Source organism: Lachnospiraceae bacterium JLR.KK002 (genome assembly GCA_036941025.1).
Classification (GTDB): domain Bacteria; phylum Bacillota; class Clostridia; order Lachnospirales; family Lachnospiraceae; genus Petralouisia.
This window is the reverse complement of record JAYMNP010000001.1, coordinates 288,358-403,700: the sequence shown is the minus strand read 5'-3', so window position 1 is coordinate 403,700 and position 115,343 is coordinate 288,358. Positions and strand designations below refer to the sequence as shown.

The 115,343-nt window shown below is 46.5% G+C and carries 95 protein-coding genes, 1 tRNA gene and 5 pseudogenes (1 of these 101 running past the window's edge); 16 read left to right on the top strand and 85 right to left on the bottom strand.

Features of this window, described 5'->3' with window-relative positions:
- Positions 1-133 precede the first annotated feature (133 nt).
- Entirely contained in the window at positions 134-589 is a 456-nt protein-coding gene (locus tag VSQ32_01955) for an MATE family efflux transporter (protein MEH2941644.1), read from the bottom strand.
- A gap of 226 nt (positions 590-815) precedes the next feature.
- Positions 816-1,448, bottom strand: a complete 633-nt coding sequence (locus tag VSQ32_01950; protein MEH2941643.1) for an ATP-binding protein — start codon at positions 1,446-1,448, stop codon at positions 816-818.
- A gap of 402 nt (positions 1,449-1,850) precedes the next feature.
- Between VSQ32_01950 and VSQ32_01945 the strand changes: the two genes are divergently transcribed.
- Positions 1,851-3,074 (top strand): transposase, encoded by a 1,224-nt coding sequence (locus VSQ32_01945; GenBank protein MEH2941642.1) that lies wholly within the window; start codon positions 1,851-1,853, stop codon positions 3,072-3,074.
- Here VSQ32_01945 and VSQ32_01940 read toward each other — a convergent pair.
- The 13 genes and pseudogenes from VSQ32_01940 to VSQ32_01880 all read right to left on the bottom strand — a co-directional run bounded on the left by VSQ32_01940 (position 3,065) and on the right by VSQ32_01880 (position 15,556).
- A pseudogene (locus VSQ32_01940) lies at positions 3,065-3,373 on the bottom strand (ATP-binding protein). The gene VSQ32_01945 and the pseudogene VSQ32_01940 overlap by 10 nt on opposite strands.
- A 12-nt stretch (positions 3,374-3,385) precedes the next feature.
- Positions 3,386-3,550, bottom strand: a complete 165-nt coding sequence (locus VSQ32_01935) for a hypothetical protein (protein MEH2941641.1) — start codon at positions 3,548-3,550, stop codon at positions 3,386-3,388.
- A gap of 53 nt (positions 3,551-3,603) precedes the next feature.
- Positions 3,604-4,455: a hypothetical protein gene (locus VSQ32_01930; GenBank protein ID MEH2941640.1), complete on the bottom strand. Its 852-nt coding sequence runs from the start codon at positions 4,453-4,455 to the stop codon at positions 3,604-3,606.
- Positions 4,456-4,965: 510 nt separating this feature from the next.
- Entirely contained in the window at positions 4,966-6,219 is a 1,254-nt protein-coding gene (locus VSQ32_01925; GenBank protein MEH2941639.1) for an ATP-binding protein, read from the bottom strand.
- A gap of 161 nt (positions 6,220-6,380) precedes the next feature.
- A complete protein-coding gene (locus tag VSQ32_01920) occupies positions 6,381-8,054 on the bottom strand; it encodes an ATP-binding protein (protein MEH2941638.1) in 1,674 nt (557 codons plus the stop codon).
- Positions 8,047-8,724: a response regulator transcription factor gene (locus VSQ32_01915; protein ID MEH2941637.1), complete on the bottom strand. Its 678-nt coding sequence runs from the start codon at positions 8,722-8,724 to the stop codon at positions 8,047-8,049. Before VSQ32_01915 ends, VSQ32_01920 begins: the two co-directional genes overlap by 8 nt.
- A 1-nt stretch (position 8,725) precedes the next feature.
- Entirely contained in the window at positions 8,726-9,409 is a 684-nt protein-coding gene (gene phoU / locus VSQ32_01910; GenBank protein ID MEH2941636.1) for a phosphate signaling complex protein PhoU, read from the bottom strand.
- Positions 9,409-10,161 carry a phosphate ABC transporter ATP-binding protein PstB gene (pstB, locus tag VSQ32_01905; protein ID MEH2941635.1) on the bottom strand — a complete coding sequence of 251 codons (753 nt, stop codon included), beginning with the start codon at positions 10,159-10,161 and terminating at the stop codon, positions 9,409-9,411. Before pstB ends, phoU begins: the two co-directional genes overlap by 1 nt.
- Positions 10,162-10,165: 4 nt before the next feature.
- Complete coding sequence (gene pstA, locus VSQ32_01900) at positions 10,166-11,029, bottom strand: phosphate ABC transporter permease PstA (GenBank protein ID MEH2941634.1); 864 nt, start codon at positions 11,027-11,029, stop codon at positions 10,166-10,168.
- Between the two features lie 99 nt (positions 11,030-11,128).
- Entirely contained in the window at positions 11,129-12,001 is an 873-nt protein-coding gene (pstC, locus tag VSQ32_01895) for a phosphate ABC transporter permease subunit PstC (GenBank protein ID MEH2941633.1), read from the bottom strand.
- 17 nt (positions 12,002-12,018) lie between these two features.
- Positions 12,019-12,858, bottom strand: coding sequence for a phosphate ABC transporter substrate-binding protein (locus tag VSQ32_01890; protein MEH2941632.1), 840 nt, complete (start codon positions 12,856-12,858; stop codon positions 12,019-12,021).
- Positions 12,859-13,005: 147 nt separating this feature from the next.
- Positions 13,006-14,613 carry a plasmid recombination protein gene (locus VSQ32_01885; protein ID MEH2941631.1) on the bottom strand — a complete coding sequence of 536 codons (1,608 nt, stop codon included), beginning with the start codon at positions 14,611-14,613 and terminating at the stop codon, positions 13,006-13,008.
- Between the two features lie 724 nt (positions 14,614-15,337).
- Complete coding sequence (locus VSQ32_01880) at positions 15,338-15,556, bottom strand: helix-turn-helix domain-containing protein (protein ID MEH2941630.1); 219 nt, start codon at positions 15,554-15,556, stop codon at positions 15,338-15,340.
- Between the two features lie 277 nt (positions 15,557-15,833).
- On the opposite strand from VSQ32_01880, the gene VSQ32_01875 reads away from it, so the two are divergent.
- Both VSQ32_01875 and VSQ32_01870 read left to right on the top strand, forming a co-directional pair.
- Positions 15,834-16,448 carry a helix-turn-helix transcriptional regulator gene (locus tag VSQ32_01875; protein ID MEH2941629.1) on the top strand — a complete coding sequence of 205 codons (615 nt, stop codon included), beginning with the start codon at positions 15,834-15,836 and terminating at the stop codon, positions 16,446-16,448.
- A gap of 103 nt (positions 16,449-16,551) precedes the next feature.
- A complete protein-coding gene (locus tag VSQ32_01870; protein MEH2941628.1) occupies positions 16,552-17,757 on the top strand; it encodes a tyrosine-type recombinase/integrase in 1,206 nt (401 codons plus the stop codon).
- Between the two features lie 249 nt (positions 17,758-18,006).
- On the opposite strand, the gene VSQ32_01865 is transcribed toward VSQ32_01870, so the two are convergent.
- The 21 genes and pseudogenes from VSQ32_01865 to VSQ32_01765 all read right to left on the bottom strand — a co-directional run bounded on the left by VSQ32_01865 (position 18,007) and on the right by VSQ32_01765 (position 44,337).
- Positions 18,007-18,090 (bottom strand) — tRNA-Leu (locus tag VSQ32_01865).
- A gap of 62 nt (positions 18,091-18,152) precedes the next feature.
- Positions 18,153-19,823, bottom strand: a complete 1,671-nt coding sequence (locus VSQ32_01860) for an EAL domain-containing protein (GenBank protein ID MEH2941627.1) — start codon at positions 19,821-19,823, stop codon at positions 18,153-18,155.
- A gap of 2 nt (positions 19,824-19,825) precedes the next feature.
- Entirely contained in the window at positions 19,826-21,319 is a 1,494-nt protein-coding gene (locus VSQ32_01855) for a methyltransferase (protein ID MEH2941626.1), read from the bottom strand.
- A 98-nt stretch (positions 21,320-21,417) separates the two neighbouring features.
- Positions 21,418-22,625: pseudogene (locus VSQ32_01850) on the bottom strand (AAA family ATPase).
- A 342-nt stretch (positions 22,626-22,967) separates the two neighbouring features.
- Positions 22,968-23,738: a peptidoglycan recognition family protein gene (locus VSQ32_01845; protein ID MEH2941625.1), complete on the bottom strand. Its 771-nt coding sequence runs from the start codon at positions 23,736-23,738 to the stop codon at positions 22,968-22,970.
- Between the two features lie 183 nt (positions 23,739-23,921).
- Positions 23,922-25,208 carry a glutamate-1-semialdehyde 2,1-aminomutase gene (gene hemL / locus VSQ32_01840; protein ID MEH2941624.1) on the bottom strand — a complete coding sequence of 429 codons (1,287 nt, stop codon included), beginning with the start codon at positions 25,206-25,208 and terminating at the stop codon, positions 23,922-23,924.
- A gap of 330 nt (positions 25,209-25,538) precedes the next feature.
- Positions 25,539-26,522, bottom strand: a complete 984-nt coding sequence (gene hemB / locus VSQ32_01835) for a porphobilinogen synthase (GenBank protein MEH2941623.1) — start codon at positions 26,520-26,522, stop codon at positions 25,539-25,541.
- Between the two features lie 27 nt (positions 26,523-26,549).
- The gene (locus VSQ32_01830; GenBank protein ID MEH2941622.1) at positions 26,550-29,252 is read right to left on the bottom strand and encodes a translation factor GTPase family protein; all 2,703 of its coding nucleotides are present in this window, start codon (positions 29,250-29,252) and stop codon (positions 26,550-26,552) included.
- Positions 29,253-29,342: 90 nt separating this feature from the next.
- Complete coding sequence (locus VSQ32_01825) at positions 29,343-30,260, bottom strand: hypothetical protein (protein ID MEH2941621.1); 918 nt, start codon at positions 30,258-30,260, stop codon at positions 29,343-29,345.
- Positions 30,261-33,035 (bottom strand): hypothetical protein, encoded by a 2,775-nt coding sequence (locus VSQ32_01820; GenBank protein ID MEH2941620.1) that lies wholly within the window; start codon positions 33,033-33,035, stop codon positions 30,261-30,263. It abuts the gene before it with no gap.
- Between the two features lie 41 nt (positions 33,036-33,076).
- Positions 33,077-33,712, bottom strand: coding sequence for a precorrin-8X methylmutase (locus tag VSQ32_01815; GenBank protein MEH2941619.1), 636 nt, complete (start codon positions 33,710-33,712; stop codon positions 33,077-33,079).
- A complete protein-coding gene (locus tag VSQ32_01810) occupies positions 33,709-34,182 on the bottom strand; it encodes a bifunctional precorrin-2 dehydrogenase/sirohydrochlorin ferrochelatase (protein ID MEH2941618.1) in 474 nt (157 codons plus the stop codon). The genes VSQ32_01815 and VSQ32_01810 overlap by 4 nt, the downstream gene beginning before the upstream one ends.
- 10 nt (positions 34,183-34,192) lie before the next feature.
- Complete coding sequence (locus VSQ32_01805; GenBank protein ID MEH2941617.1) at positions 34,193-34,738, bottom strand: cob(I)yrinic acid a,c-diamide adenosyltransferase; 546 nt, start codon at positions 34,736-34,738, stop codon at positions 34,193-34,195.
- Positions 34,735-36,270 (bottom strand): cobyric acid synthase, encoded by a 1,536-nt coding sequence (locus VSQ32_01800; GenBank protein MEH2941616.1) that lies wholly within the window; start codon positions 36,268-36,270, stop codon positions 34,735-34,737. Before VSQ32_01800 ends, VSQ32_01805 begins: the two co-directional genes overlap by 4 nt.
- A 221-nt stretch (positions 36,271-36,491) precedes the next feature.
- Positions 36,492-38,204, bottom strand: coding sequence for a methyl-accepting chemotaxis protein (locus VSQ32_01795; protein MEH2941615.1), 1,713 nt, complete (start codon positions 38,202-38,204; stop codon positions 36,492-36,494).
- 233 nt (positions 38,205-38,437) lie between these two features.
- Complete coding sequence (locus VSQ32_01790) at positions 38,438-39,541, bottom strand: threonine-phosphate decarboxylase (protein MEH2941614.1); 1,104 nt, start codon at positions 39,539-39,541, stop codon at positions 38,438-38,440.
- A 59-nt stretch (positions 39,542-39,600) separates the two neighbouring features.
- On the bottom strand, positions 39,601-40,224 hold the full coding sequence (locus VSQ32_01785; protein MEH2941613.1) for a hypothetical protein: 624 nt from the start codon (positions 40,222-40,224) through the stop codon (positions 39,601-39,603).
- Positions 40,196-41,440, bottom strand: coding sequence for an ABC transporter permease (locus VSQ32_01780; GenBank protein MEH2941612.1), 1,245 nt, complete (start codon positions 41,438-41,440; stop codon positions 40,196-40,198). The genes VSQ32_01785 and VSQ32_01780 overlap by 29 nt, the downstream gene beginning before the upstream one ends.
- 11 nt (positions 41,441-41,451) lie before the next feature.
- Entirely contained in the window at positions 41,452-42,339 is an 888-nt protein-coding gene (locus VSQ32_01775) for an ABC transporter ATP-binding protein (protein ID MEH2941611.1), read from the bottom strand.
- 166 nt (positions 42,340-42,505) lie between these two features.
- Positions 42,506-43,684, bottom strand: coding sequence for a HAMP domain-containing sensor histidine kinase (locus VSQ32_01770; GenBank protein MEH2941610.1), 1,179 nt, complete (start codon positions 43,682-43,684; stop codon positions 42,506-42,508).
- Complete coding sequence (locus VSQ32_01765; protein ID MEH2941609.1) at positions 43,672-44,337, bottom strand: response regulator transcription factor; 666 nt, start codon at positions 44,335-44,337, stop codon at positions 43,672-43,674. The genes VSQ32_01770 and VSQ32_01765 overlap by 13 nt, the downstream gene beginning before the upstream one ends.
- 291 nt (positions 44,338-44,628) lie before the next feature.
- Here VSQ32_01765 and VSQ32_01760 point away from each other — a divergent pair, with 291 nt between their 5' ends.
- The 4 genes and pseudogenes from VSQ32_01760 (at position 44,629) to VSQ32_01745 (ending at position 48,884) form a co-directional block, all read left to right on the top strand.
- Positions 44,629-46,398 carry a C-GCAxxG-C-C family (seleno)protein gene (locus tag VSQ32_01760; protein MEH2941608.1) on the top strand — a complete coding sequence of 590 codons (1,770 nt, stop codon included), beginning with the start codon at positions 44,629-44,631 and terminating at the stop codon, positions 46,396-46,398.
- Between the two features lie 409 nt (positions 46,399-46,807).
- Positions 46,808-47,719 carry a helix-turn-helix transcriptional regulator gene (locus tag VSQ32_01755; GenBank protein MEH2941607.1) on the top strand — a complete coding sequence of 304 codons (912 nt, stop codon included), beginning with the start codon at positions 46,808-46,810 and terminating at the stop codon, positions 47,717-47,719.
- Positions 47,688-48,122, top strand: a complete 435-nt coding sequence (locus VSQ32_01750) for an ImmA/IrrE family metallo-endopeptidase (GenBank protein MEH2941606.1) — start codon at positions 47,688-47,690, stop codon at positions 48,120-48,122. Before VSQ32_01755 ends, VSQ32_01750 begins: the two co-directional genes overlap by 32 nt.
- A 252-nt stretch (positions 48,123-48,374) precedes the next feature.
- Positions 48,375-48,884, top strand: a pseudogene (locus VSQ32_01745) (transposase).
- Between the two features lie 688 nt (positions 48,885-49,572).
- Here the strand turns inward: VSQ32_01745 and VSQ32_01740 are convergent.
- The gene (locus VSQ32_01740) at positions 49,573-50,166 is read right to left on the bottom strand and encodes a hypothetical protein (GenBank protein MEH2941605.1); all 594 of its coding nucleotides are present in this window, start codon (positions 50,164-50,166) and stop codon (positions 49,573-49,575) included.
- Between the two features lie 111 nt (positions 50,167-50,277).
- Here VSQ32_01740 and VSQ32_01735 point away from each other — a divergent pair, with 111 nt between their 5' ends.
- The 3 genes from VSQ32_01735 (at position 50,278) to VSQ32_01725 (ending at position 51,928) form a co-directional block, all read left to right on the top strand.
- Positions 50,278-50,433 carry a DUF6364 family protein gene (locus tag VSQ32_01735; GenBank protein MEH2941604.1) on the top strand — a complete coding sequence of 52 codons (156 nt, stop codon included), beginning with the start codon at positions 50,278-50,280 and terminating at the stop codon, positions 50,431-50,433.
- Between the two features lie 91 nt (positions 50,434-50,524).
- Positions 50,525-50,689 carry a CopG family transcriptional regulator gene (locus VSQ32_01730; protein ID MEH2941603.1) on the top strand — a complete coding sequence of 55 codons (165 nt, stop codon included), beginning with the start codon at positions 50,525-50,527 and terminating at the stop codon, positions 50,687-50,689.
- A gap of 192 nt (positions 50,690-50,881) precedes the next feature.
- Positions 50,882-51,928, top strand: coding sequence for a fibronectin type III domain-containing protein (locus VSQ32_01725; GenBank protein ID MEH2941602.1), 1,047 nt, complete (start codon positions 50,882-50,884; stop codon positions 51,926-51,928).
- A gap of 674 nt (positions 51,929-52,602) precedes the next feature.
- Here VSQ32_01725 and VSQ32_01720 read toward each other — a convergent pair.
- From VSQ32_01720 to gap, 6 genes are all read right to left on the bottom strand, one after another.
- A complete protein-coding gene (locus VSQ32_01720) occupies positions 52,603-53,859 on the bottom strand; it encodes a zinc-binding dehydrogenase (GenBank protein ID MEH2941601.1) in 1,257 nt (418 codons plus the stop codon).
- A 17-nt stretch (positions 53,860-53,876) separates the two neighbouring features.
- Positions 53,877-55,742, bottom strand: a complete 1,866-nt coding sequence (locus tag VSQ32_01715; GenBank protein ID MEH2941600.1) for a PTS mannitol transporter subunit IICBA — start codon at positions 55,740-55,742, stop codon at positions 53,877-53,879.
- Between the two features lie 96 nt (positions 55,743-55,838).
- Complete coding sequence (locus tag VSQ32_01710) at positions 55,839-56,600, bottom strand: DeoR/GlpR family DNA-binding transcription regulator (protein ID MEH2941599.1); 762 nt, start codon at positions 56,598-56,600, stop codon at positions 55,839-55,841.
- Between the two features lie 667 nt (positions 56,601-57,267).
- Positions 57,268-58,020, bottom strand: coding sequence for a triose-phosphate isomerase (gene tpiA / locus VSQ32_01705; protein MEH2941598.1), 753 nt, complete (start codon positions 58,018-58,020; stop codon positions 57,268-57,270).
- Positions 58,021-58,071: 51 nt separating this feature from the next.
- The gene (locus VSQ32_01700) at positions 58,072-59,280 is read right to left on the bottom strand and encodes a phosphoglycerate kinase (GenBank protein ID MEH2941597.1); all 1,209 of its coding nucleotides are present in this window, start codon (positions 59,278-59,280) and stop codon (positions 58,072-58,074) included.
- Between the two features lie 201 nt (positions 59,281-59,481).
- The gene (gap, locus tag VSQ32_01695; GenBank protein ID MEH2941596.1) at positions 59,482-60,498 is read right to left on the bottom strand and encodes a type I glyceraldehyde-3-phosphate dehydrogenase; all 1,017 of its coding nucleotides are present in this window, start codon (positions 60,496-60,498) and stop codon (positions 59,482-59,484) included.
- A 247-nt stretch (positions 60,499-60,745) separates the two neighbouring features.
- On the opposite strand from gap, the gene VSQ32_01690 reads away from it, so the two are divergent.
- The gene (locus VSQ32_01690) at positions 60,746-61,546 is read left to right on the top strand and encodes a histidinol-phosphatase HisJ family protein (GenBank protein MEH2941595.1); all 801 of its coding nucleotides are present in this window, start codon (positions 60,746-60,748) and stop codon (positions 61,544-61,546) included.
- A gap of 147 nt (positions 61,547-61,693) precedes the next feature.
- Here the strand turns inward: VSQ32_01690 and VSQ32_01685 are convergent, their stop codons facing one another.
- The 6 genes from VSQ32_01685 to VSQ32_01660 all read right to left on the bottom strand — a co-directional run bounded on the left by VSQ32_01685 (position 61,694) and on the right by VSQ32_01660 (position 70,426).
- Positions 61,694-63,919 carry a beta-propeller domain-containing protein gene (locus VSQ32_01685; GenBank protein MEH2941594.1) on the bottom strand — a complete coding sequence of 742 codons (2,226 nt, stop codon included), beginning with the start codon at positions 63,917-63,919 and terminating at the stop codon, positions 61,694-61,696.
- Positions 63,920-63,921: 2 nt separating this feature from the next.
- Complete coding sequence (locus tag VSQ32_01680) at positions 63,922-64,398, bottom strand: sigma-70 family RNA polymerase sigma factor (GenBank protein MEH2941593.1); 477 nt, start codon at positions 64,396-64,398, stop codon at positions 63,922-63,924.
- A gap of 279 nt (positions 64,399-64,677) precedes the next feature.
- Complete coding sequence (locus VSQ32_01675; protein MEH2941592.1) at positions 64,678-65,988, bottom strand: methyl-accepting chemotaxis protein; 1,311 nt, start codon at positions 65,986-65,988, stop codon at positions 64,678-64,680.
- A 183-nt stretch (positions 65,989-66,171) separates the two neighbouring features.
- Positions 66,172-68,127, bottom strand: a complete 1,956-nt coding sequence (locus VSQ32_01670) for an ABC transporter ATP-binding protein (GenBank protein MEH2941591.1) — start codon at positions 68,125-68,127, stop codon at positions 66,172-66,174.
- Between the two features lie 23 nt (positions 68,128-68,150).
- Entirely contained in the window at positions 68,151-69,902 is a 1,752-nt protein-coding gene (locus VSQ32_01665; GenBank protein ID MEH2941590.1) for an ABC transporter ATP-binding protein, read from the bottom strand.
- Complete coding sequence (locus VSQ32_01660) at positions 69,896-70,426, bottom strand: MarR family winged helix-turn-helix transcriptional regulator (protein ID MEH2941589.1); 531 nt, start codon at positions 70,424-70,426, stop codon at positions 69,896-69,898. The genes VSQ32_01665 and VSQ32_01660 overlap by 7 nt, the downstream gene beginning before the upstream one ends.
- Positions 70,427-70,694: 268 nt before the next feature.
- Here VSQ32_01660 and VSQ32_01655 point away from each other — a divergent pair, with 268 nt between their 5' ends.
- Positions 70,695-71,138, top strand: a complete 444-nt coding sequence (locus VSQ32_01655) for an NUDIX domain-containing protein (protein MEH2941588.1) — start codon at positions 70,695-70,697, stop codon at positions 71,136-71,138.
- 18 nt (positions 71,139-71,156) lie between these two features.
- Here VSQ32_01655 and VSQ32_01650 read toward each other — a convergent pair whose 3' ends face one another.
- The 11 genes from VSQ32_01650 to VSQ32_01600 form a co-directional block, all read right to left on the bottom strand.
- The gene (locus VSQ32_01650; protein ID MEH2941587.1) at positions 71,157-71,543 is read right to left on the bottom strand and encodes a HEPN domain-containing protein; all 387 of its coding nucleotides are present in this window, start codon (positions 71,541-71,543) and stop codon (positions 71,157-71,159) included.
- Positions 71,536-71,877, bottom strand: a complete 342-nt coding sequence (locus VSQ32_01645; protein ID MEH2941586.1) for a nucleotidyltransferase domain-containing protein — start codon at positions 71,875-71,877, stop codon at positions 71,536-71,538. The genes VSQ32_01650 and VSQ32_01645 overlap by 8 nt, the downstream gene beginning before the upstream one ends.
- A 189-nt stretch (positions 71,878-72,066) precedes the next feature.
- Positions 72,067-73,089 carry a sugar kinase gene (locus VSQ32_01640; GenBank protein ID MEH2941585.1) on the bottom strand — a complete coding sequence of 341 codons (1,023 nt, stop codon included), beginning with the start codon at positions 73,087-73,089 and terminating at the stop codon, positions 72,067-72,069.
- Between the two features lie 44 nt (positions 73,090-73,133).
- Positions 73,134-73,778, bottom strand: a complete 645-nt coding sequence (eda, locus tag VSQ32_01635; protein MEH2941584.1) for a bifunctional 4-hydroxy-2-oxoglutarate aldolase/2-dehydro-3-deoxy-phosphogluconate aldolase — start codon at positions 73,776-73,778, stop codon at positions 73,134-73,136.
- A 65-nt stretch (positions 73,779-73,843) separates the two neighbouring features.
- Positions 73,844-74,689 carry an SDR family oxidoreductase gene (locus tag VSQ32_01630; GenBank protein ID MEH2941583.1) on the bottom strand — a complete coding sequence of 282 codons (846 nt, stop codon included), beginning with the start codon at positions 74,687-74,689 and terminating at the stop codon, positions 73,844-73,846.
- A 39-nt stretch (positions 74,690-74,728) separates the two neighbouring features.
- On the bottom strand, positions 74,729-76,126 hold the full coding sequence (uxaC, locus tag VSQ32_01625) for a glucuronate isomerase (GenBank protein ID MEH2941582.1): 1,398 nt from the start codon (positions 76,124-76,126) through the stop codon (positions 74,729-74,731).
- Between the two features lie 15 nt (positions 76,127-76,141).
- Positions 76,142-77,212 carry a mannonate dehydratase gene (uxuA, locus tag VSQ32_01620; protein MEH2941581.1) on the bottom strand — a complete coding sequence of 357 codons (1,071 nt, stop codon included), beginning with the start codon at positions 77,210-77,212 and terminating at the stop codon, positions 76,142-76,144.
- A gap of 19 nt (positions 77,213-77,231) precedes the next feature.
- The gene (locus VSQ32_01615; protein MEH2941580.1) at positions 77,232-79,004 is read right to left on the bottom strand and encodes a glycoside hydrolase family 3 N-terminal domain-containing protein; all 1,773 of its coding nucleotides are present in this window, start codon (positions 79,002-79,004) and stop codon (positions 77,232-77,234) included.
- A gap of 4 nt (positions 79,005-79,008) precedes the next feature.
- Positions 79,009-79,857, bottom strand: coding sequence for an HAD hydrolase-like protein (locus tag VSQ32_01610; protein MEH2941579.1), 849 nt, complete (start codon positions 79,855-79,857; stop codon positions 79,009-79,011).
- A gap of 9 nt (positions 79,858-79,866) precedes the next feature.
- Positions 79,867-81,258 carry a glycoside-pentoside-hexuronide (GPH):cation symporter gene (locus tag VSQ32_01605; protein ID MEH2941578.1) on the bottom strand — a complete coding sequence of 464 codons (1,392 nt, stop codon included), beginning with the start codon at positions 81,256-81,258 and terminating at the stop codon, positions 79,867-79,869.
- 63 nt (positions 81,259-81,321) lie between these two features.
- Complete coding sequence (locus VSQ32_01600) at positions 81,322-83,595, bottom strand: glycoside hydrolase family 2 TIM barrel-domain containing protein (protein MEH2941577.1); 2,274 nt, start codon at positions 83,593-83,595, stop codon at positions 81,322-81,324.
- A gap of 270 nt (positions 83,596-83,865) precedes the next feature.
- Between VSQ32_01600 and VSQ32_01595 the strand changes: the two genes are divergently transcribed.
- Positions 83,866-85,086: a helix-turn-helix domain-containing protein gene (locus tag VSQ32_01595; GenBank protein ID MEH2941576.1), complete on the top strand. Its 1,221-nt coding sequence runs from the start codon at positions 83,866-83,868 to the stop codon at positions 85,084-85,086.
- A 100-nt stretch (positions 85,087-85,186) separates the two neighbouring features.
- On the opposite strand, the gene VSQ32_01590 is transcribed toward VSQ32_01595, so the two are convergent.
- The 10 genes and pseudogenes from VSQ32_01590 to VSQ32_01545 all read right to left on the bottom strand — a co-directional run bounded on the left by VSQ32_01590 (position 85,187) and on the right by VSQ32_01545 (position 91,722).
- A complete protein-coding gene (locus VSQ32_01590) occupies positions 85,187-85,840 on the bottom strand; it encodes an ABC-2 transporter permease (protein ID MEH2941575.1) in 654 nt (217 codons plus the stop codon).
- Positions 85,837-86,688: an ABC transporter ATP-binding protein gene (locus VSQ32_01585; GenBank protein ID MEH2941574.1), complete on the bottom strand. Its 852-nt coding sequence runs from the start codon at positions 86,686-86,688 to the stop codon at positions 85,837-85,839. The genes VSQ32_01590 and VSQ32_01585 overlap by 4 nt, the downstream gene beginning before the upstream one ends.
- A gap of 5 nt (positions 86,689-86,693) precedes the next feature.
- Positions 86,694-87,065: a GntR family transcriptional regulator gene (locus tag VSQ32_01580; GenBank protein ID MEH2941573.1), complete on the bottom strand. Its 372-nt coding sequence runs from the start codon at positions 87,063-87,065 to the stop codon at positions 86,694-86,696.
- A 174-nt stretch (positions 87,066-87,239) separates the two neighbouring features.
- A complete protein-coding gene (locus VSQ32_01575; GenBank protein ID MEH2941572.1) occupies positions 87,240-87,365 on the bottom strand; it encodes a hypothetical protein in 126 nt (41 codons plus the stop codon).
- A 41-nt stretch (positions 87,366-87,406) separates the two neighbouring features.
- A pseudogene (locus tag VSQ32_01570) lies at positions 87,407-87,459 on the bottom strand (hypothetical protein).
- Between the two features lie 66 nt (positions 87,460-87,525).
- A complete protein-coding gene (locus VSQ32_01565) occupies positions 87,526-88,371 on the bottom strand; it encodes a phosphatidylserine decarboxylase (protein MEH2941571.1) in 846 nt (281 codons plus the stop codon).
- Positions 88,372-88,548: 177 nt separating this feature from the next.
- Complete coding sequence (gene mnmA, locus VSQ32_01560) at positions 88,549-89,628, bottom strand: tRNA 2-thiouridine(34) synthase MnmA (protein MEH2941570.1); 1,080 nt, start codon at positions 89,626-89,628, stop codon at positions 88,549-88,551.
- Positions 89,629-89,633: 5 nt separating this feature from the next.
- Entirely contained in the window at positions 89,634-90,071 is a 438-nt protein-coding gene (nifU, locus tag VSQ32_01555; protein MEH2941569.1) for a Fe-S cluster assembly scaffold protein NifU, read from the bottom strand.
- A 23-nt stretch (positions 90,072-90,094) separates the two neighbouring features.
- Entirely contained in the window at positions 90,095-91,276 is a 1,182-nt protein-coding gene (nifS, locus tag VSQ32_01550) for a cysteine desulfurase NifS (GenBank protein ID MEH2941568.1), read from the bottom strand.
- 23 nt (positions 91,277-91,299) lie between these two features.
- On the bottom strand, positions 91,300-91,722 hold the full coding sequence (locus tag VSQ32_01545; protein ID MEH2941567.1) for an RrF2 family transcriptional regulator: 423 nt from the start codon (positions 91,720-91,722) through the stop codon (positions 91,300-91,302).
- Positions 91,723-91,864: 142 nt separating this feature from the next.
- Here VSQ32_01545 and VSQ32_01540 point away from each other — a divergent pair, with 142 nt between their 5' ends.
- Positions 91,865-93,229 carry a polysaccharide biosynthesis protein gene (locus VSQ32_01540; protein MEH2941566.1) on the top strand — a complete coding sequence of 455 codons (1,365 nt, stop codon included), beginning with the start codon at positions 91,865-91,867 and terminating at the stop codon, positions 93,227-93,229.
- Here VSQ32_01540 and ytvI read toward each other — a convergent pair.
- The 11 genes from ytvI to VSQ32_01485 form a co-directional block, all read right to left on the bottom strand.
- Positions 93,207-94,328 (bottom strand): sporulation integral membrane protein YtvI, encoded by a 1,122-nt coding sequence (ytvI, locus tag VSQ32_01535; protein MEH2941565.1) that lies wholly within the window; start codon positions 94,326-94,328, stop codon positions 93,207-93,209. The genes VSQ32_01540 and ytvI overlap by 23 nt on opposite strands.
- Positions 94,329-94,399: 71 nt before the next feature.
- Positions 94,400-95,152 (bottom strand): peptidylprolyl isomerase, encoded by a 753-nt coding sequence (locus VSQ32_01530; protein MEH2941564.1) that lies wholly within the window; start codon positions 95,150-95,152, stop codon positions 94,400-94,402.
- Positions 95,153-95,289: 137 nt separating this feature from the next.
- Positions 95,290-96,102 (bottom strand): metal ABC transporter permease, encoded by an 813-nt coding sequence (locus VSQ32_01525; GenBank protein ID MEH2941563.1) that lies wholly within the window; start codon positions 96,100-96,102, stop codon positions 95,290-95,292.
- A gap of 19 nt (positions 96,103-96,121) precedes the next feature.
- The gene (locus VSQ32_01520; protein MEH2941562.1) at positions 96,122-96,940 is read right to left on the bottom strand and encodes a metal ABC transporter ATP-binding protein; all 819 of its coding nucleotides are present in this window, start codon (positions 96,938-96,940) and stop codon (positions 96,122-96,124) included.
- Between the two features lie 35 nt (positions 96,941-96,975).
- On the bottom strand, positions 96,976-98,001 hold the full coding sequence (locus VSQ32_01515; protein ID MEH2941561.1) for a metal ABC transporter substrate-binding protein: 1,026 nt from the start codon (positions 97,999-98,001) through the stop codon (positions 96,976-96,978).
- On the bottom strand, positions 97,988-98,659 hold the full coding sequence (gene yihA / locus VSQ32_01510; protein MEH2941560.1) for a ribosome biogenesis GTP-binding protein YihA/YsxC: 672 nt from the start codon (positions 98,657-98,659) through the stop codon (positions 97,988-97,990). The genes VSQ32_01515 and yihA overlap by 14 nt, the downstream gene beginning before the upstream one ends.
- Positions 98,660-98,774: 115 nt before the next feature.
- Positions 98,775-101,090 carry an endopeptidase La gene (gene lon / locus VSQ32_01505; GenBank protein ID MEH2941559.1) on the bottom strand — a complete coding sequence of 772 codons (2,316 nt, stop codon included), beginning with the start codon at positions 101,088-101,090 and terminating at the stop codon, positions 98,775-98,777.
- Between the two features lie 16 nt (positions 101,091-101,106).
- A complete protein-coding gene (gene clpX, locus VSQ32_01500; GenBank protein MEH2941558.1) occupies positions 101,107-102,360 on the bottom strand; it encodes an ATP-dependent Clp protease ATP-binding subunit ClpX in 1,254 nt (417 codons plus the stop codon).
- Positions 102,361-102,527: 167 nt separating this feature from the next.
- Positions 102,528-103,112, bottom strand: a complete 585-nt coding sequence (clpP, locus tag VSQ32_01495) for an ATP-dependent Clp endopeptidase proteolytic subunit ClpP (protein MEH2941557.1) — start codon at positions 103,110-103,112, stop codon at positions 102,528-102,530.
- A gap of 50 nt (positions 103,113-103,162) precedes the next feature.
- The gene (gene tig, locus VSQ32_01490; protein ID MEH2941556.1) at positions 103,163-104,455 is read right to left on the bottom strand and encodes a trigger factor; all 1,293 of its coding nucleotides are present in this window, start codon (positions 104,453-104,455) and stop codon (positions 103,163-103,165) included.
- A gap of 228 nt (positions 104,456-104,683) precedes the next feature.
- On the bottom strand, positions 104,684-105,670 hold the full coding sequence (locus VSQ32_01485) for an aldolase catalytic domain-containing protein (GenBank protein MEH2941555.1): 987 nt from the start codon (positions 105,668-105,670) through the stop codon (positions 104,684-104,686).
- A gap of 199 nt (positions 105,671-105,869) precedes the next feature.
- Between VSQ32_01485 and VSQ32_01480 the strand changes: the two are divergent.
- A pseudogene (locus tag VSQ32_01480) lies at positions 105,870-106,445 on the top strand (sugar O-acetyltransferase).
- Between the two features lie 27 nt (positions 106,446-106,472).
- Here the strand turns inward: VSQ32_01480 and VSQ32_01475 are convergent.
- From VSQ32_01475 to VSQ32_01460, 4 genes are all read right to left on the bottom strand, one after another.
- The gene (locus VSQ32_01475) at positions 106,473-109,040 is read right to left on the bottom strand and encodes a glycoside hydrolase family 3 N-terminal domain-containing protein (protein ID MEH2941554.1); all 2,568 of its coding nucleotides are present in this window, start codon (positions 109,038-109,040) and stop codon (positions 106,473-106,475) included.
- A 168-nt stretch (positions 109,041-109,208) separates the two neighbouring features.
- Positions 109,209-110,054: a carbohydrate ABC transporter permease gene (locus tag VSQ32_01470; GenBank protein MEH2941553.1), complete on the bottom strand. Its 846-nt coding sequence runs from the start codon at positions 110,052-110,054 to the stop codon at positions 109,209-109,211.
- A 4-nt stretch (positions 110,055-110,058) separates the two neighbouring features.
- Entirely contained in the window at positions 110,059-111,009 is a 951-nt protein-coding gene (locus VSQ32_01465; protein MEH2941552.1) for a sugar ABC transporter permease, read from the bottom strand.
- Between the two features lie 138 nt (positions 111,010-111,147).
- Complete coding sequence (locus VSQ32_01460) at positions 111,148-112,533, bottom strand: ABC transporter substrate-binding protein (GenBank protein ID MEH2941551.1); 1,386 nt, start codon at positions 112,531-112,533, stop codon at positions 111,148-111,150.
- Positions 112,534-112,818: 285 nt separating this feature from the next.
- Between VSQ32_01460 and VSQ32_01455 the strand changes: the two genes are divergently transcribed.
- A protein-coding gene (locus tag VSQ32_01455; protein ID MEH2941550.1) for a cellobiose phosphorylase crosses the window boundary here: on the top strand, positions 112,819-115,343 show its 5' portion. The gene runs 175 nt beyond the window's last position; 2,525 of the gene's 2,700 nt are visible here — the first part of the coding sequence; the start codon lies at positions 112,819-112,821; its stop codon lies off the right edge, out of view.

Here is a 115,343-nt window from a genome sequence, read left to right as displayed (position 1 = left end):
TCTATAACGGATGCAGCATACTGACATCATTCAAATTTCATTTCCTGTTTTACCATACACAGTTCCTATATTCCACTTATATTTTTCTTTCTTCAGACGACTGCCATTTTATAGCAATTCGCCTGAAGTATTATCACAATTTCAAACTCTCCAAATCCAGCAGGGGAACCAGCACGCCGCCTATACTGGCAATTTGCTGAATATACTGCGTACTCCCGGTTCGTATAAGATATGGCAACGGATTCAGGCACTGAGGCGGCACATCGCAATACCGCTCTATGCTGTTGCATGGCAATGCCAGAAATCCATTTTCCAGATTGACAATAATAAAATACTCGAGTCCCCACAGCCGGTTAAACAGATACAGAAACAGAATATTAAAGAGGCACTGGCGTCCGAGGTTTACCATCATGGCACGCAGGGCGTCCCCTGTAGCCTGAAAAGTACACATCATGGACATCTGTATCGCCATAAAAGGCACCACCCACGCATATGCCCGCAAAAACGCAACTCCCACTTCAATAATCTGCACATCACTTGTAAATGCCTTTATAAAAGCCGGTGCCAGCCACAAAAACGGCACCAGCAATACCAGACACAGACATACTTTTTATCTCCACTATAATTCACTTGATGAACTTCTGGGCAGACTTCAGACAGAAATGACAGTCAAACGCATTAGGGTACGGTGGTAATGTTACAACCAAATCTACCGTTCCACTTTGTATGACAATTCCTCTATAAATCTCATTGATATTTCCGGATTTTAATGCAACATTGCTCCCACAATTCACAGGCATTTCATATAATGGCGTCTATAATACATTCCAATATCCTGCTTTTTTTGATCCTACTCTCTCAATATAGCCATTTTCACGCAGAAATGAAATATTGTTATCTACAGCTGTTTTGCTAACTCCTAAGATTTTACGAAGTTCTTCAGCCGTTATGTTGGGATTGTCCCTCATTTCTGTCAGAATTTTCCTTCTTCTTACATTTAAAGTTTTTTTATTTCCAACCTTATTCGAGGCTTTTTTAATTTTTTTCAATGGTATTGTTACAACAATTGAATTTTCTCTAAATGCAAACGCCTCTTTACCATAAATTTCCGTTATTTCAGGGACTCCCCGTCCTGATTTCTCACTTATATGCAATTGCAGAAATATCTCCGACAGCTTTTCATTCACAGGCACAGACTCCCCCAAATAAAAGCCTTCCATTGTCTGTGCGGGTGGTAGAGAGCCTCTTGATAAGATTTCTATCCTGTCAGAAAAAACGGAAATCATCGGTTCGTTTCCCTCTGTCCATTTGTTATGCAGGACAGCATTGATGATTGCTTCCCGAAATGCCTTGTTATCAAACAGCGGCACCTCTTTCCTTTCCACAACCCTGTCTGTTTCATCTGCCTGTATGATATATAGATACTCTGAGAGGAAAATGAGAATCATCCGAAAGCAGCTGCGCCAATAAATTAAATTGTCCTTCTTCATTGCGCAGACCTAAATTTTTTATAAAGGTTTTATCATTTAAAACGATTCCTTTTGATCCATAATATCCAAACAATTTTTAGAAAGTAAGTTCCTGATATTTTGCCGGAATTGTTTCTATGGTTTCTGTTCTCCCATCACCACTTTACAACTTTTCCATAAAAAATGTCATACAGGACTTTCTGATGTATAATAAGTTTGCAAACAAAAAAATACGAAAGAAAGTGATCCTGTACGACAAACTTATTATACAACGAAAAAACTATAATTGGTAGACTTTATCATTATTTTTACATTTATTTTGAGACTTGTTCCATTCCTACGGCTGAGACATTAATCCTGCTTCTTTTGTCCATACTGACACTGGAGTCAGCGGATTCCATCCGTTTCCTTTACAGGCATTTCCTGTCGAAGCTTACAGATAAATCCCTGAATGCCTTTTACTATGCCTGCTCCTATGCCAAAGTGGACTATTCCAGGTTTATCAATGCAACAGCATCCATGGCTTTGAAGCTGATCCCGGAAAACCTTAGGACACAGCCTGTCTTTCTATGTATTGACGACACTATTGTCCCCAAATATGGAAAGAAATTTGAGGATGTCTCAAAACTCTTTGACCATTCCGCGCATAACGGCAGCGGCTACCTGAACGGGCACTGCTTTGTGAGCGTCATGCTCTGCGTGCCGGTGTGGGATAAGGACAGGATTGTTTACCAGGCGCTGCCGCTTTCCTACCGCATGTGGCAGAAAAAAGAGTCCAAACTGGAACTTGCCGCTTCCATGGTACGGCAGGTCATGCCTGAGTTATCGGAAAAGAAAAATGTAATCATCCTGTGCGACAGCTGGTACACTAAAAGCTCCCTGGTTTCTGTCGTGGATGAATACCCGAACCTTGACCTGGTCGGAAATGCAAGGTACGACTCTGTCCTTTATGACCTTGCCCCGCAGCCGACCGGAAAAAGGGGGCGGCCTGCAAAACACGGGAAACGCCTTTCAGCGGATAGGGATTTTACACTTTCGGACGAAAAAATAGGCGGCTACTATATTGGAACACGCCGTGTCCTTACAAATATTTTCGGCACAAGGGAAGTCCTTGCCTATGTGACAGCCACAGAGAAGGAAGGCGGTTCCAGACGCCTGTTCTTCAGTACGGCCTTCCCAACACAGCTGCAGATTTTTTGTGCATGGCAGGAAAAGGTTCCTCTGAACCAGACGGGAAGTGCATGGATGAACTACATCCCCTTGTTCCTATATTCATTCAGATGGAATATTGAAATCGGCTATTACGAGCAGAAAACCTTCTGGTCGCTATGCAGCTATATGGTGCGTAGCCGGAGAGGGATTGAAATGCTGGTCAATCTGATCAACATAGCTTACTGCGCGATGAAGCTGCTGCCATACCAGGATGAAACATTTTCAAAATACCGTAAGGAAAGCGTACAGGATTTCAGGTTTGCACTCAGCGAAAGGATCCGGCAGGAGGTATTTTTTGCCACTTTCGTAGAAAAGAGCGAAAGTATAATAAAATCATCTGCCCTTATGAAAACCTTGAAATACCTTGTCTGGCAAAAGGGCTATTATTTGTAAAAGTTGTAAACTGGTGTTCTCCCATCAAGTATCTTAAAAAGTTCAATCTCCCTCTTAGGATAGTCCCTGATATTGCATTTCGATGATCCAATTCTTATATACCGCTCTTCCTTAAATGCAGTAGGTATCTCAAACGCCGCAGGTATGACCAGTACGACAACTTTCTTTTGCTGAATTTCAATTTCCTCAAAAGAAAAATTCAGGCTCAGAGAAAGATTTCTCGCCAGATAATTCTGATATGGTTCTTTATTGTAGTCGCAATATTGATTGAATGTCGTTCCAACTATTTCATGATCCTCATCTTTAACTCCCTATATAAAATAAGCATATTTTTTATAGTGGAACGCTGCAGCGTTTGATAACGCGGAAACATACTCTCCTAATGTTTCCGGTTGAAACCAATTCTCTTTAAATTCAAACCATTCCTTTTCATCATTCATGGCGCATAAATCTAATACAATCTGTTTTATATCCATTGACAATCTCCTCGATACGAATTTATTCCCAACTTTATTTCCTATTTTTTTAATTATAACACGTTGGGAATAAAGTTGGAATAAAAATTTATATTAATATTAGTTTCAACTTGATATATTATTTTTCGTGACAATAAAATTCCTTCAAAACTGTAAACAAGATAGTCCACATGATTTTCATGGAAAGTAATAAATTCCATTTTTGTATCTGAATATGACAGTAAAAAGACACTGTTCATATCTGCAATTGCTTCACTTTTCCAATCAGAAAGAATATTACCGTTCTCGTCGATTTCCGAAACATGTATCGTACAAAGAGAGTTGCTCCATTTTCCGCAAGTAACAAAACATTTATCTCTGGTAACTGTCGGATATCCATTCCATATATTTTCAAGAATATACTGTTTTCTTGTTTTATATAATCCGTTTTTATCAAACTGATAAACAAACAATTTATCATATTTTTTATGGTTGAATAAATCAATTTGATAGGAGCAACATTGATTATTTAGGCAGAATATCGCATCCATTCCAAGATCTTTGCGTACTATCTCTTTAGTAATGCGAAAACGATTTTGCAATGGAAGAACAATTTCGCCCTCACGCTCTGTGCTGGTTGAACTAAGGCTCACCCAAGCCGTATTATCCTGTGCTGTCAAAAACTGGGGATTTACACCTTTATCTTCAGTAAGTGCATTAAGTAGCTCAAAATTATTATCCAAAAATAAATAGTCGATGTGATAACGGCTTTGACCATCGTCACACTTAACAGCAAAAACCCATTCCTCATTCATGCAGTCCCAAAAATGATCACAAACACAAATAGGTTTATTGGCAAGGACTGTAATAGCCCCGTTTTCTTTTTTTACCTGATAATGAGTTAAAGAGGTTTGCAATTCATTCATTATATTTACCTCCGACAATAATAAATTCCGATTGGATTTTCACAAAATCTAAGGGATTTAATAACTCTTATATTTTGTTTTCATGAACTGCTCTAACTACTGAAAACATTAAATTTGTGCAAGGTGAGCATTCCCTTATGTTATTTTCTCCCTCTTGCTGTTATGAACCCTAATGAGGGAAACTTTAAGGGAAAGAAAAACCTATGTTACATTCTACGGATTGACTGTAACAAAGCAGAGAAAGGATTAAAAAACACAGCATGGACAGACCATGTACTAAATGCACTGGCAATAGATAATCTGCTTGAAACATGCAACCCATCGGACACCGATGGGTTTGTTTTATCTCAACAACGAAATACAGATATTTATAGATGCAGAGGATAATCAGGAAAGTTTGACATAAAAATGCTTAAAATCTTTTACAAAATGCTTTTAAGCATTTTTCATTTTGCTTTTTAATCTCTTTCAAAATGCCAAAAGAAATATATATCCAAAAGAGCTTATTATTTATACAGAATAAAATTTCTCCAAAGTCGAGAGCATTTTCTCTTGACTGACAGGTTTTGTCAGATGTGCATTCATTCCTGCATCAGTTGTCCTTCTTATATCTTCACTATATGCGTCTGCTGTCATAGCTATTATTGGGACTGTTACAGCGTCAGTTCTTGGCAATGTCCGGATTGATTTTGTAGCGGTCAGACCATCCATCACAGGCATTCTCACATCCATTAACACAGCATTAAAAGTATTCTCAGGCGAATTATTAAAAATATTAACAGCAATCTGTCCATTTTCTGCCGTCATTACTTCAATCCCTTCATCTTCCAGCATAAATTTTGCAATTTCCATATTCAGTGGGGTATCTTCAACTAACAGGACTTTCATGCCGTCCAGATGGGCGTTCCGTTCCTGTATGCTTTCCATTTTATTCTCTTTCTCTGCAATGCCAGACATTATCCCTGTATCAAATGTTACCTCCACAGTAAATTTACTGCCAACTCCCGGCTTGCTTGCTACCTTGATAATCCCCCCCATCAAATCAACCAGTTTTTTTGTAATAGCCATTCCCAATCCGGTTCCCTTATACCCATTGCAATTTCCGCTATTTTCCTGTGTAAAGGAATCCCAAATTTTTTCCAAAAAATCCGGTTTCATACCAATTCCGGTATCCTCAATCTCAAAATGGTATGTCGCCTTTCCGTCTCCAGCAGAAACCTCCTTTACCTGAAAAAAGATTTTCCCTCCATCCGGGGTAAACTTAATGGCATTTGATAAAATATTGATAAGTACCTGACGCAGATGTAATTCATCGCCAATTAGCAGAGGATGATGGAATATACCAAACTCCCTGACAAAATCCACCTTTCTCTGTGCCAGCAGACTTTCTGCAATTAGTGCACAACCGTTAATCACCTCACGTATATCCATCCGTTCATGGTTCATAACCATTCTGCCGCTTTCAATCCGGCTCATATCCAAAATATCGTTAATCAGGGATAGCAGATGTTTGGAAGAACTGTCAATTTTCCCTAGACAATCAAGAACCCTATCTTTATCATCAAAATGTTTCATGGCAATACCTGTCATTCCAATAATGCCATTCAGGGGTGTCCGTATATCATGGGACATATGGGATAAAAAAGCACTTTTTTCCCTGCTGTTGTTCTCTGCCCGCAAAACGCTCTCTTGTAATGACAGATTTTCTGTTTCCAAAACCGCAATTTTCTTTTTTAACTTTTTCACTGTTTTCTTCTTTTTCATAGCTCCTCCATTCCAGTAATTATCTTGTTTACACAAGTTATTTTATACGATTTCCATCTGATAAACCATAAAGGGCAGATAACAAGTATGTTAAAACTGCGTTAAAAATATGCCGGGCATAGCCCTTATACGGGCTGTTTTCCGGCATATATTTATCTTTATTATTTTTTAGAAAATGCAATCGTTACCACCGTTCCCACATCCACAGTACTTTCCAGACTGAGCTTTGCATGGTGGTACAGAGCACCATGCTTTACTATGGCAAGACCAAGACCTGTTCCACCTACCTTTTTGGAATGGCTTTTATCCACCCGGTAAAAGCGTTCAAACACCCTGTCCTGATGTGATATAGGAATCCCGATTCCCGTATCACGCACAATCACATTCACGCCATCTCCCGTCTGGTTTACCAAAACATCCACCGTACCATTTTCCTTGTTATATTTAATCGCATTGTCACAAAGGTTATAGAGCATTTCCTCCAAAATTTTATGCACGCCTATAATCTCTGCCCTGCCGCCAATCAAATGAAAGGTAATATTCTTCTTATCGGCTTCTTTTTCCAACCGTCCGATTACTTCCTTTGACAATTCATATAAATCCACCGTTTCCTTTTCATAAGGAATACTCTGCCCGTCAAGTTCAGAAATCTTAATAATATCATTGACTAACGTAATCAGCCGCTGTGCCTCATCATAAATGGATTTTGAAAAGTCAGTCACATCATTTTCCGGAACATCGCCTGCTTTCATCAGTTCGGCAAAGCCAGAGATAGACGTCAGCGGAGTTTTCAGTTCATGGGAAACATTTGCCGTAAACTCCCGGCGCAGCATATCCCTTTTTTCACGTTCCGTAATATCCAGAATAACCACAACGGCCCCAATTACGGATTCCTTCTCATAAACCGGATTGGCAATCAGACTGTAACTGCGTTCCTCCCGCACCATCGTATTCTCTGCCTTTATTCCTGACAATACATCGGATATAACGCCTCTGAACTCTTTTGCCCGGCAGAACAACAGGACACTCCTGTCTGCCGGAGGGGTAATCTCAAGCAGGTTTAATGCGGCAGAATTATAGGTCAGGAGATTGGCGTCTGCATCAATAACCAGAAAGCCCTCACTCATATTTTCTGTAATAAGGTTAAATTCTTTCTGTTTTTTGCGGGCGTCCGCAAGCTGTTCCCCTATCGTTTCTTTCTGGTCTGCAATTTTCCGTAACAGAGGTGTTAATTCCTCATATGTGTCATTATTTTCCGGTATTTCCAAATCCAGTTTGTTAATTGGTTCTATAATGGCTTTTGATACCCTTGCGGAAAGCACCAGTGTTAAAATCAATGCGACAAACATAATGAATAAAATCGGCTGAAGCATCCCCATCAGAATGGTTACTACCGTATACTGTTCTGTCGAAACCCGCAGTATGCTGCCATCGGAAAGCCGTATGGCATAATTCACTGTTTTTTCCGTCAGGGTTTTGGAGTACCTCGTACTCATGCCCTTCCCCTCTTTCATTGCCGTTTTAATTTCATCCCTGTCGGCATGATTATCCAGTTCGGACACATCTGCCCTGCTGTCGAACAATACCGTTCCATTTTCATCAATCCATGTGATACGGTTATTTCCGGCAAGTCTGTTATTCTTGTTATCAAAACTGTCAAAATATCCGGCTCCCTCATTTTCAAGAGCATGTGCCAGAAAGCCGGCCTCATTGGCAAGCTCTTTCTGTATCTGCTTTTCAAAAAAATGAAACAAAAGCCCCATAATCAATGCAATGGTAGCTGCCAATACAAGACAGACGGTAAGCAGTGACGAACGAAAAATTTTTTTATTCATTCCAATCGCCTCCTAATTTATAACCGATTCCTTTTATAGTCTGAATGAGTTTTCCGGCATCCCCCAGTTTTACCCGCAGTTTCCGGATATGCACATCCAGCGTCCGGGATTCTGTATAATATTCCCCCCAGACACTGGTTAAAAGCCTGTCACGTTCCACTACATTGCCCTCTGCCTCCAGCAGAACCATCAACAGCAGATATTCCTTATAGGAAAGCGATACCGCTTCCCCTGATACCGTAATAATATGTTTTGCAGGATTAACATACAGCCCGCCAATCGTATACGTTCTGTCATCCTGCGTTTTTTGGGAACGCCTCAGTACCGCCCGGATCCTTGAAATCAGTTCCATCGTTCCAAAAGGCTTTGCCACGTAATCATCCGCTCCCATATCAAGGCCTGTGACCTTATCAAATTCACTGCCCTTTGCGGTAAGCATAATCACAGGGATATGCGCAGTCGCTGCATTACCTTTCAGTTTATTCAGAATCGACAACCCGTCTTCTTCCGGCAGCATAATATCCAGCAAAACCAATTCCGGCAGTTCCGTATTTAGTCCCTGCCAAAATTCCTTTGGAGAAGAATGCCCCTGTACTTCAAATCCCTCTTTTGACAGCGCATAGCATACCAGCTTTCTTATATTATCATCATCTTCCAGCAGATAAATCATGTTAACCGATTCCTCCTTTGGTGGAGCTTTCCTTATTTTCAGGTCTTTTCCGATGCTCTCCGGTAATGGAATAAATAACCCATTCCGCAATATTTTCTGCATGGTCGCCAATCCGCTCAAAATATTTTGCAATCATCAGCAAATCCATAAGAGCCTCCGCATCGTCGTGTCTCTCCGTTATTGATTTTATCAACTCCCGCTTTACCTTGTCAAATAAATCATCCACGATATTATCATGTTCAATTACCAGCCAGGCAATATCCAGATTCATTTTTACAAAAGATTCAATACTTTCTGACACCATTTTGATCGCTGCTTCTGCCATTTCCCGGATATGGGTTTCGCCAAGCGTTCCCTTTTTTGCCACATAAGGTGCAATCTCCACAATATCCGATGCCTGATCTCCAATCCGTTCCATATCGGATATCATTTTCAAAGCGGCTGAAACAACTCTCAAATCTTTTGCCACGGGCTGCTGCTGCAAAATCAGTTTCAGGCAGAGGGTTTCGATATCACGCTCTTTTTTATCAATCTGCGTATCCGCATCCAGACACATATTTTTGCTGTTTTCTTCATTATCCGTAAGATATTTTACCGCATTGGTAATTGCCTCCTCGCATAAGGCTCCCATGGTAACAAGTTCTGTATTAAGCTGCGATAACTGTCTGTCAAATTTATTCCGCATTATCCAAACCTCCCTGTAATATAATCCTCTGTCCTCTGGTCAGACGGTGTGGAGAACATGGTCTGCGTATCATCAAACTCCACCACCTCGCCCAGCAGGAAGAATGCTGTCTTATCTGCAATCCGCACTGCCTGCTGCATATTGTGGGTTACCATAATAATCGTATATTTTTCCTTCAGTTCCATTGCTAAATCTTCAATCTTTGAAGTGGAAATAGGGTCAAGGGCAGACGTCGGTTCATCCATCAGAAGGACTTCCGGCTCTACCGCCAGTGCCCTTGCAATGCAGAGCCTCTGCTGCTGGCCGCCACTCATGCCCAATGCACTCTTTTTCAAACGGTCTTTGCATTCCTCCCAGATTGCCGCCTGCGTCAGGGAACGCTCCACGATTTCATCCAACTTAACCTTTGATTTGATTCCATGTATTCTTGGACCATAGGCAATATTATCATAAATACTCATTGGAAACGGATTCGGTTTTTGAAAGACCATGCCAACACGTTTCCGCAAAATGTTTACATCAATCCCCTTGTAAATGTCAATGCCGGAAAGCATAATTTCTCCTTCGATACGGCAGCTTTCCACCAAATCATTCATCCGGTTCAATGTTTTCAGATAAGTGGATTTTCCACAGCCAGAGGGGCCAATCAGCGCAGTGATTTTCTTTTCCGGGATTTCCATGTTGATACTTTTCAGGGCATGGCTCGCACCATACCATAAGTTTAAATTCTTTGTCGTGATAATGTGTTCCATAACTTTAACCTCGTTTCTGTTTCAGTCTAACCGCCGCTATCTTTGCCGACATATTGATAAGAAAGGTAAGTACAAGCAATATAGCGGCAACCGCAAACGCAACATCAAACTGCCCGCGCTCTTTCGCATATACATACATGGCAACGGTCAGGGTAGAACCCGCATTTCCCGCCTGCACTGCCTCTGGTACGGACAGCAGTTCATTTGCCATCCCTGCCGTAAAGAGAAGTGCGGCACTTTCACCTACCACTCTGCCCACCGATAAGATACAGCCGGTAACAATCCCATCAATGACACAGGGAATGACAACTGTACGAATCATATACCATTTGCCTGCCCCTAATCCAAGCGAACCTTCCCGGTATGCTTTTGGCACCGTTTTCAGGCTTTCCTGTGTGGTGCGTATAATCGTGGGCAATGTCATGATTGCCAGGGTGAGCGAACCGGCCATCAGACTGGTTCCCAGAGAGAAAAACTGCACAAACAGGAGCATTCCCACCAGTCCATATATAATTGATGGGATTCCGGCAAGGGTTTCTGTTGCCAGTTCAATGACCCGTACCAGTTTTTTATTCTTTGCATATTCGTTCAGATAAATCGCAGCCCCTACCCCAAGCGGCAGTACAATTACAAGCGTTATGATAATGATATATAAGGTATTCAGGATGTTTGGCAGAATCCCGACCGTACCACGCAAAAGGCTTGGTTTCGTAGAAACAAGCATCCATGAGATATGTGGAATGCCCCGGTACAGGATATATCCAATCAGTCCGAGCAGGAGAGAGCAAATCAATCCTGCTGATAAAACCATCATCAGCTTTAAGATAGTATCCTTAATTTTTCTTGCTTTCGATATTGTATCAGTCACATGTATTTCCTCCATTTTCCTCAAGAACGCTGTTTTTGCGTTCTTGATAGGTTTGCCTTAGTTCCACTTGGCATGGTATTTTCATGCAATAGTGGAACTTCAAACCTTTTTTTTAATTACTACATTTAATATCAGGTTAATTGCCATAATGAACAGAAAAAGCACCAGTGCGATGGAAAATAATGCCTGTCTCTGTAAGCCGGAAGAATAGGACATTTCACTGGCAACAGCAGTAGTCAGAAACCGGACGCTGCCAAACAGTTTCGGCATATTGGCAACATTTCCCGCTACCATCATAACCGCCATCGCTTCCCCGACTGCCCTGCCAATGCCTAATACAACCGCAGTGACAATGCCGCTTTTTGCGGCAGGCACAACCACCTTAAATACGGTTTCCGTCTTTGTCGCCCCCAGAGCAAGAGAAGCCTCCTCATATTCCTTTGGCACCGCCCCGATTGCCGTTTCCGATACGGAAATGACAGAGGGCAGAATCATAACAGCAAGGACAAGAATTGCCGAAAAGAGGTTTGCACCATCCGGGAGATGAAATATCTCCCTTACGCATGGAACAATGATGATCATTCCCACCAGCCCATAAACGACAGACGGGATTCCGGCAAGCAAATCTACCACATTCCTTACTGCACTGCTAACTTTCTTTGGGGACATCTTTGCCAGAAAAATAGCACATAGCAGTCCAATCGGAACTCCTATGAGGATTGCCCCCAGAGTTCCGTATACGGATGTCAGGATAAAGGGAAGGATTCCATAGGAAGGCTTTGCAGAAGTAGATGCCCAGACCTTCCCAAACAGGAAATCTCCCAGACCGATATCCCGTATTGCCGGAATGCCGCTTATCAAGAGAAATATAGTAATTAGGACGACAAACAGTATCGTCAGCAGACCGCATACCAAAAACAACAGGTTCATTGCCCTTTCCATCCACCTTGCTGTCTTTTTTATCTTTTCCATAACAGCCCCTCCTGTAATTACCGTTTGACAGGAACAGCACCTGCCTCTGTAATAAGGCTGTCTGCCTGTTCGCTGGTAGCGAAGTCGAAAAACTCCTGTGCAGCTTTAGAAAGAGCAGTGTCCTTTTTTGTGACCAGCACGAAGTTTCTCTGGACTTTGTATTTCCCATCCTGAATACTTTCTGTTGTCGGGCTTACCCCTTCCACGCTGACCATCTTTACCGTATCACCAACCGAGGCAACCGATGCATAGCCAATGGCATTTGGATTGCCGGATACCGTCTGCACGACATCGCCCGTAGACGTAAGTTCCTGTGAATACTTGCATTTATCCTTTGTGCCTGTCACTTCCTCAAAACCGTCTCTTGTGCCGGAAGCCGCCTCACGCCCAATACAGACAATCGGTGCGTCGCTGCCGCCAACCTCTTTCCAGTTGGTAATCTCACCACTGTAAATCTTCCCTATCTGATCAATTGTTAAATCTGTTGCCGGATTATCAGGATTGACTATGATTCCGATTCCATCAATGGCAACTACCGTTCCCTGTAAATCTGCTGTTTCATCTTCCTTCAGGTCACGACTTGCCAGTCCGATATCACATCTTCCTTCCGCTACTGCCTGTATACCGGAACTAGAACCCGTTGGATTGTATGTAACCTTTATATTTCCATGTTCCTCCATATAGGCTTCACTCAAAAATCCAATGACTTTCTCCATTGAAGTGGAACCGTCGGTGGCTATTGTAGTTGTCTCATTTGCTGTACTTTTGTCAGTGAACGAACCAGCATTGCCGCTACATCCTGTCAATACCCCTGTCATAAGTGTAAAAACGGTTGCAATCATAATAAATTTTTTCATATTGAACACACTCCTTTGTTTTTTTTGTATGAACCAAGTATACCGTCCCCAATGTTAACTCTAAAAGTGCATATATGTTAATTGTAAGTTAATTGCACTGCAAAAGGCATAGAATATTTCATCTATGCCTTTTAACAACGGAATTATTTATCTGCCCTGTATATATTCCTCGTTTTGTCTCTGATACATAGGACGGTTCTCCCTTGTACGTTCTTCCGGTTCCATATCCTCCATGAAACTCTCCACCGCCTTTACATACACCTCTGCCAGCTCTAACGTACATATCCGGTTCTCCGGCATGATTTCCTCTCTTATTTCAGAAACCTTTACAGCCTGTTCCTTCTGCACATTCCAGAATCCCGCCAGCCTGTACTCCGTTCCCCGTCCGTTATAGTCCTCATACACCGGAACCACTTCCCCTGTGGAAGTCTGCCACGAGGCAATCTCCGGGAACGTGACAAGCCTGTCATGCTGAGGGAGAGAGGTACGGTACTCCCTTAACAGCCTGCCGAGAGGGGTATAGCCATAAGGGGAGGCGGCCCGTATATCCTTTTTTTCTTCTACAAACTTTGCAAACTCCCGCACCAGCGGAATCATGGATAACAGCTTATAAAAGAGTGCTTTGAGTTTATCCAGTACGTTGATGAAATCCAGACGCTTTTCAAACTCTTTATCCAACACACCGATATCCTCTAAAAACCCCTCTTTTTTTACCTGTATTTGTTCCTTTTCATCTGTTGCTTTCCTGACATCACGCAAAAGACGCTCTTTATCAGAATGAAGGATAAGCGTATCTGTTTTTAAGGACAAATTTTCCTGCCGTATTTCCTCCTGTTCTGCCATCAGTTTTTGTTTCATTTCCCTGCCTTCTGTTTTTATCTGTATCAAATCTTCCTCTGCTCCGATAATCTCTGTTTTCGTGTCAGACAACCGCCGTTCTGCTTCGGAAACTTCTTTTTCTGCCTGTTCCAGACGTTGGTTGGCATTAAAAAGCCTGTCCTGTTTTTCTTCAAGGAATCCCGCCACCATTTCCAGCCGCTTCGTTTCCTGCTGCACCTTATATTCCGCAACGGTCAGGTCATAGTTTTTCCCTTTCTGCTTATCTTTTACAAGCACTCCGAAGTGGATAAGCATTTCTACGCTTGCGGTCTGACGCAGGCTGTTCTGTAAAATATTCTCCAGCGTTTTCGGAGTGAAAACAGAGCGTTTGGAAACCTTTGTTTCCAGCCCGCGCTTAAATCCCCTGCCTATGGGAACGCCTACAACGTGCATATGCGGGCTTGCTTCATCAAAGTGGACTACCGCATTTGCAACTTTGAAATCCGGCATTTCTTTCTGCAACTGCTCCAGTAAGGTGTCATATACCTTGCAGATATTTTCTTTGTTTTGCTTTTCCTTATCTGTTTCCATAAAGACATCTTCCCAGAAATCCTTATCCCCGCACTGGAAAATAATCTTCACTGCCATGTCTTGGTTCTTGCCGGACAGATGTTCAAAATAATCGTCAATCCGTCGGTCTGCCCTTGTCTGTTTTTGGTTATACTGCTCCAGTGCTTCTGAAAAAGTGTCCTGATAGACTTTTTTCACATCCCGCATAAGATTTGTACTGCCAAAGAGCAGGACAATGTTCTCCCTGTCATACTCTTTGGAACGGTATTTCCGCAGGTTGTGTTTTGCCACACCGGACAGCCTGCCTTTGCTGTTGAGGGCACTTTTCCCGTTGCTGATATGGGCACTGTATGATACTTCATTCATCACATCCCCCTCTCTGCCGGAGGAATTTTTTTCTTATTTGTCATTTCCTTTCCGGCTGGTTTCCTTATCAATCATTTTACGTCTCCGATTTTCCTTTGGGCTGATGGGAACGTGGCGGGGTGCAGTTATCATTTCGGCTCTGCCGATAATGATAACCCCCTAGCATTTTTGTCAAGCCAAAAATGCGGGGGCCCTGCCGGGGGCTTGTTCAAGCGGGTGTATATCCAGCTTTTGCCTGTTATTTTGCCTGCCGGAGAAACCATCTGCCGCTGACCTGTATTCTGCCAAAGTAAAATACTGCGGATAAACATAAGTGCCAGCATGGTGTAAGCATACTGCCTACAGGTGCAGGCATAAGTAACTGCATAATCTTCATAAGTACCGGCACAGGTGCAGGCACCTGTCTGTTTCCCCTAATTTGGGTGCGGGCAGAGTGCAGGCAGAGGTGCAGGCACTTTTCCCATTGATTCCCCTGTCATGGTGTAGTTTTGATGTAGGCTTTGCCCCAAATGATGCAGGAATGGTGTAGTATTTCAAAAAATGATGTAGGAACGGTGTAGAAAAAATCTACACCATTGCTACACCAAAACTACACCATTCCTGTCCTGCCAAAGAAAAATTCCGGTTGATAACCGGAGAAGTCTGTGATACACTTATCTTGCGTGTAGGTATATCAAGACTCCGGTCTGATTGCCAATGGGGCAGCCGTTATGGCTGCCTCTTATCATGTCCGGACAGTTTTTACTTCCGGGCGGTTCCGCAGGTCTTTCCCCTCATTTGCTGCCATAAACCTCTCCAGCACATCCCTGCGTATGATTGCTTTCCGTCCAATCCGCAGCACCGGGATTTTCTCCCATTCCACCAGTTTCCGCATGGTGTTCCTGCCAATGCCCGTATATTCGGACGCTTCCTCTATCGTCATTCCAATCTTAATCTCTGCCATACAAATATCCTCCCTCTTTTCCGATAACCTGTTTTTCCTGCATTTTCATTCCTGCTCATATCCGTATCCCCTTTCTTGTTGATTTACAATATTGCATTATGCAACGATGTAAAATACATAATAAATACGATGGTTTTGTCAAGTCCTTTTGCGGTTATTTCTATTTTGCATATTGCAATATCTGTTTTTGTGTGTTATTATAGTCTTGTAACAACGAAACAGATTTCCCTTTAACAGCTTATAACAAGCAGGGGGAACGCAGTGCAAGGAGGTCACGATGGAGAAGAAAGAACTTCGCAGGACAATCGGTGAACGGGCGAAACAACGCCGCAAGTCGCTGAAACTCCCCCTCCAGTATGTTGCCGGACAGATGGACGTGAACAAGACCACCATCCAGCGGTATGAGAATGGGAGCATTGACAACACAAAGAAACTGATTGTTGAGGGATTAGCGGATGCACTTCATGTATCAGCGGCATGGCTCCGGGGCGAAACAGAGGATATGGGGGCGGATATGTCGGACAGCAGGGATTTTAAGATTGAATCCGCCATGAGCCGGATAATGGGCGATTTCCCGCTTGACATGAAAGAGGAAGAAAGCGATTTCTCAAAGGATTTGCTGCTTTTGTTCCTTTATGAGTACCGTATGTTTAACCAGTCTTTTACCCATGCGGCTAAAGAGTATGGTAAGGGCGGGGATTTCAATGAGGCAATGTCAAAGGTCATGGGATTTGAATCTGAACAGGAGTTTAACAACGTCATGTTTCTGCGGGAGGTTATGCGTTTCATCAACAGCACGAGTGAAATCAGCGACATTGTAAGGGTGTATGCCAAACAGCCGGAACTTGCGAGGACGAGGCTGAAAAATCTTCTGAGTGAACATTCCTTGTGACAGGGCAGCCGGAGTTTTGATATGCCTACACGCAAATAAGCATATCTATCAGTTCCGATTGCCAACGCAATAACAGATTGCGTCTAGGAAAGGAGATTTTATTATGGCAAAAGGTTCTGTAAGAAAAAAAGGAAAGAAATGGTACTACCACTTTTATGTGGAGAATGAGAGCGGAAATCTGGTGCAGAAGGAGTACGCAGGAACAGAGAGCAAGTCAGAAACGGAGAAACTTCTCCGCAAGGCAATGGAGGATTACGAGGAAAAGAAGTTTGTGGCAAAGACGGAAAATATCACGCTGGGGGAAATGCTGGATATATGGCTGGAGGAAGAAGTAAAGCCCGGTACATTAAGCACTGGGACGCTGATTGCCTATACCACTACCGCCAGACAGATTAAGAAACATCCTATCGGACAGCGTAAGCTGAAAAGCATAACTGCCGACCATTTACAGGAGTATATTGATTTCCTGTCTTTTGGAGGAACAAGACCGGACGGAACGGAGGCTCAGCCCATCAGTAAAAACTATATGCTCCAGTTTTCGGCAGTCCTGCGGGGCTCGTTCCGGTTTGCGGTATTCCCGAAATGCTATATTACTTTTAATCCCATGCAGTATGTACGCATGCGGGTAAAAAAGGAGGAAGTGGAACTGTTTGAGGGAAATGCGGAAAATGAGACAGACATCCCGACCATTACCCATGAGCAGTACACGGAGATAACGGATTATCTCCGTAAAAAAAGAAATCCGGCACTCCTGCCGGTGCAGATAGCCTATTATACTGGATTACGCATTGGCGAGGTATGCGGGCTGGCATGGCAGGACATCAACCTTGAGGAACAGTATCTTACCGTCCGCCGGAGTATGCGTTACAATGCCACCCGCCACAAGATGGAAATCGGTGCAACCAAGCGGAAAAAAATCCGTACAGTGGACTTCTGCGACACACTGGCAGAGATACTAAAAAAAGCCAGAAAGCAACAGCACAGAGAGCGTTTCCAGTGTGGCGAAATGTATTTCCGCAATTACTATCAGAAAGTAATGGAAAAGGGAAGGACGCATTATGATCTGTATTCTTTGCAAAGTACGGAGGAGATAGCGGACGATTACGAAGAACTGTCTTTTGTATGTTTACGTCAGGATGGTTCCTATGAATCAACCGCAACCCTCTCCAATGTATGCAGGCTGATTCAGAAACACGTAGAGGGGCTTGAAAATTTCCACTTCCACCAGTTGCGGCACACCTATACGAGCAATCTGTTATCAAACGGGGCAGCCCCGAAAGATGTGCAGGAACTTCTGGGACACTCATGAGTTTGGCTTACGACACCATTCTCATTCTAACATAGGAGGCTTTTTTCTTATATCCTCACCGCTTCCGCTTACTCCATTCTCCCCAGCATAGCTGGGGATTAGGATTTTCATTTATAATGAAGGTGGAAGAACTTTTTTGGCAGAAATGGAAAAGAGAAATCTACAGAAAGCACAAATTTAAAAGCAATACAGATGTAAAGAAATAAAACAAAAAGGAAACCCCATCATTCACAAGGTTTCCTCTTTTACTGCGGAAGATGGGACTTGAACCCACACGAGCATACACCCACAAGATCCTTAGTCTTGCCTGTCTGCCAATTCCAGCACTTCCGCATTTCCGACGACTAATATATAATAACAAATTTCGCTGAAAAAGTCAATGGTTTTTTCCTGCTTTATACATATTTTTTTTCAAATTCTTCTGAGCGCATGGGTTTGTCAAAATAAAAGCCCTGTATCATCTGTATCTGCATGTTTTTCAGGATTTCATACTGGCGCTCGTATTCCACCCCTTCCACGCAGACGTTCATACCAATCACCGCCGCAAGCTCACAGACAATCCGCACAAAAGCATCTGCAAATTCATCTTTTCCAAGATCTTCAATAAAGCAGCGGTCTATTTTAATCACATCCACAGGCATTTCCCGTATGTGGTTCAGGGAACTGTAGCCCGTACCGAAATCGTCCAGCGCCACCCGCACGCCAAGCTCCTTAATCTGTCCCAGAATTGTCTTCATTCTGGTCATATCGTTAATGGCCAGGCTCTCCGTTACTTCCAGCGTGAGGTTGGCAGGGTTCAGTCCTGTTTCCTCCAGTACTTCCCGCACCCGGTCCGCCATATCATTTCTCAGAAGCTGTACCACCGACAGGTTGACATTGACTTTATATTCCGGATGACCCGTGTCATTCCACTTTTTGCAGTGATGGCAGGCCTGCAGCAACACATGATCTCCGATTGGATTAATCAGTCCAAGATATTCCGCCAGCGGAATAAATTCCGCCGGGGAAATAAATCCCAGCTTTTCGCAGTTCCAGCGTATCAGCGCCTCCGCTCCCATACAGGGATTGCCCGGTCTGGACACATCCACAATAGGCTGATAATACACCTCAAATTCATCACAGGCATTCATGGTAGCGTTTCTCATATTCTTTTCCAGATCCAGACGCTTGAAAGAAACCCCGTCCACTGCCCCATTATAGAATTCATAACGGTTCTTTCCTGCCTTCTTGGCTTCAAGCAGGGCCAAATCCGCTTTTTTAATCAAATCCTGCACCGTATCGCCGTCGGAAGGAAACCGGGCAATACCCATACTCATGGTACAGTAATAGTCTGCTCCTTTCAGGAACCAGGGTTTCTCAAAAATCTCCAGAATATCTTCCAGTATCCTGTCCATCATGGCATATTTTTTATCCGTGACAATAATTATAAATTCATCGCCGCCCATACGGTAACAGGTGCTCTCGATACCGGAAATCCGCTGAAGGCTGTGAGAAATTGCCCGCAGCAGCACATCGCCGTACTGATGCCCCAGACCATCATTAATATGTTTGAAATCATCCAGATCCATATACATCAGGGCGCCCTCTCCGCCCTGTTCCCTGGTCAGGGCAATCTGGGCCTCCAGATCCTTTTCACAGCGCATCCGATTATACAGGCCCGTCAGAAAATCATTATTCGCCTGTCTTTCGATTTTCTGCTGATATCGTTTTGTTTCCGTAATATCGTATACCGTATACAAATCCACTGTTTTCTGATCCACCCAGCGGATTTCCCGCCGATGTACATCAAACCAGCGGTCGTCTTCCTCTATGTACAGCTCGCCGCTGCTCTCCTGCTGTTCGTCGTCCAGCGCCTGAGCCAGCAGCAGCTTTACCGTCCTTCCGTCCAGCCTGCCTCCGAAAAATCCGCAGAACTTTTCATTGGCAAACAGCAGTTTTTCTTCTGAAGAGCATACGCAGATTCCGCATCCTACGTTATTTAAAATTTCCACCCCGGACATATATACGCCCATATCCCCTGTTTCCGGCAGCAAATTTCCCGCTCCCTCTGTGTGTTTTTCTTCCATATTCATAGCCTGTTCCAATCCCTTTTCCCAATAATAAATAAATTGTAAATACCTTTCTCATCCATACCGTATTCCTGCAGCAATACAAATTCTTTTCTGAGGCGAAGCTGCTTCTTCACATAATTTTTCTCATTGGAATACAGAATAATCCTGCCCTGCCCCGTCAGCACCTCCTGGGCTTTTGCAAAAAAATCTCTGTAAAACAAATCCTGCTCTTCTCTGGTTTTTTTACCTCTGTCGGGCATGTTGGTAACGATTTCATCGAACAGATAATCATGCTGAAATGCAAAAAAATCCCGCTGGATATAGTTGACGTTTTTCCCGGCCAGCGCGGTATTTTCCCTTGCTCCGTCAATAGCCTCTCCAAACATGTCAATCCCGTACATCACCCTTGCCGGACACAGCCTGTCCCGCTCAATCAGCATGGTTCCCACCCCGCAGAAAGGGTCCAGAATCTGAGCATGTTTTTCCAGATAAGGCTCTGCCAGGCGCATAATCAACGCCGCCTGCTCCGGCCGGATGGAAGCGGCCACGGTCCGCTTCCGGTAGGCAAAACGATTTTCCCCAAAGGTATACAGCTTCACCAGCGGCAGAAAAGTTCCGTCTTTCCGCTCCATCAGCCGGATTTCCACTTCATAATCCGACGTGGAGTTGTACAGCCTGCGGCCTGTTTCCTGTTCCAGGGCAAAGGCGCATTTTTTGGCAAAATCACTCCGTTTATCCAGGGGCATCCTGCTGTGAACCCCCAGCCGGAAATAATAGCTGTCTTCTGCTTTATGGGCCCTGTCCAGCAGCTCCAGCAGATTGGACTGAGCCAGTGCTCTGGCCGCCTGCCTGGGCTCCGGCTCCACCTTCCCTGTATTCAGCGGAAACAGCAGTTCCCCGTATGTGGGAATTTTTAAAATGGGCCGAATCTGGCTGGTGGCCACCCGTACACCGCTTTTCAGAATGGTTATTTTCCCGCCATGCACCTGGGAAGCAGTTATCTTCTGATACAGGCTTCCGGTAGTCAGTATCAGCTCATATGTCTCATCATAGCCCCGAAATCTGTGTTTCGGGTGATTCTGTCCCGTATGCAGCAGGTTTCTCAGGGCTTTCAGTTCTTCCCGGATATGCTTCTCTTCTTCCTCCGCCGGCTTATACTGCTCCAGACGGTTCAGCCTTTCTTCCAGCCCTGATCTGTGGGAACTGATATCCAGTTCCGAAAGGGCGAAAAGATAGCTGCTCTTTACAAACAGTTTACTCTCTTTCTCATACGCTTCATACAAAGGTGCGGCAAATGCATCCTGTTTCAGCCTTCCTAACACCATTGCCGCATTTCCCCGGACTTTCCCGTCCTCATGGTGCAGCAAATCCAGCAGAAAATTATATTCCCCCTGAAGAATGTCCAGCAGTTCCTGTCTGGATTCCTCCTGCTTCAGCTCCTGTTTCAGGGCAATCAGATCTTTTCTCAGATTCTTTCCCGTTTTCAGGCTTTCATATTGTTCTTTTACCATATGGTTCTCCTGTTCCTGGAAATTCTTATGGCCTTATTGTACTGTATTATCCTGTTTTTGGCAATAGGAGGAAACTCGCAGTTCCGGGCCTTTCTCCATTACTTCTCCCTGTTCCTGCCGCCGCCTCCAATCAAAACCTTTTTTCCATGAAAGACAAACCCGTATGTTCGGATACGTTCCGGTTACATCATACCTGCCGAACCCGCTTTCCCGATTGGAGGTAATGACATATCTGTCAGACAAATCCACCATCAATCCCAGCACAAATCCATGATAGAATCGTTCCGGTTCTGCCTCAGAACGATTCTTTCCGGTATCAAAATAACTGAAGGTGGCCAGTGCGACTTTATTCATGCAGTGATTCATTGCTCTGATATCATTTTGCAGCAGAGCTTTGATAAAATCATTATAACCGTCATCGGAGCCCTGAAACCAGTCGCGAATCATATTTTCAAACATCAGCCTCACTTCTTTATTCGTAAGGGAAAGCTGATAACAAAAATTCCCTGCCCGTTCCTCAAATCCCCATGTACTACTTTCAAATATCCGGCCGCAAGAAGAAAACTCCAGACTGCCCCTTTTTGAAAAGTCTGTCACATCTCCAAAAGTAAAACCATCATACCAGTCTTTTACCTGCTGCCGGCGCTCCGAAAGTCCGTATTCATCCAGCGCAGTAAAAACTTCCTCTTTCGTAAAACCGAAGATATCCTGATATCTGTCTGAAGTTGTGGTCACAACCTCCAGATTATCCAGGTCAGAAAATATAGTTTCTTTACTAATCCTTGTAATTCCTGTAAGAATCCCCCGCTCCAGACTGGAATTTGTTTTAAATGTGGAGTGAAAAAGTCCCCGGATAAATTCAGTCATTTTCTCCCGGTAACCAAATACATATGCTTCCTGCACAGGAGTATCATATTCATCCAACAGGATAATCACTTTTTTCCATAATAGTGATGCAAATATTCAGCCAGTGTTCCGATAGCCGAAACTGCCACATAATCCACACCTTAACATCGGCAAAACTCAGAAAAATCACAGGATATGTCCCCTGTAATTGCCTGTATTCCTCATCTTCCCATATTTTAAGCCCCTGAAACAAATCTTCCCGCCCTTTATAGTCCACAGAAAAAAATTTTTCCACCATGCTCATGGTCAGAGTTTTTCCAAATCTCCCGGGACGGGTAATCAACGTCACGTCATCATCCCTTTCCCACCATTCCCGGATAAATCCTGTCTTATCCACATAAAAATTGTTCTTTACCCTGACTCTTTCAAAATCCTGATGTCCGATTCCTATGGTTCTCATGTACAAATCCACCTCTTTCCTGCCACTTTTATTTTTCAAACGTTCCACTTTATCAATGTTTACAGTATACCCTCTTACATAAGGAAAAGCAATGAAAAAGCGGACAGGTCCGCTTCAACTTCCTGAATCCCTCATTCATGAGGGACCTGGCTGCTTTGCCGCGCGCGAGCGGATTGCCTGGCAATAAATTTCCTTTCCGCGAGCTGCGCATCCCGCCCGGAGGGCTTTCTCTCATAGGAAATCTATATACTTTAGTACTTCACAGTAACACGGTCTTTCCTATAGAACAAAAAACCTGTCTCCGGCAGTTCCCGAAGACAGGCTCAGATTGCTGTATATTCTCTATGCTTCCGGCTCCGTCCCATATGTATCCAGATATTTCTGTACATCCTCCCTGAAACGTTTCCAGGCATCTTCGTTTTTCACATAGTAAATGGGACATTCCTTCCCGGTCACATCATAGTGACGGATTACATCATCCACAGGCAAATTGAATTTTCCACAGAGCCAGGCTGTCAGCTCCACCAGAGAATCATAGGTCTCCTGGGTAAACTGTCCCGTCTCATCCTTGTGGCAGCACTCGATGGATAAGGTATCCACGTTGCGGTCATTGGAAGCATAGGAAATCTCCGTACTGGGAATACACTGTACGATTTCCCCTTCCAGACCTACCACAAAATGGCTGCTGGCCTTGGTTTTCTGGGTATCCTTAAGACTCTCAAAGTAACTGCGGTTCTGAATGGCCGTGGTGCCGGGATTGGCTGTGTAATGGATGACAATTCCTTTCACTTCCTCCAGAGCTGTCTGAGGCCTGGAATAGGGATTGGGCGTTAAAAGCTCCACCTGATAATCCGGGGTCTGAGCGATTACCTTCTGCCGGAATTTATCTTCCTCATCTTCCGCTGCCTTCCTGCCATTTTGCTCTACTTTTTTGGCCTGTACTTCGTCAGGCGCCTTATCCTTATGGAAAATTCTCGTAATTCCAAACAGAATCAGAAATACTCCCAGACAGAGGAGCACGCATCTTTTTACAAGCTGTATGGTTCTGCGGCGTTTCCTGCGGCGTTTTCTGGCTAAATATGCTTCTCTCCTTCTTCTCTCTTCACTGGTCACTGTAATCTCTCCGCTCTTTTTGTAAATTTTGAAAATACATACCTGTGCATCGCCGGCATGTAATTCTTCCTTTGTTCTTCCCTTAGTATACACCCTTTTTCGCTAAAAAGAATTAACTTTCTTTAAATTTTTTGTAAGAAAAAAGTAAGAAGTATTCCTGTATATTCAGCTGCCGGCATCCCGTTACCGGGAGAGCCCTGAAAAGTATTCTTCCGCAGTCCCAAGGGTTTCATTCAGCAGTTCTTCCGTATGGGCCAGTGACAGAAACATGGCCTCAAACTGAGAGGGAGCCAGATAAATCCCATGTTCCAGCATATAGTTGCAGTAATCTGCAAAAGCTCCCGTATCAGAAGTTTTTGCACTGTCATAATCTGTTACTTCCTTCTCCGTAAAATACAGACAGCCCAGTGAACCCACATGGTTCACCCGGTAAGGCAGTCCGCTATTTTTCAGAATTTCCTGCAGGTTCCCATAAAATCCATCGGCTTTTTCATGGAGAGCGGTATAGTATTCCGGATGATTTTTCAACAGGGTAAGCTGTGCCATACCTGCCGCCATGGCAACAGGATTGCCGCTTAAGGTGCCTGCCTGATAAACGCCTCCGGAGGGGGCTACCAGTTCCATAATTTCACGTTTGCCTCCGTAGGCTCCCACAGGCATTCCGCCGCCGATAATTTTACCAAAAGTGGTAAGGTCCGGCGTTACATGGTAATACCCCTGGGCTCCGTCAATGCCAAGGCGAAATCCGGTAATCACCTCATCAAAAATCAGCAGAGCCCCATACTGGCTGCAAAGGCTGCGCAGTCCTTCCAGAAAACCGGGCAGAGGCGGAACCACGCCCATATTGGCCGCCACAGGCTCCACAATGACTGCGGCAATTTCTTCTCCGCACCGCTCAAAATGCTCTTTTACACTGTCCAGACTGTTATAGTCTGCCGACAGGGTATCCTGTGTACAGCCCACAGGCACGCCCATACTGTCCGGGATGCCGGAAGTCATGGCTCCGGAACCTGCTTTGACCAGCAGCCCGTCAGAATGACCATGATAACACCCGGTAAATTTGATTATTTTATTCCGGCCCGTATAACCCCTTGCCAGACGTATGGCGCTCATAACCGCTTCCGTGCCGGAATTGACCATCCGTACCATTTCCATGGAGGGAATCAAATCACATACCAGTTCTGCCATTTCCACTTCTGCGGCAGTAGCTGCCCCGAAGCTCAGTCCGCGTTTGCAGGCTTCCGCCACACAGTCCAGCACTTCCGGACTGCCATGGCCCAGAATCATGGGACCCCAGGAGCCGATAAAGTCAATATAGCGATTTCCATCCTCGTCATAAAGATACGCTCCCTGAGCTTTCCTGATAAACCGGGGCGTAGTCCCCACTGAGCCAAAGGCGCGCACCGGAGAGTTCACTCCGCCCGGCATTACCTTTACCGCTCTCTCAAATAATGTTTCCGATTTCGTCATATTATGCTCCTTTTCCGCGTTTATTACACAGGCAATTACGAAACGATTCAATTATCAAAATTTCATGTACAATTACCACCGTTTTCTTAAATATTTTCATCATACAAAAGGCCGAAATGTCAGACGCACCGAACATTCCGGCGAGCCTCTGAATACAAAGAATCATGTTCAGCAGAGGCTTCCATGTTTCTTTGAGTCTCGCCTCCATGGTGCTGAAATGCATTTCTCACCTTTCGTATGAGAAAATATTTGTACTCAAACTTTCTGAATTGTACATGAAATCAGTATAATTACTGAGTTTCGCAATTGCCTGTGTTTATTACAGCTATTTTATCCGATCATTCCCTCGTCCATGCATCTGGCCAGTTCTTCTGCAAAATAGGTAAGATAAATATCCGTTCCCGCCCGGAAGGCGCTGACCGCCATCTCGCACATAATAGTGGTTTCATCAATAAATCCTGCCTGTGCAGTGGTTTTTACCATGGCGTACTCTCCGCTGACGGAATAAGCGGCAACGGGGAGATTCGTACTGTCTTTTACCTCCCGGATTAAATCTCCGTAAGCCATGGCAGGTTTCACCATCAGGATATCGGCTCCTTCCCGGACGTCCAGCATGGCTTCTTTTAAGGCTTCTCTGCGGTTATGATAATCCATCTGATAGGATTTGCGGTCTCCGAAGGCCGGGGCGGAATCTGCCGCATCCCGGAACGGCCCGTAAAAAGAAGATGCAAATTTCACCGCGTAAGACATAATGGGAGTATTCACATACCCGTTTTCATCCAGCATCTTCCGGATTGCCGCCACACGTCCGTCCATCATATCCGAGGGGGCCACCATATCTGCTCCCGCCTGTACCTGGGAAAGAGCTGTCCGGGCCAGATATTCCAGGGTCCGGTCATTGTCCACTTCCTGTCCCCGGAGAATTCCGCAGTGTCCGTGAGAAGTATATTCGCACATGCATACGTCCCCTATCAGATATAAATCCGGACAGACTTCTTTCGCTTTGCGGAATCCTCTCTGCACAATTCCGTCCGGGTCATAGGCGCCCCTTCCCATCTCGTCTTTTTCTCCGGGAATTCCGAACAGTATGACCCCGGTTACTCCCGCGTCCAGAAGCTCCGTGAGTTTTTCCTCCATTCTGTCCACACTGTAACGGTACTGCCCGGCCATGGAAGGAATTTCTTCTTTCAGATTAGTTCCTTCCATCACAAACATGGGATATATCAGAGATGATTTATCCATTCTGGTTTCACGCACCATTTTCCGCAGCACACTGCTTCCCCGCAGCCGGCGGGGACGATTGACTAATTCCATTTTACTTTCCTCCCGATTTCTCTGAATTTATAGTTTCCCTTTTTCTATCTGCCTGACCGCTTCCTCCGGAATAGAGTCACCCAGATAAGTTCTGCCCGGCTCCTGTTTCCCGGTAAATTCCTGCCGGAGCTGTTCCATGGAAGAATGGATTTCCTCCCGCAATTCCCTGGCGGAAATCAGGCCACAGCCCTGGCCCAGGATAATAATCTGTTCCAGGCCGTCTGAGGTTACCACCGTTACCCGGTATTTTCCCGCATGTTCATGGGCAAATTTCTCAATATACTGGTCTGCTGTTTCCGCTTCCTTCGTAAACACCACATGAATGTTGTGATAGTCCAGAAGTTCCGTCTTATGGCGCTGTACCCGGTAAGCGTCAAACACCACAATCAGGTTACAGTTTCTTATCCCCTGGTAATTAGAAAGGATATCCAGCAGTTTTCCTCTGGCTCCGTCCACATTTTCTTCCGCCAGTTCCCGTAAATCCTCCCAGGCAAAAATCACATTATAACCGTCCACCAGCATGTATTCCTCCCTGGATTCCGGTTTCCGGTACGTGCGGACTCCTGCAGGAATGTGCTGGGAGGACGCGGCTTTTTTCCTGTGAAATCCCTTTCTTCCTGCCTGCTTTTCCCGCTTATTTGCATTCAGCGTATGGGAAAGGATGGCCTTCGCTTCTTCTTCCCCAATCCAGGGTTCCTCCAAGAATTCTTCCGCCTCTGCCGCCCGTTTCGGAAACTTCCCCGGAACTTCTTCATCCTCCTGGCTTTTCCTCAGAAAATCCGGGCTTTCCACATGCATATAATCCTTCACCTGATTCCATCTTACCGAAAATCCTGCACCGTGGGCACAGAATACGGAATCCGGAGAATGTTCCACATCTGCTTCCGGGTCGTAGGCGGCCTGCTCCGCTACTTCCTGCTGATTGTGACAGGGTTCATAGCCTTTCAGGGTACAGGACAGCCTTCCGTTTCCTCTGGTATAGGAAATCACCTCCCGCTGATAATCTCCCATGGCCGCCGCGGGAGCACTGCCCGTAATTACCGCCATTCCATCCTGCAGCAAAGGCGCTCCAAAAGCTCCATGCATACGCTCCAGATCCGTCAGAGCCCGCCCCACCGTATCTTCCGGCACTTCCAGCCGGAACTGATAATAAGGCTCTAACAGCACCGTTTCCGCCTCCATCAGCCCCTGGCGTACCGCCCGGTATGTGGCCTGACGGAAATCCCCGCCCTCGGTGTGTTTCAGATGTGCCCGGCCCGTGACCAGGGTAATTTTCATATCCGTAATGGGTGAGCCAGTCAGCACGCCCCGGTGTTCCCTTTCTTCCAGATGGGTCAGAATCAGCCGCTGCCAGTTCCTGTCCAGCACATCCTCACTGCAGCAGGCATCAAACACCAGTCCGCTGCCCGGCTCGCCGGGTTCTAACAGCAGATGTACTTCCGCATAGTGACGGAGGGGCTCATAATGTCCCACGCCCTCCACCGGACGGGCAATGGTTTCCTTATACAGAATCTTTCCGGCACCGAAAGAAATATCCGCTCCGAACCGTTCTTTCACCAGGCTCTTTAAGATTTCGAGCTGCACTTCCCCCATAATCTGCACCTGGATTTCCTGCAGCCTCTCATCCCAGACAATATGAAGCTCCGGTTCTTCTTCCTGTAACTGGTACAGTTTGGGCAGCATGGCAGCCGCATCCCATCCCGGCGGCAAAATCATCTGGTACGTCAGCACCGGAGCCAGCAGAGGCAAAGGGGCGTCCGCCTCAATTCCAAGCCCGGTGCCCGGACGTGTATCGCTCAGTCCGGTAACCGCACAGACCATCCCGGCTTCCCCTTCCTGAACAGTCTCATATTTTTCTCCGGAATACAGGCGTATCTGGCTGACTTTCTCCTGTTTATCCGTCAGAGGGGTTCTGACCGGCAGATTTCCCCCTGTGATTTTCAGCCAGGTGAGCCGGTTCCCCTGGCTGTCTCTGGCAATTTTAAATATTTTTGCGCCGAATTCATCCGGATAGTCCGGCTCGCGGGTATACTGCTCCAGTCCTTCCAGAAACTCCCCAATGCCTGTCATTTTCAGGGCGGAACCGAAAAAGCAGGGAAATATGCTGCGTTCTGCTATCAGTTCTCTGAGCCGGTCTGTCTCCAGCCTGCCATGCTCCAGAAAATATTCCAGGGCATGTTCCTCGCACACGGCGCAGTTTTCATAAAATTCCTCTGTGTCCCGCTCCGTGAAATCCACACAGTTCCCGTTCAGCTCTGTCTGAATCTCCTTTAACAGCAGTCCTCTGTCCGTTCCCGGCTGGTCCATTTTGTTGACAAACAAAAAGACCGGAATCCGGTACCGCTGCAGCAGCCGCCACAAGGTGCGGGTGTGGCCCTGAACACCGTCCGCTCCGCTGACAACCAGTATGCCATAGTCCAGAACCTGCAGGGTGCGCTCCATTTCCGCCGAGAAATCCACATGGCCCGGCGTATCCAGCAGCGTAAATACCGCCTGTTCTGTCTGCAGCACGGCTTGCTTGGAAAATATGGTAATTCCTCTGGCCCGCTCCAGCTCAAAGGTATCCAGAAAGGCGTCTCCTCTGTCCACCCGGCCCATTTTGCGGATAGCGCCCCCTGTATACAGCAATGCTTCCGACAATGTGGTCTTTCCTGCGTCCACATGGGCCAGAAGGCCGGCGCTGATATATGTTTTATGCTTACTCCGCTTATTTTCAGATGTGTCATCCATCGGAAACACCTCTTTCTTTCGTCTGTAGTTTCATTATTATAACACAGGAACGATGAGAAGTCGAAACATTTTGGCTGACACATCTTCCACTCAGTATAATTCCAGCTCTTTCTGCAAATCATGAAGCAGCTTTCCAAGGGGCTTTTTCTTCCGGTCCTCCGGCGTAATTTCCGTGCCGAATATTACCTGCTTTATTTCATCATCAGAAATGTCTGCTCCTCGCAGAACTTCCCTGATTCCTTCCCGCTGACTCCTGGAATATGCCTGGTGCTTTTCCAGAATCTCCTTCACTTCAAGTTCATGAATCCGGTAAGCCTCCCGGATACGCATAGCTTCCAGATTATTTCTGACTGCCTGATTTTCAGATATAATATCAATCTCCACATGATCCAGACTCTCCATCTGAAACACAAAAGTAAGTTCCTTCTCCCAGTCCAGGGTTTCGTCAAAGGGCGAAGCAAATATGTTGTTCCTGCCGCTTTTCACCCGGTTGCAGTTCGCGCATACCGGAACCAGATTGTACAGAGATATGGCAAACACCGGATACTCTGATTTACTGAAAAAATGATCCAGCTGGGCCCCTGACACATGGCCTGCCCGGCAGTTGATATAGTCCCGGTTGCAGTAGGGGCATACGGTAAGACCTGCCTGTTTCACAATCCTCACCCGCATGGAGTCTTTGTCTCTCCTGGCGTCTGCCATTTTTACAAAAGCCTGAGAAAATTCCAGCCAGGGATGTTTCAGTTTCCTGCTTTTTGCCTGAAAGCATTCTTTATCCATAATACTTCCGGAAACAGTTCTGATATAATCTTCCGTCTCTTTGAGTTTTGCAAAGGGCGCCAGTACCAGTTCCTTCAAATCGGTACTGCCTTTCACAAAAAATTTCTCCGGAAGAAATGCCCTGCTGCTTTCCAGTATCTGTTCCTGGACACTTTTATCCAGAACTTTTGCAACGCCTTCCCAGTATTCTTCTTCAAAATCCCTGGAATATCCGTCCAGTTTTATCAATTATTCCATCTCCTTCAGTCTGTCTATCTGCTCCTGCAGCTTTCTTTTTTCTCTTTCCAGTTCGCTGATTTTTTTCCCGGTACTTCTCTGTTTCCCATAATCAGATTCCGCCAGCATTTTTTTCAGCTGATAACGGTATACAGGCTCCCCAATCTGTTCTGTCAGCAAATCCAGTGATTCATATTCATCCTCTGTTTCATCAAAATAATTTTCCAGTACATGCTTCGGATTTACTTTCTGCTGTAAACAGTCCATGATATTTTCTATCAGTTCTCTGGCATATTCCCCTATGGTATAACTCATGAAAAAGTTGTCTTTCAGCAGCTTATGGATATTCTGTCCCATAGTTTCTTCTCTGCTACGACTTCCTGTGTCTCCTGCACTTCCTGACAGATAAGTAATATCCTCATTTCGGATATCGGAAATCAGAAAGGGAGAATTCGTAGTCACCACAATCTGAACCTTTCGTTCTCTGGAATTCACCAGTTCCAGCAATTCTTTCAGGTAACCTCGCTGCCACTCCGGATGATAATAGATTTCTCCCTCGTCAATAAAAATAAGGGCCGCCTCGCCCTCCAGCAACACTTCTTCCCTGCTGAATGCGGCTTCCGCTGCCATCCCATTATACCTGTCCATTTCTTCCAAATCCCCCTCCAGAAACCAGTGAAGTCTGGACAGAAAGGACAGCTTTGCATACTGGCCTGCGGAAAAGTACCCCATTGTTGCATCCGGCAACTGCATAAATTCCTTCAGTTCTTCCGTGATATCTGTCTCCTTCTGCAACTCATCCAGCCGGAATTTTTTCCTTTTCTCGCCCTGCAGGCGGCTGAGCAGGCAAAATTCTTTTTCTTCTGTCATATCCAGATATTCGCAGAGTTTTTTTCTGCCGCATTTTTTCAGAAAAGAAATCTGATAGCAGAGTTCCCGGTTAAAGCCCGCTGTAATACTCCACCCATCCTGTACCAGCTCCATTGCTTTCCGTTTCCGGATAAAACTTCCTGTCTCGGAATAATCCACCTGCCGAAATCCGTCATTTATTTTAGATACTCTCCGCTTCTCCCTTTTCTCCTCATCATAAACTGCTTCTTCCGGGCTGTCCTGTAAAAGCTCTCTCTGGTCTCCCCGTAACTGACCGGAGAAATAAGCCGCCTTGCTCAGTTCCCGGATATTTCCGTAAATTCCTTTGCGGAACGGCGTCACTCCTTCTCCCTCTATCTCTGGCAGATTGGTGAGGAAATACGGTTTCTCATCCAGTGAAAATACTGCCAGAAATCTGGCACTCTCATCCAGAAGCTGATAATCCTTATATTCTTCCTCTTTCACACATCCTTTTTCACAGGATAATTTTCCTTCTTCTATCAGCTTCAGCAGTTTGAAAAAGGTTTCCCGCAGGAAATCCATAACACTGGTTTTCCCGGTGGCATTCTTTCCCACCATACAGGACAGGGAATACACGGACTTTCCGTAAATATGGGGAATCCCATGCTCCGATTTTCGCTCTGATATGGCGGATTTTCTGTCAAAGGAAAATCTGTGGTCAAAATCAATGACCTGATTTCGCAGTCCTCTGTAATGGTCAAGCCAGACCAGAGAAAATACCATGGAACCATGGAATTCTTTTCCGCGGTTTTCGTTTCCCAACACAAAATTCTGTATTTCTTCTATGGTCTGTACGTCAAAATACGTCTCCAGCATCCAGTCGGTATATTGATATGGCAAAAGAACTGGCCGTATTCTTTTTAAATGATATACATTTATCAGTTCATCATAAAGACCAATTCCCATCAAAGGCTTTCCGTCCACATACAAAATCCTGTCTCCCTTAAAATCATTGCTCCAAAGCACCGATGGTTCCCTGCAGGCAACAAACTCCTTATCGGACAATCTATAAATATAATCATGAAAGGGATTTTCAAATTCTTTCCCTTCTTCCATTTCCATCTGCTCCAACAGAAAAGAACTGATCAGGCTCATAATCATCAGGGAGTCCAGATACCAGAACTTGGATTTTAATTTTCTGCTCTTTTCAAATCCGGAATATTCTATCACCGTAAAAATCTGATGTCTGGATATTTTATTATTCAAAATATCATACAATGGATATTCCTGAATTAATGCTTCTACCATGTAATCAGGCAGATTACCGATATATCTGGTTATCAGATGAATCCCCTGATACGCATACCCTGTATCATTGGGAGTGCCTGCATTTGAAACATGACAATATAGTGCAGCAGCTATTTCAGATGCATATTCCTCTAATTCGCGTTCACTGTCCTCCGGATAAAATTTACACAGTAATTCAATGGCTTCCTCATTGTCAGAAAAATCACCATAAAACTTACGATAAAATTCTGCCAGACCCAGATACAGAATCTTCTGGTACTCAGGTTCTGAAATCACCGTCTCATCATATACTCCTGTGTTAATAATATAATAATACCCCCAGGCTACATGCCGGTTCCGGCACAATGCCTTATAATTTTTATTTGCCTTTATCCATTCATGAAAGGATATCAGAAATGACATCAGGTCTGCTGCAAACCGCCGCACGCCATTTTCATAATCATCCGTAACATAAGGCTTCTCATGCTCCGCCTGGATTACCTTTCCTTCTTCCTCAAAAATTTTTACCAGAAATTCCAGAGCTTCGCTTCTGCTTTCCGGCGAATTCTCCTCCAGCAATTGAAAACCTTTTGGAATATCTTCCTTATGAGCAGTTATCAGATTTATGATTCTGTTCGTAAACCATCCCGAACTCCCCTTACCTTCCATAATTTCATCCCCCTGTATCTTCTTCCCTCAATTCCCTCTGCTCAGCGCTCGCACACCATATAGAGCAGTGCATTCACAATAGCCGCCGCCACGTTGCTGCCGCCCTTTCTTCCCCTGGCCACAATATAGGGCACAGGAAGCTCCAGAATCATTTCTTTGGCCTGCACCACATTTACAAATCCCACCGGAGCGCCGATAATCAGTTCCGGCTTTACTTTCCCTTCCTGTATCAGCTCATACATCCGCACCAGTGCAGTGGGGGCGTTTCCCACCGCCAGAATAAAAGGCCGGTTCATGGCCGCAGCTTTGTCCATACTTGCCGCGGCACGGGTAGTTCCCTGGATTCTGGCCTGTTCCGCCACATCCTCATCTGAAATAAAATTATAACATTCCATGCCAAGCTGCTTTAAGGCCTTTTTATTGATACCTGCCCTGGCCATCTGGGTATCGGTGACAATGCAGGCTCTTTTCTGAAAGGCCTCCCTGACAGCGTCCAGCACGTTTTGGGAAAACACCAGGTTATCCGCATAATCGAAATCTGCCGTGGTATGTATCACACGTTTGATAATGGGCGCGTACTTTTCCTCCAGCTTACGTGTTCCAAGTTCTTCCGTAATAATTTCAAAACTGCGCGCCTCAATTTCCTGAGGCAGCACCTGTTCTAACTCTGTCTTCATAAAGATTCTCCTTTCTGCTCTTTCAACAACCTCCGAATATCCGCTGTCACCTGGGCGGCTTTCCTGTGATTGCTTCCTCCGGCAGTCACCCCCACGGTAATATCACCTTCTCTGGCAATGCCGGGAAAATAAAAGTCACATTTTTCCTTATCAGACGCCACGTTCACGGGAATTCCCTTATGACGGCACTCCCGGAAAATCCTGTCATTGACCGTTTTGTCATTGGTGGCAGCCAGCACCATATCCGGCTCCTGCAGCTCTCCCGGCCGGAAGGGTCTGTATTCCAGTGTAAGGTTTGTCTCACGTTCTGCCCGTTCTTTCAAATCTTCGGAGATTTCCGGGGCTGCGACAGATACCCTGGCCCCGAATTCCAGCAAAACCGAGACCCGTCTTGCGGCAATGAATCCTCCGCCGAATACCTGCACCTGCTTTCCTTCCATATTGATAAATATCGGAAAATAGTTTCCCATATCTGCTCCTTTACCATTCAACCCCGCGTCTTGCACCGATTTCCCGGTCGTAGGGATGTTTTTTCTTCTCCATTACAGTTACATAATCCGCAAATTCCAGAAGTTCCGGGGCAGGATTCCGCCCCGTCATCACAAGTTCCAGATTTTCCGGTTTCTCCTTCAGAAAATCCAGAAGTTCCTGCCGGTTTATCATATTCTGGTTATAAACTGCCAGGATTTCATCCAGTACCAGTAAAGTCCCGGTCGGATACCGGTCTGCCATCTGGCGTGCAGCAGCCAGTACCCGGTGCAGATGGGCGCTGTAACAGACGACCGCTTCCCGCTTTTCTTCCGGCGTCATCCGAAAAGTAAAGCCAAAATTCTTTTCACAGAGCAGAAGCTGTATGGCTTCCACTTTTTCAAAAACCGCCAGTTCTCCGGAGGTATTTTTCTTCAGAAACTGAGTGAACAGAACGTGCCCTCCGGCTCCTGCAAACCGGACAGCCAGCCCCACAGCCGCTGTGGTTTTCCCTTTCCCTTCTCCCTCATATATGTGAATCAGACCTTTTTCTGTCATATGCCTCGCTCCAGAATTTCATATATTTTTTCCATATTCAGATGGCGGCGCAGCGTATCCGCCAGCAAATCGTACTGTTGTTCCTTATACCGGTAACGGTTTGTCTGTCCCGCCATCTCCAGAGATATTCCTTTCCGTTCCGCCAGAATGTTCACCAGAGCAAAAGCTATGCCCTCTCCGTCAAAAATCCCATGAACATAAGTTCCATAAACATGTTCTCTGTAACAGCCGTCCGGCTTCCTGCTGACAGGCTCTTTGTCAGACTGCATACGGAGATACGTCATAGCTCCATCCATGATTTCTTCTGTCCGGTTAATGCTGCTTTTCGTCCTGCCCATATGAATTTCGTAGCCCTCCAGCTCCATGCCGCTCAGCCCTGCCAGGGCTCCCGTCAGCTCCCCAAAGGTTCCCGCTACCCTGGTTCTGGTTTTCTCCTGAACGAAAGTGGTTTCCATGGGAAGAAGTCCCATTCCCCGCAGAGCGCCCCCTTCTTCTACCTGTTCCGGGTCAGACAGGAGTTCACCCAGCATCTGATATCCGCCGCAGATACCGAATATCACACATCCCCGTTCTGCCGCCCGCAGAATGGCGCCTTCCATTCCGCTCTGCCGCAGCCATTTCAAATCTCCCATGGTATTTTTCGTCCCCGGAAGGATAATCATATCCGCTCCTTCTAACTGCTCCGCCGCTGTCACATAGGTAAGGGTCACCTGTTCCATACATTCCAGCACTGCAAAATCCGTAAAATTGGAAATCCTCGGCAGCTTCACCACTGCAATATGAACGGGGCCTCCTTCCCTGCGGGAAGAAAAACGTTCCGTCAGACTGTCTTCTTCCTCTACATCCACCTGCATATAAGGAGCCACTCCAACCACCGGAACTCCTGTAATTTCCTCTATCATTTTCACCCCCGGCTCCAGGATACTTTTATCCCCGCGGAATTTGTTGATAACCGTTCCCTTCACATAATTTTTCTCTTCCTCTCCAAACAGGAAAATCGTTCCTGCAAGCTGGGCAAACACACCGCCACGGTCAATATCTCCCACCAGCAGCACCGGAGCCTTTGCCATTTTTGCCATTCCCATATTTACAATATCTTCCTGTTTCAGATTAATTTCCGCCGGAGAACCCGCTCCCTCAATTACAATAATATCATACTCTGCCTCCAGCCCATGGTAAGCCGCCAGAACATCCGGTATCAGCTGCTTTTTATAAGCAAAATATTCTCTGGCGCTCATAGTTCCATGTACTTTACCGTTGACAATCACCTGAGAGCCTGTGTCGCTGGTAGGTTTCAGCAAAATGGGATTCATCCGAACCGAAGGCTCCACTCCGGCAGCCTCCGCCTGCATCACCTGTGCCCGTCCCATTTCCAGTCCTTCTCCTGTAATAAAGGAATTCAATGCCATGTTCTGAGATTTGAAAGGTGCGGTCTTATGGCCGTCCTGTCTGAAAATCCGGCATAAACCTGCCGTTATCAGGCTCTTTCCCACATTTGACATGGTACCCTGTATCATAATTGATTTCGCCATTTCTGTTTTCTCCCTGTCTGTTTATCTGTCTTGTACGATTCTTCTCCGGCCTGCTGTCCAAAATGCAGCTCTGTAAATCTTTTTTATTTTATCACAAACAGAATAAAAAAGGAACCTGCTCTGCACACAATGCAAAACGGTTCCCTTTTCAGTTACTGTTCACTGGTATCCTGCGAACAGTAACCCTTTTTATCCTGCTGTCATATTATGTACATAACTTATCAGATATCGGAAGGCAGTACAAACTTGCCAATCAGCTCATCCAGACAGATTGCCTGTGCAGACAACTGTTCACTGGTTGCAGAGGATTCCTCTGCAGTAGCAGAGTTGGACTGAACTACTTCTGAAATCTGGCTGACGCCCTGTTCTGCCTGCTTCATGGCAGTCGCCTGGTCTGCTGCAGTGCTGCTTACAGCTTTGGAGGAAGATGCTATCTTTCCGATTCCTTCCACTACGGTTCGGATAGAAGCAGAAGCCCGTTCTGCTGCTTCATTTCCTTCTTCAACCTCCCGGATGGCACCCTCAATCAGCTCTCTGGTTTCCACTGCTGCTGTGGAACTCTGCTCTGCAAGCTGTCGAATCTGATCTGCCACTACGGAGAAGCCTCTTCCTGCCTCTCCTGCCCTTGCCGCTTCAATCGAAGCATTCAGGGAAAGCAGGTTGGTCTGAGACGCAATATCTTCAATTTCAGAAATAATATTTCCAATCTTCTGAGAAGCCTCGTTAATCCGCTCCATAGCCGCTACCATCATTTCCATTTCGCCCCGGCTGTGGTCTGCCTCATCCGCATACTGCTGTGCCAGACGGTAAGACTCCTCCGCCTTTTCCGCTGCCATCACAATATTGTCCGTAATCGTCATAATCGTAGCCTGCATTTCCTGTACGGCGCCTGCCTGGTCCGTTGCACCCTCTGCAAGGCTCTGGGACGCCTCCGCCAGATTCGTAGCACCTGCGGAAACCTGTGTGGAAGCCTCGTCAATAGACTGAAGCGTGGTAACCATCTGCTTCTTTAATTCACGCAGGGAAAGATAAATCTGTTCAAAATCTCCCGTATACCGCTTCTCATCCTCAGAGTAAACGTCATAATTGGAATTCGCCATCTCACCCAGCAGACGTTCTTCATCTGCAATGACAAAGTTCAGCGTAGCTGCCATATGGCCTGCCACTTCTATCATTTCTGCCACTTCATCCCTGGTATTCACCTCCGGGAACGGAGAAGACAGATCTCCGGCTGCAAAAGTCTCCAGCCGATTCTTTAAATTAATCAGAGGAGTTGCAATACTTTCTGCAATTCTGGTACCCAGATGCACAGCCAGATAAATAGCTCCCACAATTACTGCCACGATTACGACAGGCAGCACAATACTGAGAACGGAAAGCTGACCGGATAAGGATTCTCCTTTGGAAACCTTGATTTCCATGATTTCTGTCAGATCACTGTAAACCTCCTCATACATGGGAGCCAGTTCTCCCATTGCCCTCTCCTGCGCCTTGATGCACTGCTCCCTATCCGTAGTGGCGCCCATGTCCAGAATCTGCTGTTCCACCTTCCAGTATTCTTCCAGTTCTACCTGCAGTTCCGAATAAATCTTCTTATTGGCTTCCGTTACCATGGTTTTTTTCAGTCCGTCAAATTCCTTCTGGAACTCTTCTTTGCACTGGTCATGCTGTGCTACCATGGAATCAATGGCATCCTGTTCTTCATATCCGATGATGCCTCGCAATGCGGATCTTGTGTCTGCAAAAGTTGCCATTGCCCTTCCCACGTCTCCCTGGGCAAACCCGTAATTAACCAGCGCGCCGGAATAAAGCCGGGATACAACAATTAACCCTATCACCCCGATAGCTGCAACAACTGCCATCATTCCTGAAATCAGCGTAAACGATTTCTTCAGTCGTTCCATAATCTGCATGTTATTCAGTTTTTCTAACATTTCTTTCTCCATCCTTCTTCCTAAATTTCCGAATTCTTCCACATGCCTTTTGGGATTACTCAGGCCATATCGGACTTTCGGACAGATGCCATGTGCAGAATGCAAACAAAAGAAACCTGCTGTATGATATTCCCTGTACTCCCATGTTTGTATTTTTCTATAACATCTCTGCTATCATTGTACCCACTTTGTCGGTTTTCGTCAATCATTTCAGGAAAATAAGTTCATATAGTTCACGGAACCAGTATCTTTCTCAATGCTTCTGTCAGAATCCTGTTCTCTTCTCTGCTGCGCACCGCAATCCGGTACCAGCCCTCCTCCAGCCCCGGAAAATTACTGCAGTTACGGATTCGGATACCATGGGCTTCCAGCGCCTGGTCCAGTCCTTTTCTGCTTCGGAAAAAAATAAAATTTGCCTCGTGACCGTATATTTGCAGGAGTTCCGGAGCATATGCGGAAAGCTGTTCCAGCAGAAAGGCTTTTTCCCTCGCCACAGCCTTCCTGGTTTCAGCCAGAAATGCCTGCTCCCCGGCCGCCGCAATACCTGCTTCCTGCGCCGGGACCGACACGTTCCAGGGCTGGGTAACTGCCCGCATCTTTTCCAGTATTCCGGAATTGCCGCAAAGGCCATAGCCCAGGCGCAGCCCAGGCATTCCAAAGGTCTTTGTGAAGGCTTTCACAACAAACAGATGTTCAGATTTATTCAGAAAAGGCTTCATGGAATCCGCCTGACAGCCAGCCCCGTCTTCTCCTGGGAAAAGCCGGGAAGAACCACCGGTCGTTTCCTGCTCCGGCAATACAAAGTCCAGAAAACATTCATCCACCACAAGGACTGCCCCGGCCTGCCGACACCGCTCCAGCAGCCGCTCCAGCATATTCTGCTCCGTCAGCACCCCGGTGGGATTATTGGGATTGCAGACAAACACCATATCCACCGTATCATCTATCGGAGCCAGAGAATGCTCTGTGATTCGGAATCCCTGCTCCGGTTTCAGATACTCCCGGATTACCTGACAGTCCACACTTTTTAAGGCCTGCTCATATTCCTGAAAGGTGGGCGCAAACACCAGCGCTTTCCTGGGTTTTAAGGCCAGCGCAAGGGAAAAAATCACCTCCGCCGCACCATTCCCGCAGATGATTTCCTGAGGTTTCACCTGCTCCAGTCCTGCAATGGCCTGCCGCAGCCTGCCGCACCCCACCTGAGGATAACGGGTAATCCCGTCCAGAGCCTCTCTGGCCCGTTCCACTGCCCGCTGAGGCGCCCCCAGCAGGTTGATGTTCGCAGAAAAATCTGTGAAACCAGGATAGCGATAACTGTCTCCGCCGTGTTCGTACATTGTCTTCCTCCTTAATCTCCTGTCCTTCCTTACTTATCCAAACCCCTGATACGGTCCGGCTATACGGAGCCGAACCTCTCCCGCAGCAGAATCCCTCCCCCTGTCAGAAGCAGCGCCGCCAGAGCCATGGGAAACATAAAATCATATTCCCCTTTCATCATCTGGAACAAAGCCAGCTTTCCCAGGTATTTCGACGCACCGATGTTCACAAAAAAATATACCACCGCCGCCATGTAGCCCAGTACCACCTGGTTGGTAACCCCGCTGACAAAAAATCCAACGGCGCCCAGAAAACAGATTTCACAAAAAGAACCCTGCCACAGCCTGCCCATGGCAAACTGGCTGTTTCCCTCCTTCATCAGCCATAAAAATACCGTCACCACCAGGGCCAGAACCGTAAGGGCTTCCAGTAACCGTACCAGATACAGCTTCCAGAGAGGCGTGGCCCTGGATTTTTCCAGCAGCCAGATTTCCCGGTTCTGCTCCGGCATAAACAGAGGCGTCAGCAGAAGGATACCCGTAAAGGCCGCATACATTTCCATTACCTTTGCCGCCTGCTGTTCATCCAGATTCCGAAAACTCACGAAAAATCCTGACATACAGCAGAACAGCAGGGTAACCAGCAGATGGGGCCCATACTGCCTGCGGATGAAACTATTTCCCGCGCTTAAATATTTTTCCATAAACAGTCTCTCCTTCCCTGCGTTTCTTCTCATAAATTACAAAAGTCAGACACAGCAGCAGTACGGCCAGTATAAAATAATATCCCCGATTCAGGAACAATTCCTGCCGCTGGCTCCAGAATTCACCGGTATCGCCCAGAGCGTTCCAGCGCACAATCAGATGAAAACCGAAATTTCCCGCCAGTGTGGCGGACGCAAACAGACTGCCAATGGCCCAGAATACCTGGACAAAAATGGAAATCACATTTTCCGTAAACTCCGTTATAAGAAAAGATAAAGCCAGCACTGTCATAATTTCCGGCAAAAGCCAGATTACGCTGTATTTCAGAAAGGCCAGTGTGTCCGGCGTAACGCCCATGGTTTTTGCATGGTACTGATAGGGCATCTGCATGACGAATATGGTAATCAGCACCGGCAGAAACGCCATGCACACATTGGCCAGATAGCGGCTTCCCACAATCTGAACTACAGAAGCTCTGCGGGCATACACCACCTGATTTACCTGCGCCCGCTTATCCCGGAGACAGCGGGTTACTCCCAGAAAAATGGGCAGAACCGCAAGAATAATCCCCGCATAATCACAGAACAGCCTTGCGGTAGCTCCGGTTACCCTGTCTTTCTCACAGAGGGCTTCAAATTCTTCCACTGCCTGTTCATAGGTCATGGGAACTCCCACGCCTGCTTCCAGCTCCTCTCTGCTGTAAGAACTTCCGGCGCCGATAATCTCACAGACCCGCTCCATATGTTCACAGAATTCTTCATACGTCAGCGACTCCCTGGGTACAACGGAACATCCCGTCTGAGCCTGTATGGCCCCTTCCATGGTGGAGGAATCATATTTTTCATAGTGCTCCTGCTCTTCCCGCTCCAGTTCTTCCAGACTTTTTCCGGTGCACTCTTCAAGAATGGAAATTATCTCATTCCGCTCTGTGTCATTCAGGGTAACGCCCCGGTAAAATCCCATGGGGTAGGTAGCGTAGGTATTGCGCTCTGTCTCCATCATAAGTCCTGCCAGGATTTTTTCCATCACTGCCGATTCTTCATGGCTGTTGACCGTACCGTAACTTTCCTGGCCCGGTTCCGGTCGTTCCAGCCGCTCCGTAATCACTTCGCCCATCTGACTGGAAAGGAACATGACAAAGAGCACCACATAAAGATAGTAGACCATGCTCTTTAATATCTGCCTGCATTCTTTTAAAAATAAAGTTCCGAACATGCTCCCACCTCCTATTCTCTGCCGCGACCGGCAGAAGCATGGTTCATCAGATACATATAGGCGTCCTCCACATCGGGGCTGGCCGCAACAGCTCCTTTCACGGGAGATTCCTCCGCAATGATTTTAACAGTGGCAGCACTTCCGCTGGTGAGAATTCCGGTTACCAGAAACTGCTCCTTTACCAGAGGCAGCTCCATGGTGGACACTTCCATGGTGTAAACTTTGCCCCTCACTCCTTCCAGCAGCCCGGACACAGTTCCACGGAACAGAATTTCCCCATGATTCAGTACTGCAATATTCTCACAGGTAGCCTCAATGTCCCCCACAATATGGGTGGAGAGAATCACAGTTCTGTCTCTTGCAATTTCACAGAGCAGATTCCGAAACCGCACCCGTTCCTCCGGGTCCAGTCCGGCGGTGGGTTCATCCACCACAATGATTTTCGGGTCGTGAATGATTGCCTGGGCAATGCCGAGGCGCCGCTTCATGCCGCCGGACATGGCTCTTATTTTTGTCTTATGCTGGTCTCCCAGATTTACTTTTTCCAGCATTTCCGGCACTTTTTTTGCTCGCTCCTTTTTACTCATGCCCGACAGCACTGCCAGATAGTCCAGCCCTTCGTAAGCTCCCATATTGCCGTACATGGAAAAATCCTGGGGCAGATAACCGATGATTTCCCTCACCCGGCCGCACTGTTCCACGGGAATCCCGCACAGCAATACGTCTCCGCCGCTCTTTCTGGTCAGAGTGGTCAGCACCTTCATCAACGTGGTTTTACCGGCTCCGTTGGGGCCCAGAAGGCCGAACATCCCCGGCCCGATTTCCAGATTCACCTGTTTTAAAGCCTGCTTTCTTCCGAAATTTTTCGATAAATTCCTGATTTCTATTCTGGTATCCATATTCCTTCCTCTCTTTCTGCTTCAAAGCTGTCAGCCTGTGCTCCGAATCTGAAGAACAGTATAAAAAGAATTTATCTACAAATTTCCTATAAAATTATAATTCCAGGCAATGACCTGAATTACGATACGCCATTCCTGGCATCAGCCATGAACTTTTGCCGGAGTTTTACCTGTTTTTCACCCCTGCCGTCAGGGTAGCTGCCGCAATGGCTCCCTGATTTACGCTGTTTTGGAGAGAAAGGCTCCCGCCATGGTTCTCACAGAGCATCCGGCAGATGGACAGGCCGATTCCGAAATGCTCCCGGCTGTTTTCCTCTTCACTGAAATACGTTTCCATTCCTCTTCGCAATGCTTTTTCTGAAAATCCCGGCCCGTCATCCCTTACAAACACCGTAAATTCCTGTTCCTGCATGGCCACTTCCACCTGAACCGCTTTTCCGGCATAGCGCAGCCCATTGCTAAGAAGATTTTCAAACACTTCCATCAGCAGATTTTTATCCAGAAACAGCTCCTGCTCCGGAATACTTACATGCAGGCTGATTTCCTTCCCGGTTTGGCTGCGAAGCCCTTCCAGAGCTGCCTCCATCTGTTCTGTCAGTTCCGAAACATGGTACCAGTGTCCGTCCGGCTCCCATTTTTCCATATTCTGAATGGTAGTCATGGTGGTGGAAAACCGCAGCAGCCGCTCCTGCTGCTCATGCATGGTATTCAGTTTTTCCAGCAGCATCTCCTCCGTAACTCTGCCTTCTGGCACATATTTCTGCAGAAATTCCGTATAGCCCCGAATCACAGTCAGGGGCGTGCGGATATCATGGGCAAAGGCCGCATTGATTTTCCGCTGTTCCTCCTGCTGTTTCCACTGGTTTTTCTTATTCTTAAGCAGTGTTTTCCGAATCTGCTCCACTTCCTGGCAGAGGAGCCCCATCTCGTCCTGGCTACGCCAGGTCATTTCATGGCTGTAATCCCCCAGGTTGATGTAATTCAGGCCCTGGGTAATGGCTGTAATTCCCGGTTTGATTTTCGTTTCCAGAAAAAACCTCCCCACAATCACAAAACAGATTACAAGATAGAGATACAGACAGTTGTTGTAAAAAAGCTGTATGGCCGTCTTTAAAAGCGGCCCCCGCATCATAATTTCATGTCCCTGATACTGCTGGCCACCCAGTCCGTCCATCATGCGCCTGCCCAGTACATCCAGCCAGGCCAGGCACAGGTTCCGGGTAATCCAGTACAGGGTTCCAACGCCTGTCATACCGATACAGAGATACCACACCAGAGAGCGAACCAGAGATTTCTCCTGCATAAATTTCAGGAACTGTCCTGTCTTTTCCTCTAACCAATCCATTTATAGCCCACACCCCAGACTGTCTCAATATGCTTCGTGTTCCGGTCTGTTTTCTGACGGATTCTGCGCACATGTTCTGCAATAATAGCGGCGTCCGCCTCTCCGTCAAATCCCCGGACATGCTCATAAATCTGCTCTTTTTCAAATACCTGGCCGCTGTGAGTAAGCAGCAGTTCCACAATGGCAAATTCTGTTTTGGTCAGCCCCGCGTCCGCTCCGTCCACCAGCACCTGACGCCCGGAAAAATCCACCGTAAGGTCTCCCTTCATATAGATATTGCTGTTCTGCTGCCTTCGTTCTTCCCGGCGCAGATGTGCTTCCACTCTGGCCAGCATTTCGTCCATGCCGAAAGGCTTGACAATATAGTCGTCGCCCCCTGCCTTAAATCCGCTGACCCTGTCCTGTTCTTCCGTTCGGGCTGTGAGAAACAGAATGGGACAGTCCACATAATCCCGGATTTTTTCACAGACCGTATAGCCGTCCATATCCGGCATATTTACGTCCATAATAATCAAATCCGGCTGATGTTTCAGTTTTTCCATGGCTTCCATACCGTTTCTGGCCGTGTAAACCAGATACCCTTCCATTTCCAGGTATTCTTTCAGCAGTTTGCGGATGTCCTCTTCATCGTCCACAGCAAGTATTTTCTTCATGTCCCGCTCCTTTCCGCCCTGTGCTGCTTTAAAATCAGGCGGTTATTTTCCAAACAGAATCCCGGCCTGTTTCATATTTTCCATAATGGAAACTTCAAATCTCCTTTGTTTTCGCTATGTACGATTATACCTGTATCCCGGTGAAATGGCAAGTGACTGTTACGGTTTTATCAGCATTGGCGGGTATTCCATGGACTTTACCGTCCAAATGTGATATACTCACAAACAGGAAACACAGCGAAAAATCACAGAAAATTTCATGCACCGGCCCTGCCGGACAAGAGGTATCCTATGACACACAAAGAGAAAGCAGAACAGCTTCTGCACCAGCAATATCACTGTTCTCAGGCATTATTCGGAGCATTTGCCGGGGACTTTGGCCTGGATTTAAAAACTGCATTTAAAATCAGCACCTGTTTCGGAGGCGGTATGCGCCAGGGCGGAATCTGCGGCTGTATTACCGCTTCTCTGCTGGTACTGGGCATGGCTCTGGGATTTTACGATTCCCAGGACAGGGAACTGGAACTTTACGGCAATAAAAAAACGGAAGAATTCATACGGCTTTTTACAGAGCGGATGGAGGGCGCTGTAAACTGCCGGGATATTCTGGGCAAAGATATTTCCGTGCCGGAAGAAATGGCAGCCATCCGCAAAGAAGGGCTGATTCTGGCAAAATGCCCCCAGGCTCTTGACACCAGTATTGAGATTCTGGAAGACATGCTGGAAGATTTTCTGAAAGACGCAGCAGAGAGCAGCATCCGTCTGGAAGACATCCCGGAAAACAATGTTATGCGGGGCGTACTGAAAAATATCGGCAAGCTCCAGCGGTTCCGCAGAAATGTCAGCCAGCTCCTGTTTTCTTCCGCAAAAGACATTGCTTTTATCCAGTTTGATATCCGCAAATTCAAAATTGTCAACGATTTGTACGGCGAAAAATTCGGAGATGAAATGCTGGATTTCATTCGCGAACAGCTCAGTAACGTCTGCAGTCAGGAGCAGTTTTTTATTAATCTCCGCAGCGACGTTTTTATGATTGTGACGGAATACGACCGGAAAGAAGAACTGACGTCGCTGATTCACCGGCTCAGCGTGCAGACCGTTGCTTTTAAAGATGTAAAAATCCAGATGTCTTACGGCATATACATGGTGGAAGACCGGAGCATGGAACTGCGGCAGATGGAAGACCGGGCGGCAATGGCCCGGAAGGCCGCAAAACGCAATGTACTGACCAATATTTTATTCTACGAAGAACAGTTTAAAGATTCCCTGTACAACCGGAAATTCATTGAAGAAAACATGCAGAACGCCATTACGGAACACCAGTTTATGATGTATCTCCAGCCCAAATACAGTATAACCCGAAATAAAATTATCGGAGCGGAAGCTCTGGTGCGGTGGCGTCATCCGGAGCGGGGCATGATTTATCCGGATCAGTTCATACCCATTATAGAGGAAAATGGTTTTATCCGAAACGTGGATTACTATATCTGGTCCAGGGCGTGTCGATTTATCCAAAAATGCGATCAGCAGGGCCTTACTCCCTGTCCCATTTCCGTCAACGTGTCCAGAGTTCATCTTAAGGACGACGCATGTATTCGTTTTCTGGATGAGCTGATAAGAGACAGCGGCATCTCAAGGAACCTGCTGGAACTGGAAATTACGGAAACTGCCGATGATCAGCAGGTCAGCCTGAAAGCCCTGCAGTTGAAAGAAGAAGGGTTTACGCTGCTGATGGATGATTTCGGCAGCGGTTATTCCTCCCTGAATATTCTGCTGGAAACTCCTTTCGACGTGATTAAACTGGATCGGAAATTTATGGAAAATATGATGGTATCGGAAAAGGGCAGGCTGATTCTGGAACATGTGGTGATGATGGCTGACAAACTGGATCTGGGCCTGCTGGCGGAAGGTGTGGAAACCAGGGAACAGGTGGATTTGCTGCGCAGTATCGGCTGTGACCAGGTACAGGGATATTACTATGCAAAACCCATGCCGGAGGAAGAATTTTTTGAGCTGTTCCGGAAACAGCAGGAGGAGGATACTGCGTCATATTCCCTATAATTCCTTTCTCTCCCCCCCCGGATAGCTATCCGGGGGCTAAATCTATCTGTTATTATCCTTCTCATCCAACCATTTGACTATGTAGTGGCAAGCCACTCCGCCCATGACAGTAACTAAAAAAGATGTTAAAAATTCTAACATACCCATACCCCCTTCACTACCTGAATATAAATTATCAACTTCAACATTTTAATAAAATTTTTTTATTTTTTGTCGCTTATTATGCAACTATCTTTTTTTGTTGTCATTTATTTTTTGCATATTATGCAACTACCTTTATATTATCATTTTATTTTTTGCATGTCAATATTTTTTTCGAATCACATGCGAATATTTTATTTTTTATAATTATTTTGTTGCATATTTGCGAATAATATGGTATCATATAATTGACAATGGAGGTGCTGCAATGAATATAGGAGAACGAATAAAACAGCGAAGAACTGAACTGGGATTGTCTGTAGATGAAGTTGCTTCTCGTCTTGGAAAAAATCGTGCCACAATATATAGATATGAAAATAACAATATAGAAAATTTTCCCATTACTGTCCTGGAACCGCTTGCAAAAATATTAAATACTACTCCTGCTTATTTAATGGGATGGGAAAAAGAAATGTTTACAAGTATTTCAAAAGAATTAAAAATCTCGACAGAAGCTCTATATTCTATAAACGCATTTTCACTTACTATTGATAAAAAAACTGAATATTCTATGATGGACATATTTAATGCCATGGTAATACACAAAAATTTTTATGAAATTGTAAAGGAAATGCTTTTATACATTTCTCGCTCAGAAGATGAATGGCAAAAAATGATAGACTATCTTAGTGATAGCAATATTATGAAATCAGTAAGTAAGGATTCTATAAAAGCATTTTGCCGCTCAAATATTACTGATAAATTTGAAAAATTAATTTTTGACATTTTAAGTTCAGATATTAACAGCTTTGATAAAGTAATAAAAAGAGATAGCAACAAAAATATTACTCTCAAGACCAAACCACAAAAGAAAAATCTTACTTTTAGTACCATAAACAGAACAAATGATATTAAAACCACAAAAGAGATAGATAATTTCGATAATATTTCAAATGATTCTACTGCAGGTAACAGACATGAAAACACCGAATTGGCAAAAGAATTTTTTACTGACCCAAACGAAGCCAGAAAATATTTAGAAATGCATCAGATAGCTGCATTTAACGGCATTAAAAATTTATCCGATGAATCAATTATTCAAATGGCAAATATTGCAAAAAGCCGCAGTACAAATTTAGGAGAGAAGAATGAGGGAGATATTAACAGAAGAACGATATAATTTTTTAAAAAGGGAAGCCCATAAATTACTTAATTTATCAACTAACAATAATCCATTTTACCTTGCTAAGGTATTAAAAATAAACATTAATATATGTTCACTCAAAGATGAGTTGAAAGGATTCATATTAGATGACTCCATTTACATCAACAAGAAACTCGACTTATATTCACAAAAAATCATATGTGCACATGAACTTGGGCACTATATATTACATAGAAATCTTAACGCATTTGAATTATTTGATACTGATACCGAAAGTATCACTGAACTTGAAGCAAATTTATTTGCCAAAGAAATAATGCCACAAATGTTTTCAAGAATAGATATGAATGAAATTAAATACGTTTCTGATTTTAATAAATTCATAGAGAATCAAATCAGATTCTCAGAGGTAGTGTAAATAAGTTTGTGTTTTTGGAAATAAATGGCTCCTTTCCGGTAAGAATCAGGATATGGAAATTCTTATCGAAAAGGAGTGTTTTTATACCAGTAGCAAAGGAACAAATTCGACATATTATCTCAGAAAACAACCTAAATAGCGTAGCTGATGTCTATGCCCTCCTCAGGAACAGTTTTAAGAACATCCTGCAGGAACTACCATCTTCGGATATGAAAAGAACCTCAAAGGGGATGTGCAGACTGATAACAAACGCTGCCGGGATTTAAGGAGACCATACAGGCGGTATTCCCCAAAGCACAGATACAGAGATGCGTCATCCACATGCTGCGCAACTCATTCAAATATGTCCGTTACAAAGACCTGAAGAAATTCGCCTCCGATTTCAAGGCAGTCTGCAATACCCCAAATGAGGCAACAGCCCTGTCAGAACTGGAGAATATAAAAGAGACATGGGGGAGAAAATACCTTTACGCCATCAGCATCTGGGAAAACAATCGGGAAGACGTCAGCCACTTCTTCCAGTTTCCGGATGACATCTGCCGTATCATGTACACCATGAACATCATAGAAGGGCTGAACCGCCAATACCGGAAAGTAACCAGGACAAAGAGCGTATTCCCCAGCGATACATCGTTAGAGAAAATGCTGTTTTTGGCAAGCCGGAATGTAACAAAAAAATGGACGCAGAGATACCGCAACTGGGACCAGGTTCTGAACCAGCTGACGTTCCTGTATGGGGAACGTCTGACGGAATACCTGTAAAAATATCACTGTCTAAGGATATTGACGGAGGGCAGGAAAAAAATTATAACCAGGGGATATTCCAATAAAGTGCATTTGGAACATCCCTTTTCCATGCCAGGGTCATTTCTGCCGGGAATCTGCTCTGTACCCCCCACTTGCTTTGCAAGTGCCATTCAGCAAAGGGGCCCACAGGCTCATTGGCTTTTTTGTGTCCGGCTGGGCTGGAAAAACAGATCGCCGGATAACTTTAGTGCTATAATCTGACTTGGGAACATTCGTGTTACAAGGTGGTGCAGATGGAAAATACATATGAAATTTTAAGCCTGCTATTTTTGGGCGATAACTTCCTGATTGCATTGCTTGCCTATTTGGATAACAGGAACAACAGGCGAAAATCATGAGGGATCTGGACGATTTGTTGCGCCATTTGTGGTGCGTCAGAGCATACGCAGTATGCTGAACGTATCGCGTTTAAGCACAATTGCGAAACAATATTTTCCTCCTGTGCGAGTACCCTCGCTTCGCTGGGTTGCCAGGTGCCAGTGGCACCTGAGTGGCAACGACCGAAACGGAGTGTAGAAGACCCTACGCATATTATTTTTTATCTCATAGGAAGATACTTTTACGCGTTAGCGTGACATAGTATTTTCTATAAGATAAAAAAAGAACCGGCGGTTATACCGGCTCCCTCTTTTCCTTATATTAATTAATGTTTATTATTTCCGTCCGTCCCTAATCCGGACTTCAAATCTTCGGTTACGGAATTATCCGCATTTTCAAGAATGACGGAAAGATACTCATTTGCTTCTTCTTTCGTAAATGCTCCTAAATCCCGCATATTCAGTACGCCGAGCGCAAGGGACATCCGTTCCGGGTTCTTCTTCGCCCACAGCTCCAGGAGGGCTTCGTCCGCAGTCACGGGGCTGACAGTGACAATGAACCGCCCACCGTCTACCGTATTCACAAAAATCGTGTCCGTTTCATCATCCAGAGATATGTCTGCAAACATCCCATTATACTTATTCATAATGTCAAACAGAAAGTTTTTCAGTCCGTCCTTATTCGTTATGGCGCCATCTTCCTTTTTCAGCAGAAGTTCCTTCAATTTGCCCGCATTCTCCTCCACCCGTGCCTTATATTCTCTGCGCTGTTCCTCCGTAATTATCTCAATGTCGGCCATTATTATTAAAGCGATTTCAATATACACAGACAATGGATTTTCATGGTACCACTCCAACAATTCGATTTCGTCATGATTTAGCCCTTCATACAACAGTTTCCGGGTTTTGTTTTTTTCCATAATATATACCTCATTTCTAAATTAGATGAATAATACTACTTTATACTACTTAAAGCGATAAGTCAATATGAAATGATATGAAATGATATATTGTAAAAAAGGAGTGATAACATGAAACCTCTTAAAATAAAAGTAAGCATTACGCTTGATGAGGAAATTATAAATGAGATTAAAAAGTTAGCAGAACAGGACGACAGGTCGCTTTCACAATACATTAATCTTGTCTTGAAAGAGTTTTTAAGAGATAAGAATAATAAACAGGAATAAATTATCAATAATACTACTTAACACTACTTTAGGCGATGAAACAATATAAAAAGCTATAGGGTGATATATTATATTAAAAAGGAGTAGTAATATGAAACCTCTTAAAATAAAAGTAAGTATCACACTTGATGAGGAAATTATAAATGAGATTAAAAAGTTAGCGGAACAGGACGACAGGTCATTTTCACAATACGTTAATCTTGTATTAAAGGAATATTTAAAAGAAAAAAATAGTAATCAAGGGATGTTCCAATAAAATGCATTTGGAACATCCCTTTTTCCATTCTTGGGATTCCCGGCATATGAACTTCATCCAGTAAACCCCCGGTTTCCCCGCAACCGTCATCGGGTAAAGGGGTTGACAGGATTCCCTGACACAATTTCTGACACCTTTTTCCGTAAATTTACAGTTTTTGACGGAGAGTATTGAAAGGGGAAAATGCCGGAATTGCCCATAAACAGAGACTTACAGAGATTATCGGATATAGACAAAAGCCATGCCATAATAACTATTGGTGGCTTTGCTTTTGGAAACTGCAGTAAGAACCTTGTCATCTATGGCATAAGCGGTTCCGCCGCAGAGACCTATGCAAATAAATATGGTATTACTTTCCGCCTGATTGGCAGCGAACCTTCCCAGGGCGATGATAACACCCCAACAGAACTCTTCACAGCCACCGTAACTCTGGAACAGGACAGCTACGTTTATGACGGAACTCCAAAAACCCCGGCAGTCACAGTCACATCCGGAGAGGCCGTACTGACACCTGGTACCGATTATACCGTCTCCTACAGCAACCATATCAATGTGGGAACCGCTACGGTAACGGTGACAGCCGCTGAAGGCCAGAACCGGTACACTGGCAGTAAAACCGTACATTTTACCATTACCAGCCCACCAGATCCCTCCGGTACAGGCGGACAGCCTGGCTCAAATGAGCAGCCTGGTGCAGACGACCAGCCCAATACCAACGACCAGTCTGCTCCCACCATTACCTGTACAAAGACTCTGTACAAGGTTGTGTATAGTGCAAAGCCTTTCAAAATCAACGCCACATCTAACAGCAGTCTGACCTTTACAAGCTCCAAACCGAAGATTGCCGCGGTAGACAGAAACACCGGAAAGGTAACCATCAAAAATACCGGAACTGCCTCCATAACCATCCAGGCAGGAACCATATCCAAAAAAGTGACGGTTAAGGTAAGCCCGAAGAAGCAGTCCGTGAAATCAGCAAAGGCAGCGGCAGGCAGAAAACTGACCGTAAAATGGACAAAGGATAAAATGGCCTCCGGATATCAGGTACAGGTTGCCACGGACAAAAAATTCAAAAAGAATATGAAATCCAAAACCCTGTCCAAAACCTCCTATACTTTCACAAAGCTGAAAACAGGCAAAAAATATTATGTAAGGCTCCGCAGCTATAAAAAATCCGGCAAAGAAACCCTGTATGGCCCGTGGAGCAATGTAAAATCCACTGGCAAAATCAGGAAGTAAACCGGTTCGGCCGACAAAATCTTTACAGGGATTCCCTGTAAAATACAAACCCTCCTTTTTCGATATTCCCGTTACTATAATATTCAAATTCAGAGGGGTAGATAATACAGCAAAACAACTGCTGAAAGGAAATGTCGATTTACATTGATAAGCATTTTATGATATGGTAAAATTATGTCAGGTGCTACCAGGATGGTAGGCGGTTAGCCCTCTGCAGAGGGACTGTGACCCTCTGATTACATAAAAACCTGAAAGGGAATTCGGAAAAGGAGGGCTAAGTGGATGTTGACGATTGAAGGATTGATTTCTGTACTTGGATTATGCGTGGCTTGCTTCAGTCTCGGATACGCCATCGGAAGCAAAGATAACCATAAAACACAAAAATAACCGCCCCCAGTCTGACAAACTAAGCGGTTATTTTGCTACATGTCGGGCTAACCGTCTATCGGTAGCATCTCTTATGTTTATAATATAACATACCATCACAAATTATTCAAGAATTTCCCAAAAAAATCTGATACCTTATAAATGGAATGAAACAACGACTATTAAACCGGTTCGGCTGACAGAACATTTAAAGAGCTTTCCTGTCAATAAGGCGTTCACCCCTGTAAATCGGGGCAAACGCCTTATTATTTTATATCAGGTGCAACCTGAAAAATTCAGATTCCTGTTCATTTTACTCCGAAATGCTCAAACAGCATCTCTTCCGCTTCTTTTGACCAGAGCCCCTTATTTCTCTTACAGCATTCATCCAGTTCTTTAAAGAAGGGGTCTTTTTCTCCCAGTTTTCCGAAATCTTCAATGGCTGTCATGGGCATGTCAAACTGGGTATAGGCCAGTTTTTTTCCGCCGGGGATAGCGGGCAGATTCTTCGTCGTCTCCGCAATGGAATCCATGCCGCCTACATGTGTGACCATAACTGCCGAATTAATCAGGCCTTTGGCTGATTTTTCAATGGCCTCCTTCATGTCATTGGTATTGCCCCCTGTGGAACCCATAATCTTGGTTCTGGCATAATGACAGTCATAGAGATTCATGCTTGCGGAAAACTGTGTATCCGTAGGCCCTGCAAAGAAATTCATGCAGCCATCCACAGACAGCAGACGGTTACCCATCTCTGCGATACTCTGTACCGGAGCATAGACGAATACATCGCTGTATCCCACGCCTTCTGTGATGGCGCGAAGCTCTGCAACAGGGTCTTCCATATTTGCAGTATTGATGTAATGAAGTTCCACGCCCTTTTCTCTGGCTTCTGCTTCCGGAACCACTTCTTTTGCTCTGGCAATTTTCTCATCATTGATATCTGTCACCACAATACGCTTCGGCTTGTTTTCAAAGGTAAGGCCATAGCTCACTGCTCCCAGTCCCATGGGGCCGCAGCCGCCCAGAATCAGAATGTTTCCTCCGGCCAGGGTACCCATTTTATGTTCATAGGAAAGATGTTCATTGTGGTAGTTGCTGTGATATCCGCCGATACAGCAGCTCATGGGTTCTGCAAGGGAAGCCTCAAAGTAGCTGTCTCCGTCGTATTCCCAGATACATCCCTTTTCGATTACATCGTTGGGAAAAATGCAGTAGGTTGTGGCGCCGCCGAAAAATTCATAGGAGTATCCCGGTGATTCCATCTGTCCGGGAATGGCCGGCTGCTGGGCAAATTTTTTCCCTTCGTGAAACTGATTTTTCCATTTCTCGCCTACTTTTACAATATCTCCGGTAAATTCATGGCCGATAATAACCGGATGTTCCGCCACATTCTCCGGCACCCGTTTGTGTTCCTTTCCTGCCTGCACCATTTTCCAGGTAGACATGCAGATACTGTCGCTTACTACTTTTACCAGAATTTCATCTTCTTTTATTTCGGGAAGTTCAAATTCTTCCAGTCTGATATCATTTGCTCCGTAAAGTCTGACGCCTCTTGCTTTCATTTTATTTCCTCCTGATTTTAATTTAATTTTTCCAATACCCAGTCAATCTGATTCGTTGTCTTAAATTCTTCCAGAACTGCTTCATTTTCCAGCATTCCGCAGATTTTTCCCAGCAGTTCCAGATGCTCGTCGCCTACACCTGCGATACCGAATACAAGCTGTGCTTTCTCTTCTCCGAACACAACGCCCTCCGGATACTGCAGAACCACGATACCCGTCTTTTTCACAGTCCCTTTGGCCTGAGAAGTTCCATGGGGAATAGCCACGCCAAGGCCCATATAGGTGGTCACTATTTTCTCCCTCTCCTGCATGGCATCAATGTAAGAAGAATCCACATACCCCAGCTTCACCAGAAGTTCTCCTGCCGCCTGAATGGCCTCTTCTTTGGAAACAGATTTCAGGTTCAGCCTGATTCCGTCCCTGACCAGAATTCCTGTTCCGGATGACGCCGGAGTGTTTTCTTCCTTCGGCTGTTCAGGTGCGCTATCTTCCTGTTTTGTTCCACCTTCCGCTGTCAGCTGTGCATACAGAGTGTCCAGCGCCGGGTCAGCCAGGAAATTGTTGATGGTCACCATCTGGGCGTTGGGCACGGATTTCCTTGCCCGTTCCACCAGCGTAATCTGCACCACTGCAATGTCGCAGTCCGGCGGAATGGTATCCACAGACGTATTGATTACCGTCAGATCCGGCCGCTGGGCCTTAATACGATTTCGGAACTTCGTTGCCCCCATAGCGGAAGAACCCATACCTGCGTCGCAGGCAAATACTACTTTTTTCACACCTTCTGCTGTAATGGACGCCGGAGTCTGAGCGGTTCCTTTTGCTTCCGCTTTCCGGCTGGCCAGTTCTTCCTGTGCCTCCTCCAGGCTTTTGCCTTTGGACATGCGGATGATGGCAGAAGAAACCAGGAAAGAAATCACAGTGGCAATCAGTACGCCTACAATCACCTGAACCATTCTGTTTCCAGGCGTCATCATCAGGTATGCGATAATGGAACCTGGAGAAGCGGGCCCCACCAGTCCGCAGTCTGTCAGATTGAACCAGAAAATCGCCGCCATATTGCCCAGAATGGGCCCCACAATCACCAGGGGGTTCATCAGAATATAGGGGAAATAAATTTCATGGATACCGCCTAACAGATGGATAATCACCGCACCGGGGGCAGACTGCCTGGTTTCCTTATCTTTACAGAAAAACATGTAAGCCAGCAGTACGCCAAGGCCGGGGCCGGGATTTGCTTCCAGCATGTACATAATGGATTTTCCGGTCTCTGCCGCCTGAGCAGTGGCAATGGGTGTGAAAATTCCATGATTCAGTGCATTGTTCAGAAACAGTACCTTCGCCGGCTCGATAAAAACCGCAATCAGCGGAAGAACACTGTGTTCCACCAGGAATGTCACTCCTGCGGACAAAATCCCAAGAATCACATTCATAAAAGGCCCTACTGCAAGAAATCCGAACATGGCCAGCAGCATTCCCAGAATTCCAACGGAAAAGTTGTTAATCAGCATTTCAAAGCCTGCCGGCATACGCCCTTCCATGGCTTTGTCAAATTTTTTGATGCAAAATCCTGCCAGAGGCCCCATAATCATGGCCGCCATCAGCATTGTGGTGTCCGGATCGCTCATTATGGCTCCCACCACCGCGATTGCAGCCACTACGCTGCCCCGTTCGCCTCCAATAAGTTTTCCACCTGTGGAAGCGATTAAGATTGGAATTAAATAAACTAAAATAGCTGAAAAAATGGTGGCAAATCCCTCATGCGGTATCCAGCCTTTGTCGTTAAAAAACGCCGCCAGAAAACCAAACGCAATCAACGCGCCTATATTGGGCATAATCATTGCTGAGAGAAATTTACCAAAACGCTGAACTCCGTTTTTCATAAATTATCTCCTTTGACCTTGATTTGCTCCTGACTGCAAAATAACTGTCCCGTATGTGGATACGGAATCCCGGATAAAAGAATCGCCTTTTGTGCATCAGATGACCGGTATCTTATAATTCCTGCATTCTTTCTGAAATTCTTCTGAAAGGCCGCCGTCGGAAATAATAAGATCCACATCCTCCAGCCCGCAGATGGAATATGTACTTTTCACCTCTGTTTTGGATGAATCCATCAGGATAATTTTCTGTCCGGCCCGGTCCATAACAGTCCTTTTCAGAACTGCTTCTTCGTCCACGCCGCAGGTAAATCCTGTCTGTTCACAGTAGCCGGTTACACCCATAAATACCTGTTCAAAATTGATTCTCTGTATTTCCTGTATCGTATGAATTCCGCATACGCTCATACTGTACCGGTTCATGGTTCCTCCCAGCACATGTACCGCAGGGTTTTTCAGCCGGGAAAGTTCCGCCGCACAGGTCAGGGAACTGGTATATATCAGGTTCGACTGGTCCATCATACAGGACGCCAGCGCTGTGGTGGTACTTCCGGAATCCAGAAAAATTGTGGTATCTTTCCGAATCAGTTCCAGTGCTTTCCCGGCAATCAACTGCTTTGCCTCAATGTTGCGCACCAGCCTCCGGCTTAACATATCGTCTGTTCCCACTACAACGTCTACGGATTTTGCACCTCCGTGCACACGGACAATCCGCTTTGCTTCATCAAGAGCTTTTAAATCTGTGCGCAGTGTCATTTCAGATATCTGCGGAAATCGTTTCTTCAATTGTGCAAAACTGATATTTCCGCTCTGATTTATCAAATCTACAATTGCATTCCTGCGCTGTTCCATTGCATCCATTCTCATACCTCCTGGGAATCCACAGCCGGATGGCAGCCATGGTTCCGTTCTTTCACTTCATAAGCATCTGCTCCTTCCATTATACCATAATTGCTTCGCGATATCATACGTGAATCACTTTCTTTTGTACCAAAAGTTTTTTGTTTCTTCATTGTTGATACGAAAGTTTATATTGTTATAATAACAACCTTTTCTTGGTTTGTCAACTTTTATTTTAAAAGTTTTCAAAATAAATTATTTTGTTTCAAAAGTTATGCAATTTCAAATATCTGTATCGGCTCAGTCTTCATGAAGCAGAAAGGGATGTGACAGGAAATGAATCTGACAGAAGTTGCAAGATTACTTTCAGGATTGCAGACTGCCGGATGGAGCGAAAAGGAAAACAGAGACAGTGAATCAGAACAAAGCGGACAGGTCCGCAGGGCTCCCTGAATCCCTCAATCATGAGGGACCTGGACGGTTTGCTGCGCCGGGCACAATTGCAAAGCAATATTTTCCTCCTGTGCGAGTGCGCATAATGGTTTTATCTTATAGGAAGACACTTTCACACTTTAGCGTGACAAGGTCTTTCCTGTAAGATAAAACTCCCTTCCGGTTATGGATATTCCATAACCGGAAGGGAGTAAAACGAAATTCTTTTTTATGTTCCTGTTACCAGCGAAATATTTTATTTATTATAGCAGACAATTTTACCAAAATCAGCTTTCAGAGAAGCTCCTCCAACCAGTCCGCCGTCAATGTCCGGTTTGGAGAACAGTTCTGCTGCGTTTCCTGCATTTACAGAACCGCCGTACTGAATCCGGATTGCTTCTGCAGTTGCTTCGTCATATACCTCTTTGATACATGCACGGATTGCCGCACACACTTCTTCTGCCTGATCGGAAGTAGCTGTCTCACCGGTTCCGATTGCCCAGATTGGCTCATATGCAATCACTGCGCCTTTTGCCTGCTCTGCAGTTACGTTCTGGAATGCAATCTTAATCTGCATACGAATCCAGTCAATGTAAATGCCCTGTTTTCTCTGGGTTAAGGATTCTCCGCAGCAGATAATCGGAGTAATTCCGTGTTCAAATGCTTTCAGCACTTTTTTATTTACGGTTTCGTCTGTCTCTGCAAAATATTCTCTTCTTTCAGAATGGCCGATAACCACATATTTTACACCGGCGTCTGTCAGCATATTGGGAGCGATTTCTCCGGTATATGCGCCGCTTTCCTCATAGTACATATTCTCAGCGCCAATATTGATATTGGAGCCTTTTGCTGCTTCCATTGCAGGGATAATGTCGATAGTCGGTACGCAGAATACCACGTCCACATCATCATTTGCCACCAGCGGTTTCAGTTCATTTACCAGAGCCACTGCTTCACTCGGAGTTTTATTCATTTTCCAGTTTCCTGCAATAATTTTCTTTCTTGCCATAATCTTATCCTCTTTCTTTTATCTGATACATGATAGAAGTTGCTTTTGGGCCTATTTATTAGTTGCTGCTGCCACGCCGGGAAGCTCTTTGCCTTCCAGGAATTCCAGAGAAGCTCCGCCTCCGGTGGAAATATGGCTCATCTTATCGCCAAATCCCAGCTGGTTTACTGCTGCTGCAGAATCGCCGCCGCCGATGATGGTGGTTGCGTCTGTCTCTGCCAGAGCCTTTGCCACTGCAATAGTACCTTCTGCCAGTGTTGGGTTTTCAAATACGCCCATAGGCCCGTTCCATACAACTGTTTTTGCAGATTTTACCGCGTCTGCAAACATAGCTGATGTCTTCGGTCCGATGTCGCAGCCTTCCCGGTCTGCAGGCATATTTTCCGCATCACACATTACCACATCTACCGGTGCGTCAATGGGATTCGGGAATTCTTCAATGGTTGCGGAGTCAACCGGCAGTAATAATTTTTTGCCAAGTTTTTCTGCTTTGGCAATCATTTCTTTACAGTAGTCTACCTTTGTATCGTCTACCAGAGATTTACCGATTTCATAGCCCTGTGCTTTTAAGAAAGTATAAGCCATTCCGCCGCCGATAATCAGAGTATCGCATTTTTCCAGCAGATTGGAAATAACATTCAGCTTGTCTGCTACTTTTGCGCCGCCCAGAATTGCAACGAACGGTCTTACGGGATTCTCCACTGCATTTCCGAGGAAATCAATTTCCTTCTGCATTAAGTAACCAACTGCTGCTGTCTCAACCAGTTCGGAAACACCTACGTTGGAACAGTGTGCTCTGTGTGCGGTTCCGAATGCATCATTTACAAAAATATCGCAAAGGGAAGCCAGGTCTTTGGAGAATGCTTCTCCGTTTTTGGTCTCCTCTGCACGGTAACGGGTGTTCTCCAGTAAAATAACTTCCCCGTCCTTCATAGCCTCTACGGCTGCTTTTGCATTGGGCCCTACTACTTCAGGATCTGCTGCAAATTTCACTTCCTGTCCCAGTAATTCAGAAAGCCTTTTTGCCACCGGCGCCAGTGAAAGTTCCGGCTTCGGCTCTCCCTTGGGCTTGCCCAGATGAGAGCAGAGAATTACTTTGCCGCCGTCGGCAATCAGTTTCTTAATGGTGGGAAGGGCTGCTACCAGACGGTTCTCGTCCGTAATTTTTCCCTCTTTTAAAGGTACGTTAAAATCGCATCTGCAAAGAACACGTTTGCCCTTTACATTGATATCATCTACGGATACTTTATTTAAAGACATAATCAAATTCCTCCTGATTCGTTATTATCTTATTGCACGAGTGCGCATAATTGTTTTTCTCTTACAGGAAATCCGAAAGAATTTCCTGTAAGAGAAAAAAGGCCCGGTCCTTAAAAGACCGGACCCTTTCTGAGCCTTATCTGCATTCTGCACAGCCTGTCCCTGAAAAAGGCGGCCTGTCCTCTGCAGTAATTATTTCTATTATGCTAATTCACTGAAATATTTGATTGTACGAACCATCTGGCTTGTGTAGCTGTTCTCGTTGTCATACCAGGAAACAACCTGTACTTCAAATAAATCATCGGAAACTTTGGAAACCATGGTCTGTGTAGCGTCAAATAAGGAGCCGAATCTCATTCCTACGATATCGCTGGATACGATTTCATCTTCGTTGTATCCGAAGGACTCGTTTGCTGCTGCTTTCATAGCTGCATTGATTCCGTCTACAGTTACATCATTGCCCTTAACAACTGCTGTCAGGATAGTGGTGGAACCTGTAGGAGTCGGAACACGCTGTGCGGAACCGATTAATTTTCCGTTTAATTCCGGAATAACAAGGCCGATTGCTTTTGCAGCGCCTGTGCTGTTAGGAACGATATTAACTGCAGCTGCACGGGATCTTCTCAGATCGCCTTTTCTCTGCGGTCCGTCCAGAGTCATCTGGTCGCCTGTGTAAGCGTGGATGGTACACATAATACCGGACTGGATTGCTGCATATTTGTTCAGAGCGTCAGCCATCGGTGCCAGACAGTTTGTGGTACAGGATGCTGCGGAAATGATAGTATCTTCTGCTTTTAATGTCTCATGGTTTGTATTGAAAACAATTGTAGGAAGGTCGTTTCCTGCCGGAGCAGAGATAACAACTTTACGAGCGCCTGCGTTGATGTGAGCCTGTGCTTTGTCTTTGGAGGTGTAGAATCCGGAACACTCCAGAACAACGTCTACCTTTAAGTCTCCCCATGGGCAGTTATTTGCATCCGGGAAAGCGTAGATCTTGATTTCTTTTCCATCAACAGTAATGGAATCTTCACCGGCAGTAACCTTGTCTGCCAATGCATATTTGCCCTGAGATGAATCATACTTTAACAGGTGAGCCAACATTTTGGGACTTGTTAAATCGTTGATTGCTACTACTTCGTATCCCTCTGCACCAAACATCTGTCTGAATGCAAGACGGCCGATACGTCCGAAACCATTGATTGCTACTCTTACTGACATGATAATTCCTCCTAATTTTGAATGAATTTGTTTTTGCTTGGATATAATACCCAACTTGCTTATATTTTAACTAATATCCAGGAAAAATTCAAGGGCTTTTTCAACTTTGTTCACCTGTTTTCGCAATAAAATTTTATTTGTACACTTTCTCATTTTCGTCAAAAAAATTCATTTCCATTTTGACAATCCTGAAAATGTAGACTATTATTCTGTTAAAAGATTAACAAACATGGCAAGGAGGTTTTTCATGCTTTGGGATACACACATGCACACACATTTTTCCACTGACAGCCAGGCGGACACTCACGAGATGGTTCGTGCTTCCATGAAGGCCGGCGTGGACGGAATCTGCTTTACGGACCACCTGGATATCGGCTATGACAGTTCTCCTGAACGTTTCATGCTGGACATTCCCGCATATTTTAAGGAAATGCAGGCAGTTCAGGCAGAATTTCTGAATAAATTCCCCGTCTGTACGGGAATCGAAATCGGACTGCAGCCCCATCTTAAGGACGTTCTTCCCGGAATTATTGAGGAACATCCCTTTGATTTTGTCATTGGCTCTTCCCATGTGGTTCACGGCCAGGACCCTTACTATCCGGAATATTACACGGGTAAAACGGAGGATGAGGCCTACCGGGAATATTTTGAATCCATTCTGGAAAATCTGGCTGTATTCGACTGCTTTGACGTATATGGGCACATTGATTACGTGGTACGGTACGGCCCCAATAAAAACCGGTACTACTGCTATGACAAGTTCTCCGATGTGCTGGACGAAATCCTGCGCACTCTGGTTGAAAAAGGCAAAGGAATTGAGATCAACACCGCCGGCTTCCGGTACGGGCTCGGCCATCCCAACCCCGCAGAATGCGTGCTGCGGCGTTATCGGGAACTGGGCGGAGAACTTATCACCATCGGTGCGGATGCTCACAAACCTTCAGATGTAGCATACGAATTTTCAAAAGTACCTGAACTGTTAAAACAGGCAGGCTTTGCATATTATACGGTTTTCCGGAACCGGAAGCCTGAATTTTACAAACTTTAACGCTTTATGGTAAAACAAAATGTCCTGTACGGATTCAATTGCCGGAATTATGCGCAGGGTCTTCTGCACGTTCTGCCGGCCGTTGCCAGGTGCCACCGGCACCTGGCAGTCCGGCACGTCAGCGTATACCATCTCACTTTATTCTGTTCACGGAACCAGTTCCGTCACTTTGCTTCCGTCTGTCAGACTGTAACCTTCTATCCTTCCGTTTCCGCACATCAGATAAAAACAGTCTCCGATATAAGTGCCCCGCACCCTCCAGGAGTAAACATCCATGTCGCTGCAGTCAATATTCATAATCTCTTTAAACGCTCCGTTCTCAAAGGAATACAGCAGATAGCTGTTCTTTTCTTCTTCCCGGTAACCTTCTGCCTGGAATCCGAATATGTTTTTCTCTGTGTCAATCAGAACTGCTTTGTATTCGTACAGTGCCTGGGCATAATCATAACCGGACAGATGAAGTCTGGACTGTTCCTTTACATCAGAGGGATTGGAAATATCAAACATGGACAGCTTCAGCCCATCCGTAACTCCTGTATTTTCATCTGCTTCCATACCGATTCCCAGAAGAAGGTTTTCCCCGTAGAAATGCAGGTATTCGGAAAATCCGCTGATTTTCAGTTCACCCAGAATCTTTGGCTGTTTCGGGTCGGACAAATCCACGGAAAACAGAGGGTCCGTCTGCCGGAATGTTACAAAATATCCTGTATCTCCCATAAACCGGGCGGAATAGACCAGTTCATCTTTCGCCAGATTTTCAATTTTCCCGGCAACATTCAGTTTGTCATCCAGCACATAGAGGCTGTTGGTGGTCGCCGCATCCATTCCGTCATATCCCAGCACTTCTCCGGTAATGTCATCCTTTATTTCCTGCACATTCTGAGATTCCACCGTGGTCACCATCCGCAGGTAACCCTGATATTCATTCATGGCCATATCATCCCGCAGCGTTCCTTTTACCGTGCCTTCCGCCTCCTTTTTCATCTTCCCGTCCTGGTAAGAAAAGCGGTAGATTCTGGTACTGTCGCTCTGGGGGCCCTGCTGACCGTACTCCACATACTTCCGGTCTGTTATATAAATGTTGTTCCGGCTCACATAAAATTTATCCGCAGCAGTCACAACGGCGGCCGTATCCGTAAATGCATCCGGCTGTTCCATATTAATGGAAGCCATAACCAGATAAGAGGCGGTATCTGTCTCCTCCGGCAGATAAATTTTATCTGCGGAAAGGGTCTTTCCGTCCACTTCAGGAACGTAGGCTCCGTAATCCTGCTCCAGCCGGGGCCTGTAAGTATTGCATTGAGTGAAAAAATAAAGATATCCGTCTGAAATTCTGGATTCCCGGTAGTTCCCCTTTATGGTAAAAGTATGGTATTCCTCCGGCTTCGTCCGGTCTTTGATATCATATACATGGATTTTACTGTAGGATGTTTCCCGGTATGGTTCCTCTTTCTCTGAGCTGAACAGATTTGCCACCGCCTGTTTCATGGTATCCAGAAAATTGCTGTCAGTGTCTGCCTGGTCCTGCTCTGAAACAGCTTCGCTCACCCATCCGGTTTCAATCACAACCAGACTGTCTTTCCACACATAAATGTTGCTGATTTCATTGTCAAAACTTCCCACTTCCGCGGTTTCTTTCAGTCCGCCCTCCGTGTCTGCAATCTGAACGGAGGATTTTCCATTCCGGGCAATCACCTGATAGAGATATCTTCCGTCATTTTTAATAATATCTGCTTCCTCCACATCCGCTTCCTGCTGATTGGTCTTCCCATACATATTTTCACCGGAATCCTCCTGAGCGCCGGTATCTGCGGCCCCATCTTCCGTCACTTCTTCTTCCGCGGCCGCTTTTCCCTCTGAAAAAACAGCGCTTTCCTCTCCGGCGGTATCCATGGCTCTCTCGTCTGTCACCAGTTCCATGGATTCCTGTTCTTCCCACACTTCTGAAAAAGCCTGATACAGCTCCTGATAAGTGGTACCCTCTGTCAGTTCTCCTTTGTCTGCCGTGACTTTCTCAAAGGTTGTTTCTTTCCCGCTCTTTTCTTCTGTCCGGGGCCTTTCGGAGGCTGTTTCTGAATCAAATTCTCCGTCCAGGTCTATGGAACGCCCTGCTGCAAACAGAACGATTGCCATGCAGGCTGCAACTGCTGCTGTGCCGCACCACCATCCGCGGTAACTTTTCTTCCTGCCGCTGTCTTCTTTTCTCTTATTGTCCATAGCTTCCCTCCTGTTCTTTTCTGTATTTTCCTTCAGCCAGGCTTCCATCCGGTCCGGCTTCAGGCTTTCCGGTATCTCCTCTGCCTCTGCAGATTTTCTCAGATATTCCCTTATGGTTTCTTCTGTCCATGTCTCCTTATTCTCCTGTCTGCCCATCCTTACACCTCCAGCTTCTTTCTCATTTTTTGGAGCGCCCTCCGGTACCCGGAGCGGACGGTACTGTGGTTCTTTCCCAGAATGCCCGCAATTTCCTCGCTGGTATATCCGCCAAACACGGATAAAGCCACCACAAACCGTTCCTCCTCTTTCAACTCCCAAAAAACCTGTTTCACTGCAGACGCCGTGGCAAAATCCGGTTCTACGGACAGGGATTTTTCCTGTGCGGAAGAAATATCCTCCATACGTTCCTCCCTGCGAAACCAGGTTTTACTCCTTCTCCTGCAGCGATTTACCAGAATCTGCATAATCCAGGGCCCGAATTTTTCTCTGTCCCTGAGCTGATCATATTTTTCATACGCAGCCAGTACCGCGTCCTGCACTGCGTCTTCTGCTTCCTGCCGGTTCTGCAGATAAAGCCAGGCTGTTCGGTACATCTGCGGATAGACTTTTTCATAACACCGCATAAATTCTTCCATATGGAGCCTCCCTCCTGAAGTGAATCGGATATCCGGATTTATCTAATCTATGTACATATCTCTTTCATTTCTCCATTTATATTATAAGAGTCCTTTTCCTGCCAGAATGTTGCATTTTATTTTGCTGACGGAAGAGTTTTATCTTATAGGAAATCCATACACTTTAGTACTTCACAGTAACACGGTGTTTCCTATAAGATAAGAAAACCCCGCTCACATAGTTCCGTGCGAGCGGGGGTCTTTCTTATGTTCCGGTCCTTTTCCTGCTCCGGCAGGGAATTATAAAATTTCCCGGACTTCTTCTTTTAATTTTCTGATATCAAATTTATGGATATTTTCAATCAGTTCCCCGGATACAGTCTGTATCTGTTCCGTGGATGATTTGCATTTTTCCACGATTTCCTTAAATTCTTCCATGGATTCCAGAGTATCCTGAGCGCTCCTGGTATTGGCTTCCGCCGTCTCTGTCAATGTGGCTGCGCCGTCCTCTATGGTATCTTTGGAAGTTTTCAGTCCCGTTACTTCTGAGGCAATTCCGCCGATGGAGTCTCCTACCTGCTCAATTTCATGGTTCAGCGATGTGAAAATTCCTTTTGTCTCCTGAATTTTCTCCGTCTGTCTCTGAAAGGCTTCGGCAACTTTCTGTGTAATATCCACACTCACATTGGAATTCTGAATCAGTTCATTTACTATATTATTAATCTGTTCTGAAGATTCTCCGGACTGGTCTGCCAGCGTACGGATTTCCTCTGCCACCACCGCAAATCCTCTGCCCTGTTCTCCGGCTCTTGCCGCTTCAATACTGGCATTCAATGCCAGAAGATTGGTCTGACTGGAAATTCCGGCAATAATCTCCGTAACGGTGCGAATCTGCATGGCTGACTGATTCGTCACAGCTGTCTGAGCTCTTACCTCTGAAATGGCCTGACTGCTGGTCTGATTGATAGAAACCAGATCTCCCATAATTTTCTCGGCAGTCTCACTGCAGTTTTTCATGGTATCCGCGCTTCTGGTGAGCATTCCCACATTTTCTGCAATCACGTCAATGGCATGGCTCATCTCCGTAATCTGTATACTGATATCCTGTGTCCGCTCTGCCTGGGAAGCTGTATTTCCTCCGATGGAACCCACTTCTCTGTCCACTATTTCCATAGCGGCAGCCAGATTCCGAAAAGAATCGTTAAAATCTTCCGAAACTTCCGTCAGCGAATCTGTGGCATTATTCACACTGGTAATCAGTTGTGCAAAAGACACCACCAGAGAATTCATGGAGCGTACCATTTCTCCCAGCTCATCTCTCCACTCTGCCAGCCTGTTATCTTCCAGCGTCAGGCTTCCGTCCGCAATCCTGCCAAGATTCCCCACAATAATATGTATCCTGTCAAACAGCCTCTTTCCCGCCGCCAGTACAATTGCCAGAATAATAATGTCAACAACAACCAGTGCCACCATTCCGTCAAAAACGGACATTTTTCCATTTGAAACAAGCTGAAGAATGCCCACGGAGCTTCCTCCGATAATCAAAATAAGCATGACCGCCACGCCAAGGGCAGCTCCCAGCAGTTTTCTGCTTTTCTCTGTCTTCTGCATTTTTCTTCTCCTCCCAGCTCCGTTGGGTCCCTCCTCAGTTTCTGCACACTCAGGTCTCCTCCCAACTCCGTTGGGTCCCTCCTCAGTTTCTGCACACTCAGGTCTCCTCCCAACTCCGTTGGGTCCCTCCTCAGTGTAAACTCAGTGTAAATATACTACACTTCTTCCGAAATTTCCAGCTTTTTATTCTGCGGCCAGTCCCGGCATTTTCCCTGTGTAGAGCTGATAATATCTGCCCTGCCGGGCAATCAGGTCATCATGGGTACCCCGCTCAATAATCCTGCCCTGCTCCAGCACCATAATACAGTCGCTGTTTCGCACCGTGGAAAGCCTGTGGGCAATGACAAAGGTAGTTCTGCCTTTCATCAGTTTATCCATACCGTCCTGTACCAGACGTTCCGTTCTGGTATCAATGGAGCTGGTAGCTTCATCCAGAATCAGTACCGGCGGGTCCGCCACCGCTGCTCTGGCAATGGCCAGAAGCTGCCGCTGTCCCTGGCTCAGATTGGCTCCGTCTCCGGTAAGCATGGTGTGATATCCTTCCGGCAGCCTGCGTATAAATTTATCCGCATTGGCAAGTTTTGCGGCGGCAATGACTTCCTCGTCCGTGGCGTCCAGCTTCCCATACCGGATATTTTCCATAACCGTGTTGGTAAACAGATGGGTATCCTGCAGTACAATTCCAAGAGAACGCCGCAGGTCTGCTTTTCTGATTTTATTAATGTTGATTCCGTCGTACCGGATTTTTCCGTCCTGAATATCATAGAACCGGTTAATCAGATTGGTAATGGTGGTTTTTCCAGCTCCTGTTGAACCTACAAATGCGATTTTCTGTCCTGCATTTGCAAACATTTTTACGTTGTGGAGGACGATTTTGTCCGGATTATATCCGAAGTCCACATCATCAAACACCACGTCCCCGGTCAGTTCAATATAATCTGTGGTGCCTTCTGCCTGATGGAAATGTTTCCAGGCCCACAGTCCGGTCCGCTGCTCTGACTCTGTCAGAACACCGTTTTCCTTTCTGGCATTGACCAGCGTTACATATCCGTTGTCCGCCTCAGGTTTTTCATCCAGCAGGGCAAATACACGCTCTGCTCCTGCCAGAGCCATCACTACGCTGTTTAACTGCTGGCTCACCTGGTTAATGGGCATGTTAAAGCTCCGGTTAAAGGCCAGAAAACTGGCAAGTCCTCCCAGTGTAAAACCGCCCGTATGGTTCAGAGCAAGAATTCCGCCCACCACAGCGCAGACCACATAACTCATATTTCCAAGCTGCAGATTCACAGGGCCCAGCATATTTGCAAACTTATTCGCACTGTTGGCGCTTGCAAACAGTTCCTCATTCAAATCCTGAAAGCGCTTTTTGCTCTCCTCCTCGTGGCAGAATACTTTTACCACTTTCTGTCCTTCCATCATCTCTTCAATATAGCCGTTGACTTTTCCCAGATCCTTCTGCTGGGCAATGAAATATTTTCCGCTCTTTCCCGCAAATGTTTTGGTGGCAAACAACATGACCGCCACCATCAGAAGGGTAACAACGGTCAGGGGTACATTCAGAATCATCATGCTGGCCAGAACGCTCACCACCATGATAATACTGGATAAAAGCTGAGGCAGGCTCTGGCTGATCATCTGCCGCAGCGTATCAATGTCATTGGTGTATACGGACATGATATCTCCATGGGAATGGGTGTCAAAGTATTTAATCGGCAGGCTTTCCATATGGGTGAACATCTCGTCCCGGAGCCTGCGCAGCGTTCCCTGAGTCACTTTTACCATCACCCGGTTATAGGCCCAGGTGAAAAGGGCCCCCACACCGTAAATCACACCTACCCGGCCGATGGCTGCCGTCAGAGGGCCGAAATCCGGATGCTCTGTGCCCATCAAAGGCAAAACGTAATCATCAATCAATGTCTGCATGAACAGAGTGCCCTGCACATTTGCAAACACCCCCACAAGAATACCCACCGCCACAAAGATAATGTGAAATTTATAGTTGGCAAAAATATACTTCATCAGCCTGGCAAACAGTTTTCCAGGATTCTTAATCTTCGGTTTCGGCCCCCGCGGCCCTTTTCCCCCAGGCCCTTTTGGCTGAGGCCCTGTGCTCCGTACGTTTTCCTGCTTTTTATGCATTTCTGCTTTTCCTGCTTCTGCCATTATTTTTCACCTCCCTGCTGGTCAAAATCTCCGCCGCCTCCCGTCTGAGACTCATACACATCCCGGTAGATTTCACTGGTTTTCAGTAATTCTTCATGGCTGCCAAAATCAGCCACCTTTCCGTTATCCATCACAATAATCCGGTCCGCATTCTGCACACTGGAAACGCGCTGGGCAATAATCAGTTTTGTGGTATCCGGAATTTCCGTGGCAAAGGCCTGCCGGATTTTACTGTCGGTGGCTGTATCCACAGCACTGGTGGAATCATCCAGAATCAGAATTTTCGGCTTTTTCAGCAACGCCCTGGCAATACAGAGCCTTTGCTTCTGGCCGCCGGACACATTGCTTCCGCCCTGTTCAATATAAGTATCATATCCATCCGGAAACTGTTTAATAAATTCATGGGCACATGCCATTTTGCACACCCGGACACAATCTTCTTTTGTGGCATTTTTATCTCCCCACCGGAGATTTTCCAGTATGGTACCGGAAAACAGCACATTTTTCTGGAGCACCACCGACACCTGATTCCGCAATGCTTCCATATCATATGATTTTACGTTAATGCCGCCCACGGACACGCTGCCGGCAGTCACATCATACAGGCGGCTGATCAGGTTCACCAGGCTGGACTTGGCGCTTCCGGTGCCGCCGATAATGCCAATGGTCTCTCCTGCCCGGATTTCCAGATTGATGTCCTTCAATACCGGTTCCTCACTTTTTGCATGATAGGCAAAGTCCACATGCTCAAAGACAATCCTTCCATCCGGCACTTCTGTCACGGAATGTTCCGGGTTGGACAGGCTGCTGGTTTCGTTAATCACTTCTGCGATACGTTCCGCGCTGGCCATACTCATGGTCACCATAACAAAAATCATGGAAAGCATCATCAGGTTCATGAGAATATTCATGCAGTAGGTCAGCAGGCTCATAAGCTGCCCGGTGGTCAGGGCGTCAGTGATAATCATTTTGGCTCCCAGCCAGCTTATGGCCAGAATACAGCCGTAGACGGCCACCTGCATAAGGGGTGCATTCCAGGTCAGAATATTCTCCGCTTTGGTAAACATATTGTAAATATTACCGCTGGCTCCGGTAAATTTCTCATTTTCATAATCTTCCCGCACATAAGCCTTCACCACCCGGATGGCCGATACATTTTCCTGTACACTGGCATTCAGATCATCATATTTTGGAAATATTTCTCTGAAATATCCGGTAGCCTTTCTCATAATCAGAAACAGGCAGCATCCCAGCAGAATTACGGCAATCAGGTAAATACTTGCCAGTCTGGCATTAATCAGAAACGCCATAATCATGGCGGTTATCATACTGATGGGCGCACGCACGCACATCCGCAGTATCATCTGATATGCGTTCTGGATATTGGTAACATCCGTAGTCAGACGGGTTACCAGGCCCGCTGTGGAAAATTTGTCAATATTGGCAAAGGAAAAACTCTGAATATTATCAAACATGGCAGTTCTCAGGTTCTTTGCAAGACCTGTAGACGCACTGGCTCCATATTTTGCCCCCATCATGCCTGCCAGCAGGCCCAGTGCCGCCAGCACCATCATGGCAGCCCCCGTCCTGTAAATATAATTCATATCCCCTTTTTCCACACCGTTGTCAATTATGGCAGCCATTAACAACGGTATGAGCATTTCCATAATCACTTCCAGAATCATACAGACAGGTGTGATAAGGGAATCTTTCTTAAATTCCTTTACCTGTCCCAAAATTGTTTTTACCATTCCTGTCCCTCCTTATCCGTCCTGAAATCACTCTTCTTCTGTTTTTTCCTGGAAACGCAAATCTGTGAATAACTGCGCCCAATATCTTCCTCCAGATTCCGCTTCAGTTTTCCTGCAACCCTCAGAAACAGCTCCATTTCCTCCGGTGTAATATTCCGTTTGCATTGTTCTTCCAGCATATCAATATACCCGATATGCTGCTCATGAATCTCTCTGCCCTTTTCGGTCAGAACCAGTTTCTTTAAGCGGGCGTCCTGCTTTACGGATTCCCGGCAGATATATCCTTTTTTCTCCATCAGCTTGACAATGCTGGTGACCGTGGATCTGGCAATGGAAAATTCCGTTTCTATATCTTTCTGAAAAATCTCCCTGCCGGCATTCTCATACAGAAAGCCCAGAATCCAGCCATGCATAACCGTCACTTCATCAATCCCTTTCTGACTGGTTTCAAATGCAATCATATTCCGAAAAAACAGATTATCCAGCGTTTTTATCAGAAAACCCAGCGTATTTTTTCTGTTCATTTCATGGCGCGCCTCCTGAAAACAAATTTTAATTGTTTTATATGGAACTATTATATGCAGATAAATTATATTGTCAAGAAACATTTTCTAAAATTATTTATTCGAATATAAGTTCTGTTTTTATTGGAAACTCCCTTGACCTTCCTCTGTGGACAAGCTATAATATCGTCAGATATTATACGCGCCGAAGTGCGCATAGATTACCATATCTTATCACGGAGTGATTATGGTATAATATCTGTACAGAGAAGCATTTCCGGAGGTATAGATGAAAGTTGAATTTTACGAACAGGCAGAAGACATGTTATTGAAATTTGCGGTTATTGCCGCCAGAGCAGATGGAAAATGGGTATTCTGCAGGCACAGAGAGCGCGCTACCTGGGAATGTCCCGGCGGACGGAGGGAAGGACAGGAAACCATCTTTCAGACCGCCCGGCGGGAACTGTATGAAGAAACAGGCGCAGTTTCTTTCACCCTGCAGCCTGTATGCGCTTATTCCGTAACCGGTAAAACCAGAGTAAATGAGACCGGAGAAATCTCTTTCGGAATGCTGTTTTATGCTGATATTCAAAGTTTCGAGCCCGAACTCCACAGTGAAATAGAAAAAATTATTCTGGTGGACAAACTGCCAGAAGAACAGGAATGGACGTATCCCCTGATACAGCCTCTGCTGCTGGAAGAAGTCCGAAAAAGAATCTTACAAATCCCATAAATTTAACTGTACATTTTACTATGCCAGATATTTTCCAATTACATCCAGAAACTCCTCTGCTTTGTCATACTGCTCTTTTGCGTCTGACTGAGAAACCATAAAAAAATCTGAATAATCTGTGTTATTTCTTATCTGAAATGCCTGACTCAAATATTTGGAATACTTTTTATCGAGCTGTCCTGTTTTGATATATTCTTTCTGAAAATAAGAAATGACTCCGGCATGTTTGGAATAATCAATTCCGTCTTTTGCCAGAAGCGCTCTGACAGCCGTAAACATTGCGTAGTAAGACCTTCCCACAGAATCCTTATAACTTCCGCATTCCAGCAGCACTTTTGCCGATTTCAGACGCTCCCTGGCACTTTCAAGACGGTACTCCATCAGCTCTTTTCTGTTTTCAGGCAACTACCACCACTCCCTCCTGAGCAATATTCTGGTAATAAGGCAGATCCTGCCTGTACTTTTCAAATTCTTCATAGGGAATCACTGTAGGAGAAATTAACATACCATACTCCAATTCCAGTTCACATGACAAATCCCATACTTTTTTTAACTGTTCCTGCAGTACAGTACGCTCCCCATGTACGATGGCAACAATATCCACATCAGATTCTCCACTATAATCTCCTCTTGCATAAGAACCGTACAGAATCACCTGAACAAGCTCTCCGCCATACACGGAACGATATATATGTGCCAGTCTTTGTACCACTGTATTCAGTCCATTTTTCGTACACATTGCTATGTCTCCTTTTCCTCTGATGGCGCTGCTTTCGATTGTCTGTTTCATTTCCTGCCTGTATCATATAATATCTTTTTCTCAAAAGCAAGAAAAAGAATCCTGGAAACGATTTTCTCGCAAACAGGATTCCTTCCGTCACAGTTTTCTTTTCTGTTTTCCCATGTTTCACTGCCAGGTCGGCGTCTTTTACCGCTGCACTCTTCCGGAACCGTCGCCCCCGGCCAGCTTCTCCACCTCTGAAACAGTTACCAGATTATAATCTCCCTCGATGGAATGCTTCAATGCGGAAGCCGCCACTGCAAATTCTACCGCTTCCCGGGTGCTTTTTCCATGCAAAAGCCCGTAAATCAGTCCGCCTCCGAAGCTGTCTCCGCCTCCTACCCGGTCGGTAATATGCAGATGGTATTCTCTGGAGAAACAGTATTGTTCTCCATCATAAAGCATGGCCGCCCAGTTATTGTCGCTGGCGGAGATGGAGGTGCGCAGGGTAATAGCCACCTTCTCAAATCCAAACCTGTCCGCTAACTGTTTTGCCACGCTCTTATAGCCTTCCTTATTGATCTTTCCTCCGTAAATATCCGTGTGCTCCGCCTCTATGCCAAACACATCCTTTGCGTCTTCCTCATTGGAAATACACACATCCACATACTGGCAGAGGTCCGTCATGGCTGTCCGGGCTTCCTCTCTGCTCCAGAGCTTTCCCCGGTAATTCAAATCGCAGGAAATTTTCACTTCCTGGGCTTTTGCCGCCCGACAGGCTTCCCGGCAGATTTCCACAAGATTTTCTCCAAGGGCCGGAGTAATCCCGGTAAAGTGGAACCACTCTGCTCCCTGGAAAATAGTTTCCCAGTCAAAATCCGAAACCGCTGCCATCTGAAGGGCAGAACGGGCCCTGTCATAAATGCACACGGAACCGCGCTGGGAAGCCCCTTTCTCCAAAAAATAAATGCCTACCCGTTCTCCGCCCCGGACAATCCCGGAGGTATCCACCCCATACCGGCGCAGGCTGTTTACGGCTGCCTGGCCTATGGCATGTTCCGGCAGCTTCGTCACAAATGACGTATCCACTCCGTAATTGGCCAGAGACACGGCCACATTGGCTTCGCCGCCGCCGAAGGTAGCTTCCATACGGTCATTCTGGAAAAAACGATAATACCCCTCCGGGGCAAGACGCAGCATAATTTCTCCAAATGTAATCACTTTTGCCATTTCCGGTGTTTCTCCTTTTCCATTTTCATTTTTCACCGCAGTCTTTACTGTCTGCGGGCTTTCTCCACAATTTCACGGGACTTTTTACATAATTTCGTAATTTCGTCCCAGTTCTGGCTGTCAATCAACTCCTCCGTCACCATATAGGAGCCGCCGCATGCGGCAATAATGGGGGATTCCATATATTCCTCCAGATTTTTCAGGGAAATACCGCCTGTGGGCATTACCCGGAACATGGGAAAAGGCGCGCTCATGGCCCTGATTTTGGAAAGGCCTCCGGACTGTTCCGCCGGGAAAAACTTAATCAGTTCAAGGCCTGATTTTAAAGCCGCGTGATAATCCGTAGGGGTGGTGCAGCCCGGAAATATGGGCAGCTTCTTTCTGGCCGCATAATCCACCAGCTCCTGGTCATATCCGGGGCTGACAATAAATTCCCCGCCGGCTTCCAGCACATCGTCAATCTGCTCTTTTGTGGTGACCGTTCCGGCTCCCACTGTCATTTCCGGACAGGCTTCCTTCATCAGGCGAATGGCCTTATCTGCCCCTGCCGCACGAAATGTTACCTCCGCAACAGGTACTCCTCCCCCGCAGAGCGCCCTTGCCAGAGGAGCGGCGTCCCGTTCGGGATGGTTCAGCTTAATGACCGGCACAATGCCGATTTCTGATATTTTCCGGTTAAATTCATTCATATTTTTTTCTCCAATCTCATATCTCAGCCTTCTGATTTCTCAGTATTCTGTACCGGGGAACCCGTTTACACGCCGGAATATGCCGAATATCCCGCGTCAATGGGCAGCACCACGCCGGTAATTGCGCTGGCGGCGCAGTCGTCGCAGAGGAAGAACACCGCGCCCAGCAGTTCCTTCTCCTCCACAAACCGTCTCATGGGCGTGCCCGCCAGAATCTTGCTGGTACGGGGCGTGGGAGAACCATCCTCCTGAAACAGCAGTGTCCGGTTCTGGTTTGACACCAGAAATCCCGGCGCAATGGCATTACAGCGGATTCCTGTCCCGGCAAAATGGGTGGCAAGCCACTGGGTAAAATTAGACACTGCTGCTTTTGCTCCGGAATAGGCCGGGATTTTCGTCAGAGGGATATAGGCGTTCATGGAGGAAATATTCAGGATACACCCGGATTCCCGCTCCGCCATATCCCTGGCAAATACCTGGGCGGGCAGCAGAGTCCCCTGAAAATTCAGCTTAAATACAAAGTCTACTCCGCCGGGTTCCAGATCAAAAAATGTTTTCTGCCCTTCTGTTCTCTCATGATGATACTCATTATCCGTGGTGGCCTTTGGATTATTTCCGCCTGCCCCATTAATCAGAATGTCACAGGGCCCCAAATCAGAAAGAATCTGTTGATGGACTTTTTCCAGTTCGTCCGCCTCCAGTACATTTGCTTTGTATCCCCTTAAAATAAACCCTTCCGCTTTGGATTCTTCCGCCAGCTTCTCCACCGCTTCCTGGTTTAAATCCAGAGCCGCCACCTTTGCTCCCGCCTGTGCAAAGGCTTTTGCCATGGTGCCGCAGAGCACGCCTCCGGCCCCGGTCACCACCACGACTTTATCGGTAAAATCAATATTTAATGGTAATTCCAACATAAGTTCTGTTTCCTTTCTTTCTGCTGCAAAAATGTTCTGCTACCAAAACCCGAAATAATTCAATGTATTCTGATAACACAGATTCCGGATAAGCCGCTCCAGCTCCTTCCCGTCTGCAGGATACTGGCCGCTTTCCACCCATTCTCCCACCAGTTCGCAGAGCACCCGGCGGAAATATTCATGACGGGTATAGCTCAGAAAAGAGCGGGAATCCGTCAGCATTCCCACAAAGCAGCCCAGTACCCCGTTGGCCGCCAGTTCCGTAAGCTGGCTGCGCATTCCATGACGGTTATCGTTAAACCACCAGGCGCTGCCCTGCTGGATTTTCCCCGGTATGCCTCCGCCCTGAAAACATGCCATAATGGTGGCAAGGGCTGTATTATCCGCAGGATTCAGGGAGTAGAGAATGGTTTTGGGCAGATCCCCATATTCTTCGAAAGCATTTAACAGGGGCGCCACATGTTCCACGCCGGACTGACTGTTGACTGCGTCATATCCCGTATCCGGGCCGAGACGGTCAAACTGAGCCTTTCTGGTATTTCTCAGGCATCCGAAATGAATCTGCATAACCCAGTTCTTCCGGGCATATTTGACAGCGCATCCAATGGTAACCAGCGTCTTATAGGCGTCTCCCAGCTTCCGCTCCGGGCAGATACCTTCCATGGCCATGGAGAAAGCCCGGTTCGCCTCCATTCTGTCCGGCTTTTCAAACATACAGTAATCCAGTCCATGGTCTGCACACAGACATCCATGGGCCTCAAAGTAATCCATGCGGTCGCCCAGGGCTTCCACCACATCTTCTGCGGTGGCGAGCTTACGTCCTGTCACTGCCGACAGTTTCCGGATATATTCTGCAAATCCCGGTTTGTCAATACTGACCGCCCCATCCGGCCGGAACGCCGGAAGCACTCTGATATCCATGGCGGAGTCTGCCTTGATTTTATCGTGATATATCAGGCTGTCCAGGGGGTCGTCCGTGGTACAGATGGCCCGCACATTGAATTTTTTCATCAGGGAACGGGGAGAATACCCCTTCAGGATTTCGTTGCAGCAATCGTAAATATCATCCGCAGATTCCGGGGTCAGCAAATCCGTAATTCCAAATACCCGCCGAAGTTCCAGATGGCTCCAGTGATAAATGGGGTTGCCCATAAGTTTCGGCATAACACCGGCAAAAGCCCGGAATTTTTCCAAATCCGGAGCATCCCCGGTAATTTTATCCTCGGTAATTCCCCCGGCCCGCATCACCCGCCATTTATAGTGGTCGCCGCCCAGCCAGAGCCGGGCGATATTTTCAAATTTCCGATCCTCTGCAATTTCCCTGGGGCTGATATGGCAGTGATAATCAAGGATGGGAAGTTTTTCCGCTGTCTCGTGATAAAGCTGTTCCGCTGTGGAAGTTGACAGCAGAAAATTTTCATCCATAAATGTCCTCATATTGCTTTTCTCCTTTTATATATTCCCGGCTTCCCGCTCCAGCATATCCCAGCAGCCCCACATATACATAATGCCAAGGGCTCTGTCATACAGGCCGTACCCCGGCCGGCACTGCTCGCCCCAGATATGGCGGCCATGGTCGGGGCGGATATATCCGTCATATCCGCAGTCGTGGTAGGCCCGCATAATTTCCAGAATTCCCACATCTCCGTCACAGTCCCGGTGGGAGGCTTCGGTAAAATCCCCGTTGGGGAAATGCTTCACGTTGCGGATATGGGCAAAGGCAATCCGGTCACAGTAAGAACGGATAATATCCGGCACATTGTTCTCCTGATTTGCTCCCAGGGAGCCGGAACACAGGCACAGGCAGTTATGGTCGTCGTCTACCATGGACAGCAGGCGGCCGATGGATTCCTTATCCACCAGCAGTCTGGGAAGGCCGAAAATATCCCAGGGCGGATCGTCCTGATGAATAGCCATCTTAATGCCTGTCTCATGGCAGACGGGCATAATGGCCTCCAGGAAATATTTCAGATTTTCCCAGAGTTTTTCTTTTGTCACGGGACGGTAGGCTTCAAACAGCTCGTCCAGTCTGGCCATACGCTCCGGCTCCCAGCCTGGAAATGTCATTCCATGCAGGTTTTTCAGAATATAATCTGCCATCTCTTTATAATCTTCCTGAATTTTGGCTTTTTCATAAAACAATGCGGTGGAACCGTCCTCCATGGGATGGAACAAATCTGTCCTGGTCCAGTCGAAAATCGGCATAAAATTATAGGTCACCACTTTCACACCGAACCGGGAAAGGTTGCGCAGTGTCTGTTTATAATTTTCTATATAATGGTCGCGGGAAGGCAGGCCGATTTTGATATCATCATGGACGTTGACACTTTCCACCACATCCATGTTAAAACCATATCCCTCAATCTGCCGGCGCATGTTCTCGATTTCATCCACTTCCCAGACCTCTCCCGCCGCTTTGCCATGCAATGCCCACACCAGCCCGGTCACACCGGGAATCTGTTTAATCTGCTCCTGGGTAATGCTGTCGTTCCCTTCCCCATACCAGCGAAATGTCATCTGCATAATATCCCTCCTTTCCCTGCTAAATCCGTGTGTCAAAAAGCCCGCAGAAGGAATCCACCGGATCTGTTCCGGTAAATGCTTCTTCCCCTGCCATCAGTTTTGCCACCAGAGCGTCCAGCGTAGGCTCTTTGCTGTCATAGGTATTGATATAGGTTCTGGCCTGGGGGATATCCGCCAGCACAAAGGGGTGCTGTACTCCCACTACCACCACCGGAAGCTCAAATACATACCAGGGAATCTCCCCGCCGCCCTTTGTCATGCCGAATGCAGGACGGGCAACAGGCTGGAAACCTCCGGGAATATCCACCAGAGTAATAATCAGATCCTGACGTTCCCGGAATTCTTTAATGGGGGTTTTCCCCGCAAAATACATGTTGATATCAGGCTTCTCTCCGGCCTGCATTTTTTTCTGCATCTGTTCTATGGGGCTTTCATAGATAAATGCGTCAAATCCCTGGGCACACAGCTTTTCTTTCAGTACCTCCGCGGGAGATTTTTTCGCTGCAAAAAATGCCCCGATTCCCGGCGCGGACAGGCCCTTCACATAGACAATCATAATCCGTTTATAACGCTGGGGGGTAACGGGCAGCACATGTTTGTCCTTATATTTCACCAGCGTAATGGCCTTATCGGAAATTTCTTCCTGCATTTCCTTATGAGCCTTGCAGCCCACGATTTCATGGATCTTTTCTCCGGGCGGCATAAGCTCTGTCTTCGCCCTTATGTGAAGCCCCATATGGGCTTTCAGCGCCAGAATCCGATGCAGGGCGTCATCCAGACGTTCCTCTGTAATTCTCCCGTCCAGATAGCCCTGCTTCATGCTGGCAAAATCTTCTTCCATCTCATTGAAGAACAGGAACATGTCAACACCGGCTGCAATAGCGGCCGGAAGCACATCACTGCGCTTCATACGGCAGGTAAGACCCACCATATGGGAAGCATCTGTCAGTACCATGCCGTTAAAGCCCAGCTTTTCCCGAAGAAGGCCCTGTATCAGCTCCGGGGATAATGTGGCCGGCATCATCTCATCATCGGTGAGATTCGGATTAAAATGCCTTGCATAGGCCGGCTGCATAATATGTCCCGCCATAATGGCTTCCAGCCCGTTGTCAATCAGATTCTGATACACCATACCAAAGGTCTCGTCCCATTCCTTACAGCTCATGGAGTTCACGCTGTTGGCCACGTGCTGGTCGCGGAAATCCAGCCCGTCTCCCGGAAAATGCTTGGCTGCGCAGCAGAACCCCGGATTCGCATGGGCCCCTTCCATGTAGGCTTCTGTCAGTTCAGCCACCCGTTTCGGGTCGTTTCCGTACGTACGCAGACCAATCACCGGATTTTCCCAGTTATACAGAATATCGCTGACCGGCGCAAAGGAAAGGTTGCAGCCCACAGCCGCCGCTTCCCTGTTGGACATATATCCAAGCTGATAAGCATATTCCGCATTTCCGGTAGCGGCAATTTTCGTCTGGCTTCCGATGGTGGTTCCGTCGGTGCAGGCGCCGTCTCCGCCATTTTCCGTATTGCAGGCAATAATCAGGGGAATTTTGCTGTTTTCCTGTAAAATCCGGTTCTGCTCATAAATTTCATCTGACGTTCCCGGATTGTACCGGATTCCGCCGATGTGATAATCCTTCACCGTCATTTTCAGATAATCTTCCTCCCGGCTGGAACCCATATTGAAAAATAACTGGCCTATTTTTTCATCCACCGTCATATCTGCAATGGTATCCTCCACCCACCTGCAGTCCTCCTCTGACAGGTAAAAGGGCTTTGCTTTCATATCTACCATAAGTTTAATCCTCCTTTAATCTCATAAGAAACTGCTCTGTTTTTTCCCTCTGATACGGTCCGCTGTAAGTCTGCTCCAGTAAATGTTTCAGTCCGGTTTCCCGAAATTCCTTCCAGCTCTCCGCCTCCCGGTCTGCCAGAATGGGATAAAAACAGACGCCGTTCTGTTTTGCAGCCTCCAGATCTCCCGGCGCGTCTCCGCACATCAGCACCTTCTCCGGTGCATAACCCCGTTTTAAAAGCCGGCTGATACAGTATGATTTACTGCCGGAATCCTGAGCCAGAACCACGTCCGTGTAATCCAGAAGCCCGTGCGTCTCCCACTCCTTCATCACCGCTTCCGGATTGGCGCTGGACACTACGGCAACATCCGCAATCTGATATGCCTCTTTTAATGCCTCTTTTACCCCCGGAAAAGGCTGTTTTTCAGCTTCATCCAGTTCTTCCACAGACTGGTTTACGGAACAGCTCCAGGAAAGGGCTTTTCGGAGACAGACACTGTCCGCCTCCGCAATTTTATTTCTCAGAGCCTCATTGGACAGCTCCGGTGTTTCTTCCACCCACTGCTCCAGGGTTTCCAGTTCTTCAATTTCACAGTATGTTTCCTGTATCTCCCTCAGGGCTTTTGCCAGTCCTTTGAAACGGTTGATTCCCCTGGTCATGGTGTAGAGGTTGATTTCATTCCAACGCTCCAGAATTGCCTCCCGCCATGGTTCCAGTCCCCACTCTGCCACCATGCACGGGCCGAAACACCGGAAATGCTTGATATTCATGGTATCCATGGCGCAGCCGTCGCTGTCCACACAGATGAGGAAATCATTCCGTTTTACATAATCTGAACGTTTATCTGACATGATTCCTCCTTATCCCTTATGACGCCGGGCCAGTTCCGCCACGTTTTCTTCCACCCGTCTCTTATTCAGAGGATAGATAAACCAGAGGCAGAGAGCAACCAGCACAAAACCGATGGCCGGAGCAATACAGGACATTTTAAAAATCCCCTCCGTCACATCCGGGTCAAAGGCTGTGGCCTGGGTATAGCCAATCATGGCAAGAAGCACTCCGGTCAGACCGGAAGAAAGGGCCTGTCCCACTTTTCTTGCAAAGGAGTACACCGCATAAATGGTTCCGTCCTCCCGCACATTATTTTTCACTTCCGCATCGTCAATCACGTCTGTAATCATGGCCCATATGATGGTATTGAAAAATCCCATTCCCACATAAGCTACCGTAAAAAATCCCACATATACGAAAGGATTTGCCGGATGGACAAGGAAGCAGAGGAGAAAAACCGCCGCCGAAACCAGGCAGGAGGCAATGGACAGTTCTTTTTTTCCGAATTGGGTGGACAGTTTTACCGCCAGCGGCGCACAGATTGCCAGCACTGCAATGGAGCCTGCCAGTGTGGACGCCGACTGTGCCTCAGGGCTTCCGTAAAAATTGGGAAATACAAATCCCGCCATTCCCTGCATGGTAAGCTGAGCCAGAAGCAGGGCAATGGCTGCCGCAATAATGCCCAGCAGGGACTGGTTCGTCACCAGACTTTTCAGCAGTTTTCCGATTTCCAGCTTCTGGTTGTTGGCCGGCACGTCCACACGTTCCCGCACCAGGTTAAAACAGAGCAGGTAACAGAGAATAGCCAGCACACTGAACACCCCTGCAATTATGGTCATACGTGGCCCGGAAAGAACCGTATTTCCATTCACTGTCTCAAAGGCAAACAGCGGCGTACCCACGCCGATTACAAGTCCCGCCAGCGTGGCCCCGATGGTTCTCCAGGTGGACAGCTCCGCCCGGTGTTTCGGATCCGGCGATATGGCGGAAGCCATGGAACCATAAGGAATATTCACAGCGGTGTAAAAGATAGAGCCCCACAGTATGTAGGTGACAGCCATCCAGAACACCTTAAATCCATACGCCATATCTGCAAAAGCCGACTGATAAATCAAAAACGAAGCAATGGCCACCGGACCGCATATCCGCTTTATCCAGGGACGGAATTTTCCGTCTTTGGTGGGCCTGGAGCGGTCCACAATCTGCCCCATGGTTACATCGGTAAAAGCGTCGATAAACCGGGCCGCCATCATAAGACCGCCCACAAGACCGGCGCTGATCCCCATCACATCCGTATAAAATTTCAGCATAAAGCTGGAAGATAAAATAAATGTGAAATCATTTCCGAAATCACCGAACATATATCCGATTTTGTCCTTCATGCCAAAAGGCCGGACCGAAGATTCAGAATTTGCTCCCATAGCATTCCCTCTCTTTTCTAAAGTTTTAAAATACCTGAACAGTATTTGTTATTTTTCTGTGAATTATGCCTTTTCCCTGTCAATCTGGATTAACTGGGCATTCAGGCTTTCCACAAATCCTTCCGGCATCATGGAACCTGCCATATTTGCCATGTCTTCCGGCTTCATGTTTTTCATCATGTCCCACATGCCCACACCCGGAGCCAGATCAAAGTTTGTTGCCAGCTTGATGGCCCTGGCGGTAATCTCCATGGCTTTCTGTGATCTGGCGATTTCTTCCATGGTACAGCGAACATTATATTTACCCTCCGGAAATTCCATAGGCGCTTTCAAATCCAGATTTCCCGCCAGTTTAAACCAGTTGGCCACTCCTTCTGCCCGCTCATTTACCTCCGGCAGCACGTAGATTTCCGGTTCTTTTTCCACTTTCTCAATGGTCATGCTGTCTTTGCAGTCCCCTGCCGCAGCAAGAATGGAATTGAAACCCTCTTTCAATGCCACGGAAAAGACAAATACTTTTTCTGCAGATTTCACGCTTTCCAGCACTCCGTTTACATACAGAGATACCATGGGCTGATTGGAGTACACCCGGATTTCCGTGGTTTCTCCTGCACGCTGCGCATACCGCCTGCCGCAGAGATGAATCATGGGTTCCCGGCTCCAGTATGCTTTGTAAATATAATAGCTGTCCTTTTTCGTTTTCCGGTCCATGGTCACCAGGCCTTTATTGTTCCTTCCTGCCACGCCGCCCTCATTTCTGGCCGCACATCCGAAATCAAACATATTCCATACATGGCTGGACCAGAGCCAGGGCCGCTCATCCAGTACCTTTGCCATATGCTCGTGATAAAGGGCCTGGTATTCCTCGCTGTAATCCTTGCAGGCCGGTTTGGGCCCATGCCAGTTGATAATTCCCTCGCAGCCGTACTCGGAAACACCGATGGAAATCTCCGGATGTTCTTCGTGAAACCGGTCAAACCAGGGGCCGTTATCCTCCATTTTTCCGCCGTACCAGCCAAAATAATGGTTGTAACTTTCCACATCCGTAATCCCGTGCACCGGGCTGTCTTCAGGCGTCATGGATACATGGGCAATGGTGGTAAGCCGGGTGGAATCCATCCGTTTGCACAATGCATTCAGTTCCTTATGGTTTTCCACAAGCTGTTCTGAAATACCTCCAATCAGAATCTCATTGGAAATGCCCCAGAAACAGATACTGGGATGATTGTAATTCTGAAGTACCAGCTCCTTTAACTGAGAAATACAATTCTGATGGGCCGCCGGGTCTTCATTCATTACGCTGATAAAAGGAATCTCCGCCCACACCACAAATCCAAGCTCGTCACAGGCGTCATAAAAGTCCTGGGAATGCTGGTAATGGGCCAGCCGGATGGTATTTGCGCCCAAATCCTTAATCATGCGGGCGTCGTTGTAATGGTCTTCCCTGGTCAGGGCATTTCCCTTATAGAGCATGTCCTGATGGCGGCTGACCCCCCGCAGAGGAGTGGGAACTCCGTTCAGAATAAATCCTTTGTCCGGATCGCAGTAAAAGCTGCGAACTCCTGCCCGCACCGAAACCTCATCGTATGCCTCATTGCGCCGCTGCAATGTTGCTGTCACCGTGTACAGATACGGATTGTCACAGTCCCATAGCGTCACATCCGGCACATATACCCTTACCTCCGTGCTGTCTGCCGGACGCACTGCGCTGGCAACTTCCGTTCCTTCCGCATTTTTAATGCTGTACATAACGGTAAAATTCTCATCCGTATGCACCGGCCAGGACTCCAGTTTAAATTCCGCTCCGCCGTTGCCGTCGGGCATCGGAGTTACCATAAATCCAATACTGCCCCAGTGCTCCAGATCAAAATGAGCTTCCGGCACGCTGATTAAATTTACGCCCCGGTAAAGTCCCCCGTAAAAAGTAAAATCCGCAGACTGAGGATAGACGCTGCTTTTGTTTTCATTGCTGCAGGCAATGGCCAGCAGGTTTTCCCCTTCTTCTTTGCAGGCGTCCGTAATATCTGCCCGGAAAGTGGAATATCCTCCTTCATGGTAATATTCCCCTTTTCCGTTCACATATACGGTGGCCTGCTGTCCGGCAGCCAGTATTTCCAGAAATACCCGTCCGCCTTTCAGAGGCTGCCTGGGGGTCTCGAAGGTTCTGACATACCAGTAGCATCCTCTGTCATAACTTCCGTTTCCGTCATGACCGTCCACAGCGTTCCAGGTGTGGGGCAGTTCCACCGGTTCCCAGTCCTGAGGCATTGATTCAGGGAGCTTTTTATTTTCTTTTGAAAATTTCCACTCCCCGTTCAGATTAATCACATTTCTCATATCATTCCTCCTTTTCATTTCCTACAATATTTTTCCAGATAAAGTATTTTTTATACGTCATTTCCCACAATACACGCAATGTTTCTTTGTCATATTTTGTCATTTATGTGCATTTTACATGCTACATTTCTTTACATACTCTGGCGAGATACGATTTTTGGTACTTTTTGCATTATTTTTATTTTGCGTTGATTTCACCTGAAAAATATGCAAAAATATATAAAATTTTTGTAACTGTTCAGAATTGAATCAGAAAAGAGGTTGACTGTCATGGAGCAGATATTGTTGTCGTTTGTACAGGATTTACTGAAAAATAACGCCATTCCGATTCACTGCATCACCCTGCCCTGTGAAGATTATTCCTGGCTGGATTTCGGCCTCCGTTCTGCCATCCTGGAAAATCACGACCATGAGTTTATCCGAAACTATCTGGATAAACTGAAAGAAAATACCATATACTACCTGAAAGACGCCCTGTATTGCACTTATACCATGATGCGTATTCCAAACAGCCGCAGACTGATGGTCTGCGGCCCTGTGCTGTTGGAAGAAATGCCTCCTTCCCGGCTGAAAGAGCTGTTTCGGAAAATGAAAATTCCGGAGAACCAGCAGCCTGTTCTGCAGGGATTCTACCTGCGGCTGACCAGCTTTCCGGCTCCCACGGTTTACAGCAATATTTTTCTTACCCTTGGAAATTATCTGTTTGGCGAAAACCAGTACGAACTTGTGTATGATGATTTTAATGACAGGGACAGCTGGTATGAAACCTGTGTCCATTACAGCAATGTGGAAGATTCCCGGATGAATATCCGTATGATAGAAGAACGATATGCCATTGAAAGGCAGATTCTGGACGCGGTGGCCAGCGGCAATGAAACCAGGGCATTGAGCATTATTTCCAGTCTGGCCGGACATAACCTGCCATACCGGCTGCCCTGCAGCCTCAGGGACAGCAAGGACTATGCCATAGCCTTTAATACCCTGCTGCGCAAAACCGTAGAACAGGCCGGCGTGCACCCCATTCATATTGACGCCCATTCCAATCTGAATGTAAAGCTGATTGAGCAGACTTCCAGCAAAGCCCAGTGCAACGCAATCCAGCTGCAGCTTGTGCGCAATTACTGCCGTATGGTGCGCAAACATACCCTCAAAGACTACTCCCTGCTCACCCGGAAAGTCATGACGTATATCAGTACCGACCTGACTTCAAATCTGAGCCTGAATGCCATGGCAGAACTGCTGAACGTGAATGCCAGCTACCTGTCCACCCTGTTTAAACGGGAGGTGGGCGTCCCCCTTACGGATTATGTCAACCGCCAGCGGGTGGAACAGGCCAAAAAACTGCTGGTGGCTACGGATTTCCCCATCAAAAGCATTGCGGAGAAATGCGGCGTCCCGGACGTGTATTATTTCAGCAGAATGTTCAAAAAGCGCACGGGATGCACGCCGAAGGTTTACCGGGAACAGACCGGATGGGAACGGGAAATGTAAATTGATATCAGATATCACTGCTTATTTCCTGTTCCGCTTTACCAGGAGCCAGTAAGCAAAAACAATCAGTGCCACTACACATAGCATACTATATACCCTCCTAAAATTCTTTGTTTTTCATAATGGAAATACTGATTTTTACAGATATCAGCAGAAGAATCACTGCTATAACCATAAGCGCGGCCACTATAGTTCCCATACTTGCCGCAGACAGGATGCCGAGCATATCTTCTATATCAATCCTGAACATCCGGGCTGCTTTCACAGCCGCAATTCCAATCACAGACAGCAGGCCAAACACACCAATCAGAGCAATTCGTCCTTTTTCGCCGCCGAATTTTAACTGAAAAGGTATCATAACTGCCTGAATCACAATCAATGGAGGCAACATCATCACTGCCATCATCACCGTTTCAGAAAGGGACGCTGTTTCCCGCAATATGACGGCACCCATGGCTAAAAGCACTGACAACACCCAGGCACCGCCGCCCAGCAGAAGTGCGAGGCAATATTTTTCAATGGTGTAACCTGCGCGACTGACAGGCAGCGTAAATAAAAACGCATTCCCGTTGTCAAATTCGTCATAACTTATGGTGCTTAATGTAAATAGCGACAACACAAAAGGAAGAAAGCTCATCATAAATGACAAATCTTCTGAAAAAGCCGCCATGCCGACGGATATGACAACAATGACGAAGAAGAAATTTTTCTGTCCTTTCATCAGTCTGAAATCCTTAATCAATAAACCTTTCATAATTCCTGCCCCCTTATCATCATTGTAATCACTGCGTCAATCGTTCCTTTTTCTACTGCGATTTTCGGATAGTTTTCCATATAATACTGTTTCTGACCGGTCAGACAGCTATACCCCCAGGCTTCCTTTCGGTAACGCAGGATATACTGTTTCTCCATTTCGTTAAACTGTTCTCCCTCTGCCTTCAGCAAACCATAATCGCTCAGCAAAACATCCGTATCTTCATGTAATATTATTTTTCCGTTGTGTATCATATAAACATCGTCACATAAAGTTTCCAGATCACTCGATATATGGGAACTGATAAGAATAGAGCGTCTCTCATCCTGTTCCATAAATTCCCGCAGCATATCCAGCAATTCATCTCTGGCAACCACGTCAAGCCCTGCGGTGGGCTCATCGAGGATTAACAGCCTGGCATTGTGGGAAATTGCCGCAAGCATTTTCAGCTTTGCTTTCATTCCCGTTGAAAATTCTTTCATTTTTTTATCCATGGGCAGCCCGAATCTGCGTACCTGTTCTGTGAAAAAGGGATAATCAAACTCTTTATACAGATTTTTCAGAACAGGGATAATATCGTGAATCGTTAAATATCCGCTGAATCCGGAATCAGAGAGGACCACGCCTAAATGTTCTCTGTCCTCCGGCGTAAATTCCGACAAATTTTTTCCAAAAATGGCAACATTGCCGCCGTCCGCGGAAATCAGTCCCAATGCCCCTTTAAAAGCGGTGCTTTTTCCTGCACCGTTCTGCCCAATCAGGCCGGTCACACAGCCTTCCCGTACTTCCAGAGAACAGTCCAGAGAAAAATTGTCGTATTCTTTTTTGAAATGTTCTAATTTCAGCATATTCATCAGCCCTCCAAAATCAATTCAAATAAACTCTTAATATCTTCGTCGCTGATTCCGCAGCGCCTGCCTTTCCGGATTGCCTGTTCCAGATCAGCTTCCAGTTCTTTTTTCTGCTCTTCCAGCAAAAGCTCAGTGTTGACAGCCGCCACATAGGTTCCTTTTCCATGTACGGTTATGGTAAAGCCCTCGCTTTCCAGAGTGTCATATGCCTTTTTTACTGTTAAAGCGCTGATTTTCAGTTCCTTTGACAGTGTGCGGACAGACGGAAGACTATCGTTTTCCTTTAGTTCTCCATTGCGTATGAGGGTTTTTATCTGGTCTGTAATCTGCTCATATATGGGAACCATTAAGGATGTGTTGATAATAACCTTCATGTTCTTCCTCCTTACGCATAACAGTATATAACAGTATTTATCTGTTGTCAACTGTTATATGGTGTTTATTTCTATTTTTCAGGATAAGAGATTACAAATCCATTTAGACAAAAGAATGAACCCCCAAACCGTATTGCCTTACAGTTTGGGGGTTCTGTAAAATGTATTGTCAATTTACAGTTCCTGATTAATATTACGAATCACCCGGCAGGGATTCCCCACTGCCAGCGAATCCGGAGGCACATCTTTTGTAACCACGCTTCCTGCTCCTATGACGGAGCCCTCTCCTATTCTGCTCATATGCAAGGGTATTGTATTCCTGCAGCAGATCCCTTGCTCTGGTCTTGAATTCCAGAAAAACCCTGTCATGACAGTTATAATATTTCCCTGCCATGCACTTTTCCAGCTCATTCATTCCGCCACTTCCGTTTCCTTTGCAGACATATATAATATACCGTTTTTAAAAATTCTCTTCTGTTTTTCCCTGGTTTCGGGGGCATACCCCTGCCAGTTCACCCAGACGGATTTCTGTTTCCAGTCCTTCCCGGCTGTTCTGCCAAATCTCCTCCTTCACTTCCAGCCGGTCTTTTTCCAGCAGCAGAAGTATGGTGGAGCCGCCGAATTCAAAATATCCCTTTTCTTCCCCCTGAAATACTTTCCCGTCTCTGGGATAATTGTGAATTTTCCCCACCATCATGGCTCCAATTTCCATCTGGATAATGGTTCCGAATTTCGGCGTATAAATCTGTGCATATTCCCTGCTGTTTTCTGCAAATACCGGAAATGCTTCACAGGCTGTGGGGCGTACGCAGTGCAGCTTTCCCGGAATAACCCTGGTTCTTCTTACCGTACCGTCGCTGACATAACAGTAGCGGTGATAATTCTGAGGGGTCAGCCGGAAAATCAGACAGGTTCCTCCCGCAAAGTGTCTGGCCAGTTTCCGGCTTTTCAGCAAATCCTCCAGCCGGTATTCGATATGCTTAATCTGATAAGTCTGTGTTTCGCTGACCGGATATACGCTCAGCCAGCCGTCGCATGGGCTGATCAGATGTTCCGGCGTAATATCTATCTCTTCCATGGAACGTTTCCTGGTAAAAAAAGCGTTAAAAGAGCGGTACTTTTTCTCATAATCACTCATGTCTATATGGTGCTTTCTGATAAACAGGGGCACCAGCCACCGGGACAGCCTGGAATCCAGAAATCTTCCTGCTGCCCTGGATACAAAAGGCCGGGTCAGCACTTTCAGAAACATGCGCCCCGACATTGTCTTATATAAAAATCTTACGGTAAATGATTCTTTTTTCATATGTCACCTGATTCTCTCTAAAAAAGAATTTCGTTTTACGAAATTCTGCGCCGCAAATGCGTCGCCCTGGCGACATATTTCCTTTGCATTTGCGTGTGCATCTTTGTTTTTGTCTTACAGGAAAGATACTTTCACGCTTTAGCGTGACAAGGTCTTTCCTGTAAGACAAAAACGAAACTATATAATAGTTCCGCCGCCTGCTACCATATCTCCGTCATAAAATACCACCGCCTGTCCGGGCGTAATGGCACGCACCGGTTCATGGAATCGGCAGAATACCCTGTCTTCTCCCGCTTTCCGAATGGTACAGGGCGCTCCTTTATGATTATAACGGATTTTGGCTGTCACGTCCAGTTCCCCCTCCAGTTCCGGAATGGACATAAAGTTCAGCCTGTCCCCGTAAAGCTCCGTTCCGAATACCTCATCATTGCTGCCCAGTACCACCTCATTGGTGTCCGGCCGAAGCTTCGTCACAAATACCGGAACCCCCATGGCAATTCCAAGGCCTTTGCGCTGGCCGACGGTATAGTGGGTAATTCCTCTGTGCCGGCCCAGTACTTTTCCGTCTTTCGTGACAAAGTTTCCCGGCGGAGGCACATCTCCTTTTCTTTCCCGCTCAATAAAACCGGCATAATCGTGATCCGGAATAAAACAGATTTCCTGGCTGTCCGGCTTATCCGCAACCCGAAGTCCGATATTCTCTGCCATGGCGCGGATTTCCTGTTTGCTGTAATCTCCCACCGGCATCAGCGTATGGGCAAGCTGGTGCTGGGTCAGATTATACAGGGCATAGGTCTGATCTTTTCCTTCCGTAACGGACTTCTGCAATGCAAATCTGCCGTTGGAAAGCTGCCGGATTCGGGCATAATGGCCGGTGGCGATGTAATCTGCCCCCAGGGCCATGCTGCGCTTTAACAGCGATTCCCATTTCACATAACGGTTACAGGCAATACAGGGATTGGGGGTATGGCCCCTGAGATACTCCTCTGTAAAATAATCTATTACATTTTTCTGAAATTCATCTCTGAAATTCATGACATAATATGGAATATCCAGCATTGCCGCCACCCGCCTGGCATCCTCCACCGCGGACAGGCCGCAGCAGCCGCCCTGTTCTTCCTGCACCTGCTCCGATTCCTGCTGCCAGATCTGCATGGTAACGCCCATGACCTCATATCCCTGTTCTTTCAGGAGCCAGGCTGCCACAGAAGAATCCACGCCGCCGGACATTCCCACAACTACTTTCTTTTTTCCCATAAATTTTAGTAGTCCTCTTCCTCTTCTTCCTCGCTGATGTCATTTTTGGGCTTTTCCAGCCCTTCAATCTGAATGCCGTTTTTCTCCGCATAATCCCAGAGAGCCGCATGGATGGCTTCTTCCGCCAGCAGAGAGCAGTGTACTTTCACCGGAGGAAGTCCGTCCAGTGCTTCCATAACCGCTTTATTGGTTACCTGCAGCGCCTCCTGTATGGTTTTGCCTTTTACCAGTTCCGTAGCCATGGAGCTGGTTGCCACGGCCGCGCCGCAGCCAAAGGTTTTAAATTTAACATCCTGAATAATTCCATTATCATCTATGTCCAGAAAGATACGCATAATATCGCCGCATTTGGCGTTCCCTACGGTTCCCACGCCGCTGGCATTTTCAATTTCTCCTACATTTCTGGGATTTTTAAAATGGTCCATTACTTTTTCACTATACATTGTTCTTTCCTCCGGATATTTATTTAACTGTTGTGCTTCTTATAATCTTCATATAAGGGAGACATTTCGCGAAGCTGATTTACAATTTCTTTAATTGCCTCCACGGTGTAATCAATATCTTCTTTTGTGGTGTCCTCTCCCAGGGTAAGCCGCAGGGAACCGTGGGCAATTTCATGAGGCAGGCCAATAGCCAGCAGTACATGGGAAGGATCCAGAGAACCGGATGTACATGCGGAGCCGGAAGACCCGCAGATTCCCTTCATATCCAGCATAATCAGCAGGGATTCCCCTTCCACAAACTGGAAACAGAAGTTCACATTGTTAGGCAGACGGTTGAGTCTGTCCCCGTTTACTCTGGTATAGGGTACTTCTTTCATTACACGTTCCATCAGATAGTCCCGGAGCTCCCGCTCTTTTCCGGTGCGCTCTTTCATGCCGGCCATTGCCAGTTCCACAGCTTTTCCAAATCCCACAATACCCGGCACATTCTCTGTGCCCGCCCGGCGCTTCCGCTCCTGAGCGCCTCCATGAACAAAGGAACGGATTTTAACTCCCTTGCGGATATAGAGAAAACCAATGCCCTTGGGACCGTTCAGCTTATGGCCGCTGCTGCTGAGCATGTCGATATTCAGTTCATCCACATCAATGGGCACCTGCCCGAATGCCTGTACCGCGTCGGTATGGAAAAGAATTCCGTGTTCTCTGGCAATCTTTCCAATCTCAGCCACAGGCTCAATGGTTCCGATTTCATTATTGGCAAACATAATGGAAATCAGAATGGTATCAGGCCTTATGGCCTTCTTCAGTTCTTCCAGCTTCACCACCCCGAATTCATCCACATCCAGATATGTGACCTCATATCCGTTCTGCTCCAGCCACTGGCAGGTATGGAGCACCGCATGATGTTCGATTTTGCTGGTAATAATATGCTTTCCCTTCTCTTTATACGCTTCTGCTGTGGCTTTGATGGCCCAGTTGTCAGCCTCGCTTCCTCCGGCGGTAAAATAAATTTCATTGTCTCTGGCTCCGATGGCCTTTGCAATGATTTCCCTTGCCTCTGACACTGCTTCCCTGCTCTTTCCGCCGAATTCATAAACGGTAGATGCGTTTCCGTAAAATTCCGAAAAATACGGAAGCATTGCTTCCACTACTTCCGGCGCTGTCCTGGTTGTTGCCGCATTATCCAGATATATCATTTTTCCCATTTTTCACACCTCTGTTACTTAAATTAAATCTGCCTTTTACTTTCTTTTACCAGTTCTCCTATATAAATGCTGTTCACCGTATCGTTGATGCTGTCGTTGATACGTTTCCAGACAATTTTGCTGACACACTGGGAAGAACTGCTGCACTGCCGGCTGCTGTCTATTCCGGCGCATTCCACCGGGATCAGGTCTCCTTCCAGCGCTCTCAGAACATCTCCCACAGAAATTTCTTCCACCGGTTTTGCAACGGTATATCCGCCGTTGACGCCCCGGAGGCTTTTTACCAGTCCTGCTTTCTTCAGCTTCGCCATAAGCTGTTCCAGATAGCTGACCGAAATTTCCTGCCGCTCTGCAATACTGTTCAGAGAAACCGGCTTTTCCTCGCCCCAGACTGCCAGATCAATAAAGGCCCGCAGCCCATATTTTCCTTTTGTAGATAATTTCAACCTATCACCTCTGAATTCCGAGTGTTTTAGTGGGGATTTGTCACAAACGCATAGTATCATGTTTTTCTTCCTGTGTCAAGGTTCTTTTTCCCTGTTCCGGTACATAGATTAAAATAATCCTGAATTTTTCCCCGGAGGCATTATGAATTATAAATCTCTGCGCAACCACCCGCTGATTACCGGAACTCTGCTGCTGACCCTGTCGGGCCTTCTTTCCCGGCTCATTGGCTTTTTCTATAGAATATTCCTTTCGCAGAGGATTGGTGCTGAGGGAATGGGAATTTACCAGCTTACCTTTCCCATCCATGTCCTTACCATTTCTCTGACCTCCTCCGCCATACAGACCGCCATTTCCCGGTTTGTGGCCCAGGCTGCCAGTTCCGGCTGCAACAGCACCCCCGGTTCCCCATACTGCCGGAAATCTTTTCACAATGAAAAATGCTATCTGACTGCGGGCCTTACGCTGTCTCTGTCCCTGGCGTTTGCCTGCACCCTGTTTTTATACCGCTTTTCAGACTGGATTGCCATTGCATTTCTGGAGGAACCCAGGTGCGCCCCGCTCCTTCAGATTCTGTCCCTCACCATTCCTTTTGCGGCCATCCATTCCTGTATCAACGGTTATTTCTACGGACTGAAAAAAACATTTGTGCCCGCCGCTTCCCAGTTGCTGGAACAGTTTATCCGGGTAGCCAGCGTATGGCTGTTTTTTGAAATTTCCATGGAAAAACACGGCGCCATCTCTCTGAATCTGGTGATTTGGGGTATGGTTGCCGGAGAACTTGCCGCCGTTCTTTTTTCCGTCAGCTTTCTGCGCAGAAAAAAGAACCGGGGCAGCCGCCTGGGAGCCATGCATCAGATTTTTCTGATGTCTCTTCCCTTAAGCGCCAACCGGGTTCTGGTAAATATTCTCCAGAGTATGGAAGCCGTGATGATTCCGGGACAGTTGCGCCAGTACGGCTACTCCACCTCCGAATCCTTAAGCGTCTACGGCATCCTGACAGGTATGGCTCTGCCCATGGTGCTGTTTCCTTCCGTACTCACCAACTCCGTATCCGTCATGCTCCTTCCTGCCATTGCGGAAGCGCAGGAAAAAAAGGAACACCGTTACATCCTGACCCTGATTAAGCGCACCTGCTTCTACAGTCTTCTGCTGGGCTTTGGATGTACCATGATGTTCCTGTTTCTGGGACGGTGGATGGGTTCCTTCCTCTTTGGAAATGAACTGGCCGGAACCTTTATTGTGATTCTGGGCTGGATTTGTCCTTTCCTGTATCTTTCCACCACCCTGCACAGCATTTTAAACGGGCTTGGAAAGACCACTTCCACCTTCTTTTTAAATGTTATGGGCCTTGGCATCCGCATTGGATTTGTTCTGTTTGTGATTCCTGCGGCCGGTATCAAGGGCTACCTGTGGGGCCTTCTGCTCAGCCAGTCCGTAATGGCGGCCGGCGCGCTGTTTCTGCTGCTCCGGAAAAACAGCGCCCTTAAAACTTCCGAAATTCGTTAATATCATTCACCAGTTCCCGTATGCAGCGAATCTGATTGTCAAACACTCCCGCCTTATAGAGGTTAATCAGAATCATGCCCACGGGAACTGCAATAATCATTCCCACAATGCTGCTGATTTTATACCCGATATACATGAAAAACAGGGTTGCCAGGGGATTCATACCAATGGTATCTCCCACAATCTTGGGCTGGATAACCTGACGCACAATCTGGGTTACCGCATAGAGGATAATCAGGCCCACTGCCATCCGGTAATCTCCGGACAGAATCTTAATCACTGCCCAGGGGGCCAGCACGGTCCCTGTGCCAAAGAAAGGCAGCATGTCCAGAAATGCGATGATAAAAGCCACCAGCAGCACGTAATTGACTTTCAGAATAAAAAGCCCGATAACCAGCAGCACGTAGACTACGCCCATAATTTTAAACTGGGCTTTGAAATAACCGCCTACCACCCGTTTCAAATCCTGAATCACCCCGGCCACCCGGTTCCAGATGCCGGAAGGTACGCTTTTCTTCATTTCAGCCAGTATGGCGTCCCGTTCTGCTGTAAAAAAGTAAGCGGAAAGAATACTCATAATAATGGCAATCAGTGTTCCCGGCACATTTTTGGCAAAATTACCCGCCGCTTCAAAGGTGGGTTCGCCGATTGCCTGCACCAGGCCGCCCACATATCCTGCGAATTCAGAAGTCACTTCCTGAATATCTTCCTGGGTATCTTTGGGAAGCCTGTCATAAAATCCCTGAAAATTCTCTCCGATTTCCTCAAAATCTTCCTGAAAATTCTCATAAATCTCCGGAAGGCTGGAAATCAGGTTCCCCGTTTCCACCACCAGACGGGATACGGCCAGATACCCCAGTCCGATGACTGCTGCCAGCACTGCGATAATAATCATCATGGAACTGTGCTTCCGGACGATTTTTACCTTTCTTTCCAGAAAACGCACCAGCGGATTGGCAATCATGGAAATAATCCATCCAACCACAAAGGGCATGAAAAACATCAGTAATTTTGGAAAAATAACACAAAGACACACAATGGTAAACACTGCCACCAGCAAATTTACAAGTATCTTCCAGTATTTTGTCGACTGTTTCACGCTACCACTCCCTGCTTTTTGGAACGCATACTGTCTGCGCCTGAAAAATTTTTCTGCCAAATCTGTACATCTTACGCTTCCGACCGTCTTTCCACACCGTAAGCCGCTTCCAGTTCTTTTACTTTTTCATCGTAAGCCGCCTGCTGCCTGGTCTGAATCACCTGCTGATGAATCTGCTCCCGTACCTGCCCGAAAGGCTTTACAAAACCTTCTTTTTTATCCTCCACCAGAATCAGATGACAGCCAAACTGCGTCTCCACCGGGCCGATTACCTTCCCGGTTTCTCCTCCAAAGGCCGCTTTTTCAAATTCCGGCACCATCTGTCCTCTGGTAAAATATCCCAGGTCTCCGCCTTTCTCTCCGGAGGGGCAGGTGGAATATTTCTTTGCCGCCTCTGCAAAATCCAGCCCCTGCTCCAGCTCTTTGCCGATATTTTCCGCCTGCTCCCTGGTCTCCACCAGAATATGTCTGGCTCTTACCTGGGCTTTCTCCTGGAACTGCTCCATATGTTGCTCATAATACTCCTGTTCTTCCGCTTCCGTTACCTGAATGCTCTCAACCACACTGGTCGCCGCCATATGGCTGGCCAGCTCCACCTTTACCTTTGCCACCAGTTGCTGGTATTCCTGAGATTCCGTAATCCCCTCGTCCACTGCCATCTTATAAAACAGATGGAATGCAATCAACTGTTCCAGTACCTGCTGTTTTGCTCTGGGGTCCGACATGTAAATCTGCTGCTCCGGAGGATAATTGCGAATCAGATTATCAAGCTCCTGCTCTGTGATTTCATGTCCCGCTGCTACTGCTAAAATTTTTTCGCTCATGTTTCCTGCGCTTTTGCGCGTCCTTTCTTTGTAGTTAATTTTAAATTTAATTTATTTCCATCATCCGGCCTGTTTTCCTTCGCAATTGCTATTTTACCATACGAAAATAACTTCGTAAAGACGGGGATTATGCACATTCACACATTATTTTTCCTGCCCCACACATATGTGGCAAAATAAATCACAGAAGCAATAATCACAATGGAAGGCCCGGTGGCCACATTTACGAAATAGGAAATAATCAGCCCCAGTATGCCGGAAAACAGGGAAAACAAAACAGAAAAGAAATGGTACTCCCGCATATTTTCCGATATGTTCCGGGCAGAAGCCGCCGGAAGAATCAGCAATGCGTTGATAATCAGAATTCCCACCCATTTAATGGAAACCATAACGATTAATGCGGTCAGAACCGCAAAAAGATTTTCCATGAGAGCAACCGGAATACGCCGGCTTCCCGCCAGCGTGCGGTTCAGACTCACTGCCAGCAGTCTGTTAAATCCAAATATCCAGAATACAAGCGTGATTATAAAAATCAAAACAAGATATAATATTTCCCGCGGTGTGATGCTGAGAATATCCCCCACCAGAATACCGGAATACTTACTGAAATTCCCTCCTTTTGACAGAATTGCCAGCCCCAGGGCAACGCTGCAGGAGGAAAAGACAGAAATCACCGTATCGGTGGAAGCCGCAATTCTGCTGCTAATCTGATTTAAGCACAGTGCAAACACCACTGCAAATACCACCATGGAAATACCTGTATTCTCCACACCGAATACCACGCCCACCGCAATTCCCGTCAGAGCTGAATGGCCCAGTGCATCGGAAAAAAACGCCATTTTCCGATTGACAATCATAGTTCCCATCAATCCAAACAGAGGCGTAATAATCAACACTGCCAGAAAGGCATATTTCATAAAATCATACTCAAGCCAGGAGAAAATCTCCATCTGTTTTCCTCCTTTCCCGTTAAGGCCTGCTGCGGTTCCCATCGTTTTGGCCCGTACCGGAAATCCTTTCCGGCTCCTGCCCGGAACTGCTCTGCCTTACGGACGTCTCCTCCGCCCCCGTCTGAAAGGTTTCGGCAAATTCCCTGCTCCGGAATACTTCTTTCACGCTTCCCTGCTTCAGCACTGTTTTATCCAGCAGAATCACTTTATCCGCATAGCGCCTGACGTATTCCAGGTCATGGGAAATCAGGATAACCGCCAGATCGTATGCCTCCTTCAACTGGTAAATAGCCTGGTAAAAAAGCTCCATTCCATTCCTGTCCATCCCGGACACCGGTTCGTCCAGCAGCAGCAGGTTAGGGGAATCCATCACCGCCATGGACAGCAGCACCCGCTGCAGTTCCCCGCCGGAAAGGTTGCACACCTGCTTATCCAGCAGATGTTCCGCCTGAAAAATCCTCAGATGTTCCAGAATGTTCTCTTTTACTTTTCTGCTTTTCATCAGAAACACCGGCGCATTGCTCTGATAAGAGGCAATCATGTCATAAACGCTGACCGGAGTTTGCTTTTCCATATTCAGGGACTGGGGTACATAACCAATCTTCATTTTCTGAATCCGTCCGTTCTCCCGGTCTTTGAATTCTATTTTTCCCGTATGAGGCGTCTCACCCAGAATGGCCCGGATTAAGGTGGATTTTCCGGCGCCGTTGCGTCCGATTACCGCATTCAGGCTGCCGCAGTGAATATGCAGATTGATATCCTCAAGAATTACCTGTTCGGCGAATGTTACGCCTAAATGCTTTATCTTAATGCAATGCAGCCCGCAGGGCTTTACCATTTTCCGCAATTTCCGTCTCCTTCTCCGACAGCACCTTACCAGGCTGCCTGTTCCAGAATTTCAATATTTTTCTCCGCGCCTTTCAGATAACTGTCCGTTTCATATTGTCCCCGTACCAGAGTATCCAGATAATACACCTGACAGTCCGTTTCTGATTCCACGGTTTCACCCAGTTTTCTGCCATATGTTTCCTCTGCCAGAATCACAGATACCTGATGTTCCTGAATTGCTGCCAGCAAATCGGCAAGTTCCCCGGCGCTGACCTGCCGCTCCTCATCCAGATTCAGGCAGTATACCACATTCAGCCCCAGTTCATCCGCCACATAGGCGAAGGCCTCATGGAAAATAACCACATTAAGAGCACTGCTCTGGCCACCGTTCTCTTTATTTCCGGCAGATTTTCCTTTTTCTTCCAGCTTTTCTCTCAGGGCTGCAAGCCTGTCTGTCAGTTCCTGGATTTTTTCGCAATAATCATCTGCATGTTCCTGATAACGTTCTCCATGTTCCTGGTCCGCCTGGCTGATAACATCTGCCATATTCCGAACCATCTGGCAGTATCTCCTGGTGTCCATCCAGCCATGGGCGTTTTTTGCTCCGTGGCCATGGTCTTCCTCCTGCACATGCATTTCTTCCGACTCATGAAATATTTCCTGGATGGAATCACTTCCATATTCCTCCAGCAGTTCAACTCCTTCTGCTATCTCTTCCACTGCCAGTTCAGGACAGGTTTCTCCTGCTTCTTCCAGAAATCCTTCTATTCCGCCTCCGTTTACTAAAAATAAATCTGCCTTTGACAATAGTATCATATCCTGGGGAGTGAGCTGATAGTCATGGAGACATCCGGTCTGTGGTTCGCTTAAATTCTCCAGCAGTACGCTCCCGGTATCCCCCACAATATTTGCAGCGGCAATATAGACAGGATAAAAAGAGGTTACAATCCGCAGCTTTTCATCCTCCTGGGACTGTTCCTCCAGACTCATATATGCTTTCGTAAAAATACCGCCTGCCAGGGTAATGGCAAGCAGCATACAAAATACAAACAGATATTTATTTCTTCTCACGTCTCCCTCCTGATTTTGCAGGATTTCCTTCATTTTTGCGAGGTGCTGAGGGATTTTTTGCAAGCACCTTCGCAACTTCCGGTATCTCATCTATAAAATTCCAGATTTCATCCCGTCCCTGTTTCGTCTGGGCAGAGTAAGGGAAAACGGGAGTGCCTTCCTTCAGCTTAAGGCCGTTGCGAATCATTTTTACATGCTTCTGCACCTGGCTACGGTTAATTTTGTCCAGCTTTGTTGCTATGATAACGGGGTCAAATCCCTGACAGACAACCCAGTCATACATCTGCCTGTCATTGGCGGAAGGCTCATGGCGAATATCAATCAGCAGAAATACCACCTGAAGCTGACTGGACGTATGCAGATAATTTTCAACCATCTGCCCCCATTTCTCCTTCTCCCTGGGAGACACTTTTGCATATCCGTATCCCGGCAGGTCCACCAGATACATGCAGTTATTAATATTGTAATAATTGATGGTCTGGGTTTTTCCCGGCTGGGCAGAAGTCCTGGCCAGGGCTTTCCGGTTCATCAGACCATTAATCAGAGAAGATTTGCCTACGTTGGATTTGCCTGCAAAAGCCACCTCCGGCCTGTCTGTATCCGGCAGTTTACTTGTGATTCCGCATACTGTTTCCAGTTCTGCTGATTTAATAACCATACGATTCTCTCTTTCTGTCCGTTTCTGACGGAAAGTTTCCGGCTAACCGACCTGGCTGCCAAAAACAGTCTTTGGCTGAATGCACCTCTTTTGACGCCCCGGATATAGCAGCCGTCTATTCCGGCAGAAGAGCTGCCTCCAGTACCTGTTCCATATTTTCCACAAATACAATTTCCAGCCCCTTTTTTATTTCCTGGGCAATTTCCGCCACATCCGGCTCGTTTTTTACCGGTACGCAAATCGTCCGGATTCCCGCATTTCTGGCTGCCAGAATCTTTTCTTTCAGGCCGCCGATGGGAAGCACTCTTCCCCGCAGGGTAATCTCTCCGGTCATGGCCACATCTTTGCGGACTTTCCGCCTGGTAATAGCAGAAAGCATGGCCGTGGCCATGGTAATTCCGGCGGAAGGACCGTCCTTTGGTACCGCTCCCTCCGGAATATGGATGTGAATATCCCATTCCTGGAAGAATTCTTTGTCAATTCCATAGGTTTCACTGACAGAACGGATATAGCTGATACCGGTCCGGGCCGACTCTTTCATAACGTCTCCCAGTTGCCCGGTAAGCTGGAATTCTCCTTTACCCGGCATAATGTTTACTTCAATCTGCAGGGTATCTCCTCCCACACTTGTCCAGGCCAGTCCTCGCACAATTCCAATCTCATCTGTCTCATTTATTAAATCATAATTATATTTCTCTTTTCCTAACAGTTTTTCCAGTCTGCTTCCTGTGATCTTGACAGACTTTTTATTTTTCTGATAAATCTCTCTGGCTGCTTTCCGGCAGATTTCTCCGATTTTGCGCTCCAGATTACGAACCCCTGCTTCCCTGGTGTAACCGCTGATCAGACGCTCCAGGGCATGGTCGCTGATGGTTAGCTGGCCTTCTTTCAGACCGTTTTTCTCCATCTGCTTGGCAATCAGGTGCTCTCTGGCAATATGTGCTTTTTCATTTTCTGTGTAGCTGCTGACTTCAATAATTTCCATACGGTCCAACAGCGGTTTGGGAATGTTCTGCAGGGAATTGGCTGTTGCAATAAAAAGCACTTCGGACAAATCCAGGGGAAGTTCCACATAATGGTCCCGGAATTTGCTGTTCTGCTCGCTGTCCAGCACTTCCAGCAGGGCAGAGGCCGTATCTCCCTTGTAATCGCTGCTTATCTTGTCAATCTCATCCAGCAGCATCAGAGGATTTTTGACGCCGGCATTTTTCAGACCGTTGGCGATTCTGCCGGGCATGGCTCCCACATAAGTCTTTCTGTGACCGCGGATTTCCGCTTCATCCCGCACTCCGCCAAGGCTGATACGCACGTATTTTTTATCCAGTGCGCGGGCCACGGAACGGGCAATACTGGTTTTTCCGGTTCCGGGAGGGCCCACCAGACAGATAATGGGGCTATCGCCTTTCCTGGTCAGGTTCCGCACCGCCAGAAATTCCAGCATACGCTCCTTGACCTTTTCCATACCATAGTGGTCTTCGTCCAGAATGCGCTCCGCATCTTCCAGATTCCGGTTATCTTTGGAGGCTTTGTTCCAGGGCAGTTCCAGAAGGGTCTCTATATAGCCCCGAATCACCGCACTTTCCGAGGAATTCAGGGAAACATTTTTAAAACGTTCCACCTCTTTTTCCAGTTTTTCCTTTACTTCCTGTTCTGCGTTGAGCTTTTCCGTCTCCTCCAGGTAATGTTCCGCTTCGGATATGGTATTGTCCTCTCCCAGTTCTTCCCGAATCAGCTTCATCTGCTCCCGCAGAATATATTCTTTCTGGTTTTTGTCTACTTTTTCCTTTACTTTGGTCTGAAACTCCGTTTTAATCTGTATAATGTTGATTTCATTTAACAGAATAATCATCAGTGTTTCATACCGCTCCTGAATGGAATCTGCCTCCAGAATCTTCTGTTTTTCCTCATAACCCACCGGCAGATTATTGCCAATGTAATCCAGCAGTTTCTCCAGTTCGGGTATCTCCACCATCTGTCTGGCAATTTCTTTCCCATGCTTGGGATTCAGCAGACAGTATCGGGTAAAGGTTTCCTGTATGCCTCGTATCATGGCCTCCTGAATTTCCACCGGAAGGAGTTCTTCTTCCCGGTTCAGAGGTTCTACCTCTGCCTGAAGGTATTCCTCCTGCTCCAGAGAAATCAGGCTGGCCCGTGTTTCTCCTTCCACCAGCACGCGGACCACATTATTCTGCAGTTTGATTACCTGTTTGATTACCACAATAATCCCGATGGTATATAAATCTTCCAGTTCCGGTTCTTCTTTTTCGATGTGCTTCTGAGTCACCAGAAATACCATCTGGTCTTCCATCATGGCCGTCTCCACAGCCCGGATGGATTTACTTCTGCTCACATCAAAATGTGCCACCATACCGGGGAGGATAGTCATTCCCCGAAGTGCCACTGCCGGAATTTTTCTGTACGCTTCCTTCATGTTATCTCATCTCTCCTCAGGCAGACTTGCTCTCACTGCCGAATGCAATCTCCACTTCCTGTTCGTTCTCCACGGCTGCTTTTGTAATATGGCAGTGGGTAATGGATTCGTCGGAAGGCACCCGGTACATCAGATCCATCAGCACCTTCTCCACGATTGCACGCAGCCCTCTTGCGCCTGTTTTTCGTTTCAGGGATTTTTCCGCAATTGCTTCAATGGCATCTTCCTCAAAAGACAGAGCAACGCCGTCCAGTTCAAACAATGCTTCATACTGGCGAATCAGTGAATTTCTGGGTTCCTTCAGGATACGCACCAGAGCGTTTTTGTCCAGAGCTTCCAGGGAAACCGTCACCGGCACACGTCCCACAAATTCCGGAATCAGGCCGAATTTTACAAAATCCTGGGGCAGCGCCTGTTTCAGGATAACGCCCAGATTCTTTTCCCTTTTGTCTGCAATTTCCGCATTAAATCCCATGGATTTCTGATCCATTCTGTTTTCCACAATTTTGTCCAGACCTTCAAAAGCACCTCCGCAGATAAACAGAATATTAGTGGTATCAATCTGAATCAGCTCCTGCTGGGGATGCTTCCTTCCGCCCTGAGGGGGAACGCTTGCTACGGTTCCTTCCAGTATTTTCAGAAGTGCCTGCTGAACGCCTTCGCCGGACACGTCTCTGGTAATGGAAGGATTCTCTGATTTTCTTGTAATCTTATCAATTTCATCAATATAGATAATGCCTCTCTGGGCGCGCTCAATATCATATTCTGCCGCCTGAATGATTTTGAGAAGAATATTTTCCACGTCTTCTCCCACATATCCGGCTTCCGTCAGTGCGGTGGCGTCTGCAATGGCAAAGGGCACATTCAGAATCCTCGCCAGTGTCTGGGCCAGCAGCGTCTTGCCGCAGCCTGTGGGGCCCAGCATCAGAATATTGCTTTTCTGCAGCTCCACACCCAGATTGGGCGGCGCCAGAATTCGTTTATAATGATTATACACCGCAACAGAAAGCACTTTCTTGGCTTCCTCCTGCCCGATTACATATTCGTCCAGGAATTCTTTTAATTCCACCGGCTTTAAAAGATTGATTTCTTCCACTTCCGGTTCAACGTTTTCCTCTTCTTCCAGTTCTTCTTCTATAATTTCCGCGCAGATATCCACGCATTCGTCACATATATATGCTCCGTTTGGTCCTGCAATCAGCTTACGGACCTGCCCGTCTGTCTTTCCGCAGAAAGAGCAGCGAATCCTGTCATCTATTCTCCCAGCCATTTCTTCACTCCGTTCTTCCTTTTCTTCAAGATTAAACAGGGAAGCCAGCTGCTTTCCCTGCCTGCTGCACAGGACACATGCTGCAGCCGGAACTGCCCTTTGCATAAATCCCTGTGCACTTAAGGGACAGTGGCAAATGCCCGCTGTCCCCTCAGTTCTTTTATTTCTTACTTTCTGTTTGTAATGACACCGTCAATCAGGCCATACTCTTTTGCTTCCTCCGCAGACATATAATTGTCACGTTCCGTATCTGCTGCAATCACTTCATATGGTTTCCCTGTATTTTCAGATAAGATGGTATTCAGACGATGTTTTGTCTTCTGAATATTATCCGCCACAATCTGAATGTCTGTTGCCTGGCCTTTGGCTCCACCGGAGGGCTGGTGAATCATGATTTCCGCATTGGGAAGGGCAAAGCGCTTGCCTTTGGTTCCTCCCGCCAGAAGAAATGCACCCATGCTTGCTGCCAGTCCGATGCAGATGGTCTCCACATCGCATTTAATATAATTCATGGTATCGTAAATTGCAAGTCCTGCTGTTACCACGCCTCCTGGGGAATTGATATACAAATGAATATCTTTCCCCGGATCTTCCGATTCCAGAAACAGAAGCTGTGCCACAACAAGTCCTGCTGTGGTTTCATTTACTTCCTCTCCCAGAAAAATAATCCTGTCTTTTAACAGCCTGGAATATATATCGTAGGACCGTTCTCCTCTGCTGGTTTGTTCAACGACGTAAGGTACTAAACTCATTCCATATTCCTCCTTATTCCCAATCCCCAGATATGGTACATGTCTTATGCTTATTCTGCCTGTTCTTCTGCTTTCTCCACAATCAGATCCACAGCCTTCTGAATTGCCAGGTCTTTCTTCATGTTTTCTTTCTCATTGTCGCCGATAATTTCTTTCAGCTTGTCAGCTTCCATGCCGTACATTCCGGCCATATTCTCAATCTCGGCCTCCACATCTTCATCGGACACTTCGATATGCTCCGCCTCCGCGATGGCTTCCAGTACAAGGCCTGACTGAATCCGCTTCAGTGCATCCGGCTTCATCTGCTCCATCAGCTGCTCAACGGTAGAGCCTGTGAACTGCAGATACTGCTCCATTCCCAGTCCCTGCTGTGCCATTCTGTTAGCAAAATCATCCACCATGGAACGGGTCTGGGTATCAACCATTGCATCGGGAATCTCCATCTGAGAATCTTCGATAATCTTCTGAATTGCTTCTTCCTCTTTTGCATGTCTTGCTTCGTTCTCTTTGCGCTCTGTCAGTTTCTTCACAACGCTTTCTCTGTATTCTGCAAGGGTGTCAAATTCCGAAACGTCCTGTGCAAATTCATCGTCCAGATCCGGAAGCTCTTTGGTCTTAATCTCATTGATTTTCACCTGGAATACTGCAGGTTTGCCTGCCAGCTCCGGTGCATGATATTCTTCCGGGAATGTTACATGGACTTCCAGCTCATCACCGGTATTTTTTCCAATTAACTGTTCTTCAAAATTATCAATAAAGGTATGGGAACCGATAACCAGAGAATGGTTCTCACCCTTTCCTCCTTCAAATGTTTCTCCATCCATAAAGCCTTCATAGTCAATCACCGCCGTATCTCCGTCAGCCACTGCCCGGTCTTCCACGGTAATCATTCTGGCATTGCTCTCACGCTCTTTCTCTATTTCAGCGTCTGTCTCTTCTTCTGTTACAGCCACATCCGTCTTCTTCACCGGAACGCCCAGATATTTGCCCAGAGTCACCTCCGGCTTCACAGCAACTTCTGCAGTAAATATGAAACTCTTTCCCTTTTCAATCTGTTCCACACCAATCTCCGGCCGGGAAACAATCTCCAGTCCGGACTCGTCAGCCGCTTTGGGATATTCCTGAGAAACAAGCTCATTGACAGCATCCTCATAAAAAATTTCCGGGCCATACATTTTCTCAATCATATGTCTTGGCACTTTTCCTTTACGGAAACCCGGAAGGCTGATTCTGCTTTTCTGCTTCATATATGCATTCTGAATTGCTTTTTCCAATTCTTCTGCCGGAACCTCAATGGTGAGTTTTGCCATATTTTTCTCCAAGTTTTCTACCTGTACGCTCATTGCTACGATTTCCTCCTTAATATATGTGGTAATCCTTATAACTTTTACTATTATAAAGCCTGATTCCCTAACTTACAATCATTTTAAAAGTATAGCACACTTCTTATAAAAATACCAGCACTTTTTTCAAAACTGACATGAACTTTCCTGCATCACAGAAATTGTCTTCCGGTCCGTATCACACCGACAGAAAAAGAATCCTGCAATGCAGGATTCTCCGTCTGCCGCTTACTCCAGATCCAGCAGTTCCTGCATGAAATTACAGTAATCGCTTCTCTGTTCTCTGATAAATTTAATGGCTGTGGAAGGATGGCTGTTCAGAATACCTGTTACAAGATAGGGAATATCATATCCCCATACCACGCCTTCTGCCTTTAATTTCAGCATATGTTTTTCCACAAAGCGGATGATGGGAATTTCATCATATTTGGGATTTTTCAGGAAACTGAGCAGCGGCTCCATAAAGCAGTTCCCGGCTCCCCGTCCCATGCCGCTGACTGTGGCATCCAGCAGGCTGACTCCCATACGGCATGCTTCAATGGTATTGGCAAAGGCAAGCTGCTGATTGTTGTGGGCATGGATTCCCACATTTTTTCCGTTGGCTTCCGCAATCTCCACGTATTTCTGAGACAGCTTTGTAATCTGCTCCGGATAGAAGAACCCGAAGCTGTCCACCAGGTAAATGGTGTCCACCGAGCTTCTTGCAAGAAGCTCCAGGCCTGCGTCCAGGTCATCGGTATTTACTTTGGAAACCGCCATAATGTTTACACAAACTTCATACCCTTTCTTTTTCAGATGTTCAATCATTTCAACGGCTGTGGGTATCTGATGGATATAAGTGGCCACCCGCACCATGTCAATGACACTGTCCTTTTTCGGCAGAATATCCCTTTTGTAATTACAGCGTCCCACATCCGCCATCACAGAAATTTTCAAAGGCGACCGATTATCCCCCACAACAGCCCGGATGTCTTTTTCTTCACAGAACTTCCATTTTCCAAAGGCCTTTGGATCAAACAGTTCTCTGGAGGCTTTATAACCAAATTCCATATAATCAACACCGGCTTTTACATTCGCTTCATACAAATCATGGACAAACTCATCCGTAAAAGCAAAATTATTTACAAGTCCGCCGTCTCTCAGCGTACAATCCACAACCTTGATATCGGGACAATAATCCATTAATGTTCTCTTATTACACTGTTCCGCACTCATTTCTTATCCCTCCGTAATCTGTCTTTTCGCACTTTAAACCGTTAAAGTTCCTTTATCATACAAAATATTTGTCTTTTTGTCAACCTGGATTTACACAGGCTGCTGTTTTAAGCCCCGGTTCCGGCGAAAAAGGGTGACATGGAGAGAATTTTACCGTATAATTGATTTATCAATTCAGATTACGAAAGGAAACCAGACTATGACAGAACGGGAAAAAATGCTGGCAGGCCAGCTCTATGACTGCGGAGACACAGAGCTGCTGACCCAATAGCATAAAGCAAAAGATTTAATCAGGAATTACAATCAAACGGATTCTGCAGATTCCGAAGAAAAAGAACGGATTCTGAATGAATTGCTGGGCGGACGGGGTAAAAATCTGTGGATTACCCCGCCCTTTTATGTGGATTACGGCAATAATATTTATTTTGGAAATAACTGCGAAGTAAATATGAACTGTACGTTTCCGGACGATAATAAAATTATCATCGGAAATAACGCGCTGATAGCGCCCAATGTCCAGATTTATACCGCCTTCCATCCCACAAATGCAGCGAACCGGTTCGGACCCGCCAGGGAAGACGGTTCTTTTGAATTCTGTAAAACACAGACTGCCCCTGTTGTCATCGGAGATAATGTATGGCTGGGAGGCGGCGCCATCCTTATGCCGGGCGTAACCATCGGCAATAATGTTGTCATAGGAGCCGGAAGCGTTGTCACCAGAGATTTTCCGGACAATACCATCGCCTGCGGAAATCCTTGCCGTATTATAAGAAAAACGACATCTGATTTATGTCCGGAGGCTTTATGTCAGTTTCCGGATCATGGCAAGCACCCGTCTCCCACAGGTTCGGATTGCTTCTTCTGACAGTTCTCCTCTCTCACAGGCCTGCCGGATATTCTCATCATCCTGGGGATTTCCCGGCATAATAATATCATTTCCGGCAACGGCGCATTTCCAGGAAATGCTTCCGTCCGCCGGAACTGTTGTATTCCAGTCAGACATTACCACACCTTCAAATCCCCATTCTTTCCGCAGGACTCCTGTACAGATATCTCCAAAATTAGCTGCATGAAAGCCATTGATACGATTATAGGAGGACATAACAGCAACGGGCCGGCTTTCCCTGACTGCAATTTCAAACCCACGAAGATAAATTTCCCGTAAGGCCCGCGGGGAAATACAGACATTTACACTCATCCGGTTATCTTCCTGATTATTGCAGGCAAAATGCTTCACCGTAACACCGCAATTTCCATCTGCCTGCACACCGGAAACAACTGCCGCCGCCATTTTTCCGGACAGGAAAGGGTCCTCCGAATAGTATTCAAAATTCCTTCCACACAACGGATTCCGCTGAATATTCATCCCAGGCGCAAGCCACAGATCCACATAAAACTCTTCCATCTCCAGAGCCACAGCTCTGCCAAATTCTCTCATTAAATCCACGTCCCAGGTCTGGGCCAGCGCTGTCCCCACGGGAAAAGCCGTACAATACTGATAATAGGTGTCCGCATCCTCATGAAATTCCATTTCCTCCAGAAAACCGTTCTCCAGAGAGCCCAGAACTCCCACCCCATACACAGAGTCTGATTTCCGGTCCACCTGATAGCTCTGGCGCAAGCGCAGCCCCGCCGGCCCATCCGCCATAATCAGCGAACGTACACCATATTTATGTTCCAGCGTTTCCGTGGTCTCCCCGGCTGAACCCGGCACCCGGACGCCCGATGAGCCCAGAGTACTGGCTCCCTTTACAACATTTCCATATAAAAGAGGAATCAACTCCTCAACGGACAGTTCCTGCTCCTTTCCTTTCAGCTCTTCCTTACTTCCTCCCTGCCCGCCGGGCATCGGAGTCACGGAATATTTCGTTTCCCGGTTCTGCTCCCCGCGGGGATGGAACAGAAATTCTGGCGTCTTCTGCTTTTTTGCCATTTTCAACCATTTTGAGACATTCTCCTTCACAGATTTCGGTTCGGCAAATTCTTCCAGAACTTTTTGTGCCGGACGTATTCTTTCCGTACGCTCCAGCACCACAGACTCCGGTACTGTAAGAATTGCCGCCGGTTCCAGAGATTCTGCATGTTTTCCCAGCCACAACCCATAAGAACCTTTCTCCACTATCCAGGCCTGCTGTTCTTCTGAAAAACCAGCCATCTGTTTCTGGTCTGTGACAACTCTGAGCTGTTGGGATTCCCCCGGCTGCAGTAATCCCGTCCTGGCAAATCCGGCCAGCCGGTAGCATTCTTTCCCCTGAGGCCCAAACAGGTACGACAGCCCTATCCTTTCCTCATCAGCCGCAGAACACTCTGCTTCTTCCATCTCTTTCTGAGGTAATGTTACATAGACCTGTACAACTTCCCGGCTTGCATAAATTTTCCCGATATTTTTCACAGTAACGATAAGCTCCGCGCCTGTTTCCGTAATTTCCAGTCTGTCAAAATCCACGGAAAATTCCGTATAGGAAAGTCCGTAGCCAAAGGGAAACAGGGGCTGTACACCAAAACTGCTGAAATACCGGTATCCCACATAAATTCCTTCCCGGTATTCCTCTGTTTCCAGATTTCCGTTCAGGGCTCCAAACTCCTCCGCCGAAGGATAATCTTCATAGCGCTTTGCCCAGGTAGCTGTCAGCCTTCCTCCAGGTACAGATTTTCCAAGCAACACGTTGGCCGCTGCGTGTCCTCCCTCCTGTCCCGGCAGGGAAATAAGCAGAATCCCTTTTATATTCTCTGCTTCCTGTAGTATATCCGTCAGTTCCACTGGTGCTCCCACATTCAGAATCAGCACAATGGGCATGTTCTGACGGTTCAGAAACAGAATATCCTCCCGCTCCTGTCTGCTTAAATAATAATCCCCTTCTGTTCTGCTGCGGTCTTTCCCTTCGCCGGAAATGCGGCTGATTACATACAGCGCCGTCAAAGCGCCTTTCACATCTTCTTCTGAAATACTGCGGCCCTCCGGCATGGAAAATGGATTCAGGGCATAGGCGTCAAAAGGATTTTCCATCTTTTCGGCGTCCTTTAGCACCTTTTCCTTCCATACATTCCTGGCATCCTCATAACGCTTCTCGTAATCTATCAGCCATTCTTCACTGGTGATGGGAACCCCTGCCTCTTTCAGTCCCCGGTAAACAGAAATATTTTCCCGGTTGTTCACGTCCCCGGAACCAGTTCCGCCTTTCACCGTTCTGACTGCGCCTCCGCCAAACAACCCTGCGGGCGCAGAAGTTTTAAGGGGAAGAACCCCTTCATTTTTCAGAAGAACCATGCCTTCCGCTGCCAGTTTTCCGGCCAGTTTTCCATGCAGGATTTCCCGTTTAGATGGACGTTCTTCCATTGTACCACTGTGGACCTGTTGTAATACCGCCATACTTTCTCCTTTCCAATCTTATTTTCTGACACGAACAGAATCCAACCCATCATATATTGCTTTCACACAGAGTTGGATTCCTTCGTTTCATTTTATACTGCTTCAGGCTTCAAACATAACTGAACCTTATATTAAAAGCAACTTTTTTTCCGTAAAACCTTCCCGTCATTACTCCTTTACTCCGCCAAGGGTTACGCCTGCAATAATATATTTTGACAGGAACAGATACACCAGGATAATTGGAACAATTGCCACCAGAATCATCATGTATATTTTACCCATATCAAAATTCATATAATCCGCACCGCGAAGGGTCGCAATGAGTATGGGCACCGTCATTTTATCTTTGGACTGAATCACCAGTGCCGGAACAAAATAATTATTCCATGAACCCACAAAGGTGAAGATTGCCTGTACCGCAATGGCCGGCTTCATAATGGGAATCACAATCTGGTTAAAAGTCCGAAATTCCCCGGAACCGTCAATTCTTGCCGCCTCCACCAGAGACAGGGGAAGGGAGGACTGCAGGTAGCTGTACATAAAATAGAATACAGCCGGAGATGCAATGGAGGGAATAATCAGCGGAAGCAGGGAATCATACATTCCCATATTTGTAATTAACCGCAGGAATCCCATTGCTGTCACCTGCGTGGGCATCACAAGGATTGCCATGATAAAAGTAAAGGCCGCTTTCTTTAATTTAAAATTATACGCATACAGACCATAAGCTGTCAATGCCGAAAAATATGTACAGATTGCCGCTGAACAGCCGGAAACCACCAGGCTGTTTAAAATCCCCCGAAACATGGGAAATGTACCGTCGTTAGCCACATTTTTCAGATTTTCCAGAAAATAATTTCCCGGCAGAGCAGAAAAACCTTTCTGCAAATCTCCATGGGACCTCGTGGAATTGATAAACAGAATATAAAAGAAAAACAGACACATAAACGACAGGATAATCAGTACAATATGCGCCAATATACTTCGTGCATGGTTGGAGCCTTTTGATTTCATAACTTTATCCCCTCCTTTGCTTTTTTGCTTTTTTTGCTGCCGCTTTCGAGCCATCCGGATCATCATTATTGGTCATCCGATATACTACAAAGCATAAGATACCGCTGACAACAAACAGAAATACCGATAATGCGCCCGCCATACCATAATTCTTACTCTTTAAATGACTGTTCAGAAACATAATCAGGGTCATGGAGGTACGATCCGGCGTCCCCTGTCCGTTTGTCAGAATCTGAGGCACATCAAACATCTGCAATCCGCCGATAATAGAAGTAATCAACGTATAGGCAAGAATTGGACGTATCTGGGGAAGGGTAATATAGAAAAACCGCTGCAGGCTGTTACATCCATCCAGTTCAGCCGCCTCGAATACATCCGGGCTGATTCCCATAATGGCCGCCATCAGCATAATTGTGGAATTTCCAAACCACATCAGGAAATTCATAAGCCCTACCAGGGATCTTGTTCCCCATACAGAACCCAGAAAATCCACCGGCTGACTGATCCATCCGAAAGAAGTCAAAATGGAATTGATGGGCCCGTTCGTGGAAAACATGGTAAAAAACAACATGGCAAAGGCAGAAGCCATAATCAGATTCGGCAGATATATCACCACCTTAAAAAACTGTGTTCCATGGATTTTAAGCCTTGCGTCCACAAACCACTCGGCAAGCACCAGAGCAATTACAATCTGGGGAATAAATCCGATAATCCACAGTATCATGGTATTGCCTGCATATTTCAGCATATCCGAACCCAGCAGGCTGATATAATTCTCCAGACCCACAAAATTCGGCCCTATCTCTTTAATCCCTGAACGGTAATACTCAAAAAAACTATACCGGACAGTATCCACCAGAGGGATCAGAGAAAATATGAAAAAACTCACAAAAAATGGAAGGATAAACAGATAGCCCCATTTTGCATAATCTATTTTTTTATGTTTCTTTTCCATAAACTGCCACCCCTTTCTGTTTTTATCCGGCGCCGCCCATTCTGCATACCGCAGCGCCGGCTCTTTTCATTCTGGCTGCAAATCCCGGTTATCCGGGCTACGCTGCCTTATCCTGCGCACCAGGACGTCAGAATCTCTTTATTCCGGCCACTGAATTTCCGTAATATCCGGGTAACGCTCAATAACTGCTGTTTCGAAGTTCGCTTTTGCTTTTTCGAAGTCAACGTTCCCCTGCAGATAATCATTAAAAGAATTCTGGATTAATTCCACACAGCCCTGATCGTAAGCAGAAAGAGGCGCAATCACGATATTCTCTGCCACCGGTGCAAAATATGCAAATGCGTTCTGTCCGCCCAGGAAATCAGAAGCAAACTTCTTATCATCTTTTGCCGCCCGCTGCATACCGCTCTGAGTATTGGTAAAGTCCGCATAATCTTTGGAAATCTTTAACAGATTTTCCTGATCTGCAGTCACTGCAAGGATGATATCTTTCACATGCTTCGGGTTATCTGTGCCGGTACATGCATGAACATAGGAACCGCCCCAGTTATATTCCTGCGGAGGATTGGTAACTGCCCAGGCGCCGTCTTCACCATCCCAGTTGGGCTTCAGCGTAAAATCAATGCCCCATGCCGGAAACAGGAAAGCAAACACCTTTGAAGTGGAACCCATTGCCTTGTTCCAGTCATCATTCCACTGGCCTTTTATATTTTTGTCAAGATATCCCGCATCCAGCCATTCCTTCGAATCGCTTACCCAGTCCATTATTTTCTGATCCACTTTGATTACAGTTTCTCCGGGGCTGACCCAGGACTGGGCAATACTGTTGCCATAAAGCCGGAACGTATCCGCATAAGAGGAAAATGTAAAATACCCCTTCGCCTTCAGTTCTTCCGCTGTTGCTTTCATAGTATCCCAGTCCTTCACCTTTTCGCCCACTTTTTCCGGATCATCCGTACCGAATACATCTTTGGCAATATCCCGGCGGTATACCAAAAGTCCCGGACAGCACTGCCAGGTGGAACCTCTCTGAACACCGTTTGCATCAGAAGCTGTAACCTTTGTGAAACTGTACTGATCCGACAGATCCTTTTCCGGATCGATGCCAAGGTCTGTCAGGGGCATGGCTGCGTCTGCATCTGCATCCGTATATTTGTTCACATAATCTGTCTCGGACAAAAAGATATCTACTTTATCGTCTGCCGCCGCATCCGCCTGATTCAACAGCGCTTCATCCAGTTTCTGCTGGTATACGCCATCCTGATTGGGATTTATGGTCCAGTGGATTTCCGTCCCATCCTTTAATGTAGTTACCGTTCCGTCTTTGGAGGTTTTCTTCACCTCCGGATAAACCGCCTCCACACGCTGACGGAATTCATCGTTCCAGCTGTAAATATTGATGACTTTCCCTTCCTCTGAATCGGATGCTTCTCCCGCTCCGGAGCCGGACGACGTTCCACATCCTGCCAGCGCTCCCATTGCCATTGCAACAGCCAATAAGATACTAACTGTCCTCTTTTTCATTTGATAAATCCTCCTTCTTTTTTCTGCGGCATCTGCCTTACACTTCTACCGCACATTTATTGTGTGGCAGGATTATATCGTAGATTCCAGGACGAATATACTACGAATTTTAACAAAATGTCAGATTCATGACACCTTTTGAAAATATTATTCCTGACGCGATATACCAAAATCCATGTTTTTATTTTTAGGTCATAATTCTGATATTTTTCTCATATTTCTGATTTTCTCAGAAGTAAAATTCCTATATGATATTCCTTAACCATATGGAAAGGAGAAAGAAATTTGAAACGTATAAAATTTACCGATGAACATGGAAGTTTCGTAATCAGCCAGCCGGAAAATACCAGTTACCTGTACTTTCCTCTGGCTTCGGAAACAGGATTAAAAAGCGCTGTAACCCCCAGCCTTGGCGGGGACGCCAAGATTGACCAGGAAACTTTTCTTCTGGAACCGGTAAGTTCGGAAAATCTCCATAATAACCGTTCTGTCCGGAATTTCTGGTGTACCACGGAAACCGGAGACGTCTGTTCCGTCTCCGGCGCTTCTGCGGAACAGGAAGCGGCAAAATTCACTTCCCGGCAGGAGGAAAGCCAGGTGTCCGCAGGATTTATGTGGCATACATTAAATCGTTCCTTCAAAGCTCTGCAGCTTACATCCACAGTGGATCTTTTTATTCCAAAAGACGAAAATGTGGAAATCATGCATGTGACAATCCAAAACCGGTCGGAATCTGCCCGGAAGCTGACAGCCTGTGCAGGGATCCCAATTTACGGCCGCAGTGCAGACAACATCCGTGACCATCGGAATGTAACTTCCATGCTTCATCGCATTGATGCAGAAGAATACGGAATCTTTGTCCGCCCCACCATGTCTTTTGATGAGAAAGGCCACCGCCCAAATGACCGGATTTATTACGTTATGGGCTGTACCGGAAGCGGATCTGCACCAGTGAGCTTCTATCCCACTGTGGAAGATTTTATTGGAGAAGGAGGCTCCTTTACTCATCCCCGTGCCGTATACGAACAGTATCCGGGATATCCCGCCCCCTGTCAGGCAGCAGGAAAAGAAGGAATGGGCGCTTTCCGTTTTGAAACCATTTCCCTTGCCCCCGGCGGGCAGGTATCATATATCATCCTCCTTGGAGCAGAAAACAGCCGGGAAAAGATTCACCATATTTTCCGGAAATACAATACCTCAGAAAAGGTACAGGCTGCCCTGGCTGATACGAAATCCTGCTGGCAGGAAAAAGTGAAAGTCAGCTTTCATACCGGTGACAGAGATTTTGACTGTCTCATGAAGTGGATCAGCTTCCAGCCCTTCCTGCGCCGGCTGTTTGGCTGCTCCTTCCTCCCTCATCACGATTATGGCCGTGGAGGCCGGGGATGGCGCGACTTATGGCAGGACTGCCTCTCTCTTCTTCTGATGGAACCGGAAAATGTCAGGGACATGATCATCAAAAACTACGGCGGCGTCCGCATGGACGGAACAAACGCCACCATTATCGGAACCGGAGACGGAAATTTCCTTGCAGACCGCAACGGTATTACCCGTGTCTGGATGGATCACGCCCTCTGGCCGCTGATGACCACAAAACTTTACATCGACCAGACCGGAGACATTGAAATCCTGAACCGGCAGGTTCCCTATTTCAAAGATGCGCAGGTAATACGGGGAACAGCCCTGGATACCCTCTGGGACCAGGCAGATGGAAATATGCAGCTTACAGATAAAAAAGATATTTATACCGGAAGCATTTTAGAGCATCTTCTCATCCAGCAGCTTACTGCCTTTTACGAAACAGGAGACCATAATATCTGCCGGCTGCGGGACGCAGACTGGAACGATGCGCTGGATATGGCCTCGGAAAAGGGCGAAAGCGTTGCCTTCACCTGCGCCTATGCAGGCAACCTCCTGGAACTTGCCGCCATGATCCGTCTGCTGGACAGCAGTTCTACAGTCCATACCGCTGAACTTCTGGAAGAAACAGAACTTTTACTCTGCGACCACCCGGAACTTTATAACGACACTGGCAGAAAGCAGAAAATTCTGGCTGACTATACTTCCCGTTGTAAACATACTGTCAGAGGCAGACGCGCCGTTTTTTCCCTTTCTGTACTTGCAGCAGATCTGTCCCAAAAAGCAGCCTGGCTGATGGATTATGTGAGAAATCAGGAATGGATAGAAGGAATGGAGGGAGAAGGCTGGTTCAACAGCTATTATGACAACCAGGGACAGGCTGTGGAAGGAATCCACAATGGACAGGTTCGCATGATGCTGACCGGCCAGGTCTTTGCCATCATGAGCGGAGTGGCGGAGGACACCCACATCAGGAAAATTGTAAAAAGTGCAGATCATTATCTTTACCGGAAAGAAACAGGCGGCTACCGTCTGAATACTGATTTCCATGAACTGAAATCTGATATGGGACGCATGTTTGGATTCGCCTATGGGGAAAAGGAAAATGGCTCCGTCTTCTCCCACATGGCAGTCATGTACGCAAACGCCCTGTATCGCCGGGGATTTGTGAAAGAAGGCTGGAAGGCTTTAAAAACCCTCGCCGATACCGCCCTGAATTTTGATACCAGCCACATTTATCCTGGCATCCCGGAATATTTCCGCTCTGACGGACGCGGAATGTACCACTATCTGACCGGAGCGGCGAGCTGGTACATGATGACCATGATTACAGAAGTTTTCGGCGTCCACGGAGAATCCGGAGATCTTATTTTATACCCTAAACTTCTGGCAGAACAGTTTGATTCAGATGGAAATGCCTCCATCACCGTCCCTTTTGCCGGAAAATGTTT

Bases quoted from the DNA above. Each gene is read 5' to 3' on its own strand.
- VSQ32_01660 (MEH2941589.1), bottom strand. From the start codon at position 70,426: ATGAACAGAAAAAATACGCTGGGTTTTCTGATAAAAACGCTGGATAAT.
- VSQ32_01810 (MEH2941618.1), bottom strand. From the start codon at position 34,182: ATGGGAAACTATTTTCCGATATTTATCAATATGGAAGGAAAGCAGGTG.
- hemL (MEH2941624.1), bottom strand. From the start codon at position 25,208: ATGACGAAATCGGAAACATTATTTGAGAGAGCGGTAAAGGTAATGCCG.
- VSQ32_01520 (MEH2941562.1), bottom strand. From the start codon at position 96,940: ATGGTAAAGCCCTGCGGGCTGCATTGCATTAAGATAAAGCATTTAGGC.
- lon (MEH2941559.1), bottom strand. From the start codon at position 101,090: ATGAAGGAAGCGTACAGAAAAATTCCGGCAGTGGCACTTCGGGGAATG.
- nifS (MEH2941568.1), bottom strand. From the start codon at position 91,276: ATGGGAAAAATGATATATCTGGATAATGCGGCAACAACCAGGACAGCG.
- VSQ32_01610 (MEH2941579.1), bottom strand. From the start codon at position 79,857: ATGTCAGATAAACGTTCAGATTATGTAAAACGGAATGATTTCCTCATC.
- VSQ32_01715 (MEH2941600.1), bottom strand. From the start codon at position 55,742: ATGAAAAACGGAGTTCAGCGTTTTGGTAAATTTCTCTCAGCAATGATT.
- hemB (MEH2941623.1), bottom strand. From the start codon at position 26,522: ATGGAATTAGTCAATCGTCCCCGCCGGCTGCGGGGAAGCAGTGTGCTG.
- VSQ32_01675 (MEH2941592.1), bottom strand. From the start codon at position 65,988: ATGCAGAAGACAGAGAAAAGCAGAAAACTGCTGGGAGCTGCCCTTGGC.
- clpX (MEH2941558.1), bottom strand. From the start codon at position 102,360: ATGGCTGGGAGAATAGATGACAGGATTCGCTGCTCTTTCTGCGGAAAG.
- VSQ32_01585 (MEH2941574.1), bottom strand. From the start codon at position 86,688: ATGCTGAAATTAGAACATTTCAAAAAAGAATACGACAATTTTTCTCTG.
- nifU (MEH2941569.1), bottom strand. From the start codon at position 90,071: ATGTATAGTGAAAAAGTAATGGACCATTTTAAAAATCCCAGAAATGTA.
- gap (MEH2941596.1), bottom strand. From the start codon at position 60,498: ATGTCAGTAAGAGTAGCAATCAATGGTTTCGGACGTATCGGCCGTCTT.
- VSQ32_01540 (MEH2941566.1), top strand. From the start codon at position 91,865: ATGAATTATAAATCTCTGCGCAACCACCCGCTGATTACCGGAACTCTG.
- eda (MEH2941584.1), bottom strand. From the start codon at position 73,778: ATGAATGAATTTAACCGGAAAATATCAGAAATCGGCATTGTGCCGGTC.
- VSQ32_01890 (MEH2941632.1), bottom strand. From the start codon at position 12,858: ATGAAAAAATTTATTATGATTGCAACCGTTTTTACACTTATGACAGGG.
- VSQ32_01700 (MEH2941597.1), bottom strand. From the start codon at position 59,280: ATGTCTTTAAATAAAGTATCCGTAGATGATATCAATGTAAAGGGCAAA.
- VSQ32_01645 (MEH2941586.1), bottom strand. From the start codon at position 71,877: ATGTGTACGAAAAATGGACTGAATACAGTGGTACAAAGACTGGCACAT.
- VSQ32_01930 (MEH2941640.1), bottom strand. From the start codon at position 4,455: ATGAATGAATTGCAAACCTCTTTAACTCATTATCAGGTAAAAAAAGAA.
- mnmA (MEH2941570.1), bottom strand. From the start codon at position 89,628: ATGGGAAAAAAGAAAGTAGTTGTGGGAATGTCCGGCGGCGTGGATTCT.
- VSQ32_01670 (MEH2941591.1), bottom strand. From the start codon at position 68,127: ATGCATAAAAAGCAGGAAAACGTACGGAGCACAGGGCCTCAGCCAAAA.
- VSQ32_01885 (MEH2941631.1), bottom strand. From the start codon at position 14,613: ATGAATGAAGTATCATACAGTGCCCATATCAGCAACGGGAAAAGTGCC.
- VSQ32_01460 (MEH2941551.1), bottom strand. From the start codon at position 112,533: ATGAAAAAGAGGACAGTTAGTATCTTATTGGCTGTTGCAATGGCAATG.
- VSQ32_01750 (MEH2941606.1), top strand. From the start codon at position 47,688: ATGAGGGAGATATTAACAGAAGAACGATATAATTTTTTAAAAAGGGAA.
- VSQ32_01925 (MEH2941639.1), bottom strand. From the start codon at position 6,219: ATGAAAAAGAAGAAAACAGTGAAAAAGTTAAAAAAGAAAATTGCGGTT.
- VSQ32_01730 (MEH2941603.1), top strand. From the start codon at position 50,525: ATGAAACCTCTTAAAATAAAAGTAAGTATCACACTTGATGAGGAAATT.
- VSQ32_01565 (MEH2941571.1), bottom strand. From the start codon at position 88,371: ATGAAAAAAGAATCATTTACCGTAAGATTTTTATATAAGACAATGTCG.
- VSQ32_01775 (MEH2941611.1), bottom strand. From the start codon at position 42,339: ATGGATACCAGAATAGAAATCAGGAATTTATCGAAAAATTTCGGAAGA.
- VSQ32_01605 (MEH2941578.1), bottom strand. From the start codon at position 81,258: ATGGGAGCAAATTCTGAATCTTCGGTCCGGCCTTTTGGCATGAAGGAC.
- VSQ32_01525 (MEH2941563.1), bottom strand. From the start codon at position 96,102: ATGGAGATTTTCTCCTGGCTTGAGTATGATTTTATGAAATATGCCTTT.
- VSQ32_01760 (MEH2941608.1), top strand. From the start codon at position 44,629: ATGACACACAAAGAGAAAGCAGAACAGCTTCTGCACCAGCAATATCAC.
- VSQ32_01935 (MEH2941641.1), bottom strand. From the start codon at position 3,550: ATGGATATAAAACAGATTGTATTAGATTTATGCGCCATGAATGATGAA.
- VSQ32_01790 (MEH2941614.1), bottom strand. From the start codon at position 39,541: ATGTACGAACACGGCGGAGACAGTTATCGCTATCCTGGTTTCACAGAT.
- VSQ32_01735 (MEH2941604.1), top strand. From the start codon at position 50,278: ATGAAACCTCTTAAAATAAAAGTAAGCATTACGCTTGATGAGGAAATT.
- VSQ32_01770 (MEH2941610.1), bottom strand. From the start codon at position 43,684: ATGGATTGGTTAGAGGAAAAGACAGGACAGTTCCTGAAATTTATGCAG.
- VSQ32_01580 (MEH2941573.1), bottom strand. From the start codon at position 87,065: ATGAAGGTTATTATCAACACATCCTTAATGGTTCCCATATATGAGCAG.
- VSQ32_01595 (MEH2941576.1), top strand. From the start codon at position 83,866: ATGGAGCAGATATTGTTGTCGTTTGTACAGGATTTACTGAAAAATAAC.
- VSQ32_01780 (MEH2941612.1), bottom strand. From the start codon at position 41,440: ATGTTCGGAACTTTATTTTTAAAAGAATGCAGGCAGATATTAAAGAGC.
- VSQ32_01765 (MEH2941609.1), bottom strand. From the start codon at position 44,337: ATGAAGAAAATACTTGCTGTGGACGATGAAGAGGACATCCGCAAACTG.
- VSQ32_01855 (MEH2941626.1), bottom strand. From the start codon at position 21,319: ATGGTAAAAGAACAATATGAAAGCCTGAAAACGGGAAAGAATCTGAGA.
- VSQ32_01710 (MEH2941599.1), bottom strand. From the start codon at position 56,600: ATGGATGCAATGGAACAGCGCAGGAATGCAATTGTAGATTTGATAAAT.
- VSQ32_01470 (MEH2941553.1), bottom strand. From the start codon at position 110,054: ATGAAATCAAAAGGCTCCAACCATGCACGAAGTATATTGGCGCATATT.
- VSQ32_01680 (MEH2941593.1), bottom strand. From the start codon at position 64,398: ATGGAAGAATTTATGCGGTGTTATGAAAAAGTCTATCCGCAGATGTAC.
- VSQ32_01655 (MEH2941588.1), top strand. From the start codon at position 70,695: ATGAAAGTTGAATTTTACGAACAGGCAGAAGACATGTTATTGAAATTT.
- clpP (MEH2941557.1), bottom strand. From the start codon at position 103,112: ATGAGTTTAGTACCTTACGTCGTTGAACAAACCAGCAGAGGAGAACGG.
- VSQ32_01915 (MEH2941637.1), bottom strand. From the start codon at position 8,724: ATGATTTATCTGCTGGAAGATGATGATAATATAAGAAAGCTGGTATGC.
- yihA (MEH2941560.1), bottom strand. From the start codon at position 98,659: ATGGTTATTAAATCAGCAGAACTGGAAACAGTATGCGGAATCACAAGT.
- VSQ32_01640 (MEH2941585.1), bottom strand. From the start codon at position 73,089: ATGGCAAAAGTGATTACATTTGGAGAAATTATGCTGCGTCTTGCCCCG.
- VSQ32_01820 (MEH2941620.1), bottom strand. From the start codon at position 33,035: ATGGAAGGTAAGGGGAGTTCGGGATGGTTTACGAACAGAATCATAAAT.
- pstB (MEH2941635.1), bottom strand. From the start codon at position 10,161: ATGGAACACATTATCACGACAAAGAATTTAAACTTATGGTATGGTGCG.
- VSQ32_01880 (MEH2941630.1), bottom strand. From the start codon at position 15,556: ATGGCAGAGATTAAGATTGGAATGACGATAGAGGAAGCGTCCGAATAT.
- VSQ32_01785 (MEH2941613.1), bottom strand. From the start codon at position 40,224: ATGGAAAAATATTTAAGCGCGGGAAATAGTTTCATCCGCAGGCAGTAT.
- VSQ32_01870 (MEH2941628.1), top strand. From the start codon at position 16,552: ATGGCAAAAGGTTCTGTAAGAAAAAAAGGAAAGAAATGGTACTACCAC.
- VSQ32_01485 (MEH2941555.1), bottom strand. From the start codon at position 105,670: ATGAGTGCGGAACAGTGTAATAAGAGAACATTAATGGATTATTGTCCC.
- VSQ32_01720 (MEH2941601.1), bottom strand. From the start codon at position 53,859: ATGAAAGCAAGAGGCGTCAGACTTTACGGAGCAAATGATATCAGACTG.
- VSQ32_01920 (MEH2941638.1), bottom strand. From the start codon at position 8,054: ATGAATAAAAAAATTTTTCGTTCGTCACTGCTTACCGTCTGTCTTGTA.
- VSQ32_01575 (MEH2941572.1), bottom strand. From the start codon at position 87,365: ATGAGCAGAATAGGAGAGGGCTCCGTCATAGGAGCAGGAAGCGTGGTT.
- pstC (MEH2941633.1), bottom strand. From the start codon at position 12,001: ATGGAAAAGATAAAAAAGACAGCAAGGTGGATGGAAAGGGCAATGAAC.
- VSQ32_01800 (MEH2941616.1), bottom strand. From the start codon at position 36,270: ATGGCGAAATCAATTATGATACAGGGTACCATGTCAAATGTGGGAAAG.
- VSQ32_01665 (MEH2941590.1), bottom strand. From the start codon at position 69,902: ATGGTAAAAACAATTTTGGGACAGGTAAAGGAATTTAAGAAAGATTCC.
- VSQ32_01465 (MEH2941552.1), bottom strand. From the start codon at position 111,009: ATGGAAAAGAAACATAAAAAAATAGATTATGCAAAATGGGGCTATCTG.
- tig (MEH2941556.1), bottom strand. From the start codon at position 104,455: ATGAGCGTACAGGTAGAAAACTTGGAGAAAAATATGGCAAAACTCACC.
- VSQ32_01475 (MEH2941554.1), bottom strand. From the start codon at position 109,040: ATGGCGGTATTACAACAGGTCCACAGTGGTACAATGGAAGAACGTCCA.
- VSQ32_01950 (MEH2941643.1), bottom strand. From the start codon at position 1,448: ATGATTCTCATTTTCCTCTCAGAGTATCTATATATCATACAGGCAGAT.
- VSQ32_01590 (MEH2941575.1), bottom strand. From the start codon at position 85,840: ATGAAAGGTTTATTGATTAAGGATTTCAGACTGATGAAAGGACAGAAA.
- VSQ32_01795 (MEH2941615.1), bottom strand. From the start codon at position 38,204: ATGTTAGAAAAACTGAATAACATGCAGATTATGGAACGACTGAAGAAA.
- VSQ32_01615 (MEH2941580.1), bottom strand. From the start codon at position 79,004: ATGGTAGATATGAAAGCAAAGCCCTTTTACCTGTCAGAGGAGGACTGC.
- VSQ32_01600 (MEH2941577.1), bottom strand. From the start codon at position 83,595: ATGAGAAATGTGATTAATCTGAACGGGGAGTGGAAATTTTCAAAAGAA.
- VSQ32_01755 (MEH2941607.1), top strand. From the start codon at position 46,808: ATGAATATAGGAGAACGAATAAAACAGCGAAGAACTGAACTGGGATTG.
- VSQ32_01875 (MEH2941629.1), top strand. From the start codon at position 15,834: ATGGAGAAGAAAGAACTTCGCAGGACAATCGGTGAACGGGCGAAACAA.
- VSQ32_01860 (MEH2941627.1), bottom strand. From the start codon at position 19,823: ATGGAAGAAAAACACACAGAGGGAGCGGGAAATTTGCTGCCGGAAACA.
- uxuA (MEH2941581.1), bottom strand. From the start codon at position 77,212: ATGCAGATGACATTTCGCTGGTATGGGGAAGGGAACGACAGCATTACC.
- VSQ32_01530 (MEH2941564.1), bottom strand. From the start codon at position 95,152: ATGAGCGAAAAAATTTTAGCAGTAGCAGCGGGACATGAAATCACAGAG.
- phoU (MEH2941636.1), bottom strand. From the start codon at position 9,409: ATGCGGAATAAATTTGACAGACAGTTATCGCAGCTTAATACAGAACTT.
- tpiA (MEH2941598.1), bottom strand. From the start codon at position 58,020: ATGGCAAGAAAGAAAATTATTGCAGGAAACTGGAAAATGAATAAAACT.
- VSQ32_01815 (MEH2941619.1), bottom strand. From the start codon at position 33,712: ATGAAGACAGAGTTAGAACAGGTGCTGCCTCAGGAAATTGAGGCGCGC.
- VSQ32_01685 (MEH2941594.1), bottom strand. From the start codon at position 63,919: ATGGGCAGACAGGAGAATAAGGAGACATGGACAGAAGAAACCATAAGG.
- VSQ32_01830 (MEH2941622.1), bottom strand. From the start codon at position 29,252: ATGGATGACACATCTGAAAATAAGCGGAGTAAGCATAAAACATATATC.
- uxaC (MEH2941582.1), bottom strand. From the start codon at position 76,126: ATGAGGACATTTATGGATGAAAATTTTCTGCTGTCAACTTCCACAGCG.
- VSQ32_01690 (MEH2941595.1), top strand. From the start codon at position 60,746: ATGCTTTGGGATACACACATGCACACACATTTTTCCACTGACAGCCAG.
- VSQ32_01805 (MEH2941617.1), bottom strand. From the start codon at position 34,738: ATGACAGAAAAAGGTCTGATTCACATATATGAGGGAGAAGGGAAAGGG.
- VSQ32_01740 (MEH2941605.1), bottom strand. From the start codon at position 50,166: ATGGAAAAAAACAAAACCCGGAAACTGTTGTATGAAGGGCTAAATCAT.
- VSQ32_01630 (MEH2941583.1), bottom strand. From the start codon at position 74,689: ATGTTGGAATTACCATTAAATATTGATTTTACCGATAAAGTCGTGGTG.